The sequence below is a fragment of the Novosphingobium sp. PP1Y genome (assembly GCF_000253255.1).
In the GTDB taxonomy this organism is placed as follows: domain Bacteria; phylum Pseudomonadota; class Alphaproteobacteria; order Sphingomonadales; family Sphingomonadaceae; genus Novosphingobium.
This window is the reverse complement of sequence record NC_015580.1, coordinates 659139-774481: the sequence shown is the minus strand read 5'-3', so window position 1 is coordinate 774481 and position 115343 is coordinate 659139. Positions and strand designations below refer to the sequence as shown.

Genomic DNA, 115343 nt, shown 5'->3' with positions numbered 1-115343 from the left:
GTCATCATGGCATGCTTCTGGACTGCCAGTCAGTACGGGATGAACAAGGAAAACATGCTTCAGGCAAGCGAATCGGTCGAAATCTCGGAAAGCTGCGACAATTCGAAGCTGGCGACTTTGCCTGCGCGTTACTTCAACCGCGAACTAAGCTGGCTGGCCTTCAACGAGCGCGTCCTCGCCGAAGCGACGAACCGCAACTATCCGCTGCTGGAACGGCTGCGCTTCCTCTCGATCTCGGGCAGCAACCTCGACGAATTCCTGATGGTGCGCGTCGCCGGCATCGCCGGCCAGGTCCGCCGCCAGATCGAGGAAATCTCCATCGACGGCGCCACGCCGTCACAGGCGCTCTCCGCGATCCACGAAAAAGTGCTGCAGCTGGAAACGGTCCAGCAGGAAGCGTGGAGCGAACTCAAGCGCCTGCTGGGCGATGCCGGTGTGCGCGTGATCGGCGACGAGCCGCTCGACAAGGCGGGCGAGGCCTGGCTGACCGACTACTTCCTCGAACATATCATGGCGGTGATCACGCCGCAGGCGATCGACCCCGCGCATCCCTTCCCCTTCGTCGCCAACCAGGGGATCGGCGTGCTGTTCTCGCTGACCCGCGAGGCCGACGATTCCCCGGTGATGGAGATGGTGCTGATCCCCTCCTCGCTGCCGCGCTTCGTGCGCATTCCCGGCGAGGAAGCGGCCTGGATCTCGATCGAGGACCTGATCTGCCGCAACACCGACCAGATCTTCCCGGGCTTTACCGTCAACGGCCACGGCGTGTTCCGCATCCTGCGCGACAGCGACATCGAGATCGAGGAAGATGCCGAGGATCTGGTGCGCTATTACCGTACCGCCATCCAGCGCCGGCGCCGCGGCATCGTCATCGTCCTGCAACTGCAGGGCAAGTTCGATCCGGCCGCAGAGGACCTCTTGCGCAACCAGCTCGGCCTTGACCGCGCGCTGATCATGAAGACCGAGGGAATCATCGGCTTCTCCGGTCTGTCGGCTATCTGCGACGAAGACCGACCCGAGCTGAAGTTCGAACCCTATTCCCCGCGCTATCCCGAACGCATTCTCGAACATGACGGTGACATCTTCGCCGCCATTCGCGAGAAGGACATCGTCATCCAGCACCCCTACGAAAGCTTCGAAGTGGTGATCGACTTCCTGCGCCAGGCCGCGCAGGACCCCGACGTCGTGGCGATCAAGCAGACGCTCTACCGTGCGGGCAAGCAGTCGGCGATCATCTCGGCGCTCATCGCCGCGGCCGAGGCCGGCAAGTCGGTTACCGCCGTCGTCGAGCTCAAGGCCCGCTTCGACGAGGAGCAGAACCTGCTGTGGGCCAGCCAGCTGGAACGCGCCGGGGTCCAGGTGATCTATGGCTTCGTCGACTGGAAGACCCACGCCAAGGTCTCGATGGTCGTGCGCCGCGAAGGCGAAGGGCATCGCACCTACTGCCATTTCGGCACCGGCAACTACCACCCGATCACCGCGCGCATCTATACCGACCTGTCCTATTTCACCGCCGATCCGGCTGCGGGGCGCGATGCGGTGCGCCTGTTCAACTTCATCACCGGCTATGTCGAGCCCAAGACCACCGAGGTGCTTGCGATATCGCCGATCTCGCTGCGTGCGAGGCTCTACGCATGCATCGATGCCGAAATTGCCAATGCCACCGCAGGCAAGCCGGCCGCGATCTGGGCGAAGATGAACTCGCTGACCGACCCCGAACTGATCGACCGGCTCTACGACGCCAGCCAGGCGGGCGTGGAGATCATGCTGGTGGTGCGCGGCATCTGCTGCCTGCGCCCCGGCATTCCCGGTATTTCCGAACACATCATGGTCAAGTCGGTGATCGGTCGCTTCCTTGAGCACGTGCGGATCTGGGCCTTCGCCAACGGCGCGGAAATGCCCAACCGCAAGGCCCACGTCTTCATCACTTCTGCCGACGGCATGAGCCGCAATCTCGACCGCCGCGTCGAGGTCATGGTGCCCATGCGCAACAAGACCGTTCACGACCAGGTGCTCGACCAGGTCATGCTGGCCAACCTGCTCGACACCGAGCAAAGCTGGATGCTTGAACCCGACGGGCACTACGAAAGGGTCGGCGAAAGCGACAACCCCTTCAATCTCCATCGCTATTTCATGACCAATCCGTCGCTGTCAGGACGCGGTGCATCGATTGCCAGTGGACGAAAGGTACCAAAGCTCTCGCTTCGACGCGGTAATATCTGACATACGGGCCCCTGAACCCGGGGCCATGCGATTCGTCCAGTCAGAATGAACAGCATCAGCCACACAAGCGAGAAGCGCGCGATCATCGACATCGGGTCGAATACCGTGCGTCTGGTGGTCTATAACGGCCCGGCGCGCGCACCCGTCGTGATTCTCAACGAAAAGGTCAATGCCCGCCTCGGCAAGGACATGGGCAAGACCGGGGCGATCTCCGAAAAGTCGATGCGCACGGCGCTGTCCGCGCTCGCCCGCTTCGCCGAGCTGCTCCGGCTGATGCAGGTGGACAACATCGAATGCGTTGCCACGGCGGCCGCGCGCGATGCTTCCAATGGCCCTGAATTCCTGGCCGAAGTGCGCAGCTACGGGCTCTCGCCGCGCCTGCTTTCGGGCGACGAGGAAGCGCGCACGAGTGCGACCGGCGTGATCGCGGCCTTCCCCGGCGCGAAGGGCATCGCAGCCGACCTCGGGGGCGGCAGCCTGGAACTTGTGGAGATCGACGGCGAGGTCCTGCCTGGCGGCATCACCCTGCCCTTCGGCACCCTGCGCCTACCCGACCTGCGCGCAGCGGGACCGGACAGCTTTGCCGAAACCGTGCGCTCCGCCCTTGCCGAGCGCGGATGGAAACGGGGCAAGGATCAGCCGCTCTACATCGTCGGCGGGTCGTGGCGCGCGCTCGCCCTGCAGGCGATGCGCGAGATCGACTGGCCGCTCGACGATCCCCACGATTTCGAGATCTCGGCCCAGGAAGCGCTCAAGCTGTGCCGCAAGTTCGAAAAAGGCAAGCTCGAGAAAGCCGACCCGCGCATTACCAATTCGCGCATGGCAACCCTCCCCGATGCGGCGGCCCTGCTGGCCCAGCTCATCGACGAGACCGCGCCCTCGCGCCTGATTTTCTCCTCGTGGGGCCTGCGCGAAGGGCTGCTGTTCCAGCACCTGCCGGACGAGATGAAGGCCCAGGACCCGATGCTGGCGAGCGTGAGCGGCTTTGCCCGCAGCGCTTTCGCCTCGCCCAAGGCCGCCGCGGCCGTGACCGCGTGGACCGCGCAGGTTTGCGAGGACGCCCCCGGCGAAGGCAATCTGCGCAAGGCTTCCACCCTGCTCGCGCTGGCGGCCATGCGTACCGAGCCCAACATGCGCACCGAGGAAGCCATGACCTGGGCGCTGCGCAAGCGCTGGATCGGCCTCGACAAGCGCGGGCGCGCCATGATGGCCATGACCGTCTTTGCCAATTCGGGCCTGACCGAAATTCCCGAGCAGTTCTGCAAGCTCGCCGACCGCAGCGACCTCGACCGCGGCATCACCTGGGGCCTTGCCGTGCGCCTGTGCCGCCGCCTCACCGGCTGCACGCCGCTGGCGTTGGAACACAGCTCGCTCACCCTCGAAGGGGGCCGCCTCGTGCTCTCGCTCGATGAAACGGTACAGGCACTCTACAGCGCCGGAATCGGCAAAGACCTGCGCGCGCTGGCCGAATGGCTCAAGCTGGAATGGAGCGTCATGGTTTGCGGTCGCAACGAGACGCAGGCGCTCGCCGCGAGCTGAGATACCGGCAGGTCAGAGACGGATCACGACCGGCACCGGCCGCGAAATTCAATGCACCAGCGTCTGGCTCTCGGCGATCATGCTGATGCCGCGCTTGCCTTCGCGCCGGTCGAGCTGGACAACGATGTCGATCACCGAAGCTGCATATTCCAGCGTCTCGGCGCGGGTCAGGCCGATGCCGGTCTGCATCGACATCAGCGCGATCTGCTCCAGCGCACCGCGCGGCGAATTGGCGTGGACGGTCGAAAACGAACCGGGGTGGCCGGTGTTGATCGCGCGCAGGAAGCTCACCGTCTCGTTGCCGCGCAGTTCGCCCAGGACGATGCGGTCCGGGCGCAGGCGCAGCGCGGCCTGCAGCAGGTCGTTGGCCGAGACCTTGGCCTCGCCCAGTTCGCCCTTCACCGCAATCAGGCCCACGCCGTTCGCGCCGGGCAGGCGCAGTTCCGCGGTATCCTCGACGAGGACGACGCGTTCATGCGCGGGAATTTCGGACAGCATGGCGTTGAGGAAGGTCGTCTTGCCGGTCGAGGTTCCGCCCGAAATCAGGATCGTGCGGCGGCGACGGATCGCTTCGCGCAGGAACGCGATCGGCTGGCCCAGCGGATCGGGCATCGCTTCTTCGACAGGGGCCGGGATCGGCCCGCGATCGTAGGCGTCGAGCGGCAGTTCCAGCAGGCGATGGCGACGGATCGCCAGTGCCCAGTTGGCACGCGTGGCCGGCGGCCCGACGAGCTGGATGCGCGCGCCGCTCTGCCCGCCATAGGCCGGGAGCGTCGCGGAAAGCAGCGGGTGTTCGCGGTTGATGCCCTGATGGCTGATGCGCGCCACCTGCTCTGCAAGGCGCTGCAGCAGCCGGCTGTCCATTTCCGGCAGGGCAATGCGCTGCATGCCCGGATGGGCAGCGTCTTCCACCCAGACTTCGCCCGGTCGGTTGACGAGAATCTCGGTCACCGTCTCGCGGTCGAGCCAGTGGCGCAGCGGCGCAAGATAAGCGTCGAGATAGACGCTGCGCGGCAATTGCGGATCGAGTTCGGCCTCGAACTCAGACACGGGCGCCGCGCGGTCCGGCTGCAGGGGAAGGACGTCTGCCATGATGGATCACTGGACCTCGCTGAAGTCGAGGTCCTTGGCGGTGAAGACGCGGATCGGCTCGCCCTGGCGCACGCGGATCGTCGGGCCGATGGTCGCGCCCGACTGCACGGCGCTGGCCGCTGCGGACTGGCCGCCGGAGATCACCACGCCGGTTCCACCCGAAGCAATCGTCGTCAGTCCGCCGACCACCGAGAGCAGCATCGCCGAACCGAAGCGTTCGAAAAAGTGGCTGTTCACCTTGCCCGGCAGGCCGGTTTCGCCGCCGAAGGAAATCGCAGGCGATCCCAGGTTCACCGAAACGCCATCGGGACGGATCAGGCGGCTCCAGATCACGTAGGCGCGCTTCTGACCTGCGGACAAGCCGCTCTTGTACTGGCCGATCAGGCGCGAGGAACGGGGCACGAGGACGTGCTTGCCATCGAAGCTGCGCACGTCGGTCGAGACGATGGCGCGCACGTAGCCGGGCACGTCGGTATCGATGGCGGTTTCCAGCACTGCCGGGATCAGCGTGCCCTGCGTGACCGTGGTCGAGGGATCGAACGAGCGCGCGGCTGCCGCGGTCGTGCCGGTCCCGCCGACGCGGGCGGCGAAATCGTCGTTGGCATTGCCGGTGCCCTTGCCATCGGCCGGGCCGGCAACCGGTGCCGCGGCGCCCGAGCCGCTGGAATCGAAGACGACGGTCGGACTGGCGTAGGGATTGGATGCCGTAGCGGCGCCCGGGTTGACCGCAGGCGGCGCAGCGAGAACCGGTTGCGGCGCCGGGGCAGGCTGCGGCGCGGGCATCGCCGGGGCCGGCCTTTGCGCGGTCTGAGCCGGGGCCGCAGCCGGAACCTCATTGGGATTGACGGCCGGCGCGGGCGCCTGCTGCGGTGCACCGTTGCGCGCCGCGTCCATGGTCCACAGCGTCACGCCGCCCAGCGCCGCGACGATCAGGACACCGGCGGCAAGTCCGAAGCCGTCGCCCTTCTTGCGCTGGCTGACCTGCGGCAGGACATTGCGGGTCGCCAGGTCGATGACCTGTGCGCCCTCGCCTTCGCGCGGGTCGTCCTGGGCTGCATTGTCGAAGCGTTCGCGCAGGGAAGAATTGGGCGCCATGTCTCAGTTCCCCTTCGAAGACGCCGCGGTCGAGCCGGCGTCGGGCGTGTTTGCGGCCACCGCCGCGCTGGTGCGGACTTCACCGGTGCGTTCCAGTTCGGCCGTGGCCTTGCCGGAGCGCAGGATGATCAGGCTGGGCACTTCGGCCAGGACGATGGTCGACCCGCGCACCGCATAGTTGACCGGGCCTTCATCGCCTTTCTCGTTCTTGATCAGGATGGCCGGAACGGACGTGCGCTCGGGCCAGAGCAGGTAGGTCTGCTCGCCATCGTCATAGACGCGTGTCGGCTGCAGCCTGGCCGAGCCGGTGCGCTTCCACGAGAAGTTCAGGGCCGCCGGATCGGCGGGCAGCGCCATGGGGTCGCCCTCGGCCAGCGCGCGCTCGGCGGGCTGTAGGCCCTCAAGCCCCTCGCTGCCCGGGACCGGTGCATCCTGCGGTTCGTCCTTGTAGGTGAAGCGCAGCATGTAGAGCGGCTTCGCGCGGGGCGCAGCGACGAGGTCGAAGAAATAGGTGTGGCGATTGGTCACCACGGTCATGTTGGTACGCGCGCTGGCCTCCAACGGCTTCACGAAGAGCAGGTCTGCACGCTTGTTCGGCGTGATCTGCCACTTCTGCGAATCCCCGACCGCGACGTTCTCGATCGCCTCGTTCTTGCCGAAAGCGATCGTCGCCTGCACCCCGGCCTTGCCGTCGATGAGCACGACTTCGTTTTCGTCATAAGGATGATCGACCAGCCGCGGGTCCTCGGCCATGGCCGGTGTGGCGAGGGCCAGCAGGACGGGCGCGAGCGCTGCGGGGGCCAACAGTGCGGAGGCGAGGCCCCGTGCCTTGTGGCGGATCATCGAATCTTCTCCTTTGCCGGCATCCGGCCGGTATCGTTTGATGCGCTGCGAAAGCGGCTGCCGATGCCGCGCGCCCGCGCGTCCCTGCTCGGGCCGACCGGCTCGACACCGCCGCCCGTCACTTGCGTCACGACGGTGCGGCGATCGCCCGAGCGGCCCGCTTCGGAGCCGCCGCCGTGCGCGGATTCGTGCATGGCCGCAGCGCTTGCGGCCGAAACCGCCGGGGTACGGCTTTGCGCCGGAAGCAGCGGCGCGGCGGGTGCAGGCGCGGCATAGGTCTGCGCGGCGGCGTACCCGGCGTCGGCCCGCGACTTGCCCGAAGAGCCCGCTCCGGCCAGGCCAAAGACATTCCAGCCCGAGACCAGCGTTCCGGCAACCTTGAGCACCATGCCCATGAGCGCCATGTGCACGGCGGCGACGAGGAACAGCGCCATGGCTGCCCGGCCATCGATCTCGCCGAGCTGCGCACCCTGCACCAGCTTGGCGACGATAGGCACCAGCAGTTCGAGCGAAATACCCCCGCCCAGCACCACGAAGAGAGGCGTGACCGCGGTCAGCACGACCCCGCGCAGCCAGCCCGCCGTCAATCCGCGGGTGCCGCCGAACAGCGCCATGACAACGAAGATCGGGCCCAGCGCCAGCAGCACCGCCAGTGCGATGCGCGCGGTCAGCAGGATACCGACGGTACCGAGCAGCAGGATCAGCGCGCCCAGCCACATCACGCTGGTCGGGGTGAACATGCCTCCTTGCGCGGCGGCCTGCGCCTGCGCGCCGCCTTCACTGCCCGCGCCATTGCTGACATTTTGCGATGCCTCGCCGATGGCCTGGAAGACGATGTCGATACGGTCGCCGAAGATCTGCGTCGCCGAACCCTTGGCCCCCATCAGGATCGAGGCGATCCAGTCGGGCCCGCCGATGGCGAGGTTCCACACGACGTTCTGGTAGGCGATCCAGCTCGTCGCGAAAGTCAGCACCAGACCGAGCGTGAGCATCCGCGGCGTCAGCGCCGAGATGCCGAGCGTGGAACGGCCGGTGATGAGCGAAAAGGCGAAGAAGGCGATGTAGAGCGTGAGCAGGATCGTCAGCACCGGCGCAAGTGCGCCGTCTGCACCGAACAGGCGGGCGAAGGCCGAGGAAATCGTCTCGCCGGCCATGCAGTCGACCGCGCGCAATGCCGGTGCGACGCCGGCCGAAGCCACTTCCGCGAGTTGCTGACAGGTGCCGCTCATCGCCCGCTCACTCGGCCGCCTGGATCCAGGCGGCTCCATCCTCGGCGTCGCCCGGCCAGGTCATCCCGGTCAGTACCGGGTACCATGCGGCCGGATCGTCGCCATAGCGCTCACGCAAGGTGTCGAGCTTGCGCACCGTGCTCTCGCGACCTGACAGGACGGTCAGAACCTCGGGCATTCCCGCAAGGTCGAGCCGGACCACGACCGAGGCATCGGACTGGCGGATCAGGAAGCAGCGCGAATGCGCGGGCAGCGTGCGGATCACGTCGAGTTCGTGCTGGGTCAGGCCGAAGCCTTCGCAGTAGTCCTCGGCGCGCGCGCGCGCATTGGGCATGAATATCATCGTCGCGGTCTGCTCGACCAGCGCCGTGGCAATCTTGCTGTCGAGCGCATCGCGCGCGGACTGGGTCGCAAAACCGACCAGCGCGTTGCGCTTGCGCAGGGTCTTGAGCCAGTCACGGATGCGCGCGGCGAAGACCTCGTCGTCGAGCGCCTTCCAGCCCTCGTCGATCAGGATCATCGTCGGTTCGCCGTCGAGGCGTTCTTCGATCCGGTGGAACAGGTACATCATCACCGGCGTGCGCAGGCGCGGGCTTTCCAGCAGCGCAGTCATGTCGAAGCCCAGCACGCGGGCCGAAAGGTCGAGCCGGTCGTACTGGTTATCGAACAGCCAGCCATGCTCGCCCCCGCCGATCCAGGCATCGAGCCGCGACGCGAGGTCCCCCGGCTGCGGACGGCGCGAACCGGCCAGCAACTCGCGGAAATACGAGAGGCGGCGCAGGCTCGGATCGTTGGCATAGGCGGCATCGACCGCGCCGGCGATCGTCGCCAGTTCCTCGGGGCCGTTGGCCGAAAGCAGGACGCCGAGCCAATCGCGCAGGAAAGCGCGGTTGGTGGCGGTGTCGGGCAGCGAGAGCGGGTTGAACCCGGTCGGATGCCCGGCGGCGACGCGGCTGTAAGTGCCGCCGATGCCGCGCAGGAAGACTTCGGCGCCGCGGTCCTTGTCGAACAGGATCGTGCGCGGCGCGAACTTCTGCGCCTGGGCGGCGAGGAAGTTCATGACTACCGTCTTGCCGGAACCCGACGGACCGATGACAGTGAAGTTACCGAGGTCGCCCTGGTGGAAGTTGAAGAAGAACGGCGTCGAGCTGGTGGTCGACAGCAGCGTCACTGCATCGCCCCAGTGATTGCCGCTCGCCTGGCCCATCGCAAAGCCGTGCAGGCTGCCGAAACAGGCCATGTTGGCGCTGGAAATCAGCGCGCGGCGGACGATGAAGCCCTCGTTTCCGGGAAGCTGGCCCCAGAAGGCGGGCTCCAGATTGACTTCCTCGCGTACGGCGACGGCACCGGCATCGGCCAACGAGGCCGCACACATCGCGGTCACTTCGTCGAGCCCTTCCAGCGAATCGGCACGCACCAACACCGAGAGGTGATGATCGCCGAAACCGACCGCACCGGTGCCGAGCGAATCGCGGGCGCTCGCCATTTCGCGGCGCTCGGCCATCGCTTCTTCGTCCGCCGAACGCAGGCGGCGGATCGCAAGATCGATGCGTTCACGCGCGATCTGGCGGTCGCAAGGCGCATATGTCTCGGTCAGGACCAGCTCGCAGGGCAGGCGCAGCAAGGCGTCAGTCAGTCCCGGAGCGGTCGAATCGGGATAGTCCTTGAGGCTGACGACCGAGGCGAACGAGGCATTCGAAGCCCCGCGCAGTTCCAGCGCGTCCATGCCGAAGTTGATCCGGCGATAGGGCAGCATATGGCCGATATCCGTGCCCTCGGCAGGGCGGCGTACGGGCCGCATCTCGCCGTTGTAGAGCGCCGAAAGCAGTTCGAGGACCTCGGAGCACTGGCCCTTGGCGGTGTCGTAGTCGCCCAGCATGCGCGCGCCGTAGGAGCCGAGCGAGGCGACCATCGCACTGGCGGCGGCACGCAGCGAGCGCACGTCAGCGGGATCGGCCTCGACCGCCTCGCCGCCCTTGCGCTTCATCATGCGGGACAGCTTGTCGGCCCAGCCCGCCTTGCCGCGCGCGGGGCGGCGGACAAGGGTAATGAACTGGTCGTTCACGAACAGCGCGCCCGAACCGGTGCGGGCCCGCCAGCGCGAATCGATGTGCGCCGCAAGCGGATCGTCGAAGTGACCTTCCAGCTCGATCTCGACCCGGCGGCGGATCACGTGGTGGTACAGCACGAAACGCGCATCGAGCGAGGAACGCAGCAGCACTTCACGGGTGGCGACGTGGGCGTTCAGCTCGTCGGTATCGGCAGTTTCGAACGCGAGGCCCGGGACCATCAGCGACAGCATCACCGAACCGTCGCGCAGCAGCACGACGTTCTCGTCCACCAGCGCCTGGTAGGGCAGCCGGTCGCCGACAAGGGCTTCCTTGCCGGCCCAGCCCTTCAGGCCCGGGATCGCGCGTCGCGACTTCGTCTTTGGCGCCATGTCTGTACTCCCCACCCCCGAATCGATCTCAGGGTGCGTAACTGTTGCAACCCCAGCGCTGCCAGTTGGCAACGCGCGGGCACTTGCTCACTTTGGCGATCCAGAGGTCGAATACCCGGGGTTCGCGCAAGCATGCGAGGTATCCGACCCCATGGATCGCGAGCGCTGCAGGCAGCGCCCAGAAGCTCTTGGTGATGAGGAAGATCTCCGTCGTCACCGCAGCGTTGATGATGAAGAAGCTGTATGTCACCCCGGCGAACATCTGCGGCCGGGTGAGCGCGCGATGGACGGGATAGCGGGCCAGGCTCATCAGCCGCGCCCTCAGCCCGCCGCCGACTGGATGCCGGAAACGATCGCACCGGCGCCGAACAGGACGAAGCAGCCGATGATGACGGTCGCGCCGAAGCGCCAGTTCATGCGGCCGGTCAGCATCATGAAGCCGACGGCCGCCACCGCCATGACCGCGACCGCGGTCGCGACATTGCCGAGCAGCGTGCCCTGCAGCCAGCCCAGCGCGGCGACGATCGGGCCGCTGCCGGCCGGATCCTGCGTCGTCACGGTCTGCGCACTGGCCAGGTTCGGCGTCAGCGCCATGCCCATGGCCGCGAGGAACGCGGCGAAAGCCTTGGAAATTCCGCTAAAAGTGCGGGTGCGAATGATAGAATCTCGAATCACCATGCCCTCCGTGTGAGGGCCAAGTGCGCCACCATGATGACAAGTGTGTGACGATGAGACGGCTAAAGAGACAGTCATATTGCAATCGCCAGTCACTGTTTCAGGTACGTAGCAAAGGCCGCCGGCCCTCCCCGACGGCCCCACTATACTGGCGACCATTATTATAAAGTGTTACCCGAAAGGCCAGCGTGCGATTGCCGGTTGTCGACCGGGGCGCGGCCCCGGCCCTGAAATCAGGATTTGGAGGCGATCAGCGCACCGCCAGGGTCTGGCCGGTGGCGATGCCCTTCATGGCCGTGCGGGCGGCCCAGCGCGAATCCATCCAGGAGCCGTCCGCCAGTTCGAGATCGTAGCGCTCCGGGCTGGCCGCCGCGGCCTTGTAGCTGACCATGGCCTGCTGGGCCATGCCGACGCGGGCATAGGCGGTCCCCAGATTGATCAGGGCCGCAGGATCGTTCGATTGCGCAGCGCCCATGCGCTGCAGCTTGGCGATGGCCTCTTCATTCTTCCCGGCCGCCAGCTCCTCATAAGCGACATCGACTTCGTCCTGGGGACGAACTTCGAGCGTCAGCGAAAAGGCCGACTGCCCCATGAGGACACTTGCGACGAGTATGGATAGCGACATGCAACTCTCCCGGACATTCTTGCGATGAGTGCATCTTCTGCGGAAAAACCCGCTACCTCAAGAAAATGACGGGACTGTCATAAAACTGCAATCTGGCTGTGAATCGCCCCGATAAGGGCGAGTCGCAAGCCATGGTCCGGTCGATATCGAATAACGGTCATATTCCCGTCACATAAGTGCATATTTCTGTCATTGGATCGCCAACAAACTGTCACCCCCTCATCCTAAACGGCCCCTCAACGAAGGCGGATTCGCCGCTTCGTCCGACCTGAAAAACGGGGGAACTCACGTGAAGAAAATTTCTGGTCTGCTGCTGGTTGGCTGCAGCGCACTTGCTCTTGCCGGTTGCGGCGCCGACGACATCTCGTCGCCGGGTGCTGGCGGCATCACGATCAACAACCCGACGCCCGCTCCGACCCCGACCCCGACTTCGGGCACCGGCACCGTCGTCGCGGCTGACAGCTGCCCCACCTTCAACGCCACCGGCGGCCTGACCGACAGCGGCACGATCTCCGGCCCCGAAGGTTCGTGGCGCGTGTGCACCCTTCCCGCCCTGGTCGACGTCAGCTCGAGCCTGCCCAAGGTCGCCGGCGTCGTCTATCGCCTGAACGGCCGCGTCGACGTCGGCTGCGACGGCGGCTTCTCGGCCCCGACTTCGGGTTCGCCCTTCACCACCACCACTGCCAGCTGCAACGGCCGTTCGCTGACCGCCGACACCGACGTCACCCTGACGATCGATCCGGGCGTCATCATCTACGGTGAAAACGGTTCGGAAGCCGCCTGGCTCGCCGTCAACCGCGGCAACAAGATCAATGCCGTCGGCACGGCCTCGCAGCCGATCATCTTCACCAGCCGCCAGAACGTCGTCGGCACCAACGACGACAGCTCGCAGGGCCAGTGGGGCGGCGTCGTGCTGCTCGGCCGCGGCATCGTGACCGACTGCAACTACGGCTCGACCGCCGCGAAGACCTGTGAGCGCGACACCGAAGGCGCGGTCAACAAGGCCGTCTTCGGCGGTCAGGACAACGCCTACAACGCCGGCACCATGAAGTACGTCCAGATCCGCTACTCGGGCTATGTCCTGAGCAACGGCAAGGAACTGCAGTCGCTGACCGCCGAAGGCGTCGGCTCGGGCACCACGCTCGACTACTTCCAGTCGGTCAACAGCTCGGACGACGGTGCCGAATTCTTCGGCGGCAAAGTCCAGTTCAAGCACTACATCTCGGTCAACGCCGACGATGACAGCCTCGACCTCGACACCGGCCTGGAAGGCTACTTCCAGTATGTCATGCTGCTGCAGCGTGACGGCGGCGGCGACGCGCTGATGGAAATCGACTCGAACGGTGCCGAAACCGACACCCCGCGTCAGAAGACCGTCATCGCCAACTTCACCGGCGTCCAGCCCAGCTCGAGCTCGAACAACGAATCGAACGACCAGGCTTCGGTACTGATCCGCGGCAACTCGGACATCACCTGGGTCAACGGCATCATCAACACGCCGAACAACGAGTGTCTGCGCCTGAACGGCTCGGGCACCACCCCGGCGACGCTGAAGGCCTACTCGACCGTCATGTCCTGCGGTTCGACCAAGTACATCGACAGCGGCACGAACGCTTCGGGCTACTCGGCTTCGCAGTTCGCTTCGGGCACCAACCTGAACGAAGATGCCTTCACCTCGACGCTTTCGAGCACCTTCGTCAACGGCACCAACGAAGCCGGCGTGGCCGGTTACGCCGACATCAAGACGCTCTCGAGCTTCTTCGATGCAGTCACCTACATCGGCGCCGTGAAGGACTCGAGCGACACCTGGTACAAGGGTTGGACCTGCGACAACGCGACCGCCAACTTCGGTTCGGGTGAAAGCTGCACGGCTCTGCCGACCACCTGATCCGGCCGCCCATAACTGACGACAAGGGGGGCGGTCCGAATTCGGCCGTCCCCCTCTTCGCATAAATACTTGTTCCAGGGGGACATCAAATGACCAAGCCGCGGCTTGTTTCGCTGCTGCTGCTTTCCACCGCGATGCTGACGCCTGCCATGGCTTCGGCTCAGGAAAGTGCCACGACCAGCAATGACGCCAACAGCGCATCGAACGATCAGGCAGACACTTCCACCCAGGAGGAAGACGCGCCGGACGTATCGCTGCCCGGCGGCGCGATCATCGTCACCGGCCAACGCGATCGCAACATCCAGCGCATCGCCCCGCAGGTCATTTCGGTGCTCTCCACCCAGGAAATCGCACGCACCGGTGAAGGCGACATCGCCGGCGCCCTTGGCCGCGTGACCGGCCTCAGCGTCGTCGGCAACGGCTACGTCTACGTACGCGGCCTTGGCGACCGTTATTCGCTCGCCCTGCTCAACGGCTCGCCGCTGCCCAGCCCCGAACCGCTCAAGCGCGTCGTGCCGCTGGACCTGTTCCCGACCAGCATCGTGGCCTCGTCGCTCGTCCAGAAGAGCTACTCGGTCAATTTTCCCGGCGAGTTCGGCGGCGGTGTCATCAACCTCACCACCAAGGCCATCCCGACCGAGACCTTCCTCACGGTCAGCGGCGGCCTCGGCTGGGATACCGAGACCACCAACAAGCTCAGCTACAGCTACTATGGCAGCAAGACCGACTGGACGGGCTGGGACAACGGCAACCGTTCCATTCCCAAGTCGCTGCAGAGCTATTTCAACAGCAATACCGTCATCGATCCCACCGGTGACCTCGCCAAGCAGCTTGGCGGAATTCTGGTCAATGGCCGCAATGCCGTCATCCAGAAGGACACCAAGACCCAGCCGAACTTCTCGGGCGGGATAACCGGCGGCACCGCGATCGAACTCGGCGACGCCACGCTTGGCGTGATCGCCGCCGCCAGCTACTCGAACACGACGCAGACCAAGGACATTATCCGTCAGCGCGCGCAGGGCACCACGGCAGAACCGAGCCAGCTGTTCGAGAACTTCAACGCAGTCAACACCGACAACCGCATCGTCGGCAACGGCCTGCTCGGCCTTGGCCTCGAATGGGGCGAGAACAAGATCCGCTGGACCAACGTCTACATCCACGACACGGTCAAGCACACCAGCCTGAGCCTGGGCAAGCGCGAGAACAACATCCAGGCCGACTACATGAACCAGACGACGGCCTGGTACGAACGTCAGCTGATCGACACCCAGTTCGTCGGCGAGTTCAAGCCGGCAGACGACACCTCGATCGACGTGCGCGCCGGCTACGCGAACTCCAAGCGCCTCGCGCCCTTCGAGATCGAGGCCGAGTACCTGCGCACCAACGTCGATAGCGACAACTACGGGCAGTACTTCGTCAACCGCCTGGGCAACGGCAACCAGGACCCGACGACGATCACCTTCTCGCGCCTGAACGAAGACGTCTGGTCCGCCGGCGTCGATCTTTCGCATACCTTCAGCCCCGGCTGGACCGGCAGCGTCGGCTATGCCTACCAGATCAATTCGCGCACCAACACGCGGCGTTCCTTCGCGATCTACGCGAACGGCGACCAGACGCAGATCTCCAACTTCGGCCTGCTTCGCCTCGACGTCCTGCTGCAGCCGGGCACCTGGTACCTGCAGGACTTCGGCGTGAACTATGGCCTGGAGCTGCGCGAGCCCGAAGCCAGCACCGCCCAGTTCGATTCCCGCCTGCTCAACCACGCCTTTTACGGCAAGCTCGAAGGCGCCCTGACCGACCAACTTTCCTTCGATCTGGGCGTGCGCTGGGAATATGCCAAGGAATCGACCATCCTGCGCCCGATCGGAGCCGATCCGAGCAAGGCCACCGATCTCAAGAACGAGTACTTCCTGCCGGCCCTGACGCTCACCTACGAGATCAATCCGAGCATGCAGGTGCGTCTCAACGGTTCGAAGACGATTGCCCGCCCGCAGTTCCGCGAACTGCTGTACCAACCGTACTTCGACCCCGACACGAACCGCACCTATCAGGGCAACCCGTTCCTCGAGGACAGCAAGCTGACCAACATCGAAGGCCGTTACGAATGGTACTTCGATCGCGACCAGCGCATGTCGGTGGGCGCCTTCTACAAGAAGATCGACAAGCCGATCGAATCCTTCCTGACCGGTTCGGAAACCTTCATCACGTCCTACGCCAACGCACCGACCGCCGATCTTTACGGCGCCGAGCTGGAGCTGCAGAAGTACTTCTACCTGGATAGCCTGGGCGGCAAGTTCTTCGAAACGCGCAGGCTGATGCTCATGGGCAACTACACCTACACGAAGTCGAAGCTGAAGGTCAGCGACAGCGACGTCGTACGCATCTACGGCGCCGGCACCGGCACGTCGCTCGCCACCGACTACTTCGTCGACGGCGCCCCGCTGACCGGCCAGTCCGAACACATCGCCAACCTGCAGATCGGCCTGGAAGACACCGACAGCCTTTCGCAGCAGACGATCCTGTTCAACTACGCCAGCAAGCGCGCGGTCAGCCGCGGCCTTGCGAACTCGGGCCAGCCGGACATCTTCGAATATCCGGGCCTGACCATCGACGTGGTCCTTCGCCAGGGCTTCATGGTCGGCGGCAAGGAAGTCGAGCTGAAGCTCGAAGGCCGCAACCTGACCGGCCGGAAGCACGAGGAATACCAGTCCTTCGTCGACGGCCGGGTGGACTACAACACCTACATGGTGGGCCGCACCTTCTCGGCTTCGGCCTCGTTCAAGTTCTGACCCGAGGATCCTGATCCTCACTGGGAAGGTCCCTGCCCTTCCTACGGCAACCTCGGGGCCCGGTCGCTCATGCGATCGGGCCCCTTTTTCTGCGCCTTGCAAAGCGGTCGGCGAGCGGTTAGACGCGCCCCGTCATCTGGGGAGTAGCCAGCTGGCGTCCGTGCAAGCGGACCGTCAGTGCCCTGTCGTCAACATACTTGGTCGAGAGACCATGGCGCACAGGAGAACGGGCAACCGTTCGGGCGAGACCAATGGCGTTGCAGCTCCGCTCGGCCGGGCGGGTTCTGCCACGCTATTGTCTTGTCTGTCGCCCGGCCCGGAGAAAACCTTGGAAGCCCTGCTCACATCGACAGCCGTCGTCGCCCTCGCCGAGATCGGCGACAAGACGCAGTTGCTCGCGATCGTCCTGGCCACCCGGTTCAAGCGTCCCTGGCCCATCGTTGCCGGTATCTTCGTGGCAACGCTGGCCAACCACTTCCTGGCCGCGCTGGTCGGCGAACAGGCTGCCGCGTTCCTCGACGGCCTGTGGTTCCGCTACCTGGTGGCCGCCAGCTTCATCCTGATGGCCGCCTGGACGCTGATCCCCGACACGTTCGACGAGGACGAGGAAGCCAGGCCCAGCCGCTTCGGTCCTTTCGTGGCCACCACGATAGCCTTCTTCATCGTCGAGATGGGCGACAAGACGCAGCTCGCCACGATCGCGCTGGGCGCCCGCTTCCAGAGCGTCCTGCCGGTCATGAGCGGGACCACCATCGGCATGATGATAGCCAACGTGCCGGCGGTGTTCCTGGGGCACGAGATCATCAAGCGGGTACCGCTCAATGTCGTGCGCACGGTGGCCGCGCTGCTGTTCCTGGTGATCGGCCTGTGGCTGCTGGCGCAGACGGCGGGCTGGCTCGGCTGAGCCTCAGAGCGTATCGAAGACGTAGCCGAGCGAGCGCACCGTGCGCAAAGGATTGCCTGCGCCCACGCCCTTGAGGGCCCGGCGCAGGCGCCCGATCCAGACATCGACGGTGCGTTCGTCCACCGGCGGTTCCTGCTTGCCCAGCGCGGCGATGAGCTGCGTGCGGGTGAAGACCCGGCCGGGATGCTCGATGAAGTAACGCAGCAGGCGCAGTTCGTTGGGCATCAGCGAGATCGGCTTGCCCTGCCAGCGGGCCTGGAATGCGGCAAGATCGACGGTCAGGTCCCCTTGCGCGACAATCCGGATTCCGGCGCTGTCCTGTTCGCTCAGGCTCGCGCCCAGAACCCGGTCGAGCAGCGCATTGCGGGTGAGCGGGCCGACCATGTAGTCGTCCGCGCCCATGCGCAGCGCGCGCTTGCGGTCCTCGACGTTGTCTTCCTCAAGCACGATGGTGACATGCGCGTGCGAGGTGATCGCATCTGCACGCAGCCGCCGGCACAGCTCCAGACCCGACATCTCGGGCAGGACCCAGTCGATGAAGATCCAGAGCGCGCCTTCGATCAGCGGCAGTTCGGCAAAATCGGTCCAGCGATGCAGGACGACCTCGAAGTCGTCGTGCCGGAAAGGCGCCAGCCCTCCGGTCAGTTCGCTTGCCAATAGAATGTCGATGCGCCGCATTGCCCCCTGCCTTGTCAATACGTTGGGGTTAGTGCCGCTCTAGTGTGACGAACGGGTGACATATCGATGACAAGCGCGTGAAAACTGGCGCTGTCATCAAACTGACCCGCAACCGTCACGCCCGCGCAACCGGAAAATGCGAAGAAAATCATCGGTAACAACCGGGGGAAGCATTCTGATGCGGACCGATGTCGACAGTCTTCTCGAACGTAGCGGCAAGATTCCGGCCTGGCTCGACTTGCCGGACCCGAAGGGCTTTCGGCCCAAGCGCAAGTATCGCACCATCTGGATTTCCGACGTTCACCTGGGCACGCGCGGTTGCAATGCCGCGATGCTGGTGGACTTCCTGCGTTCGGTGGAATGCCAGACGCTCTATCTGGTCGGCGACATCGTCGACGGCTGGCGGCTGCGCAAGGGCTGGTACTGGCCCGATGCCCACAACGAAGTGATCCGCCGCATCCTCAAGATGGCGCACCGGGGCACCCGCGTCGTCTTCATTGCCGGCAACCACGACGAAATGCTGCGCGACTATGCCGGTCTGACCTTCGGCGGCGTCGAACTGGTGCTGGAAGCGGTGCACGAGACGCTCGACGGGCGCCGCCTGCTGGTGACCCACGGCGATGCCTTCGACGGCGTCGTGCTCTACCACAAGTGGCTCGCCTTCCTGGGTGACAAGGCATACGGCATGCTGCTGCGCGCCAACATCGCCTTCAACGCCGTGCGCCGGCGCCTGAAGATGCCGTACTGGTCGCTTTCCGCCTACATGAAGAAGAAGGTCAAGAACGCGGTCCAGTACGTGTGCAGCTACGAGGAAGCGGTGGCGAGCGAGGCGATCAACCGCGGCTTCGACGGCGTTGTCTGCGGCCATATCCACTGCGCCGAGATCCGCCAGTTCGGCGGCATCACCTATTACAACGACGGTGACTGGGTCGAAAGCTGCACGGCGCTGGCCGAGAGCCTCTCCGGCGAAATCGCGATCATCGACTGGATCGCGGAAACCGGCGGCCACGACCAGGCAGCCCCTGTAGCCACCCCTGCCGGGGCGGCTGCCCCCGCGGAAAGTACGGCCAGGGTCGGCGCGTGAGGCTGACGCTCGCGACCGACGCCTGGCTTCCGCAAGTCAACGGCGTCGTCCGCTCGCTCGCGGCGACGCTCGACGAGCTGCAGCGCCGGGGGCACGAAGTCGACCGGGTCACACCCGAACACTTCCTGACCCTGCCGATGCCCGGCTATGCCTCGATCCGGCTCGCCATGGCGCCGCGCTTCGGGGTGCGCCGGATGCTTGACCGGACCCGGCCCGACATCGTCCACATCGCGACCGAAGGCCCGATCGGCTGGGCCGCACGCGGCTGGTGCCTGTCGCGCGGGGTGCCGTTCACATCGGCGTTCCACACCCGCTTTCCCGAATATGCCGCAGTGCGCACCGGGATCAGCGCGGAACGCTTCTGGCCGATCATGCAGCGCTTCCATGCGCCGAGCCGCGCCGTACTCGTCTCCACCTGCAGCTTTGCCCGGGAGCTGGCATCGCGCGGCATCAGCCATACGCGGCGCTGGAGCCGCGGCATCGACCAGCAGCTATTCACACCCCAGGGCGCGCGCCATCCGGCCATGCGCGCCCTGCCCGGCCCGGTCCTGCTCAACGTCGGCCGCGTCGCGCCGGAAAAGAACCTGGAAGCCTTCCTCGATGCCGATGTGACGGGCAGCAAGGTCGTGGTCGGCGACGGTCCGGCGCTCGAAAGCCTGCGCCGGCGCTATCCGCATGTTCATTTCCTCGGCGCGCTTTCGGGCGAGGAACTGGCGAGCGCCTACCGCGCCGCCGACTGCTTCGTGTTTCCCAGCCTCACCGACACTTTCGGGCTCGTGGTGATCGAGGCGCTGGCCTGCAGCACACCGGTCGCGGCCTTTCCGGTTACCGGCCCTGTCGACATTCTCGGGCGCGACGGTTGCGGCGTGGAAGCCCGTCTGCCGCGCCCGGCGGGAGCCGTCGACGATTCGCTCGCCTGCGCGATCACCCGCGCCCTGACGGTCGGCCGCGAGGATGCGGCGCGGCTCGGTGAACTCTATTCGTGGGAACGCGCAACCGACCAGTTCCTGAGCGCTATCTCGACTGCGGCCGACGACGCCGAACGCGACCTGCTGTCGGCCGCCTGAGCAGCCGCGTCGAAGATTGAACAGAATAGGCACGCCACCTGCACGGGCGGCGACAAGCTCAGCCTGAGCCGGGTGTGAGTTGCAGCTGGGCGGGTTGCCCGCTTCGCCGTGAGCAAGAGAGCAAGAAGCCGGGGCCGCGCAATTCCAGCGCTGGCCCCTCGCCTCACCGGATCGGCGTCAGTTGACGTCCATCGCATAGCCCGCCGCGCGGACGGTGCGGATCGGGTCGGTCTCGCCGGGGCGGTTGATCGCCTTGCGCAGGCGGCGGATGTGAACGTCGACAGTACGTTCGTCGATGTCGGAATCCATGCCCCATACGCCGTCGAGGATCTGCTGGCGCGACACGACGCGATTGGGCCGCTCCATGAAGTAGCGCAGCAAGCGGAACTCGGTGGGACCGAGGTGCAGCGGCTCACCGCCACGGCGGACGCGGTGGGAGGTGGCATCGAGTTCGATGTCGCCCCACTGCAGCACGCTACCGGCCAGCGAAGGCCGCGAGCGACGCAGCAGCGCCTCGATCCGGGCCAGCAGTTCGCGCGGGCTGAACGGCTTGGTGACGTAGTCGTCGGCTCCGGTCTTGAGGCCGCGGATCATATCCTCTTCCTCGCCGCGCGCGGTCAGCATGAGGATCGGGATCTGCGCGGTTTCCTTGTCCTTGCGCAACTGGCGGCAGACTTCGATGCCCGGCACGTTCTCGATCATCCAGTCGAGCACGATGGCATCGGGCGCCTGTTCCTGCACAAGCAGGAGCGCTTCCTCGCCGTCGCCGGTGCTGCGCACCTCATAGCCTTCGGCGCTGAGGTTCCAGGTCAGCAGTTCGCAAAGCGCGCGGTCGTCTTCGACGACAAGGACATTCGGGTTCATTCGGGAGCCCCTGTGTCATCGGTCTGGCTGTCGCGCTCGGTGCAATATTCGCCGGTCGCGGCGTAGTAGACCATTTCGGCGACATTGGTCGCATGATCGCCGATGCGTTCCAGGTTGCGGGCGATGAAGAGCAGCTGCGTCGCCACGGTGATGGTCGAGGGGCTTTCCATCATGTGCGTCAACAGCGATCGGAACAACGTGTTGTAGAACTGGTCCAGCTTCTGGTCGCGGCGGATGACTTCGACTGCAAGCGCGGCATCGCGCGAGCCGTAGGCGTTGAGCACGTCGCGAACCATGCCCTCGGCGATCTCGGCCATCGCCGGTACGAGCGTGATCGGCTCGACCTTGTTGCGCCCGTCGAGCGCATTGACGCGCTTGGCGATGTTCTTGGCATAGTCGCCGATGCGCTCGATCACGCCGGAGATCTTGAGCGCGGCGATGACGTCGCGAAGATCGTCCGCCATCGGCGCGCGCAGGGCGATCGTGCGCACCGCGAGACGGTCCACTTCCGCCTCGAGCGCGTCGAGCTTGGCATCGGCGGCGACGACCTGCCCGGCGAGTTCCTCGTCGTGATTGGTCAGCGCCTGGATCGCATCGCGGATCGCCACTTCTGCCAGTCCGCCCATTTCGGCGACGAGGCCACGCAGCTGTCCGATCTCGGAGTCAAAGGCCTTAACGGTATGGTCAACCATGGCTATTTCCTTGTCAGCCGTAGCGGCCGGTAATGTAGTCCTTGGTCTTTTCCTCGCGCGGGTTGGTGAAGACCTGGTCGGTCTCACCATACTCCACAAGGTTGCCAAGGTGGAAGAAAGCGGTGCGCTGCGAAACGCGCGCGGCCTGCTGCATCGAGTGCGTCACGATGACGATCGCGTAGTTCTCCTTGAGCTCGTCGATGAGCTCCTCGATCTTCGCCGTCGCGATCGGGTCCAGCGCCGAGCACGGTTCGTCCATCAGGATCACCTCGGGGCTGACCGCGATGGCGCGCGCGATGCACAGGCGCTGCTGCTGGCCGCCCGAAAGCGCGGTGCCGGCATCGTGCAGGCGGTCCTTCACTTCGTCCCACAGGCCGGCCTTGGTCAGCGAACGCTCGATCACCACGTCCATGTCGGCCTTGTTCGAGGCGAGGCCATGGATGCGCGGGCCGTAGGCGATGTTCTCGTAGATCGACTTGGGGAACGGGTTCGGCTTCTGGAACACCATGCCGACGCGGGCGCGCAAGGCGACCGGATCCATCGACGCGGCGTAGATGTCCTCGCCGTCAAGCAGGATCTCGCCGGTCACGCGGGCATCGGCAATCGTGTCGTTCATGCGGTTCAGCGAACGCAGGAAGGTCGACTTGCCGCAGCCCGAAGGGCCGATGAATGCCGTGACGAGACCGTTGTCGATATCGATAGAGACGTTGTCGATGGCCTTCTTCTGACCATAGTAAACGTCGACGTTGCGGGCTGTAAGCTTGGTTTCGGTCATGTCCCTACCAGCGGACTTCGAACTTGTTTCGAAGGTAGATCGCAAGGCCGTTCATCGCCAGCAGGAAGACCAGCAGGACGATGATGGCGGCGGAAGTGTTCTGGACGAAGGCCTTGTCGATTTCGTCCGACCACAGGAAAATCTGCATCGGCAGCACGCTGGAAGGGTCGGTTACCCCACCCGGCGGCGTGGCGACGAAGGCGCGCATGCCGATCATCAGCAGCGGCGCGGTTTCACCCAGCGCGCGGGCCATGCCGATGATCGTGCCGGTCAGGATGCCCGGCAGGGCCAGCGGCAGCACGTGGTGGAACACGGTCTGCACCTTGCTTGCGCCGATCGCCAGCGCGGCATCGCGGATCGACGGGGGCACGGCCTTGATCGCGTTGCGGCCCGAGATGACGATGACCGGCATCGTCATCAGCGCGAGCGTCAGGCCGCCGACCAGCGGCGAGGAGCGCGGAAAGCCCAGCGTGTTGATGAACACGGCAAGGCCCAGCAGGCCGAAGATGATCGACGGCACCGCCGCCAGGTTGTTGATCGAGACTTCGACCCATTCCACCCAGCGCCGGTTCTTGGGCGCGAATTCCTCGAGATAGACGGCAGCAAGCACGCCCATCGGAAACGAGAGCAGCAAGGTGACCAGCATCGTCAGCAGCGACCCCTTGGTCGCGCCCCAGACGCCCGCGACATGGGCATTGGTGGAATCCGAACCGGACAGGAACTGCCAGTCGATGCCGCCAAGACCATTGCGCAGCATGATGAAGAGCAACAGCGCCAGGAAGGCGAGGCTCAGGGCGACGGCGCTGAAGCCGAGCCGCTTGAACCGGCGCTCGGCCGCGTGGCGCTTGGCCAGGCGCCGGGTAAACTCGGGCGATTGCCAGCCTGCGTCAGTCATATGCTTCCCGGAAACGCTTCACGACCCGAAGGGCGATGATGTTGAGGATCAGCGTGACGATGAACAGCACCAGGCCCAGCGCGAAGGCGGAAAGCGTCTTGGGGCTGTTGAATTCCTGGTCGCCCGTCAGCAGCTGGACGATCTGGTAGGTCACTGTCGTCATGGAATCGAACGGATTGACCGAAAGTCGCGCGGCGGCACCCGCGGCCATGACCACGATCATGGTTTCGCCGATGGCACGGCTGATCGCCAGCATCACGCCGGCAACGATGCCCGGCAGCGCGGCAGGCAGCAGCACCCTCTTGATCGTCTCCGACTTGGTGGCGCCCAGCGCGAGCGAACCGTCGCTCATGGCACGGGGAACCGCAGCCAGCGCATCGTCCGCCATCGAGGAGACGAAGGGAATGATCATCACGCCCATCACGAGGCCGGCGGCCAGCGCGCTCTCGGTCGAGGGATTGGCCATGCCCAGCGAGCCTGCGAAGTCGCGGATAATCGGTGCCACCGTCAGCGCGGCGAAGTAGCCATAGACGACGGTCGGAATGCCCGCGAGGATTTCAAGCACGGGCTTGAGGATCTTGCGAATGCGGCCCGAGGCGTACTGGGTCAGGTAGATCGCGCTCATCAGGCCGAGCGGGATGGCGACCAGCATGGCGATGACGGCGCCGATGTAGATCGTGCCCCAGAACAGCGGCACGGCGCCGAAATTGTCGTTAAGGTCAGTGCCGCCCGCATTGCCCGGCGCCCAGTGGGTACCGGTCAGGAAGGCGATGGGCGAGACGTCCTTGAAGAACAGCCCAGCCTCGAACACCAGCGAAGCGACGATGCCGAATGTCGTGAGGATCGCCATGAGCGAGGCGGCGAGCAGCAGCCCGAGAACCGCGCGCTCAACCTGCGTGCGCGCCTTGAAGCCGGCACGAATCTTGGTGAAGCCATAGCCGCCGCCGGCCAGCGCCGCGATGACGACAAGCAGGGCTCCGATCAGTCCGAAGCGCTGCTGGGCTGCGCGCATCGGCTCGGCCAGGGCGTTGGACAGCGGGTTGAAGGCGACGGCATCGGGATTGGCGGCGATGGCACGGGCATCGGCAAGGATTGCCGCACGGTTCATGTCGTCCGGCGGAAGCTGGGCCGCAGCCGGATCGGCCAGGACCGCGCTTTCGACCAGGCCCGGCATGATCGCCGACCACACGCCCCAGGCAAGCAGCGCCGGGACCACGATCCACAGCGCCATGTGCCAGCCATGGTAGCCGGGCATCGAATGCATCGATCCCCGGCCGGTATAGAGCAGCCTGGCCCTGGCCCGCGCGGCAAACCAGCCGACGAGGCCAAGGCCGAAAACGGCCAGCAGGACTGCAGTGAAGATCATATCTGGCCGTTTACACGCTTACTTGAGGACCGAGGGGTCGAGCGGAGTCATGTTGGCGATGACTTCGGCATTCTTGGCGCGCACGTCTTCCGGCGCGACAATCAGGCCCTTCGCCTTGAGGTCGCCATCGGGTCCCCAGTGCTTGGTCCACTCCTCGACGTAGCCCTTGAGGCCCTTGATCGGGGCGAGGTGCTGCTTCTTGACATAGATGTAGAGCGGACGGGCGCCGGGGTAGGAGAAGTTCGAGATCGTCTCGTAGGTCGGCTCGACATCGGACATCGGAATGCCCTTGATGGTGTCGGCGTTCTCTTCGAGGAACGAGTAGCCGAAGATGCCGATGGCCTTCGGGTTCTGCGAGATCTTCTGGACGATCAGGTTGTCGTTCTCGCCGGCATCGACGTAGGGACCGTCTTCACGGATGTCGTGGCAGGTCGCCTCGTACTTGTCCTTGTCGCTGTCCTTGAGCGCGGCCATTGCCGGATCGGTCTTGCAGCCGGCCTCAAGGATCAGTTCCTTGAGTGCGTCACGCGTGCCCGAGGTCGACGGCGGGCCGTAGACGAGGATCGGTTCGTCGGGGAGCGAAGGATTGACGTCCTTCCAGGTCTTGGCGGTGTTGGGCTTGCCGAACGGGTCGGCGGCCAGCGCCTTGTAGATGTCGGTCGGGGTGAGCTTCATGCCCGGGCCGTTCTTGGCTTCGGCGAAGGCAATGCCGTCGATGCCGACCTGGATTTCGACGATGTCGGTCACGCCGTTCTTCTGGCACATCTCGTACTCGGACTTCTTCATCCGGCGCGAGGCGTCCTCGATGTCGGGGTGCTGGGCGCCGACGCCGGCGCAGAACAGCTTCATGCCGGCACCGGTGCCGGTCGATTCGATGACGGGCGACTTTTCGCCGGTCGCCTTGGCGTAGGCTTCGGCCACTGCGGTAGCGAAAGGATAGACAGTCGACGAGCCGACGGCCTTGATCTGGTCACGCGCGCCGGAGCCCGCCCCACCCGAACCGCCGCAAGCGGTGAGAGCCATCGCAGAGACGGCGGCAACGAAGAACGTCTTGGTAGAATGCATGGCAATACCCCTTGGGCTTCAATTCTGGGACGCCCCTATTGGGGTACAATGACACTTCTATGACGATGAAGTGACATTGTACGATTGCCCCTCAAATTACGGAAAGAACATCCGTTTTCAACCGCGGACGACTGGGCCCGAAAATGAGCCAGCCCCCGACCGGCGAAGCGCGCCGACCGGGGGCAGGTCTAGGGGTAGTTACAATGCCTTGCAAGGGAAGCGCGGCCAGCAAAATCCTGGCGGCGCTTCCCTTGCTGCAGGTCAGAAGTCGATCTGCGCGCGCATGCCCATGCTGTCGGCGGTGTAGCTGTCATCACCGTCAGCGGTAATCGCTGCGTCGCGCAACCACAGGTGGCCGTAATTGGCCGTGAAGCGCAGATTGCTCGTCGCGGCCCAGACCAATGACACGCCCGCGGTATCCTGGCGACCACCGACGATGTCTGAATCGTTGAGATCGAGATGATCGAATCGCAGATTGACCTGAATGGCGCCGATACCGCCCTCGTCGATTCCCTTGGCAGGCCGCAGCCGATCGAATATTCCGCCCTTGTAAGGCGCCTTCTCACCCGTGAGGACATATCCGACTTCCGCGTAGCCGCCCTTGAAGGTCGGATTGCTGAGACCGGGACGCACCGCCGTGATCGCGTTGCCTTCGACGACCGCATGGAAGGGCCCGGTCATGTAGGCAGCCTCAACGCCGTAGCGACGCTCGCTGGTGGCCGTAATGGAGCCGGTATCGACCAGGCGTACGTCCGCCGTATGCAGGAACGGCCGCGTCCGATAGCGCGTGCTTGTAACCGAACCGGCGAGATCGTGATACTGGGCCGAGGCCCCCAGATGCAGCGTGCCGTTGCCCAGCTTGGGCATGAAGACCACGCGCCCGTTGAGGCTCCAGCTCTTGTCCGTATCCGCGCTCATGCTCGACATGTCGTCGGCAAACAGGCCTGCTTCGACCAGCACGTCCTTGGTCTTGTAGTTCGCGGCGATACCAACGCGGCGCTCAAAGCCGAAGGCCTGGCTGAAGCTGCTGCGCTCCATGAAGGTGGTGTTAAGGACGGCGGTCATGTCCTCGAGCCCGGTGAAGGGACGCTGGTTGCCCAGAACGAGCGTAAGGTTCCGATTCGCCTTGTAGCTGATGTAGGCGTCCGCCAGTGCCAGGCTGGAATTGGTCAGGTCGGCATCGAAGCGATAGCCGATACCGCCCGGCATCGTCCCTTCGAAGCCCAACCAGGCGCGGCGCACTTCCGTTGCAGTGCCGAGCGAGGCATTGGCGCCCTTCGAAAGCCCGCTCGGCGCGTCGGTTCCGCCGATGTCCACCTGGATTCGGCCACGGGGCTTGAAGCTCCAGCCCTTGTCGTCGCTGAACTTGGGTGCGCCTTTCCAGGCGACCTTGACAGGCGAGGCCTCTTCGGCGGATTTCCTGGCGGTGCTGGCGTCGGCCCTTGCGACTTGTGCCGACTGGCTTGCGGCCTCGGCTTTGGCATTGGCCTGTTCAAGTTCAGATTCGAGATTGTCGATACGCTGCGCCATGACTTCCATTTTGGCGCGCATGGCCTGCAGTTCTTCCAGAACGGCTGCCGACTTACTGACTTGCGCCGCAGCGGGAAGCGCCCACCCGGCAGACACGGCAACGGCCAGGGCCGAAATTGCCTGTAATTTTCTCACTGAACCTGTCCTTTTATTTCCACTATATTTCGTTCGGCGACCCGGAATTGATTTCCATGCAAAAACAACAATACGCTCTGCTTCAGGATTGGGACCAAACCACGATTTGAACCGATCGCTCCGACCGGCTGGTTCACGCGTTTAATTACAAATTGTGTCTGCCCGTTTTGGGAGAACTACGGGATTGCGCGGATGCCCGTCGTTAGGGGGGGCATACCCCCGGCCTCCGCCGTCAACATTTTGTTACATTGCAGTCATGTTTGTCACCAAAGTGTCACTGAAAGGTCATAGAGGCCGGTCCCCACTGGGCCGGGGAATGCCCGGGGGAACCATGCGGAGTTTGATGAGAATGAGCCGATTGCTGGCCACCACCGCCCTTGCAGCCGTTGTCGCTGCACTTCCTGCACCTGCGATGGCGCAGGATATCGGGGACGCCGAAGCGCAGTCCATGCGCGAAGAGATTCGCGCGCTGCGAGCTCGCCTGGAAGCGCTTGAGAGCCGTCTGGCCATTGGCGCGGACGGGACTGGCGCACAGGCATCGAACGATGCGAGCACTCCTGCGGCTACGTCACCGATTCAGGCAGCAACGCCGGTTGCGAGCGAGCAGCCTGTGGCCAAGCCCAGCACGAAGATCGCATGGAAGGGCAGCCCCCAGTTCACCGAGGGCGACAAGCAGTTCAAGGTCAAGGGCCGCATCCAGGCCGATGCCAACTACGTTTCCGCCCCCTCGAGCCTTGCCGACAAGGGGCTTGGCTTCTCGAACGAGGTGCGCCGCATCCGTCTGGGTGCGCAGGGCAAGCTGGGTGCAGGCTTCGGCTACAAGCTGGAGCTGGAACTCTCCGACAACTCAGTCGACCTGGTCGATACCTATCTCAGCTATTCCAAGGGACCCTGGCTGGTCACACTCGGCAACCAGAACAGCTTCCAGTCGCTCGACGAACTGACCGGCGACACCACCGGCAGCGTCATGGAGCGCGCGGCCTTCACCGATGCTTTCAACTTCGAACGCCGCCTGGGCCTGGCAGCGCAATATTCGCGCGGGCCGTGGCTGGCGCAGGCGGGTGTCTTCACCGACGACATCAACGCGCTTTCCAACAGCAGCGACGGAGCGAGCGGCGGCGATGAGAACAACTCCATCAGCTTCGATGGCCGCCTCGTCTTCGCGCCGAAGATCGGCGAGACGCAGCTGCACTTCGGCGGCTCGGCGCACTGGCGCAAGCTAAACCGCCTGGAAGACAGCACCACGCGCTATCGCCAGCGTCCGCTCGTCCACTCCACCAATACCCGCCTGATCGGCACTCCGGCGATGAACCTGTCGGATGAAACCCACTATGGCCTCGAACTGGCGGCGATCTCGGGCCGCTGGCACGGCGTGGGCGAAGTCCACGTCCAGCGCGCCAACCGCATCGGCCAGCCCGACGTGACGTTCCGCGGCGCCTATGCCGAAGTCGGCTACTTCATCACTTCGGGCGACAGCCGGGGATACAAGGACGGCGTATTCACGTCATCTGCACCGGCCCACCCGCTGGGTGAGGACGGCATCGGCTCGATCCAGGTCAACCTGCGCTACGACTGGCTCGACCTCAACAGCCGCGACATCCGGGGCGGAACGCAGAACGGCTACATCGTCGGCCTGATCTGGTCGCCGATCCAGAACCTGCGCTTCAACGTGAACTATGCGCTGCTCGACTACAGCGGTGCGACGGCCCTGCCCTCGGGCGACCGGGACTACAACGCGCAGGTCATCGGCACCCGCTTCGAACTGGACTTCTGATGATTACCGCGGCGGTGGGGCAAGCATCTCCATCGCCGCGGTGCCAGATTTACTCCGCCGGCTGTTCCTCTCGCAAGGGAAGCATCATCGAGGCAGTCGTCCCGGTTCCCGGGCGGCTGTCGATGTCGAAGCGGCCGCGGTGGCGCTCGACGATGTGCTTGACGATCGAGAGGCCCAGCCCGGTGCCGCCGACCGCCCGGCTGCGGCTGGTGTCGGCGCGATAGAAACGCTCGGTCACGCGGGGCAGATGCTCGGGCGCGATGCCCTCGCCCTCGTCACGCACGGTAAGCAATACCCAGCCGGTGCTCGCCGCCTCGATCGAGACCTCGACCGGACCGCCGGCCTTGCCGTATTTCAGCGCATTGTCGATGAGATTGCGCAAGACTTGCCCGATCTGCCCGCGATCGCCGGCAATGACCGCCTTTTCGCAGTTCGCCTTGACCGTGACCGTCGCGCTGGTGCGGAATTCGCCCCCGATCTCGTTTGAGAGCGCAACCATGTCGACACGGTCGGCGGGCACTTCGTGCTTCACCGCCTCGATCCGGGAAAGCGACATGAGATCGGAGATCAGCGACTGCATGCGCTGCGCCTCGTGCCGGATCGTGTCGAGGAAGCGCAGGCGCACGCTTTCATCGCCGCCCGCCTTGGGATTCATCAGCGTCTCGACGTAGCCCAGCACATTGGCGAGCGGCGTGCGCAGTTCGTGGCTGGCATTGGCGACGAAATCGGCATGGGACTTGGCGACGCTGACCCGCTCGGACAGGTCGTAAAGACTGACCAGCCGCTCGTTCGAGGCCAGCACCCGGCAATCGACCTGCCAGACGCTGCCCCCCGTCGAAAGCCCGGAAACCTGCGCGGTACCGCCCTTTTCGCTGAGGATCGCCGCAACCGCCTTGGGGTCCCGAATGGCAATGCGCACGTCCTGCCCGACGATGTGCACGCCCAGCAGCGCCTTGGCCGCGGAATTGGCGAAGCGGACCTGCCCTCTCGCCACGACCATGGCCGGGGTCTGCAGATGTTCCAGAAGGCCGACACCCTCCACCGTCATGAACGCACTCTCCTTGCTCCATCCCCGATCGTCGGGCCAGCCAGGGTAGAAAACCCGCAAGACAGTGATATGGCAGCTCTTGCCGCTTGGAAACGGTACCGCAGCAAAGCATAGACAGCTTTTGTCGCGAACCGGCCAATTCGGAGACCTGTCCGCGAAGCGAGGTGGGAATTCGTATGCCGATAACCTAGCGCTCGCAGGGCACTATTGATATGCTGCAAATGCGAGGGGCAATTCGCCCGCCAGTTCCCATGCGCGTCCGACCCGGCGCACCTTGTCCATGATGGAAGCGTACACGTGACGAAATTCACTTCCGATCGCCTGCTGCTATTCGGTGCCACCGGCGATCTATCGCGCAGGATGCTGCTGCCGTCATTGTGTGCGCTCGATGCCGAAGGGCTGCTCGATCCAAGTATCGAGATCGTCGCCACCGCGCGTTCTGACATGGACGACCAGTCGTTCCGCAACTTCGCGCGCCAGTCGCTGGAGCAGTTCCTGCCGGCCAACCGCCGCGGCGGCCTGGCGACGTTCCTCAACCGGTTGAGCTACCAGGCGCTCGACGCCAACGAGTTGGAAGGCTTCAAGGCGCTGGCCGAAAAGGTGGGCAAGCCGGAGGAAGGCCTGTCGATCTTCCTGTCGACCGCGCCCAGCCTGTTCGAGCCGACGATCCGCGGCCTGCAGAGCAGCGGCCTGGCCGGGCCCAATGTGCGCATCGGCCTGGAAAAACCGCTCGGCATCGACCTCGCATCGAGCCGCGTCATCAACGATGCCGTCGCCTCGGCCTTTCCTGAGGAGCGGATCTACCGGATCGACCATTACCTGGGCAAGGAAACGGTCCAGAACCTGCTGGCGCTGCGCTTTGCCAACCTGATGTTCGAGCCGCTGTGGAATGCGGCGCACATCGATCACGTGCAGATCACCGTCGCCGAAACGGTCGGCCTGGAATCGCGCGTCGGCTACTACGACGATTCCGGCGCGCTGCGCGACATGGTGCAGAACCATATCCTCCAGCTCCTCGCGCTCGTCGCGATGGAACCGCCGGTTTCCTACGATGCCACCAACGTGCGCGACGAGAAGGTCAAGGTCCTGCGCAGCCTGCGCAAGGTCAACGTCAGCGAGACGGTCACCGGCCAGTACCGCGCCGGCGCGATCTCGGGCGGGGCCGTGCCCGGCTACGACGAGGAACTCGGCAAAGATTCGAACACCGAAACTTTCGTCGCGATCAAGGCGCACATCGACAACTGGCGCTGGCAGGGCGTGCCCTTCTACTTGCGCACCGGCAAGCGGCTGCCGCGCCGCACGACCGAGATCGTCGTCCAGTTCCGCAACGTGCCGCACTCGATCTTCTCGGGCCGCGGCGCCAAGACGGTGCCCAACCGCCTCGTCATCGGTATCCAGCCCGAAGAGAACATCACCCTCTCGCTGATGGCGAAGATCCCCGGTCTCGACCGCGAAGGCATCGGCCTGCGCAGCGTGCCGCTGGCGATCACCATGCCCGACGCCTTTGCCGGCCCGCAGCGGCGCATCGCCTACGAACGCCTGCTGCTCGACCTGATCGAGGGCGACCAGACGCTGTTCGTGCGCCGCGACGAAGTCGAGGCGCAGTGGGACTGGATCGATGCGATCCGCGCCGGCTGGGACGAGCAGGCGCTTGAACCCAAGACTTACACGGCCGGCAGTTGGGGGCCCTCGGCCGCCATCGCCCTGGCCGAACGCGACGGCGTTACCTGGCACGAATAATTCTAGGCGGTCGCAGGGCCGTAAAAGGCCGAAGCTCTCAGGGGGAGAGGAGCGAGGCCGGAAAGCAGGAGTGACATAATGACTGATCTCGCCCCGGCAGTGGCTCGGGTTACCGACCGCATCATCGAGCGCTCGAAGGACAGCCGCGCCCGATATCTCGATCTCGTCGCGCGCGAGGCCGACCGGCACTCGGACCGCAGCTTCCTTTCATGCTCGAACCTGGCCCACGGATTTGCCGCGGCCGGCGAGGACAAGTCCGCCATCGCCACCGGCAGCGCCAACAACCTGGCGATCGTCACCGCCTACAACGACATGCTTTCTGCCCACCAGCCCTATGGCCGCTATCCCGAGCAGATGAAGCTGTGGGCCCGCGAAGTGGGGGCGACGGCGCAAGTCGCCGGCGGCGTGCCCGCCATGTGCGACGGCGTCACCCAGGGCTTCGACGGCATGGAACTTTCGCTGTTCAGCCGCGATACCATTGCCATGTCGACCGGCATCGCAATGAGCCACGCCATGTTCGACGGCATGGCCCTGCTCGGCATTTGCGACAAGATCGTGCCCGGCCTGATGATCGGCGCGCTGCGCTTCGGCCACCTGCCCGCCGTCTTCGTGCCGTCGGGCCCCATGCCCAGCGGCATCTCCAACAAGGAGAAGCAGAAGACCCGCCAGCTCTACGCCGAAGGCAAGGCCACGCGCGAGGACCTGCTCGCCAGCGAGAGCGCCAGCTACCATTCGGCCGGCACCTGCACCTTCTATGGCACTGCCAACTCCAACCAGATGATGATGGAGATGATGGGCCTGCACATGCCGGGCGCCGCCTTCGTCCCGCCCAATACGCCGCTGCGCCAGGCGCTGACCCGCGCCGCCGTCCACCGCCTCGCCGGAATGGGCCGCAAGAGCGAAGACTACCGCCCGATGGCGCAGGTCGTGAACGAGAAGGCCATCGTCAACGCCTGTGTCGGCCTGCTGGCGACCGGCGGTTCCACCAACCACGCCATCCACCTGCCCGCGATGGCCCGCGCGGCTGGCATCATCCTCGACTGGGACGACCTGTCGGAGCTGTCCGCTGCCGTGCCGCTGATCACCCGCGTCTATCCCAACGGCTCGGGCGACGTGAACCACTTCCACGCGGCCGGCGGCATGGCCTGGGTCGTGCGCGAACTGCTCGACGCGGGGCTTGCCCACGAGGACGTGCTGACCGTCTCGCCGGGCGGCATGCGCGACTATGCGCAGGAACCGGTGCTGATGGACGAGGCCCTTGCCTGGACTTCCGCTCCCGCGAAAAGCGGCGACGACACCATGTTGCGCCCGGTTTCCGAACCGTTCCAGCCGGACGGCGGCATGCGCCTCGTCTCCGGCAATCTCGGCCGCGCCACGTTCAAGACCTCGGCGGTCGACAAGGAGCGCTGGACGATCGAGGCCCCCTGCCGCGTGTTCGAAACGCAGGAAGCCGTGGCCCAGGCGTTCAAGAACGGCGAACTCGACAAGGACGTCGTCGTCGTCGTGCGCTTCCAGGGACCGCGCGCCAACGGCATGCCCGAACTGCACAAGCTGACCCCGCCGCTCGGCGTGCTGCAGGACCGCGGCCACAAGGTTGCACTGGTCACGGACGGGCGCATGTCCGGCGCATCGGGCAAGGTTCCCGCCGCGATCCACGTCACTCCCGAAGCGCTGGGCGGCGGACCGCTCTCGCTGCTGCGCGATGGCGACGTGGTGCGCCTTTCGGCCGAGGACGGCACTCTCGAGACGACCGCCGACCTCTCCGCACGCCAGCCCGCCCCGGCACCCGCCGCGGAAATGGGCATGGGCCGTGAACTCTTCGCCATGTTCCGCATGAGCGCGGGCGGCGCCGAACAGGGCGGATCGGCCATGCTCGAAGTGGCAGGTCTGTGACGGTGGCTGCCGGGATGGAACTCGTCACTGTCGATATCGGCGGCACCCACGCCCGCTTCGCCATTGCCAGCGTGGACGCAGGCGGCGCGATTACGCTGGGTGATCCGGCGACTCTGCACACCAAGGATCACGCCAGCTTCCAGCTTGCCTGGCAGGCCTTTCGCGAAATGAACGGCGGCACCCTGCCCGATGCCGTGGCGATGTCGGTGGCCGGTCCGGTTGGCGGCGAAGTGATCCACTTCACCAACAACCCGTGGATCATCCGCCCTGCCCTCATCGAGGAAAAGCTGGGCGCGACGCGGCACACCATCGTCAATGACTTCGCTGCCGTGGCCCATGCGGTGGCCTGCGCCGCCGAGGACGATTTCCTCGACCTGGCAGGCCCCGAAAACACGCCGCTGCCCGCGTCGGGCACGGTGAGCGTACTCGGCCCGGGCACGGGCCTTGGCGTCGCCCATCTCTGGCGCGACGGAAAGGGCACCTATCACGTCCAGGCGACCGAAGGCGGCCACATCGACTTTGCCCCGCTCGACCAGATCGAGGACGCCGTCCTCGCCCGGTTGCGCAAGCGCCACAACCGCGTCTCGGTGGAACGTGTCGTCTCCGGCCCCGCCATCGTCGACATCTACCAGACGCTCGCCGCCCTCGAAGGGCGCGCCATCCATGAACTGAGCGATGTCGAGATCTGGACCGCCGGTACGTCCGGCGAGGACAGCCTCGCCGCCGCCGCCGTGGACCGCTTCTGCCTCTCGCTGGGCGCCGCGGCGGGCGACTATGCCCTTGCCCAGGGTGCCAGCGGCGTCGTGATCGCCGGCGGGCTGGGCTACCGGATCCGCGAAACCATTCTCAAGTCAGGCTTTTCCGACCGTTTCTGCGCCAAGGGCCGCTTCGCCGGCATGATGGCAAAACTGCCGGTCAAGCTGATCACCCATCCGCAGCCCGGCCTGTTCGGCGCGGCTGCCGCCTTCGTCAGGGAGCATACTGCATGAGCAACCTTTCCGCATCGGTCGAAAAGGTCATGCGCCTCGCACCGGTGATCCCGGTGCTGGTCATCGAAGATATCGAACACGCCCTGCCCGTGGCCGAGGCGCTTGTCGCCGGTGGACTCCCCGCGCTGGAAGTGACGCTGCGCACCGATTGCGCGATCGAGGCGATCAAGGTCATGAAGCAGGTACCCGGCGCCGTCGTCGGTGCCGGCACCGTACTCAACCCCGACGATCTCGACAGGGCGCTGGATGCCGGCGCCGAATTCATCGTCTCGCCCGGCCTCACCCCGCGCCTGGGCGAAGCTGCAATCAAGCGCGAGATCCCGTTCCTGCCCGGTACGGCCAATGCCAGCGACGTCATGCTTGCGCTCGACATGGGCTTCGACCGGCTCAAGTTCTTCCCAGCCATGGCTGCCGGCGGACCGCCCGCCCTCAAGGCGATCTCCGCCCCGCTGGCGCAGGCGAAGTTCTGTCCCACCGGCGGCGTCACTCCGGCCAATGCGCCGGAATGGCTCGCTCTCGATGCCGTAATCTGTGTTGGAGGTAGCTGGATGGTACCCAAGGGCAAGCCCGATCCGAAGAAGATCGAAGCCGACGCAAGAACCGCAGCCGGGCTTGCACGATGAGCGGGGCGGCGTTGAACACGGTCGAGGACCTCAACGCCCGCCTGCGGGAGCTGCACCCCCTGACGGCGCAGACCCCGCTTTACAATCCGGTGTTCCAGCTCGGGCTTGAGCTTTCGCGCAAGCTCGAGAACGGCGAAATGTCGCTCGATGACATCGAGCGGCTGGTCGCCGAAATGGAATGCGAGGGCCTGCGGGCCCGCGCCGCCCGGCTCGACCGCCTCGTCAAACCGGTCCCCGTCGCGCAGAACGACGTGCGGATCGACGAAATCGCGAACGAGGAAGAGTTTACCGAGTTCGCCGCCCGCTGGCAGCGTCCTGCCGCACATGTCGTCTTCACCGCGCATCCCACGTTCCTGCTCACCGCAGGACAGACCGAAGCGGTGACGCATTCGGCATCCAACGGCGATTTCAGCGAAGCCTCGGTTTGCGCCGCTTCGCCCGAACGCGACACGATCACGCTCGACTACGAACACGACAAGGCGATGGCCGCGCTCGCTCGTGGCCAGAAGGCCCGCGACCGGATCAGTGCCCGCCTGTTCGATATCGCCGCCACCCGCTGGCCCAAGCGCTGGAAGAGCCTGCAGCCGATGCCGGTGCGCTTCGCCACCTGGGTCGGCTACGACATGGACGGGCGCACCGACATCTCGTGGTCCACTTCGATCCGTTATCGCCTCGAGGAAAAGGCGATGCGGCTGGCCGCCTATGCGCAGGACCTCATGTCCACCGAGCCCGCCATTGCCGAGCGGCTCGAGCGCGCGGGCAAGCTCGCCGCGGACATGGCCGCGCGCTTTGCCGAAGACCTGTCCCAGCCCGAAGCGCTCTCGGCTGCGGCCAATGCGCTGACCGCCGAACATCCCGACAAGCTGGTCAGCCTTGAAGGTGTGATCGCCGAGCTGGAAGAGGAAGCGCGCCACGCCGATCAAGACGTCGCGCGCCAGTTGCTCGTGGTGGCCGCAGCGATGCGCTCCGATGGCCTGGGCATGGGCTGGATCCACTTCCGGGTGAACTCCTCGCAGCTTCAGAACGCGATCCGCCGCCGCATCGATCCGGACGGCAAGCTCAGCCTCGCCAGCCAGGCGGCGCTGGTCCGCATGCGCGAACTGCTGGCCGAGGTTAAGCCGCTGCGTTCCAACTTCGCGGCGCTGGCGATCGAGAACAGCACGGCGGTGCGCCAGTTCCTGGCGATGGCGCAGATCCTGCAGCACATCGATTCCGATACTCCGATCCGCATGCTCGTGGCCGAGTGCGAACAGCCGACTACGGTGCTGGCCGCCCTCTACTTCGCGCGCATGTTCGGGATCGACGACAAAGTCGATGTCTCGCCCCTGTTCGAGACGGAGAGCGCGCTGGAACACGGCGGCCGATTCCTCGACGCAGTGCTGTCAGAACCGGCTTACCGCGAATATGCCCGCAAGCGCGGGCGCGTCTCGATCCAGACCGGCTTCTCCGACGCGGGCCGCTTCGTCGGCCAGATTCCCGCCGCACTCGCCATCGAGCGCCTGCAGGGCCGCCTTGCCGAAGCCATGGCCGCGAACGCGATGACCGACGTTGCCGCGCTGATCTTCAACACCGGCGGCGAATCCATGGGCCGCGGCGCCCATCCTTCCAGCATCGAGGACCGCTTCGACTGGCAGATGTCGCCCTGGGCCCGCCGCCGCTTCCTGCGCGCCGGGATCAGGCTGGAGCCCGAAGTCTCGTTCCAGGGCGGCGACGGCTATCTCTGGTTCGGATCGGACGAACTGGCCCTGGCGACGCTGACCCGCATGGCCGAACGGCCGCTGTGGGGTGCGGATACCAATTCGCCGACCGACGTGTTCTATCGCCGTACCGACCTCAGCCTCGACTTCTACCGGGCGATCCGCGGCGTCCAGCACGAACACCTGGAAAGCCACACTTACTCGCGCGCGATCACCGCCTTCGGCCTGGGCCTGCTCAACGATACCGGCAGCCGCAAGTCGCGCCGACAGTCGGATCTTTCCGGCGACCGGACCATGAGCCTGCGCCAGATCCGCGCGATCCCGCACAATGCGATCCTCCAGCAGCTTGGCTATCCGGTGAACGTGATCGCCGGGATCGGCACGGCGGCCGATGGCAACATCGAGGAAATCGCCAGCCTGCTCATCGAAAGCGAGCGCGGGCGCCAGCTCATCCGACTCGCCCGCGCGGCCAATGCGCTGGGTTCGATCAAGACCGTGGCCGCCTATGGCGAGCTGTTCAACTCGGCCTACTGGGCCAGCCGCCCCTATCGCGGCGACGAGCAGCACATCTCCGATGCCTGCCTCAAGATCGGCGAGTACCTGACCAAGGACGACCGGACCGGCGTGTTCCGCCGCCTCGCCTCGCGCCTGCGGGTCGATGCGATGAAGCTGCACCGCCTGCTCGACCAGATCCCGGACGAATCGCCGCTGCCCGACCGCGAGCATACCCGCCGCAGCCTCGGCGTTCTGCAATCGCTGCGGATCGCGCTGTTCAAGCACATGTTCCTGCGCGCGGTCATGGTTCCGGCCTTCAGCCGCGCCAATGACATCAGCCGCGAGGACGTGCTGGAGATGTTCTTCTCGCTGCGCGTCGACGATGGTCTGTCGCAGCTGCGCCGGGCGTTCCCGATCAGCTTCCCGTCGATCAACGACTTCAGCGTCGACCTGCCGAGCGATTATCCGGACTCGAGCGCGTCGGGCTATTCGCAGATCCACCGCGACTACATCGATCCCATCGCCCGGTCCTATGCCCTGAGCCTGCGGATCACCACCGCCATCGCCAACGAATTCGGCGCTCACGGCTGACATCCGGCACGGCGGCCCGGGCGGAACGGTCTTCCACCCGGCGCTGCCGCACGGATCTTGCAAAACATCCTCGAAAAAAGTCGGTTTCCAGCCATTTGCGCGAAGTTTCGCGCGGTGGTGGACTTCGCCCTGCGCGTTACATATATTGCAAGTACGCGCAATAAATAAACAAAGAGGATGTCATGGTTGCCGCCCCCAGCACCGCCGTCTCCAGCCGGGAAACCCTGTTTCGCCTGCTCGCCTCAGCCGTCGGCGAGGACCGCGCCGCGTTCGCGCTGACGACGCTTTCGATCGACCCGGTGCTGCGGGGCACGGACGAGCGGCCCAGCCGCGCGCAAGTGGCCATGGCGCTCAATGCCGCGCTGTTCCTGGACCTGCTCGAGCGGGTCCCCACGGCCGCGCGCTACGTCGCGCAGATCCGCGCGAAAGGTGAGACGATCGCCTTCGACCACGGCGCGCTGCGCACCATCGACGGGGCGACCGGCGACCTGCCTTCGGGCTGCGAGGCCTTCACGCGCTTCCTTGCGCCGATGGGCTACGAAGTCGGCGGGCTCTACCCGCTACCCAAGCTGAAGATGACCGGCCGCGCCCTCGTCCATCGCGACCTGCCCGAAACGGTCCCGCAGTTCTTCGTCTCGGAACTGCATGTCAACGAGCTGCCCGAGACGACGCAGGCGGCAGCCGAGCGCGTATTCGCGGGTTCGCAGGATCCCATCGGCGCCGCAGAGTGGTCGGCGCTGCAGGCGCTCGATGCGCAAGGAGACTGCTCGCCCGAACAGGCGGCGACCATCGTTGCCGGCGCCCTGCGCGCCTTCGGGCGGCAGCATCCGGCACCGGCCCTCGCAGACTACGAAGCCCTGCTCGAACACAGCAAGGAAGCCGCCTGGATCGCCACCGAAGGCAACGCCTTCAACCACGCCACCACGCGCACCGACGATGTCGTCCAGCTTGCCGAGGACCTTCGCGAGGAAGGTTATCCCATGAAGCCCAGCGTCGAGGTGTCGCAGAACGGCCGCGTGCGCCAGACCGCGATCCTTGCCGACAAGGTCGAACGCCCGTTCCGCCTTGCCGACGGCTCCGAAATCATGCGCGAGGTGCCCGGCTCGTTCTACGAATTCATCACTCGAGACATCGACCCGGCAACCGGTATGCTGGACCTGACGTTCGACTCCGGGAACGCCACCGGCATCTTCGCAGTCACGAGGCAGCAATGAGCCATATTCAGTCGATCGATCCCGCAACCGGCGCTGTGGTCTGGGAAGGCGCAGCCGCCGGCCGGGCAGAAGTGGACGCGGCACTGCGCTGCGCACGCAAAGCCTTTCCCGGATGGGCAGCACTTGCCGTAGACGACCGGGTCGCTGCCGTCCAGCGCTTCAAGGCCGTGCTGGAAGCGCGCAAGGAGCAGATTGCCGCGATAATCAGCCGCGAAACCGGCAAACCGCGCTGGGAGGGCCTTGCCGAACTGGGCTCGATGATCGGCAAGGTCGGCATCTCGATCACCGCGCAGGCCGAGCGCGCCGGTGAAAGGCGCAGCGACATGCCCTTCGGCGCGGCGGTCCTGCGGCATCGCCCGCATGGCGTCATGGCGGTGCTCGGCCCGTTCAACTTCCCCGGCCACTTGCCCAACGGCCACATCGTCCCCGCCCTGCTCGCGGGCAACACGGTGGTCTTCAAGCCCTCCGAAATGACGCCTGCCACCGGCGCGGCGATGGCCGAGGCCTGGGCCGAGGCCGGTCTTCCAGAGGCCGTGTTCCAGTGCATCCAGGGCGCGCGGGAAACCGGCGAGGCGCTGGTCTCAGGCGCGATCGACGGGCTGCTGTTCACCGGTTCCGCCGGTGCGGGCGCGCATTTCCGGCACCTCTTCGCCGACCGGCCCGACGTCATCCTCGCGCTGGAGCTGGGCGGCAACAACCCGCTCGTCGCATGGGACGGCGACGTGGAGGAAGCCGCGGCCATCGTCGTCCAGTCCGCCTTCGTCACCACCGGGCAGCGCTGCTCCTGCGCGCGCCGCCTGATCGTGCCCGATACAGCCTTCGGCAATGACCTCGTCGAAGCGGTCGCGCACCTTTCCGGGCGCCTGCTGATCGGCGCATGGGACGAGACGCCCGAGCCCTATATCGGCCCGCTTATCTCGAGCGGCGCCGCCGCGAAGGCCCGCGCGCAGTTCGAGGGACTGGTCGAGCGCGGCGCGCGCGTGGTCGAGCCGTTCGGCAGCGTCGAGGACCGCAGCGCCGCATTCGTGCGCCCTGCCATGCTCGACGTGACCGGCGTATCGGTTCCGGACGAAGAGATCTTCGCCCCGGTCCTGCAGGTCTGCCGCGTGGCGGACTTCGATGCCGCGATGGCAGCGGCAAACGACACCCGCTTCGGGCTGTCCGCCGGTCTCGTCAGCGCCGATGACGGCCTGTGGCAGCGCTTCGTCCTCGAAAGCCGGGCGGGCGTGGTCAATCGCAACCGGCCAACGACCGGCGCGGCAGGCTCGATGCCCTTCGGCGGTCTGGGCGAGAGCGGCAACCACCGCCCCAGCGCCTATTACGCCGCCGACTACTGCGCTTACCCGATGGCCAGCTTCGAAGCCTCCGACGCGAGCGGCAACATGGGCGCGCTCGACGGAAAGCTGCGTTGATGACCGGGTTGACGCACGACGAACGCACCTTGCTGGCGCCGGTCGAGCGCGCGCCGATCCTCGAACGCACTCTGGACTGGGCCGCGATCAACAGCGGCACCGGCAACCTCGATGGGCTGGCCGCCATGGCCTCACGCCTTGCCGATGCCTTTGCCGTGCTGCCGGGCGAGGTATCGCTGGTCGAGCCTGCGCCGGTCGAGAAAGTCGATGCCACGGGCCAGACCCACGAGGTCGCACATGGTCGCCATCTCGTCGTCTCCGTGCGGCCAGCGGCCAGGCGCCGGGTGATCCTGACCGGCCACATGGACACCGTCTATGCCAAGGACCACCCCTTCCAGACGTGCGACTGGCTTGACGACAACACCCTGCACGGCCCCGGCACCGCAGACATGAAGGGCGGCCTCTCGCTGATGCTGGCGGGGCTGGAAGCCTATGAGCGGGGCGGGCCCACGCTGGGTTACGACGTGATGATCAACGCCGACGAGGAAACCGGCTCGCTGTCCTCGGCGCCGCTGATTGCCCGGCTTGCCGAGGGCAAGCTGGCTGCGCTGACCTATGAACCTGCGCTTCCCGGCGGGATCATGGCACGCTCGCGCCCCGGTTCGGGCAATTACGCAGCAGTGATTACCGGCAAGTCCGCCCATGCGGGGCGCAACCCCGAGGACGGGCGCAATGCCGTCCTCGCGGCTTCGGACCTTGCCATGCGTCTTGCCGCCGGCAAGCGCGAAGGGCTGTCGGTCAACCCGGCGCGGATCGAGGGCGGTGCGCCCAACAATACCGTGCCCGACCTTGCCATCGTGCATTTCAACATCCGCCCGCGCACGCCCGAGCTGGCCGAGCATGCCCGGCAGATGATCGAGGCGGCCATCGCCGATGTATCCGTCCGCCACGAAGTTCAGATACACCTGCATGGCGGGGTTTCGCGCCCTCCCAAGCAGGTGGGCGAGAAGACCGAGAAGCTGTTCGGCCTCGTTTCCCAGGCTGCGGCGGATCTGGGGCAGGCGATGACCTGGAAGGACACCGGCGGCGTGTGCGATGGCAACAACATTGCCGCCTGCGGCGTTCCGGTGATCGACACGATGGGCGCCTGCGGCGGCGCGATCCACTCGCCGGACGAGTACCTGCTGGCCGACTCGCTCGATGCCCGCGCGCAATTGACGGCGCTGGTCATGCACCGCCTCGACAGACACGGAGTTGCCCGATGACGTTCCTGCTGCGCACGGCCCGGGAAAAGGATCTCGATGCCCTCTACCGCATGGCCAAGGGCACCGGGGGAGGGTTCACCAACCTGCCGCCCGACAAGCCGACGCTCAAGGGCAAGCTGGAACGCGCCGCGCGCGCCTTTGCCCGCGACGAGGACACGCTGAACGACGACCTGTTCGTCTTCATCCTCGAGGATACCGAGACCGGCAAGGTGCACGGCACCTGCCAGATCTTTTCGCAGGTCGGCACCGAGTGGCCGTTCTATTCCTATCGCATCGGGCGCATCACCCAGCACTCCAAGGAGCTGGACCGCACTTTCCGGGCCGAGATGCTGACCCTGTGCACCGACCTCGACGGATCGAGCGAGGTGGGCGGGCTCTACCTCGATGCGACCGAGCGTTCGGCGGGCGTCGGCAAGCTGCTGGCGCGCAGCCGCTACCTGTTCATTCGCGCCCATCGCGCGCGCTTCGCCGACCGCACCCTAGCCGAACTGCGCGGAGCCATCGACGATGCCGGCAATTCGCCCTTCTGGGACGGACTTGCAGGCCGCTTCTTCGACATGAGCTTTCGCGATGCCGACGAATTCTACGGCCGTCACGGCAACCAGTTCATTGCCGACCTCATGCCCAAGCACCCGATCTATACCGCGCTGCTGTCCGAAGGGGCCCGGCAGGTCATGGGCCAGCCCCATTTCTCCGGCCGCCCGGCCATGCGCATGCTGGAGAGCGAGGGCTTTGCCTTCCAGAACTATATCGACATCTTCGACGGCGGCCCTTCGATGATGGTCGAAACCGACCGCATCCGCACCATCCAGGAGGCGAAGGACGCCAAGGTCGCGCTGATTACGGCCAATGTCGAAGGCTCGCCCTCGCATCTCGTCTCCACCGGCCACCTTGCCGGATTCCGCGCCTGCCTTGGTCATCTTGCCGAGACCGAAGGCGGGGTGAGCCTCGACGAACAGGCCGCCAGACTGCTGGGCGTGAGCGTTGGCGATACCGTAACTTACGCCCCTGCCTGAGGTGCTCTGATGCTGACGGAAATCAACTTCGATGGAATTGTCGGACCCAGCCACAACTATGCCGGCCTGAGCCTTGGCAATCTGGCTTCTGCGAAGAACGCCGGGAAGGTCGCGCGCCCCCGCGCCGCGGCGCTTCAGGGCCTGGCAAAAATGCGCGCGAACCTCGAGCGCGGGCTGGCGCAGGGTTTCTTCCTGCCGCAACGCCGTCCGGACGAAGGTTGGTTGCGTCAGCTCGGCACCGACATGGCTTCAGCCAGCGCGCCCTTGCGGGCCAATGCCCTGTCCGCCTCGTCGATGTGGGCGGCCAATGCCGCAACCGTCTCGCCCGGCCCGGACACCGCCGACGGGCGCTGCCACCTGACCGTGGCCAACCTCGTGACGATGCCGCACCGCAGCCACGAATGGCGCGAAACGCTGGCGCAATTGCAGATCGCCTTCGCCAACGAAGCGCATTTCGCGGTTCACCCGCCGGTCCCTGCCCCCTTCGGAGACGAGGGCGCGGCCAATCACATGCGACTGTGTGCGGGCCATGACCGACCCGGCATCGAGGTCTTCGTCTACGGCGAAAGCGGCGGCCCTTTTCCGGCGCGCCAGCACCGCGAGGCAAGCGCCGCCGTCGCTCGCCTGCATGGCCTTGCGCCGGAGCGCACGGTCCTCGCGCTGCAGTCGGAGGCGGCCATCGCCGCGGGCGCGTTCCACAACGACGTCGTCGCCGTTGCCAACGAGCGGGTCCTCTTCACGCATGAACAGGCCTTCGCCGACCGCGAGGGCCTCTATACAGAGCTCCGCGGCAAGCTGCCGGAAATCGAGATCGTCGAAGTGCCCGCCAGCGCGGTCAGCCTCGCCGATGCGATTTCCTCCTATCTGTTCAATGCCCAGCTGGTGACGCTGCCCTCGGACGAAATGGCGCTGGTGCTTCCGGGCGAGGCGCGAGAGACGCCCGCGGTCTGGCAATGGCTGGAAGCGCATGTCGCGGGCAACGGACCGATCCGGCACCTCTTCGTCCACGACTTGCGCGAATCGATGGCCAACGGCGGCGGCCCGGCCTGTCTGCGCCTGCGCGTAGTGGCCGATCCCGCGACGGTCGACCCGCGCTTCATCGCGACACCCGAAAAGCTCAGCGCAATCGAGGCGCTCGTCGCCCGGCTCTGGCCGGAACAGCTTGCAGTAGAGGACCTCGCCTCACCCGCGCTATGGCAAGAGCTTGTCACCGCCCGCGCGGCACTTTGCCGCGAACTGGGCCTCGAAGAACTGGATCGCGGCGCGTTCTGAGCGAAACTTCTGCCGCGCTCAGAAGCGGGCGGAAACGGATACCCCCGCGCTTCCCGTATCGCCCCAGGGCATGACGCGCACTTGCGCGTCACGGCGCGAGGTGATCAGGAACCCGGCGGCCTCGCCGATCGCGGCGCCGGCCAGAACGTCGTACCAGTGATGCTTGTCCGCCCTCACGCGCGAGACGCCGACGACGGCGGCCAGCACTTGCGCAGGCAGGCCGACCTTCCAGCCGTAGCGGTTCTGCAGGGTCGCCGCGCTGGCGAAGGAAATGGCCGTGTGGCCGGAGGGAAAGCTCTTGCGGTCGCTGCCATCCGGCCGCGTCTCTGGAAATGCCTCCTTGAGACCCAGCGAAACCAATTCGGCCGAGCCGAGGCTGCCTCCCGCCTGCAGCACTCCGGCGGTATCGCCCTGTGCCAGGGGAACGCCGAGCGCGGCCACCACCAGCACATCGCGCCCGGCATTTCCGATGTCGCGCCATGTGCCCTCGCCCGCCCTGGCCGGCGTGGCACCCGTTGCCAGCACGGCAGCGAATGCAAGCCCGAGAAAGTTTCGGAACCTGGGTGGAAGAGCAGATACAGTCACTTGTGCAAGACGCCGCGCGTGGCTTCGCTCCGCAGTCAGGCGGCGGCGTGACTGTCCGAAACCGAGGATGGCTCGGCCATGGGCACCCTGTCGACCTGGCGCACTACCGAATCGTGTCCGAGCTGGTCCTGCTCGATCAGGCACGGCGAAAACTGGACCCTGCCGCCACTTTCGAAGGCGGTCGACACGAGCACGCCGGACCGCGATTTCTTGGCCATGTACATGAGTTCGTCGGCCGCGCGCAGTTCGCCGTCGATGGAGGTCGAGCCTTCCGGCAGGAGCAGGACGCCAAGGCTGCACGTCAGGTGAAAGCGGCTTTCGCCGAATTCGGTGTTCAGGGCGGTGTCGAGCCGGTTGGCGACCGCAGTGCCGGAGTCCTTGTCCTTGAGCTTCATGAAGATGACGAACTCGTCGCCGCCCATCCGCGCCAGCACGTCGCCCTTGCGGATGGTCTTGCGCACGGTCTCGGCGAAGACCTTGAGGTTCTCGTCCCCTTGTGCGTGACCTTCCTCGTCGTTGACGCGCTTGAGGCCGTCGATGTCCGCATAGATCAGCGCATGCCAGCCGCCGCTTTTCCGGTTCTTGCGCAGGATCTCGAAGAAGGCGGAGCGGTTCCAGGCCCCGGTCAGCACATCGATGCGGGCCGCGCGCCATTCGCGCTCGCAGGCCTTGCGGGCCGCACCGATGACGAGAACCACGATCAGGATGCCCAGGATCCGCACCGCCAGGTTCGGAGCGCCATCCGGACCATTGCCAGTGGCAAGCAGGAACTCGCCCGTTGCAAGCCTTACGCCGATGATGCCGAAACCGATGGCCACGGCGACCAGCGAGTTGAGCGACCATGCGGCGAAGGCAAGGATCGCCAGGTAAACCGGGCCGAACCAGATGCCGGGAGAGGCATGGACCTCGATGATCGCCAGGATCGGCAGGAGCGTGGCGACGATGACCCAGGCCATGCGCGGCGAGACGCGAAACAGATAGGAGTGCTGCAGCCCATGCACCTCCCGGCTGGCGAATCTCCGTTCTGTGTGGCGTCGGGAAGTCATGCGCACTTATGTACGCACTATGCCTAATTCTAAGTAAACGCCCTTAGTCCCCTGACACGATGCCGCTGGAAGGGCGCTGCAAGGTCACTTCGGGCAATCCGGCTGATTGTCGGGATGTGCGGCCACGAAGGCAGGATGGGCCAGGCATGCCGCCTCGATCCGGGTCATCTGCGGCATTGCAGCAAGATCGAAATCGAACCGCCGCGCATTGTAGAGCTGCGGCACCAGCACGCATTCGAACAGGCCGGGCGCATCGAACAGGAAATCGCCCGATCCGCGCGCCGCCAGCTTCGCCTCAAGCGGGACGAGGGTCTTTTCCAGCCAGTGGCGATACCAGGTGTCGATCTCTTCCTGCGAGTGGCCGAGTTCGGCCTTGAGATACTTGAGTACGGGCAGGTTCAGAGGGGCGTGCAGTTCGGTTGCGATCGCCATCGCCAGCTCGCGCATGACGAAGCGGTCCTCGACATCCACCGGCAGCAGCCGCCTGTCGGGATGGCGCTCGTCGAGCCATTCGAGCACTGCCATCGACTGCGCATAGAACCTTCCCTCTGCCTCGAGCGCGGGCACGCCCGCGAAGGGATTGATCCTGCGAAATTCCTCGCCGCGCTGCTCCGCCTTGAGCAGATTGACCGGCACGATCTCATACTCCAGCCCCTTCAGGTTGAGGGCGATGCGCAGGCGATAGCTCGTCGAACTGCGGTAGTAGGAATAGAGACGCATTGCGGTCCGCCCTTTCAGCTTTCCTGCGCGATCTTCTCGTGCAGCCAGGCGGCATGGCGCGGCGCCTTCTTGGTGCGCGACCATTCCTCGAGCATGTCCTCGGCCACGTCGTTGAGGCGCTTCATCTGTTCGGGCGTACCGAATTGCCAGGCCAGTTCAAGACGGTGGCCGTTGGGATCGAAGAAATAGATCGACTTGAAGACGCCGTGATGCGTCGGCCCGACCACTTCCAGCCCGCGTTCCTCGGCCCGTGCCTTGGCGGCGAGCAGGTCTTCCTCGCTATCGACCTTGAAGGCAATGTGCTGGACCCACGCCGGGGTGGCCTCGTCGCGGCCCATGTCGGGCGCATTGGGCAGCTCGAAGAATGCCAGCACATTGCCGCCGCCGGCATCCATGAAGATGTGCATGTACGGATCGGGCGCACCTGTGGAGGGCACGTTATCCTCGGCGATGGCAAGCATGAAATCCATGCCCATGACATCGCGGTAGAACTCGACCGTCTCCTTCGCATCCCGGCAACGATAGGCAACGTGGTGAATGCCCCCCAGTCGGGGCGCTCCGTTAGCATGCTGGCCTTCAGTCATCGAATCGCTCTCCGCTTGTTCGTGAACCTGCCGGACCGGCGACCCGGAATGGATTTCGGTCCGGCAGGCCTTGCGGGGCCGCGCATCGGGCGCCGACGCGCTGGCCCCATCGGTGTCACTCGGCCGGTTCTTCCACCTTCAGCACGCCGCGGCGAACCTGGTCGCGCTCCATGGATTCGAACAGGGCCTTGAAGTTGCCTTCGCCAAAGCCTTCGTCACCCTTGCGCTGGATGAACTCGAAGAAGACCGGCCCGACCTGCGCTTCGGCGAAAATCTGCAGGAGAAGGCGCGGGCTGCCGCCATCTGTGGTGCCATCAAGCAGGATGCCGCGCGCCTTGAGTTCACCGGCAGGCTGGCCGTGACCGGGCAGGCGCTCATCAAGCATCTCGTAATAGGTCTCGGGCGGAGCGGTCATGAACGGTACGCCCAGCGCCTTGAGGCGGTCCCAGGCCTTCAGCAGATCGTCGGTGATGAGCGCGATGTGCTGGATGCCCTCACCGTTGAACTGGCGCAGGAATTCCTCGATCTGGCCCTTGCCGCCTTCGCCTTCCTCGTTGAGCGGAATGCGGATCTTGCCGTCGGGCGCAGTCAGCGCCTTGGAGGTAAGGCCCGTGTATTCGCCCTTGATGTCGAAGTAGCGGATCTCGCGGAAATTGAAGAGCTTCTCGTAGTAGTCGGCCCAATAGGCCATGCGCCCGCCGTAAACGTTGTGCGTCAGGTGGTCGATGCGGTCGAAGCCGGCGCCTTCGGGGTGCCGTGCGACGCCCGGCAGGTATTCGAAATCGATGTCGTAGATCGACAGCGCGCCATCACCGTCGCGCTCGTAGCGGTCGATGAGATAGATGATCGAGTTGCCGATGCCGCGGATGCCTGGAAGGTGCAGTTCCATCGGCCCGGTCGCGACCTGCACCGGCTCGGCCGAACGGGCGAGCAGTTCGTCATAGGCCTTGCGCGCATCGCGCACGCGGAAACCCATGCCGCAGGCGCTCGGGCCATGCTCGCGGCTGAAGAACCAAGCCGGGCTGTGCGGCTCGTAATTGGTGATGAAGTTGATCTCGCCCTGGCGCCACAGCTCGACGTCCTTCGAGCGGTGGCGGGCGATCTTCGTGAACCCCATGGCCTCGAACACCGGCTCCAGCACGCCCTTTTCGGGCGCGGAGAATTCGACGAACTCGAAGCCGTCGAGGCCGATGGGATTGTCGAACAGGTCGGTGGGGGACTGGGTGGTCATGGGGTCATCTCGCGTTTCGGATTGTAGGGGGTTTCGCCGGGCAGGCTTTCGCCCGCCGGCAGCGCAGGCGCATCGCGCCACTGTTCGTAGACGGGCCCGAAATCGAGGCCGACCAGGTCGTCGATGAGCTGGGGCAGGCTTTCGAGCACGAAGTAGGTCTTCTGGAAATCGTCGATCATGTAGCCGGTGCGCATGACCCGGACCGGATCGAACGGCAGGCGCAGGACACCGGAATCGTCGATCGAATAGACCGTCTCGCTGTGGGAGGAGATGATCCCCGCGCCGAACACGCGCAGCTCATCGCCTTCGCGCACGAGGCCGAATTCGATCGTGTACCAGTAGATGCGCGCCAGCATCGGCAGCGCGTCCATTGCCATCGCCCGCTCGCCGGCCTTGCCATAGAGTTCGAGGAAGTCGGCGATCGCGGGATCGAGCAACATCGGCGCGTGGCCGAAGAAATCGTGGAACACGTCCGGCTCGACCAGATAGTCGAGCTCGTGCTCCTCGCGGATCCAGCGCGTCACCGGAAATCGGCGGTGGGCCAGATGATCGAAGAATACCGCATCGGGAATGAAGCCGGGGACCGCGACGAGCTGCCAGCCAGTGGCCGGGCCAAGGATGGCGTTGGCATCCTCAAAGCGCGGGATCCCCACGGCGCAGTCGAGACGGGCCAGACCCTCGCGGAAGGAGCGGCATGCATAACGGTCGGTGAGTGCCGACTGGCGCGCATGAAGCCGCCGCCAGCGCTCGTGCATCTGGGGCGTATAGGCATGCCAATCCTGCCCGACGGTATAATCGTCGGAGGCACCCTCGTACTCGCCACGAAGGCCGCTGGCGCTGGTATCCGTGCTGGGCTTCTTCATGGATTGGACAATACCACGAACTTCACTTCATATTCATGCGATTGTCTCATAGTTTAGCTGTGGTATTGGTGGATTCCACCATGAACAGTCATTCCGGTAGGTGATCCGTGCCCCTAGACGAATTCGACCGCAAGATCGTCCAGTCGCTCCAGATCGATGCGCGCATGCCCGTGGCGCAAGTGGCGGAACGCACGGCCCTTTCCGCCACCCCGGTAAGCCGCCGGATCAAGCGGCTGGAGGACGATGGCGTAATCGTCGGCTACCAGCCGATCCTCGACGCGCGAAAGCTCGGATTCGAGCTCGACGCCTATGTGCTGATCAATCTCGACGCGCACAGCGACGACAACATCTCGCGCTTCGAGCAGGCGATTCAGGACAATTCCTATGTCATCGCCTGCCACGCGGTGACCGGCGACATGGACTACCTCGTCCACGTGATCGCGCGCGATGTCGAGCACCTGTCGCAGATCACGCTCAAGTCGCTGCTGCGCATTCCCGGGGTGCGCGACGTCAAGTCGATCATCGTGCTTGAGACGATCAAGGAAATGCGCGCGATGCCGCTGGACTGAGCGAATTCGATTGATGGCCGCCCCCCGGACCCGATCCGGGGGGCGGCGAACCTGTGGGCTTCTCTTCAGCGGCCCAGCAGGTTGCGTGCCTGACTGGCGATCTGGGCCAGCATGGCCGGCGTAATCGGGGCGGTGTTCTCCGCCCGCGCCACGGTGGCCCGGAACGTGCTGATCGAGGTGCGGTGGTGCCGCCCCCATTCCTCGACGGCGGCGATCGGATCGGACTTGCCCAGCTTGCTGCGCGCCAGCGAGCGCAGGAACTCGAGCCGCATCTGCTGGAAATCGCGGGCCAGCCCGGCAACCAGCAGGCGCTCCCAGGGATCGGACGGGTTCATGATCGCCGCGCTCGACTGCGCCCAGTCGAGCCCGAGGCCAGTGCCGATACGGGTAAAGGCGTTGACCAGCTTGCGCGGATCGATGCGGGTGCTGTCGGCCAGTTCGGCGATGCCGACCGCACCGTCGAGATCGAACAGGTGCGCCACGTCCGTGGCTTCCGCTTCCGGTGCGCCGCGTTCCAGCAGCGCCGCGCGCAGCCGCTGCGAATGGGCCAGGGTCCGCTCACCCAGGAGGGACTGGGTTCCCACGCCCAGCGCTGCCACGTGCTTGCCAATCCGCTCGAAGAACTCATGCGGCGGAACCTGCCCGGCCCCTGCGCGCAGCAGGTCGGCCATGTGCCCGCGCGTGGCCACTGCGACCCGGTCGAACATCAGCAGGCGCGCATCTTCCGACATCGGCGCGGCTTCCAGCCGTTCCCACAGCGTTTCGAGATCGAACAGCTGGACCGCAAGGGCGAAGGCCGCGGCGATTTGCGCCAGCCCCACGCCTTCCTCTTCGGCCAGCTCGAAGGGATGGACGATGCCGAGGCGATTGACGATGCGGTTGGCCAGCTTGGTCGCAATGATTTCAGGCGCAAGGCGATGGCCCTTGATGAAGCGCGCGAACTTGTCCTGCATCGGTTCCGGGAAGGCCCCCAGCAGCAGATCGGTCAGGCTGGGATCGGCCGCCAGGTCACTCTGCTCGATGGCGTCCTGCAACACCAGCTTACCGCTGGAAAGCAGCACGGCCAGTTCGGGACGGGTAAGCCCCTGCCCGTCGAGCGCGCGGCGCTGGAGCAGGTCGTTCTCGGCCAGCCCCTCGTTCCGGCGGTCGAGATTGCCGCTTTCCTCCAGCATTTCGATGAGGCGAATGTGCGACGGCATGGACGAGGCCCCGCCCCGCTGCGCGATCGAAAGCGCAAGGGCCTGCAGGCGGTTGTCCTCCAGTACCAGTTCGGCGACTTCGTCGGTCATTTCGCGCAGCAGTTCGTTGCGCTTCTTTTCCGAGAGCTTGCCCGAGCGGCGCGCCGCTGCGAGCGCGATCTTGATGTTCACCTCGTTGTCCGAACAGTCGACGCCGGCCGAATTGTCGATGAAGTCGGCATTGATGCGCCCGCCGCGCGCGGCGAACTCGATGCGCCCCGCCTGCGTCACGCCGAGGTTGGCGCCCTCGCCGATGACTTTGACGTGCAGGTCGGCCGCATTGACGCGCAGCGTGTCGTTGGCCGGATCGCCCACGGCGACATTGTTTTCGCCGGCGGACTTCACGTAAGTGCCGATGCCGCCGAACCACAGCAGGTCGGCCTGGCTGGAAAGGATCGCCGTGATCAGCGAATCCGGATCGAGCGCCTCGGCCTCGATGCCCAGCGCCGCGCGTATTTCCGGCGAGAGGGGGATCGACTTGAGCTTGCGCGGGAAAACTCCCCCGCCCTTCGAGATCAGCGACTTGTCATAATCGTCCCAGCTGGAATGCGGCAGGTCGAACATGCGCTTGCGCTCAGCCCAGCTGCTTGCCGGGTCCGGATCGGGATCGAAGAAGATGTGCCGGTGGTCGAAGGCGGCGACGAGCTTGATCGCCCTGGACAGCAGCATGCCGTTGCCGAAAACGTCGCCCGACATGTCGCCGCAGCCGATGACGCGTACCGGCTGGCTTTGCACGTCGATGCCCATTTCAAGGAAATGGCGGCGCACCGAAAGCCAGGCCCCGCGCGCGGTGATACCCATGGCCTTGTGATCGTAGCCATTGGATCCGCCGCTGGCGAAGGCATCGTCGAGCCAGAAGTCGCGCGATTCCGCGATGCCGTTGGCAACGTCGGAGAACTTGGCCGTACCCTTGTCCGCCGCGACGACGAAATAGGGGTCCTCACCGTCGAGGATCACCACGTCTTCGGGATGGACCACCTTGTCCTTGACGATGTTGTCGGTCACCGAAAGCAGGGTGGCGATGAAAACCTCGTAGCAGCCCTGCCCCTCTGCCGCCCATCCGGCCCGATCGAGCGCGGGATCGGGAAGCTGCTTGGGATAGAAGCCGCCCTTGGCCCCGGTCGGCACGATCACCGCGTTCTTGACGCGCTGCGCCTTCATCAGCCCGAGGATCTCGGTGCGATAGTCGTCGCGGCGATCGGACCAGCGCAGGCCGCCGCGTGCAACCGGCCCGGCGCGCAAGTGGATGCCTTCGACGCGCCGAGAATAGACGAAGATCTCGCGCCAGGGCAGCGGCCGGGGCAGGCCGGGAACGAGCGCGGAATCGAACTTGAAGGCCAGTGCCAGTTGCCCGGCATGGGCAAAGGCATTGGTGCGCTGCATCGCCAGCACGAGATCGCGGTATGCGCGCAGCAGGCGGTCGTCGTTGATGGCGACGACATCGGCGAGACCTGCGCGGATCTGCTCTTCCGCATCCAGCCTCGCCTGCTCCCTGTCGCCCTGGAACTGCGGGTCGTGAATGGCGCGGAACAGCGCGATGATCGCTGTCGTCACGCGGGGCGCGCCCTGCAGCGCATCGACTACGGTGGCGATCCCGAAATGGGTACCGCCCTGGCGCAAGTAACGATACCAGGCGCGCAGCCAGTTGGTCTCGCGCTTGGAGAGGCCGAGCATCGGCACGAGGCGGTTGAACGCATCGTTCTCGCTCTCGTTGTTGAGGACCGAACACAGCGCATCCTCGATCATTTCGCCGAGGCCCAGAACCTCCTCCGCATTGCGGCCGACCGGCAGCGCCAGCGTGAAATCGTGGATCGTGCCGATGCGCCCGCTCTCCAGCGGCGTGGGGACTTCGGCAAGGACGCGGAAGCCGAAATTCTCAAGCGCCGGAACCGCATCGGACAATGGCAGGCTGCCCTCTGCCTGATAGACCTTGAGGCGCAGGTGCGCGGCATCGTCGCTGGCATGGCGATAAAGGCGCGCGTCGCGCAGGCCATGGCGATGTTCGCCCTCCGCTGCCTCGCCCACGACCACCTTGCGCATGTGCGAGATGTCCAGCGCGGCTTCGACCGGGCCGTAATCGGTGCGGTAGGACAGCGGGAAGGCATCGGCATAGCGCCCGGCGACGGCGGCCGCACGCGCCGGGTCCATCCCTTGCGCCAGGACAGCCTCAACCGCTTCGCCCCAGCCGCGCAGCATGACCTGCAGGTGCTGGTCGAGCGCATCTTCATTGAGCGCGCTGGCGCCTTCGCGAATGTCGAGCGTGAAGCGCATCATGGCCAGGTTGCCGGCTTCGACCTGCAGGCTCCAGTCGATGGTCGGCGCTTCTGCCGCTTCCTCGATCATCGACTGGATGCGGCGGCGCATCTGGGTCGAGACCATGTCGCGCGGCAGCCAGACGAACACGAAAAGGTGGCGCGAAAGCGGTGCGCTGGTGATCAGCAGGCGTGGCCGGGGGCGGTCCACCAGCCCCGTCATCGTCGTCGCCAGCCGCTCCACGTCGTAGGAACCAAGGCCAAGGACAAGATCATGCGGCAGGCTGGTCAGCGCATGGGCCAGTGCCTTGCCGGTATGGCCGATCGGATCGAGGCCGAGCTTGCCGGCAAGACCGGTCAGCAGCACGCGCAGGCGCGGGACATCGCCCGGAGGCGCCGCGAGCGCGGCGCTCGTCCAGATTCCGGCATGGACCGAAAGGGCAGTAACCCGGCCCTCGTCGATGACCGGAACGATGAAGAGGTCCATCGGCACGCGGCGGTGGACGGTGGCCATGCGGTTGGCCTTGATCACCATCGGCGAAACGATGGTGCCCGCCTCGACCTGGCGGTCGAACTCTGCAAAGGCCTGATCGTAACTGGTTGCAGACAGGATATCGCGGGTTCCGCGGCGACACACACCCAGCAGCTGGCCGTGCGTACCGTCGCGCCGACGCGTGACATGGCCGAGCTGGGTGAGCATCCCCCCGGCGAACCAGCGCAGCAGCGCGGCGCCTTCGGCGTCGTCGACCTGTTCGGCATCGATGGTCATCGCCTCGACCATGCGCGGCCAGTCCTTCACAGCGCTGCGAACGTCGGCCAGGGTGGATTCAAGCGAGCGGATCAGGGCACGACGCTGGCGGGCATCGACACGCGCTGTCTCGATATAGATCATCGATTCACGCACGGTGCCCGCCGCGTCCAGCCCGGGGAATTCCTCGAGCTGGCCTTTGGCGTTGCGCTTCACCGACAGCACCGGGTGGGCGAGGCGGTCGATGACGAGCCCGGCATCGGCAATCGCTGCGGCGACCGAGTCGACGAGGAACGGCATATCGTCGTTAATCAGGGCAATGCGCAGGTAGCGCCGTTCGTCGCTTGCGGAAGTGAGATCGACCACAGGCTCACCGGTGGGACGGTTGGTAGCTGCATCGAGAAGGCTGCGCGCGGCATCCTCGATCCACGAGGCATCCGCGGGTCCGTCGACCGGCAGCAGCGAGTCGCGAATGCGATCCGCAATCACCCCCTCCAGCCGCCCGGATGCGCCTTTGGAAGACTGCTTCGACCGCGCCTTGCCGGTTACGGCCACTTCGCCTGCACTCATTTCCTTCTCCGCGATTTGCTGTCGGGATCGGAACTTGCCCTCGCCGGAGGGTCCGACTCGACAATCTCTGTTATAGGCCCGGAATTGGCTTCCGGCATCAACCGCCTTCGCACGACGAGCGAAGGCGGCATTATTTTTAAACGCTTTTTTTCTGTTTCTGGTTGCGACCCAAGGGCCGGTTGCTTCTCGAGGTGATGCTTGCCACGCGTGTAACGAAATTACGGCACAGAACAATAATCAATCTTCAGCATGTCATGTCGAAATTGGTCGGGCCAACGCGAGATCGTGGTGTTCCCGCTCGTCCCGCCGCTCAAGCCTTGCATCCCCGATGGCCAAGCGAATGGGCGAAACTTCGGCCCCTGCCCATTCCAAGGCATGGGGCGCCGCCTTCTCGATGCTGGGGGGCCAAGGCTGCCCAATCGATTTGCAGGGGCAGGCCGATTGTGCGAGCCATGGACCAGTCAAGCGGCAGTGAGCGCCTCCTGCAGCGGAGAATGGTCCATGTCGATCGCACAGAAGAAGCCGCGCCTGCCGCTCGCTCGCATTGTCGAGATGAACGTCGGCTTCTTCGGCCTGCAGTTCAGCTTCGGCCTGCAGCAGGCGAACATGGGGCCCTTCTACGGCATTCTCGGCGCCAGCGAGGCAATCATGCCGCTGCTCTGGCTGGCAGGCCCGATCACCGGCCTTTTCGTCCAGCCGATCATCGGTGCCATGAGCGACCGCACCCGATCGCGCTTGGGCCGCCGCACGCCCTATTTCCTGATCGGCGCGGTGATCTGTTCGCTGTGCCTTCTGGCCATGCCCTATTCGCCCACGCTCTGGGTTGCGGCGAGCATGCTCTGGCTGCTGGATGCAGGCAACAACACCGCGATGGAACCTTATCGCGCTTATGTCGCGGACCGCCTGGCACCGGACCAGCGCCCCACCGGCTTCCTTACCCAGAGCGCCTTTACCGGTCTTGCCCAGACCCTGTCCTATCTCAGCCCTTCGCTGCTCACCGCCGTGATCGACCGCAACGCGCTCGATCCCAATGGCATTCCCATCGTGATCCGCATCGCCTTCGTGATCGGCGCGATCCTGTCGATCGCGACGATCGTCTATTCGGTCTGGCGCGTACCGGAACTGCCCCTTTCCGAGGAACAGCGCGCACATATCGACAGATCGCCGCTCACAACAGGAGCCACCTTGCGCGAGATCGGCAGCGCCATCCGGCAGATGCCGCGCCCCATGCGCCAGCTTGCCCTGGCCATGCTGTGCCAGTGGTATGCGATGTTCGTGTACTGGCAGTACATCGCCTTCGCGCTGTCGCGCTCTCTGTTCGATACGACTGATCCCGGTTCCGAAGGCTTCCGTTCCGGCACATTGACCGCCCAGCAGCTGGGCGCCTTCTTCAACTTCATCGCCTTTCTTGCCGCCCTTGCCCTCATCCCGATCGTCAAGCGCCAGGGCGCACGCAGCACCCACGCCGTGTGCCTGACCGCCTCGGGGCTGGCCATGCTGGCCATCCCCAACGTCGGATCGCTGCCGCTGCTTTACGCGCTGATGCTGGGCATCGGCCTGGGCTGGGCCGGCATGATGGGCAACACTTACGTCATGCTCGCCGATTCCATCCCGTCCGAGCGCTATGGAATCTACATGGGCATCTTCAACATGTTCATCGTCATTCCCATGCTGATCGAAACTTTGACAATGCCGGTGATCTACACGCCACTGCTGGGCGGGGATTCGCGTAATGCATTGATGTTTGCCGGAGTACTGATGTTGACCGGCGCGATTGCGACACTGTTCGTTCCGGCAGGGGGCAAGCCAAGAACATGTTAATGATTATGAACAAATAGTCACCTTGATGACTAGCAACTTCCTGCCCGCCAGCCTTGGTGGTAAGAGCCGCGGCCGGAATGGGGACATATGAAAAATAGCGAAAATCACCTCGGTAAGAACGGGGAACCTCAAAAAGTCCGCACTCTTGCCGATCTTGCCCGCATCGCAGGCGTTTCGGCCGGCACGGTTTCGCGAGCGCTCGCCGGCAAGTCGCTGGTCAATGCCGAAACACGCGATCGTATCCAGACGCTGGCGCGGGAGCACGGCTTTCGTCCCAACCAGATGGCAAGCAAGCTACGCTCGCAGAAGACGGGCCTGATCGGCGTGGTCGTTCCCCTCGGCCACGAAAAGCGTCAGCATATCTCCGACCCGTTCTTCCTCACGCTGCTGGGCCAGATCGCCGACGAACTGACGGAAAGCGGCTACGACGTCATGCTGCGCCGCGTGATCCCGGAAGATACGACCGACTGGCTGGAACAGTTGACCGGTTCGGGGATGGTCGACGGCGTCATCGTCATCGGCCAGTCGGACCAGTTCGACATCATCGAAAGCGTTGCCGGCCATTACCATCCGCTGACCGTGTGGGGACATCACACCCCGGGACAGAGGCACTGCGTGGTCGGAACCGACAATGCCCTTGGCGGTCGCATGGCGGCAGAGCACCTGATTGCTTGCGGCGCGCGCAGCCTTGCCTTCCTCGGCGTCACGACCGGCATCGAGATCGCGGCCCGCTATCGGGCGGCCAAATCCGTCGCCGATGCAGCGGGCATCCCGCTCGTCCACCTGCCGATCGACCTGGCCGCCGCCACCATGGCATCGCAAATCGAAAGGACTTTGCCCGACTGCAAGGTCGACGGCATTTTCGCCGCATCCGACCTGATCGCGATGTCAGCCTTGCGCGTCCTGCACCAGCATGGGCGCGCGGTTCCCGACGACGTGCAGATCGTGGGTTTCGACGACCTGCCGCTCGCTTCGCAGACCATGCCGCCGCTCACGACGATCCGGCAGGAAATCGATCTGGGTGCAAGGATTCTTGTCGAAAAGCTCAAGGCGCGCATCGCCGGGGAGGATACCGATCATTTCGTGAATGCCCCACAATTGATCGTGCGCGGAACGACCAGAAGCGCCGCCTGACCTTTTTCAGCCGACAAGGCACTGCTTAGCGCAGGTTCAGGTTGCATGCCCTAGAGAAGGGGCGGACTGTCGTCCAAGGCGCCCAGATACCGGGAGAAGCAACCATGGCCATTCGCCCCGTCCCCATCATCCTGCTGGCAGGTGCAGGCGCCCTCGCCCTGGCTGCCGGCACCCTGCTGCCCGCCGAAACGAGCAGCGCGGCCAGCCGCATCCCGCCTCCCCCGGCGGAAAAGGCCGTACCGTCCGGCGATCAGGTGGCCGTTCTGGCAGGCGGCTGCTTCTGGGGCATCGAAGGCCTCTACGAGCATGTGCGCGGGGTAAAGTCAGTCACCTCGGGATATGCCGGCGGACAAAAGAGTACGGCCAACTACGGCGATGTGTCCTCCGAGAAAACCGGCCACGCCGAGGCCGTGCGGATCGTCTACGATCCAGCCAAGGTCAGCTACGGCACCCTGCTCCAGATCTACTTCTCGGTCGCGCATGACCCGACCCAGGTGAACCGGCAATACCCCGACGTCGGCCCCAGCTACCGCTCGGCGATCTTTCCGCAGAACGCCGTCCAGCGCGCCACGGCGCAGGCCTATATCGCCAAGCTGACCAAGGCGAAGAGCTTTCCCAAGCCGATCGCCACGAAGCTGGAGAGCGGGGCCTTCTATCCTGCCGAAGCCTATCATCAGGACTTCATGCGCAAGAACCCGCAGCACCCCTACATCGCACGCTGGGACAAGCCGAAGCTGGCCGCGTTCCGCAAGGAATATCCCAGCCTCTACCGCAATTGACGACGGCGCGAGCTAACCTTCCGCCAGTGCCAGGCCGGCCGCCCTCGCGCTCGCCCAGGCCCACTGGAAGTTGTAGCCGCCCAGCCACCCCGTGACATCGGCAGCCTCGCCGATGACGTAGAGGCCGGGCACCTTGAGCGCTTCCATGGTCTTGGACGAGATACCGCGCGTGTCGATGCCGCCGGCCGTCACTTCCGCCTTGGCGAAGCCCTCGCTGCCGTCGGGCACGAAGGGCCAGCGCGCCAGCTTCGCTTCGGCCGCGCCGAGCGCCTTGTCGGAGAGGTTGCCCAGATCGCCGGCAAGGCCGAGCCTGTCGCACAGCGCCTGGGACAGGCGATCGGGCAGGTCTTCGGAGAGCAGTTTGCGCAATGTCGCCTTCGGACGATCGCGCTTCGCCTGCTTCAGCCACCCCTCCACGCGGTCCGGCACGAACTGCGTGGTCACGGTATCGCCGCGCTGCCAGTAGCTGGAGATCTGCAGGATCGCCGGGCCGGAAAGGCCGCGGTGGGTGAACAGCGCCGCCTCGCGAAAGGCCGGGGCGCCCTTCCCCTTACCCTCGACACGGGCGATCACTTCGGTGGACACGCCCGAAAGCTCGCGAAACAGCGTGTCATCGCCCGGCAGGGTCAAGGGCACCAGCGCCGGACGCGGCTGCACGACCTTCAAGCCGAACTGGCGCGCCAGGTCGTAGGCGAAGCCGCTAGCGCCCATCTTCGGGATCGAGGGACCGCCGGTAGCGATCACCAGCGCAGGCGCGCTCGCCTCGCTATCGCCGTAGCGCACGCGGTAGGCGCCGTCGGCATGGTCGACGCCGCCGACGGCATCGCCGCAGTGTACCTCGACGCCGCCCTTGGCGCATTCGTCCAGCAGCATCGCGACGATCTGCCTGGCGCTCTGGTCGCAGAAGAGCTGGCCCAGCGTCTTTTCATGCCAGGCGATGCCATGGCTTTCGACCAGCGCCAGGAAATCCTGCGCGGTGTAGCGGCTGAGCGCCGACTTCGCGAAATGCGGGTTCTGCGAAAGATAGCGGTCAGGTCCGGTATGGATATTGGTGAAGTTGCAGCGCCCGCCGCCGGAAATCAGGATCTTCTTGCCCACTTGCGCGGCATGGTCGAGCAGCAGCACGCGCCGACCGCGCTGACCCGCCGTGGCAGCACAGAACAGCCCGGCCGCACCTGCGCCGAGCACGATCGCATCGTAGCTTGCGGTCACGCCGGAACCGGCTCGGACACCAGTTCGAGAGCCAGCGCCTCGGCCACGCGAATGCCGTCGACCGCGGCGCTGAGGATGCCGCCCGCATAGCCTGCACCCTCACCCGCCGGGTAGAGACCGCGGGTATTGAGGCTCTGGTAGTCGCGACCTCGGGTAATCCGCACCGGCGAGGAGGTGCGCGTTTCGACACCGGTCATCACCACGTCGGGATGATCGTATCCCGGCACCTGCCGTCCGAACACGGGCAGCGCCTCACGAATGGATTCGATCACATAGTCGGGCAGACACTCGCTGAGGTCGGTCAGGTGCACGCCGGGCTGATAGCTGGGCGTGACGACGCCGAACTCGGTGGAAGGCCGTCCGGCAAGGAAATCGCCGAGCTTCTGGCCCGGCGCCTTGTAGTTGGAGCCGCCCGCCTTGTAGGCCAGTTCCTCGAACTTGCGCTGGAAGGCGATGCCCGCCAGCGGATCGCCGGGATAGTCGCGCTCCGGATCGATATCGACGACGATACCCGAATTGGCGTTGAATTCGGCGCGCGAGTACTGGCTCATGCCGTTGGTGACGACACGGCCCTCCTCGGACGTGGCGGCAACGACGCGACCGCCCGGGCACATGCAGAACGAATAGACCACGCGCCCGTTCGAGCACTTGTGCGAAAGCGAATAGGCCGCCGCGCCCAGAATCTTGTTGCCCGCGCTCGGCCCGTAGCGGGCGGTATCGATCCAGCTTTGCGGATGTTCGATGCGCACACCGATGGCAAAGGGCTTCGCCTCGATATGCACGCCGCGCTCGTGCAGCTTGTAGAAGGTATCGCGCGCAGAGTGACCGACGGCCATGATCACGTGGCGTGCGGGCAGATATTCGCCATCGGACAGATGCAGGCCGACGAGGCGGCGTTCGCCGTCGGCGCCCTCTTCGATCTCGAAGTCCTCGACCCGGGTCTGGAAGCGGTATTCCCCGCCCAGCTTTTCGATCGTCTCGCGCATCGACATGACCATCGTCACCAGGCGGAAGGTGCCGATGTGGGGATGCGCCTCGGTGAGGATGTCGTCGGGCGCCCCCGCCTTGACGAATTCGGACAGGACCTTGCGGCCCAGATGGCGCTGGTCCTTGATGCGGCTGTAGAGCTTGCCGTCAGAGAAGGTACCGGCACCGCCTTCGCCGAACTGCACGTTGCTTTCCGGGTTGAGGACCGAGCGGCGCCACAGCCCCCAGGTATCCTTGGTCCTCTCGCGCACGGCCTTGCCGCGTTCGACGATGATCGGCCGGAAGCCCATCTGCGCCAGCACCAGCCCGGCCAGCAGGCCGCAGGGGCCCGCCCCGATCACGACCGGGCGCGGACCGTCATAGTTCGCGGGCGCATGGGTCACGAACTTGTAGGACGTGTCCGGCGTCTGCCGCACGTGCTGGTCGTCGGCGAAGCGGGCCAGCACCTCGGCCTCGTTGCGCAGCACGATGTCGAGCGAATAGACCAGCTTGATCGCGGCCTTACGCCGGGCGTCGTTGCCGCGGCGCACGATGGTCATCCGCTCAAGATCGGCAGGATCGATGCCCAGGCGGGCGATGACGGCCTGCTCGAGCTCGGCGGAACTGTGATCGAGTGGAAGTGCCAGGTCGGATAGGCGAAGCATGGCGCCGCCTTATACGGGATAGCGCCCGTACGCCATGGCCTTGCAGCCAGTTCGCAGGATTTTAATCCAGCACTGCGGCAAGCCACTCGGATGCTTCGGCAATAGCCCTGTCGGCAATCGAGGAAATCGCCACAGCTTCCAGGAAGCTGTGCGTGGCGCCATCGTAGATCTTCAGGTGCGCCTCGACGCCCGCCGCGGTCAGGCGTTCGGCCATCAGCACATTCTCGTCCAGAAGGATGTCGCAGCGCGCGACGCACAGCCAGCTCGGCGGCAGGCCATGCAATTCGGCGTGGAAGACCCGGGCGCGCGGATCCATCCTCTCCGGTGAAAGGGCATCGGCGCCGAGGTAGCTTTCCCAGAACTCGTCCATTTCGGGACCGGTCAGCATATAGCGGTCGCCGTCGCCGTAACGCTCGTAGCTGGCACGCCATTCGCCGTCGAAGGCCCCGTAATTCAGGAGCAGTCCGCAGGGCATGGCGGCCCCAGCATCGCGCCGGTCGATGGCCGCGGCAACCGAGAGATTGGCGCCCGCGCTGTCACCGCCAAGGGCATAGCGCTTCGGATCGAGCCCGTGGTCGGCGCCTTTCGCGGCCAGCCAGTCGAGCACTTGCGCAATGTCGTCCAGCGCGCGCGGAAAGCGGTGCTCGGGCGCCAGTGCATAGTCGATGCCGATAACAGCGCAGCCCGAGCGCGCCGCATACTCACGCATCAGGCGGTCATGCGTGTCGATGCTGAACAGGGTCCAGCCGCCGCCGTGGAGATAGACGAGCACCGGCAGGTCCGCGTCCGCCACCGGCCGGTGGATCCGGACGCGGACCTGGGACTGCCCGACGCGCAGCTCCTCGCTGGCATGCATCGCAGGGCCGCCCCGCACCCATGGCTCGCGCTGACGCTCGGCAATCGCACGCCGTTCCGGCGCGGACAGCCCGGGCCGCGAACCGAGCGCGGCCGAGGACGCGAACATGCGGTTCAGGAAGTCCCGGATCTGCGGATCGACATCGTCGTTTTCGAACATGACCTTCTCTTGGGGCATGGCCGGAAAGTCCGGCGCTGGCCCCCTCATATCGGAAAGGATCTGCGGCCCGGCGGGAGGGAGAGGAAAGGCGCCGGGCCGCAGTCTAGGCTGGCTTCGTCAGAAGTCTGCCGAGATGGAAGCCTTGAAGGTCCGCGGCTGGCCTTGCAGCAGGGCCGAGGAGAAGGCGTCGTAGGCCGAGGCCCAGTACCGCTTGTTGGCAACGTTATCGACGTTGAATCGCAGCGTGACGGGCACGTCTCCCGCAGCGAGGACATAGCGCGCGCCGAGGTTGAACACGGCCCAGTCCGGCAGGCGCAGCGTATTGGCCGCATCGACCCACTGCTTGCCGGTATAGATCACGCGCCCGGTCAGGGTCAGGCCCTCGATCATCGGGGTATCCCACTCGATGTTCGCGTTCGCGGTCCAATCCGGCACGCCCTTGGCATCGTTGCCCTCGGTGGCATCGCCGGTCTTGGTCAGCTTGGCGTCATTGACCGCAAGACCCGAGATCAGGCGCAGGCCGGGGGCCAGTTCGCCGTTGAGCGTAAGCTCCATGCCGCGGTTGCGCTGCTCGCCGTTGACCGCGAAAACCAGCGTATTGTTGTCGATGTACCCGTTGGGCTTCTTGATCTGGTAGAACGCCAGGCTCACGAACATCGGGCCGATCTTGCCCTTGCCGCCGAACTCGTACTGGGTCGAGACGTAGGGCGGGAAGACTTCGCCGAAGTTGGCGGCGCCGAAGCCGGCGGAGGGCCCCTGTTGCAGCGCCTCGATCCGGTTGGCGTAGAGCGACAGCCCCTCTACCGGTTTCACGACCACGCCGACGACCGGCGTCACCTCGTCGGCATCGTAAGCCGATTCCGGCAGGCCGCCATCGTAATAGCCATAGGTCTTGATGTTGAGCGTCTGCAGGCGCAGGCCGCCGGTCACGAGGATGCGATCGTCGAGGAAACCGACGGTGTCGGAGGCAAAGGCCGACCAGAGCCGCGTGCGCGAGATCGGGTAGGGATCGTTGAGATCGCCGCCGACAAGCGAGGAAGTCAGCGGATCGAGCTGCGGGGTATCGTAGAGATTGGTCGGGAAGCCGGCAAAACCGTCGCCATAGAGGAAGTCGAAGGCATTGCGGTTGACCTGCCAGCTGGCATTGCCGCCCACGACGATCTCATGCGTGACGGCGCTGCCCAGCTTGACGCGCGCGCCGACCTCGGCCGCTTCGTTATTGTCGGTGCGCGGCACGTAAAGGGCATTGCCCGAACCGTCGCCAGTGGTCGCATCGAACAGGTTGAAGCCGCCATAGATACCGTCCTCGCTGCCGTCGCGCGCGCCGGCCTTGGCCCAGAGCGTCGCATTTTCAGCAAAGTCGTACTCGAAGTTGAAGACGCCGAAGATATCGCGCAGCTTGCTGTAGGTGTACTTCTGCGAATAGTTGGCGCTGGCCTTGGGCACCCGCGGGATGGTCGCGGTATAGATCGTCACCTTGGGGCGCAGATCGTCGACGCGCACCTTCTGGTAACCGAGGTCGAGCGAGACGCGAACCGGGCCATTGGACCAGTCGAAGCCGGCGCCCAGAACGCCCGACATGCGATCCTCGCGGTCGATGCCGAGCTGGCCGTCCTGGTAGTTGCCGTTCACGCGCACGCCGAAGTCGCCGAAGCGGCGCGAGACGTCGAAGCTGCCGCCGAAGTGCGAATCCGAGGTATAGCCTGCAGTCACGCGGTTGAGCGGCGCGTCACCGGCGCGCTTGAGCAGCAGGTTGACGCTACCGCCAAGGCCCGAACCGCCCGGCGCTGCGCCATTGAGGAAGGCCGACGAGCCATTGAGCACCTGGACGCTTTCGAAAAGTTCCGGCGCAATCAGCTGGCGCGGGGTGATACCGTAGAGACCGTTGAGGCCGACGTCGTCGCCGAACAGCTCGAAGCCGCGGATGACGAAGCTTTCCGCCGCATTGCCGAACCCGTAGGTCGTGCGCACGGTCGGATCGTTCTCGAGCACTTCGCCGAGCGACTTTGGCTGCTGGTTGAGGATCAGCGTTTCATCGAAGCTGCGCACGTTGAAAGGCAGGTCTTCGGCGGCCTTGTTGCCCAGCACGCCCGCCGAACCGCCGTTCTCGACGTGGGTGGCGTTGACCCGCTGTGCGGTGACGACGATTTCCTTGGAGTCCTGCGCGGCGGCCGGGCTGGCGATGGCGCAAAGCGCGGCGGCGAGGACGGTCAGGCTGCCGCGCTGCCGGAGCGCCGCGGAAACACTGGTGCGAGTGACCTCAAAATCATTCTTCATGTTAACCCCCACTGGCAAACGATCTTCGCTCTTGCGATCTGCTCGTATCGGGCGGTCCTCCCTGCGGGCCGCCACTTCGCCACAATCCCCCGGCCCATAGTCCAGCAAAACATCCAAGTTTTGCGAGTTCAGGGGACCAAAGGATCAGCCGTGGACTTTCTTCCCTCCTGACCGGGCCTCTCCGACCCGCACATTGCCCGCCGCGTCCCGATCGATCCGTGCAAGCCACGGATCGAAAACGGCAAAATCGGCGCACCGGGCTGAGACATGGATTATTGTGCAGGTTTCCTGCCGCCGATGCCGGGCCGAGCCGCACGCGCAAGATTGCATGGCATCGTGAAATGCGACATGCCGATCGGGCGGGCAGGACCGTGCATTGGCCCCGCCAGCATCACACGCCTGGCCGCACCCGTCAGCGTCAAGCGGGTATGGCCGCGGCAGCGAGAAGCGGATCGGCACAGGCCGAAAGCACACTGCTCGGTCGCCGCAAATCCCGCGCGGGAGAGGAAGGTACGGCGGCCGAGACTCCTGATCGATGCGTACCCGTCAGGCTCGTTTCTAATGGATCGCGACTAGCGCCCTATTTGTCGGCCAGAACGCCCAATTCGAAGAAATCGATGGGGCCAGATCATTCTCGCGGCTCAGTCCGCCCTGGTGGCCGCCGCGAGGGCGGCGATGGCGCGTTCGGCTTCCGCTTCGTTGAGGCTCGCAAACCCCAGCCGCATGCCCTTTGCCGCCGTATCGCGGGCCATGAACGAGCGATGGCTGGCAAAGCGCAGGCCCTGCTCCCGCGCCCGCGCCTCGATCAGGTCGAGGTCGCCGGAAAAGCGCAGCCAGAAGGCCAGCCCGCCATCCGGGACCGCGAAACTGCAATGCTCGCCAAGATGCTCGTGCAGCAGCCTGGCAAAGGACTCGCGCCGCTCGGAATAGACCCTCCAGGCCTTGCGCGCGTGGCGACGCACCTCACCGCTTCGGATCAGTTCGGCGGCGGCATCCTCGGTCACCGTATTGCCCATGCCGTCGGTCAGCGAAACACGGTGGGCGATGGCGTCGATGACCTTTTCCGGCGCGGCCATGTAGCCGATGCGCAAGGCAGGCAGGAGCAGCTTGGACATCGATCCCAGGTAGATCACCTGGGCCGGGGCATATCCCGCCATCGGCAGCAGCGGCTGCGACTGGAAATGGAATTCGTGGTCGTAATCGTCCTCGATGATCGCCACCCCGAACTGGCGGGCGAGATCGAGGAGCTGCAGACGCCGCTCGGGCCGCAGCGCGACCGTCGTCGGGAACTGGTGGTGCGGCGTCAGGAAGATCGCGCGCACCGCATGGCGGCGGCAGCATTCCTCCACTTCCGCCACATTGATGCCCTCCTCGTCGAGACCGACCGGGATGACCTTGCCGCCCAGCGCCCGGATCGCGGCGACGGCGGGCTCGTAAGTCAGTTCCTCGACGATCACCGTATCGCCCGGCTCGATCAGCACCTGCAGCGCCAGGAACAGGCCGTTCTGGCTGCCGCGGGTGATGCAGATGTTCTCCATCGAGACTGGCAGACCGCGCTGGGTGCGCAGCATTTCGGCCACTTGTTCGCGCAGGCCTTCCGATCCACGCGGGTCGCGGTACTGCAGACGGTTCGAGCGTGAAGCCCGGCTGATCGCCGAGCGATAGGCGCGGGCAAGCTGGTCGGCGGGAAACAGCCGCCCGTCGGGTGCACCTTCGTCGAGCTTGATGCCCTTGCCGCCGGGCAGGGCAAGAGGCCGGTCCGGCGCCTCGGCAAAGCGGTAAAGGGCCTGATCGAACCTGGCTCCGGCTTCGACCGAAGGTTCTCCCGATGGGCTGCTGGGCAGCGAGCGCGAGACCATGGTTCCGCGCGTGCCCTCGGTCGATAGCCAGCCCTGCGCGATGAGATCCTCGTAGGCGAGGACCACGGTCTTGCGATTGACGCCGAGCGCGCCGGCCAGTTCGCGGCTGCTGGGCAGGAACGTGCCGGAAGTCAGGCGCCCGGTCTCGATGTCCCGGATCAGGGCATGGATGATCTGCATGTAGATCGGCGTCCCGCGTTCGGGATCGATCCGTTCACTCAAGGTAACCTGCCAGGGCCGCAGCATGTTTTCAGTCTCCCGTGAGCGTGCTTCACGCTCCCTCCACACCGCCTGCCTAACAGGCGCCAGTGCATTGGACCATAGAGATATTCAGTATTGGCACTTGTGCTGGACCAGACCGAAGATGATCAAGGACCCTCGGGTACGACTATGGGGGCATGAAAATGGGCGCAGACTGGACCGCGCGCACGAGACAGGACGGCATGAAACGGATCGCAGGCCCATGCTGAACCCGGCATTCGACCGATACAGGCATGAGGACATACGGCGACTGATCGCCGAATATCCGCTCGCCTGGGTGCTTTGCCCGGGCGCGCCCGCGGCATCGGCCAGTCTGCTGCCGATGCTGGGGACTTATGACGAGGATGGCGCGCTCACCGGCCTTGTCGGCCACATGTCGCGCCGCAACCCGCTGCACGCGCTGTTCGCGCAAGGTGGCAAGGCGCAGTTCCTGTTCACCGGCCCGCAGGCCTATGTCTCTGCCGAACATGCCGGTCGCCGCAAGTGGGGTCCGACCTGGAACTACGCGCAGGCGCGCATCGAGGCCGATGTGCGCATCGACGAAGCGTTGACCGCAGGGGCCGTCGCCCGTCTCGTCGCCGCTTGCGAGGAAGGGCGCGAGAAGCCCTGGGACGTGGCCGAACTGGAAGAACGCTACGCCGGCATGCTTGGCATGATAATCGGTTTCAAGGCGCGCGTTACCTCGCTCGATGCGACGTTCAAGCTGGGGCAGGACGAAAGCCCGGAAGTGCTGGAGACCATCCTTGCCAGCCATCCGGACGCCGATTTGCGCAACTGGATGGAGGCGTTCAACCGGGATCGGCGCAAGTGAGGCGCAAGAGTTACTTCCTCACCCATTGCCTTGGCCCGGGAGCGGCGGCCATACCGATATAACACCGCAGCGGTCTGCCGGGCCGCCACGACACGGGGACATGATGCGAAAAGCACTCGCCGCAGCACTGCTTGTCACGGCACTGAGCCTTCCCGGCGCAGGGCTGGCGGACCTTCCGCTCAAGCCCGAGCGGGTGCTTACGCTCCACCCGGAGCGCACCACATGGTCCTCGGTAACGGTCTCGCCCGATGGCCGCACGCTCGTCTTCGACGTGCTCGGCGATCTCTACACGATGCCGGCCAGCGGCGGGAAAGCGCGGCAGCTAAGCGAAGGCCTTGCCTTCGATGCCCAGCCGACCTTCTCGCCCGACGGGCAATGGATCGCCTTTACCAGCGACCGCAGCGGGTCCGAGAACATCTGGATCGCGCGCGCCGATGGCTCGCAGGCCCGGCGCATTTCCGCCTTCGACGACGATACCGCGATGGCCTCGCCGACGTGGAGCGCTGACGGCAGGACTGTCTTTGCCAGTCGCTACCGACCCGACCTCAACAATTACGAGTTCTGGCAGTTTCCCCTGACCGGCGCGGCGAGCCTGCTCGAACCGATCAAGCCGGCCAGGGACGCGCCGCGCTCGGCCTGGCGGTCCACGCTCGGCGCGGCTGCGTCGCCCGATGGTCGATACCTCTACTACGCACGCCGGATCGACGGGCTGGAATTCGACGTCCCGACGAAGTGGACGATCCTGCGCCGCGACCTTGCCACCGGCAAGGAAGTGGAGGTGATCGCCGGGTCGGGCGGACGCGGAACGGGGGAGGAAACCTTCTTCGCGCCGCATGTCTCGCCGGACGGAACCCGGCTCGCCTATGTCACCCGGCGCGAAGGGCGCAGCTTGCTGCGCCTGCGCAATCTGGAAACCGGCGAGGACGCGGCGCTGGGCGAAACCGAGCTGGACGCGCTGCAGGCGTCTTCATGGCAGGGCATGGTCCCGGGCATGGCCTTTACGCCTGGGGGGGACGCCCTGATCCTCAGCCATGGGGGCCGGTTCGAACGGCGCGAGCTTGCCGATGGCAGCAGCCGGGGAATCGAGCGCAAGCTGACCGCACGCGTCGCTCTTGGCCCGTCCACGCGCTTTGCGATCCACGAGCCGACCGGGCCGGTCGAGGCGAAGCTGGCGATGGCTGCATTGCCATCCCCAGACGGGCAGCGGATTGCCTTTGCCGCGCTGGGATCGCTGTGGGTGCAGGATCTCGGCGGCAAGATCGCACGGCGCCTGCCGTTCGATGGCGAAAGCCCGGCGCAGATGGCCTGGTCGCCCGATGGCAGAACCCTGACTTTCGTCACCTGGTCCGAGGCCGAAGGGGGCGCCTTGTGGACCATGCCTGTCGGCGGCAGCGGTACAGCCACGCGGCTGACCCGGTTCCCTGCATATTACCGTTTCCCTGTCTTTACGCCTGACGGAAAACACCTGCTCGTCCTGCGCTCCTCGCTGGAGGAGCGGCGGCAGACAAACTTCGAATTCGGCTCCTTGCGCAAGAGCGAACTGATCGAGTTGAACGCCGACGGCAGCGGCCTGCGCCTCGTCGCACAGGGCGACTTCGGGGCGCGGCCGCACTTTGCGCGGACCGCCCCCGGCAGCGTCTTCCTGCTCGATGCAGGCGGACTTGCCCGGGTCGACATCGGCACGGGCAAGGTCACACCCGTCGCCCATGTCACCGGACCGGCGTACTACTTCGTCGAAGGCAACGCAGACGCCGACGACATGCGCATCAGCCCCGATGGCAGCCATGTCGCGGCGATGATCGCGAACCGCCTCTACGTGCTGGCCACGCCCATCGATCCGGCAAAGGAAGTGGACCTCACCGCCGCCGACAGCCCCGCGCACGTGCTGCCCGGCATCGGCGTCGACTGGTTCGAATGGAGCGGGGACCGCAGCATCGACATGGTCAGCGGCACCCTGTTCACCCGCCGCGAGGCAGCAGGCGGCAGCGAACTGGCCGCCATGCGTCTTGAAGCGAGCCTGCCGCGCGCCGTGCCGCAGGGATCGATCCTGCTGCGCGGCGCCACCGTCCTCACCATGGCGCAGGGCGACAGGGCTATCGAGAACGCCGATGTCCTCGTGAGCGGAAACCGCTTCGTGCAGGTCGGTCCGCGCGGCAGCTTCGATGTTCCCCCAGGCACCGCTATACGCGACGTTTCGGGCAAGTTCGTCGTGCCCGGGTACATCGATGTCCACGACCACATCGGCTCGATCCGGCGCAACAACCCGGCACGCGAGCTGTGGGGGATGCGCGCGAGACTGGCCTACGGCGTCACCACCAGCTTCGACCCCTCGACGCTGTCGGTCGACCACCTCGACTACGAAGGCATGGTCGATGCCGGACTCATCCTCGCCCCGCGCATGCGCTCGACCGGAACGGCGGTGTTCTCACGCCAGCGCATCGCCTCTCTTGGCGATGCCCGGCGCGTTCTTTCGCGCTATTCGCAGGGCTATCGTCTTTCGAACCTCAAGGAATACCGCACCGGGAAACGCGAAGTGCGCCAATGGGTGGCGATGGCCGCGCGCGAGCAGCACCTGCTGCCCACCACCGAAGGCGCGCTTTCGCTCAAGCTCGACCTGACGCAGATCCTCGATGGCTATGCGGGCAACGAACACGCCCTGCCCGCCCCGCAACTGGGTGACGACCTGATCCAGGTCCTCGTTGCCCAGCGCACAAGCTACACCACGACCCTGAGCATCACCAACAGCGGCTCACCGGCGATGGACTGGTTCATCGCCCACGACGATCCGGTGGTCGATGCCAAGATCCGCCGGTTCTGGTCGCCCAGCGCCATTCGCCAGAAGCTCACCAGCGGACGCGACTTTCATCCCCTCGGGGAAACCCGCTTCCGCGAGATCGCGCGCGATGCGGCAACGCTGGCCAAGGCAGGTGGGCTCGTCGGCATGGGCTCGCACGGAGAGGCCCCGGGCATCGGCTATCACTGGGAAATGGAAGCGCACGCGCTGGGCGGGATGACGCCCGAAGCGGTGCTGCGCGCGGCGACTGCGGGCTCTGCCGAGACGATCGGGCGACTTGCCGATCTCGGGACGATCGAGCCGGGCAAGCTGGCCGACCTCGTGGTGCTCGACGCCGACCCGCGCCGCGACATCCGCAATGCCCGCGCGATCGATGCCGTCATGCGCGGCGGCTTCCTTTACGATGGCGACACGCTTCGCCCGCTATGGCCGAAGGCCGGCGAAGCGCCCCATGCCTGGTTCGAAGGGATGGACGCGGAACAGTGGCTGCCCCTGCCCGAACCCCAGCGCCCGGACGAACCGGAGCACTGAGAAAGCACTGAGAAGGAGCATCCACCGGTCGCGGCCGCGCGGCGCGGCGGCGTCAGATGCTCAATGTCACCCGCAGACCCGCGGCCAGTGCGTCTTCCACTCCGGGCGCGGCGCCGGGATCGATGACGTATTGCAGGTCTGGCTGAATGCTGAGCCATGGCGTTAGCGCCTTGGCGACGGTGAGTTCCAGCGCCGTCTCGGCGCGCCTCGAAGCCACTGCCTTGCGGTAATCGGCGGAAGTACGCGCATGGGCAATGGCCGCGCCGAGTTGCCAGTCGCCGGGCAGGTCCAGCGTGAACCCGCCTGAAAGGAACGTGCCGAAGGGATTGACCGCGCCGCTCGCCACCCCGCCGCGCGCGAAAGCGCTGAGCTTGTGATTGGCATTCTCGGACAGGACCATTTCGCCGCGCAGATAGGCGCCCCGGCTTTTCGCCGTGCCCGATCCATCGTGCGTGTCGAAGCTGGCAGTGTATCCCCAGGCCCCTGCCAGAATGCGCACAGGCCCCTTCGACCAGTCCGCCTCGCCGATCAGCAGCGCGCCGTCGCCATGACCCAGCTCGATCGCGGTGCGCTTGGGATGATCGGGATCGCCCGGCACGCCGTCGAGCGCGGCAAAGCGCACCGTCAGCCCCTCGCCCACATCGGCCTGAACCCGCAGCGCCAGGCTCGTCACCGGGAAAATCGATGGGCCGCTTTCGCCCGACTGGCTGATGTCCGTACCGATCCCATGGGCGCTGCCGATGAACAGGGCCCCGGTTTCGAGCGCATCGAATTCCGAATTGAGATCGTAGAGCCCGACCTTCACCGAAGCGCCCGGCGCAATGTCCTGCTCGACCCATGCCTCGTAGAGGCGCAGGGCCCGCACGCCGGTCTCGATATTGCTGACAACCTGGGCATCCCCGGTCAGTTCGCTGAGCGAGCGCCCGTTGTTATACAGAACGTATCCGAAGACCCGGGCGCCTTTCCAGCCCACGGCGGCGTCGAGATCGAGCTCGGCCGTGACGTCCAGATTGTCGAGATAACGCCAACCGCTGCCGATCCCGCCCGAATTGTGCCAGACATCCGCGGTATAGGCCGCGGCGACGTCCAGCATCGCCTCGGTGCGCTTCATCCGTTCGGCTTCACCTTGCCGCCGCTCCGAGGCGGTCTGCACCGGATGGCCCGGGTCCATTTCCTGCGCCCCGGTCTTTTCAGGCACGGCAAACAAGGCGGCGAACGCCGCAGCGCCTGTCCAGCAGGCACGTCTTTCGAGGAATGAAGTCTCAGGCATACCGCAATGGCTACTTCTTATGCTGGAACGTGAAACATCCAAGATTTTCGCAAAGCGATGGTCCAATCACCGTGCCGTCGCTCGGACCTCGAAGCCGGGTCTTGCACGATTGCAGCCCGCCGCACAGACTGCACGCTCGCCTTTTCGGTACCGCTGGCTTAAGCGCGCCGCACGAACCCGCAGGAGGACACCGTCATGTTCATCGCGATGAACCGCTTCCAGGTCATCCGGGGCGAGGAAGAAGGCTTCGAGACCATGTGGAAGAGCCGCGAGAGCTTCCTTCATGAAGTGCCCGGCTTCGTCGCCTTCCATCTGCTTCGTGGCCCCCAGGGCGAAGACCACACCCTCTATGCCACGCATACCGTCTGGCAATCGAAGGCGGACTTCGAAGGCTGGACCCGTTCGGAAGCATTCCGCAAGGCGCATGCCGGGGCGGGTTCCGCCAAGCCGCGCTACCTGGGCCCACCGCGTTTCGAGGGATTCGAGGCGATCCAGACCCTTGATGCCGATGGAGTGATCAGCTGAGCGAGGCCCCCCTCTTCCAGCGCATCGGCGGCGGCGACACCATCGACCGCCTCGTCGACAGTTTCTATGGCCGCATGGAACGGCTCGAAGAGGCGCGAACAATCCGCGCCATGCACCGCGAGGACCTTGAACCGAGCCGATCGATCCTCAAGCGCTACCTGACCGAATGGCTTGGCGGACCGCCTGCCTACTCGAGCGAGCGCGGTCATCCACGCATGCGCATGCGGCACATGCATGTCCCGATCGACAGCGCCGCGCGCGATGCCTGGCTGCTGTGCATGCGCGGGGCGCTCGACGAAACCGTATCGGGCGAGGCCGAGCGCACCGCGATCTACGAAGCGATGGCCAAGCTGGCCGACTGGATGCGAAATACCGACGATTCGCCGGCTTGACGCAGTTTCAGGCCATGGCCGGAATAGGCGCAACGATTCCAGAAAATGATGCTTAACACGCGGATAACTTGTCGATTGCGCGCACCTGCGTGCTTTTTGCGCTAGTACAACAGAGATGCAAGCGCGCAGCAGGTGATAAAAATCACTTATTACCGGGCTTTAACAAATAGCGTGTTGCGGTCTACAATGCATCGCACTTATTGGCCACGAGGCTCGGCGCAAGGGGTTACGCCGCGACTGGTCAAGTTCCACATCAAGTCTTCGGTGCGGAAATACATGGCGAATATATTGGGGGGATATTGAGGTGCGTACGTTTCGGTCGATCTTGGCTGTAGCTGCACTCGCCGTCCCGGCTGGTGCCTCCGCGGCTTCGCCAGCCCCGCTTCGCCCTTCGGCGGAGGAAAGCTTCCCGATCGGCAATGCCGGGCCGGCCTGCGAAGTCCAGGGCACGGCGATGGGCGACCAGCGCCGCTCCGTGTTCGACCGCAAGTGGATGATCCTGTGCGCAGACGTGTCCCGCGCCGTGGGCACCGCCTATACCTTCCGCGACAAGTCCGACGCCATCCAGCGCGCGGCTGCCGGACGCACGGAGAAGCTGGTTTGCCCCGCAGGCAGCGATGCGCCGGGTGCGCAGGGCCTTACCTGCACGGACAGCCAGTCCGGCCTTGAATGGCGTATCTACATCCAGGAGACCGAGCGCGGCACCGTCGCGGTCGAAGGGCTGGCCGCATACGATGACGCGCTGCGTCTGACGCTGCGCTCCCTTGTTGCGGACCGCGTCGTCGAAGGACCGATCTCGATTGCCAACCTTGCGGCCAGCGACGGCCTGAGCCTTGCCCGCGCCCGCGCCGAGAACAGCGATCCCGGCCTGCTTCTCGGCCAGGGGTATCGCGGCAACAGCGCCGGCTCCTATGCCGAAGCGGCCGAATTCTTCGCCGCAGCCCCGGCGATCCTGGCCGATACCACGCAGGACGGCGCCGTATCGCACGAGGCACAGATCCACGAAGCGCTGGTCAACCGGGCTCTGCAGCTGTCCAACCTCGGCGCTTTCGGCCAGGCCCGGCGCAATTTCGCCGAGGCGCAGGGCATGGACCTGCGCGATCCGGTCCAGACGCGCCTCGCCCGCAACTACGCCGCCATCGATGCGCTCAACCGCGGCGCCCCGCAGGAAGCGCTGGAGATCCTGTCGCGCGAAGTCCCGCCCTTCACGCCCACCGTCGCGGCTGATGGCGCCCTGAGCATCGACCGGCAGACGGCGGCAAGCCTCAACGGGGCAGCAGGCGCAAGCCTGACCGCACTGCTCGGCCAGCCGACCCGCCTTTCGCCGCAGGACCGCGCCGCCGTGATCGATGCGCAGGCCCTGCAACTTCGCGGCACGGCGCTGCGCCTCGACGGCAAGCCCGACGAAGCGCGCGAGGCGCTCGCCCGGGCTTATGCCGATGCGATGAAAGTGCAGGACGGCCGGATCATCTCGATCACCCGCCTGCGCGCGCAGATCATGTCCGAACTCGCACTCGGCTACGAGGCGCAGGGGCGCTTTGGCGAGGCCGAGAGCAACCTTCGCGGCGCACTCGAGCTTGTCGAGACGACCTATCCGGACAGCGCCTCGGTCCATGTCGTGAGCGCCCGCCTCGCTGGCTTCCTCGCCCGGCGCGGCAAGTCCGACGAAGCCCTGGCGATCTATCGCGGCGTCATCGCCGACGTCCAGCGCGACCAGGGCGTGCTGGTCGGCATGGAACACCTCATGCGGCCCTACTTCGACCTGCTGGCCGGCGAGGCCACGCAGGATCCGGCAAGGGTCGAGGAACTGTTCACGGCCAGCCAGTTGCTGCAGCAGCCCGGCGCGGCGGAAACGCTGACGCAGCTTTCCCGCCAGCTGGAAGGCGGCTCGGACGATGCCGCCGGCCTCTATCGCCGCTCGCTCGGCATTTCGCGCGAACTGGAGCGCACCCGCGTCGAGATCGCGCGTCTCACCGCCGCGCAGCAACCGGGCGAGACCGATGCGCGGATCGACGCCCTGCGGGCCCGGCGCGACCAACTTGCCGGCGCGCAGCTCGAAGCGATGGACGCGCTCGCCAAGTTCCCGCGCTATCGCGCCGTCGCGCAGCGCACGGCAACGGTGGAGCAGTTGCGCGCCTCGCTCAGGCCGGGTGAAGGCTACTTCAAGCTGGCCCAGCTGGCCGGTTCGCTTTACGGCGTTCTCATCACGCCAACGCAGGCGCGCGGCTGGAAAGTCGCGATGAGCGCGCAGGAGGCCGAGGACGCGGTCGACACCTTGCGCGATTCCATCTCGCTCACGATCAACGGGGTACAGTCCACCTACCCCTTCGACATCGATACCGCGGTCAGCCTCGACACGGCTCTGCTCGGCCCCGCGCGCGTCGAGATCGCCTCGCTTTCGCACCTGATCTTCGAACCGGCAGGCGCGATGCTCAAGCTGCCGATCAACCTGCTGACCGACGATGCCGGGGGCGTTGCCGCCTACCATGCCAGGGTCAAGGCCGGGGGCGACGAGTACGACTTCACCGGGATCGACTGGCTTGGCCGCGATCGCGAGGTGTCGACCGCGCTGTCCGCCGCCAGCTTCCGCGATGCCCGCGCCGCACCGCGATCCGCGGCCAAGAAGGAATACCTGGGCCTGGGCAACAATGTCCCGCTCGGCCCGGTCAGCGTGCGCCCCGGCATCCGCTCGGGCGAAGGGGTGGCCATCGATGCCGACTGCACCTGGCCGCTCTCGACCTGGAACCAGCCGATTTCCCCGCGCGAACTGAACGAGGCAGCGAGCCTGCTTTCGGGCAGTACCGACCTGATGACCGGCGCGAATTTCACCGACGAAGCGATCATGGCCCGGCCGGACCTCGGCGCCTTCCGCATCGTCCATTTCGCCACCCACGGCCTTGTCACAGCCCCGCGCGTCGGTTGCCCGGTACGCCCGGCCCTGCTCACTTCCTTCGGCGATTCCCGGTCGGACGGACTGCTCTCCTTCCGCGAAATCTTCGACCTGCATCTCGACGCCGACCTCGTGATCCTCTCGGCCTGCGACACGGCAGCGGGCGCGGGTCTGGAGGCGACGCGCGAAGCCGGCCTTGCCACTGGCGGGGGCGAGGCGCTCGACGGCCTCGTGCGCGCCTTCATCGCGGCGGGCGGACGGCAGGTGATCGCCAGCCACTGGCCCGCACCCGACGATTTCGACGCGACCGAGCGGCTGTTCAACGGCTTCTACAAGGCCAAGAACGCCTCGATCGGCAATGCCCTGCGTACCTCGCAGACAAGCCTGATGGACGATCCGCTGACCTCGCATCCCTACTACTGGGCAGGTTTCGCCATCGTCGGCGACGCGGCGCGGCCGGTCCCGGCGCACTGAGCGCGGCACGGCCATGGCAAGCACTCCCGACACAACGGCCCAGCCCCCCACCGCCACCCTGCTGCGCAAGGGCTGGCGCAAGGTGCGCGCAGCCAGCAAGCGGCAGATGGCCGCGACCGTGATGCTGGTATTGGTCGGGGTGATCCTGGCCCGCTTCAGCTGGAACATTCCGGTCGTCGGCGATGCCGAGGATTCGCTTTACGACTTGCGCAGTTTCGTCATGGCCCCGCAGGTCGACCAGGACCAGCGCATCCAGATCGTCGCCTATACCGACCAGACCCTGATCAACGCCAAGAAGCGCTCGCCGCTCGATCGCGGCATGCTTGCCGCGGCGCTGCGCAAGCTCGACGCGATGGGCGCCAAGGCCATCGGCATCGACATCCTCTTCGACCAGCCGCAGGACGAGGACGCGCAGCTCGTCCAGACCCTGCGGGCGATGCGTACGCCCACGTTCGTCGCCTATGCCGATCAGGCAACGAACAAGGACGACATCAACTACGAGCAGCAACAGTACCTGAAGAGCCTGCTCAGCCAGCTCAAGGGCAGCAATGCGCATCCGGCCAGCATCCGCCTGACCAACTACCAGGGCGCGACGCGTGTCTGGCCTTCGCTCGAACCGGGCCTGCCGCAGCTTCTCGGACGCGCCATGGTCGCCGCGGGCGGCACCGGGCAGGAAAAGGCCTTCGCCGGATATACCGGATCGATCCGCTATCGCCGCGCGAACAGCGATGCGCCGGTCTTCTCGTCCATCCCCATTGACCTGTTCGCCTCGCTCGACGATCCCGAAATGGCCGCCGCCTTCGCCGCGCAAGTCGAAGGGCGCTACGTGCTGATCGGCGGCCAGATCATCGATACCGACCAGGTCACCACCACCCTCACCAGCTATACCGGCACCACCGTACCCGGGATCGAGGTCCATGCGGCAATGATCGCGCAGATGCTCGACGGCGCGCACCGCACCCCCGTCACCGGGTGGGAACGCTGGGCGGTCGGGCTCATCTTCATCTTTGCTGCGTCGCTGACCGCCCTGCTGGACGGACGGACCTGGAAGATCGTTCCGCTGTTCATCCTCCAGTTGGCGATGATGATCGGCCTGCCCTTCTACCTGGAAGCCTCAGGAGTAGAGACTTACGGCACCCCCGCCTTCGGCTGGATCGCCGGCTGGATACTTGCCTTCATCGGCGTATCCAGCGCGGTGCGCGCGTCGGGCGCTGTCGAGCGCCGCTTCGCACAGGGCGCGCTGGGCAAGTACCTGCCGGCCGACATTGCGCAGGAAATCATCGACAACCCGGAACGGCTGACCCTCTCCGGCAGCAAGCGCGAACTCTACATCCTGTTCAGCGATCTCGAGGGCTTCACCAAGCTGTCCCACCAGCTCGAGCCGGAAGTCGTCGCCAAGCTGCTCAACGAATATCTCGACAAGCTGACCACGGTCGTCCTCGAGCATGGCGGGATCGTCGACAAATACGTGGGCGATGCCGTGGTCGCCTTCTGGGGGGCGCCCATCGCCAGGCCGGACGATGCCCAGAAGGCCGCGAAATGCGCCTATGCCATGTGGCAGGCGGGCGAGGAATTCCGCAAGTCAGTCGATCCATCGCTGCCGCCGATCGGCCGCACCCGCGTTGGCCAGCATTTCGGCGAGGCGGTGGTCGGCAACTTCGGCGGCGAGCGGCGCATCCAGTACACCGCGCTTGGCGATGCAATGAACACGGCCGCCCGCCTCGAATCCGCAAACAAGAGTTTGGGGACCTCGGTCGTCGCCAGCGGCGAATTCGCGGAGCGTTCGGGCCTCGACTGGTGGCGCCCGCTGGGCCGCGTCGTCCTGCGCGGCCGGGCCAAGCCGGTCGACATCTTCGAGCCTGCCCCCGATTTTCCTGCCGCCGATCGCGAAGCGCTGGCCGATGCCGTCGCCCTGATCGACAGCGACCCGGCCGCCGCCGCGGACCGCATCGACGCGCTTGCCAGTGCCCACCCGGACGATCCGGCCTTGCGCAATCTCTCGGAACGAACCCGTAAACTTGAAGGGAACAAGGCCTATGTCCTCGGATAAGCGCCACTACGCCGCCCGCGCCGCACTGCGCGGCATGACCGCCATCGCCCTGATGGCCCTTCCGGCCACCGCGATGGCCGGCATCGTCGTCGCCTCCAGCGGCCCCTCGGCAAAGTCCTACCCGCCGGGCACCAAGCTGCCCGACGACGGCGAAATCACGCTCAAGGCATCGGACAGCGTGACCATCCTCGACAAGCGCGGCACCCGCGTCCTGCGCGGGGCCGGCACCTTCCCGGTCGGCTCCACCGCCGGCCCCAGCCGCACGACGACTTTTGTCGCGCTGACCACCCAGCGCAGCGCCAGCCGGGTGCGTACCGGGGCCGTTCGCGGCAGCGGCCCGGACGGCAAGCCCCTGCGCCCCAACCTGTGGTACGTCGATGTCACCAGCCCCGGCCCGGTCTGCGTGGTCGATCCGGCCGAAGTGCGCGCCTGGCGGCCCAGCAACGAGGGCGACGAAAGCTACAGCGTCAAGCCGGCCGGCGGCGGCAGCGCCACGACGCTTGCCTTCCAGACCGGCTCGATGGTCGCGCCCTGGGAAGTCGCGATGCCAGTGACCGACGGGGCAGCCTACGTCATTTCGCGCAGGGGCCAATCGGATGTGGAAGTGACCTTCGAGCTGCTGCCACAGCTGGACTACGCACCCGAAGACCTTGCCGAGGCACTTCTGGCCAAGGGCTGCGAGAGTCAGGTTTCACTGCTGGCAAGCTCGCTGGTCCTGCCGACCGACTGAGCACGCGGCACACAGGGGTAAGGGGGTCCCGGCCGGGGCCCTGACACGAAGGATTTGCCGGACAGACAGGTCCGGCCGGGGGAATGAGAATGAGGGCGATTGCGATCGCGGATCTGAAACGGAAATGCGGCGCGCGGAGCGGTCCGTTGCGGCGGAGCATGATGCTCGGCCCGGCGATTGCAGCGGCCGCATTCCCGCTGGCGGCACGGGCACAGACGGCCGCGCCCACACCCCAGCCGCAGACGCGCGAATCCCTCGATCCCGGCCGCGTCCTCGACAGGCTTCCCGCACCGCGTCCGCGCCTTGAAGTCGAAAGCCAGATCGAGCGCGGACCATGCCCGCTGGCCGACCCGGCTTTCGCCCAGACCCGCGTCACGTTCTCGCGCGTGAATTTCGCGCATCTCGAAGCCGTCGACCCCAGCGTACTGGACGACACCTGGAGCGACATGGCCGGGCAGGACCTGCCCGTTGCCGCCCTGTGCGAAGTGCGCGACCGCGCCGCCACGGCCCTGCGCGAGATGGGCTACCTGGCCGCCGTCCAGATCCCGCCGCAGCGGATCGAAAAGGGCGGACAGGTGCAGATGGACGTGCTTGTCGCGCGACTGGTCGAAGTGCAGGTGCGCGGCGACGTCGGCGCCAACGACAAGGCGATCGCGGCGCATCTGGCCCAGCTGACCGAGCAGCCCTGGTTCAACACCCATGTCGCTGAACGCCAGCTCCTGCTGCTGGGCGACATGCCCGGCTACCAGGTCCGACTGACGCTCAAGCCGGCCCGGGGCGCGCCCGGCGAGGTGATCGGCGACGTTCTCGTCCGCCGCGAGCCCTTCGAGCTTGTCGGCGGTATCCAGAATCTCGGCTCGAAGGCGAACGGACGCGAAGGCGGCTTCATCCAGGCGACCTTCAACGGTGTCACCGGCCTCGCCGACCGCACCACCGTAAGCCTGTTCAACACTTTCGACTTCAAGGAACAGACGGTCCTGCAGGCGACCCACGACTTCGCGCTGGGAGCCAGCGGGCTGCGCGTGGGCGGCAGCCTGCTGTGGGGCCGCAGCGAGCCGTCGGGCGCCCTGCCCTTCGAAAGCGACACCATCGCCGCAGACATCGGGGTAAGCTATCCGCTGATCCGCAAGCGCGCCGTCTCGGTGAAGGCGGCCGGCGGCCTCGAAATCGTCAACCAGGACATCGATTTCGCAACCACGCCGCTCACCCGCGATCACCTGCGCGTGCTCTACGCGCGACTCGCGGCCGATACCGCCGACGGTGCAAGCCTTGTCGGCCACGGCGGCTATACCGCGGCCGAACCGCGCTGGCGCCTGGGGGTTCAGGTCGAGGCCCGGCACGGGCTCGATGCGCTGGGCGCCAGCCGGGACTGTTCGCCCCTCTCCAACTGCCTGACCCCGCACGTTCCGATCAGCAACCTGCTCGCCGATCCCAGTGCCTTCGTGCTGCGGGCCGAGGCCACGGCCGAATTCCGCCCCATGCCCAGGCTGGCCCTCGCGGTTTCACCCCGCGCACAGTATTCGCCCGATCGCCTGCTGTCCTACGAGCAGTTCAGCATCGGCAACTACACCGTGGGGCGCGGCTTTGATCCCGGCACGGTGCTGGGCGACAGCGGCATCGGTTCCTCGTTCGAGCTGCGCTACGGCAGCATCGCCCGGGCCGTTGACAAGGCCCTTGCAGTGCAGCCCTATGCCTTCCTCGATGCCGCGCGCGCCTGGCGCCACGGCAGCGACGGGCAGAGCGCCTACTCCGCCGGTGGCGGCCTGAGGGCGCGCTGGGGCGGCAAGATCGACGCCAACCTCTCTTTCGCAGTTCCGCTGCGACGCGCCGGGTTCCAGCAGGAACGCGGCGATGTACGCGTTCTTTTCACAATAAGGGCACGGCTCTGGCCGCAGGATCCGTCATGACCATGAAGCCCCATACCGCCATCGTCTGCCGACACCGCGCCTCGCTTTGCGGAGCGAGCCTCTCCGCGCTGGTCCTGGCCATCGCCGCCACCCCGGTCGCGGCGCAGTCCTTCCAGGGCACCGGGACGGTCAACTCCGGTATCGCCTCCATCGTCGACGGCACCGGGACGACCGATGTCTTCATCGGCTCCACCGAAGTCGTAATCGACTGGACGACGAACGATCCGGGCGGCAGCGGCAACGTCATCTTCCAGACAGGCGGGACCACCGCCAACTTCACCGATTCGGGAATCAACGGCACCGACTACACGGTGCTCAACCGGATCGTGCCCGTCGATGGCACGGGCAATCCCACGAGTTCGACGATCCAGTTCGACGGCACCGTGAACAGTACCCTGGCCGGCGGGACCGGCGGCAATGTCTGGTTCTATTCGCCCAATGGCGTGATCGTCGGCTCGACCGCCACCTTCAACGTCGGCGGGCTGGTGCTCACCACCAATCCGATCGACACGACCGGCGGGCTATACGGACCGACCGGCCAGATCCGGTTCGCCGGCGCGGCCGGATCGCTGGCCCCGGTAACGATCCAGAGCGGGGCACAGATCAATGCGCTGCTCAACCCGCAAGTGCCCACGAACGCGGCCTACGTCGCACTCGTCGCGCCGCGCATCGAGCAAGGCGGCACCGTGCGATCGGACGGATCGATCGCCTATGTCGCGGCGGAAGTGGCGGACATCACGATCAACGCCGGCCTGTTCGACATCAACGTCACCACCGGCACCACCGATGCCAACGGCGTGGTTCATACCGGCACGACCGGCGGCTCGGCCTCGACCAGCGCGGCCGACGTCAAGACCGCCTACATGGTGGCGGTGGGCAAGAACGACGGCCTGACGATGCTGCTGAACGGCGGCATCGGCTACGACGCCGCCGCAGTCGCTACGGACGACGGCAGCTCGGTCGTCCTCTCGGCCGGACATGGCATCGGTTTCGATGCCGGGAATCCGCTTGTCGCAACCGGCAATATCGCCATCGGCGATGCGCAGTTCACTTCGGTGACCACCGCATCGGCGACCGACACGATCACCGTCGCGCCGACGACCCTGACGCAGTTCGATCGCTTCACGACGCTGAGTGCCATCAACCTTGTCCAGCTCGACGCATTGGGCGGTGCGCAGATCGTTGCCAACGACACGACCGGCCTGCCTTCGGACCTGCTTTTTCCGCCCTTCGGCATTGCCTATGCGCTCGACGTCAACGCAGGCTACGCCGACCAGGGCGGCGCGGTGGCCATCAACGTCGACGGCGGCGGCGCACTGACTGCGGCAGGCCGCATTCGCCTGCGCGCAATCGGCGATGCCACAAGCACGACCGCGCTCACGGCCAACGGTCAGGGCGGCAGCGTTGCCATCAACCTGGGCGCCGGATCGATCACCGCGCCCAATCTCGAGATCGACGTCAGCGGTTATGGACAGGACATTGCGGCCGGCATCGGCGGTAATGGGAACGGCGGCAGCGTCACCATTGTCAGCGCCGGTACTCTGGCTGCGGACGATCTGAACGTCAGCGCCTACGGGCGCGGCGGCAGCGGCGATACCGGCGGCAACGGGTTCGGCGGCACGATCCAGCTTACCGCCACCGGCGGCGGAACGGTGCCCGCCACGAACTTCAGCCTGGACGCTTCTGGCGACGGCGGTGACGGCGTCAATGTCGGCGGCAACGGCACCGCCGGCCAGATCGACGTGCTGGTCGATACCGGCGGGTCGCTGGGATCGGCCGCCAGCTTCTATACTTACGCAACCTCCTACGGCGGATATTCCGACGTTCAGGGCGGCGACGGCACCGGCGGGGCCATCACGATTACCGACAACGGCGGCCTGCTCGACTTCGATAACGTGGGGCTCTACGCCAGCGGCTATGGATCGGGCGGGAGCGGCAATGGCGGCGACGGCTTCGGCGGCACCGGCCTCGTTTCGCTGAGCGGCAATGGCCAGAGCTGGGGCAGCCTGTACATCGAGGCCAGCGCCTATGGCGGCGAGAGCTATGGCGGCGGCTTCTCGGGCAATGCCACTGCGGACCTTGTGAACGGCGCGCGCGTGAACGTCCAGGGCGTGGCGCTGAACCTCGGATTCAGTCTTGACGTCCATGCCGATTCCTACACCGCCGCAAACACCGTCTCCGGCGGCTTCGCCAACGGCGGCAACGCGCTGGTCAGCGTGGGATCGGGCGGATCGCTCACGGTCGGCTCCGACACCTCCATCACCGCCAATGCCGGCTTCCAGGTGGAAAGTTCGGCAGGTCCATCCATTTTTTCACCGGACATGACCGCAGGCACGGCCGGACTCACAATCGACAACGCCGCAGTCACCCTGCCCAGCCTGCTGGTCGAAGCGCAGGCCCAGACCACGGGCGGCCAATCGGGCGCGGGGACCGCGACGGGCGGAACCGCGACCGTTTCGGTTGCCAACAACGGCAGCCTCGTCGTCGACAGCGCACTTGGCGTGTTCTCGCCTTCGCTGCCCGGCCTCAACATTCTGGCCGGAGCCTACGGCGATTACGTCGATTTCTTCGCCTCGCCGGGCGCCGACCAATATGGTGCGGCTGCGCAGGGCGGGACGGCCAGCCTCATCCTCAATGGCGGCACGATCGACGTGGCGGACCCGGCTCTCGTCTACGCCGGGGCCATCGGCGGGATCTTCACCTCGGTCGGCGGCGCGGATTCGCTGGGTAGCGGGACCGGCGGCACTGCACAGGTTGCGATCGGCGGCGGCACCATGACGCTGGCGTCCACGCTCGACGTTTCGGCCGAGGGCATCGGCGGCTCGGTCACCGGCGGCGCGAAGGGCGGCAATGGCACTGGCGGCCTTGCGGGCGTCGACGTCACGGGAGGCGCCCTGATCGTCAACGGCACCGGGATCTCGGTGGACGCCAGCGGTTCGAGCCTCGACGTCGATCCTGCGGCCAACGGCAGCAGCGGCGACGGTACTGGCGGACAGGCGCGGCTGGCAGGGTCTGGCGGCACCATCACAGTCGCCGGGATCACCCAGGTCACTGCACGGGGCCTTGCCGGCGCAGCCGGTCTGGGCGGCGTCGGCGGCAACAGCACCGGCGGCCTCGCCGTGCTGTCCGGCAGCGGCGGCGGCATTGTTACGCTCAACGGCCTCGTCTCCGTCCTTGCCGACGCCATCGGCGGCGACGGTTCGGTAGCGGGCGCGCTGGGCGGCAATGCCTTCGGCGGCAGCGCCAGTGCCGGACAGCAGGGCACCGGCTCGATGACCGTGGGCACCGACCTGCGCGTCGACGGCTCCGCGACGGGCGGCGCCAACAGCGTGGATTCGCTGACGCAGGGCCTCGCGAGCGGCGGCAGTGCCGGCCTCGCCTCGGAAGGGGGCACTTTCGACGTGGTGGGCAATGCAGTCCTCACTGCAGATGCCTCGGGCGGGACAAATCCGGGCGGCACCGCTCCGCCGACCGTCGCAGGATTCCTGAAGATCGGCAGCTCTGCGGCCACCCCCAGCGGGGCGCTGACCGTCTTCGGTACGTTCGACGCAACCGCGACCGGCGATACCGCCCGGGCCGATGGCCAGGGCCTCTACCTGCGCACCGCCGACGCGGCGATATCGGTCGTGGGCGAAACGACCTTCACCACCACCGGCGATGCCGTCTTCAATATTCTCGGCACCGGCAGCCTCGATGCCGGCGGCGCGCTGACGATCACCTCGACGCAAGGCCAGATCACCGGCACCGGCCTGATCACCAGCGCCGGCAACATGCTGATCGACGGCGCGACCGGCATCGATCTCGGGAGTCTGAGTTCGGGTGGGACAACCGGCCTGTTCTCCGCGCTGGGCCCGGTAAACATTGCCGACCTGCTCTCGACCGGTCCGGTGACTGTCTCCGGCCTGTCGGTCTCGATCGGGTCCAGCGGCGGCCTGACATTCGCCGATGCCGATGCGACCGGCGGCGATCTGGCCCTGGCCGTCACCGACGACCTCGTCGTCGCGACAGTCGATGCCACCGGCGCGGTGACGCTCACCAGCAGCAATGGCGCGGTCAGCATCAACGGCGCGGTCAATGGCGCCGGCATCGCAATTGGCGCAGGCACGGACGTCACCGCCAACGCCAATCTCACCTCTGGCGGAACCCTTGACGTTGCCGCGGGCGGGACATTCTCGTCGACCGCACTCGTCACGGCGACAGGCAATACCGCGATCGTGGCCGATGCAGGAATTTCGCTGCCAAGCCTCGTTTCGGGCGGCACCACCGTGCTGCAGTCGAGCGCCGGTCCGGTTGCGGTGACCCAGCTCACCTCGACGGGTCTTGTCACGGCGCTAGGCCAGTCGATCGACATTGCCTCGACCGGTGCGCTTACCTTCGCTTCCGCCGACGCCACGGCAGGCAACCTGTCGATCCAGACTGCAGGCGACCTCACCTTCGGCAACGGCAGCGCAACGGGCACTGCCCAGCTCACGAGCACTGGCGGCTCCATCGCGATCACCGGCCTGCTGAGCGGGACCGGCGTTACACTGAACGGCGCACAGGACGTGACCTTCGCCAGCCTGACCTCTGCCGATGCGCTGGCAATTACGGCTGGCAATGCAGTCACGGCAAGCGGCGCCATCGTCAGCGGCGGCCAGGCCTCGATCACGTCCGGCACCGCGCTGAGCCTGCAGGGCCTTTCGTCGGGCGCAAGCACCCTGCTGCAGGCGAATGGTACCCTGGCGGTAGCCGACCTGCTCTCGACCGGTCCGGTCACGGCAAGCGGCACGTCGCTCGACATCGCCTCGAGCGGCAGTCTTGCCTTCGCCGATGCCACTGCAACAGGCGGAAACCTGGCGCTTCGCACGCAAGGCAACCTCGACATCGTCAATGCAAGCGCCACCGGCAGCGTCGACCTCGCAAGCACGGCCGGCTCGTTCTCGAACACCGGGAACGTATCGGGCGCCGGCATCGCGATTGCCGCCGGGCAGGACGTCACGGCAACCGGCGCGCTCAACTCCAGCGCCGATCTGGCGGTCGATGCGGGTGCCAATGCTGCCATCGCCGGCAATGCGACGGCAACCGGCCTCCTTGCGATGAGCGCGGGACAGACCCTGACCATCGACGGGTTCGCCGTCGGCGGCACGATGACCGCCACTTCGCAGGATATCGTCATCGGGCCGGACGCACAGGTCGGCCAGCGCGGGCGGACGACCAGCGTGACGTTCACGAACAGCAACGGCGCCAACCTCAGCAGCATCGGCGGTGCTGCAGCGGGGAGCGGCTACAGTCTCGATAATGGAGAACTGCAACAGGTCTTCGCCGATAGTGCGATCTCCTTTTCGGTCCAGACCGGAACCGGCGAAGTCCGGGTCGGCGACCTCGCGCTGGGCTTTGGCCCCGGCCTTGCGCTCGGCACCGGCGGGACGCTTTCGCTGACATCGAACGGGCGCATCTCTGTCATCGGGAACGTCGCGCTCACCACTTCCGGCGCGCTCGACACACTGGCCCTTGCCGCGCCGAGAGTCGAAGTCGCCACGGACCTGGGCGCAATCGCCATGACCAACGCGAATGGCGGCGCGCTTGGCCTCCTGCGGGTCACGGCCGACCGCTTCACCGCCGCCACCTCGGGCGCAATCGGGCAGATCGACACAGCGCCGGACATCACCGCGATCGATGGGCTGATGGGCCAACCGGCGGCGGGTTCGGGAGGCGGTCTGCTGGCAGGCGCGATCGAGGCCAGCGTCACCGATGGCATCTTCATCCAGAACCTGGGCGCAACCACCGCCTTCGCCGACCGGCGCGGCTTCACCGCCAATGCCCTTTCGATCACCACCGCAGGGACGGGCACAAGGATCGTCGTGAACGGGGTGCTCATCGATTCGGCCGGAAACGCACTGACCGGCCTCGACACCGTGACCCTGGTTACCGTCAACGGCAATGCGGCGGCTGCGGGCGGACCGTTCAACCCGCTCTCGACGGTTAACGGGTGCGTGATCGGGCTGACCTGTACTTTGCTGCAAACAGACAATGGGCTCGAATCAATCATCCGCACCAAGACGGATATCGAATATCCGGTAACGCCCGAAAATAATGTCGGCGCACTACTTTCACCGCCGCCAATCCAAATTAACGTGGATTTGCCGGAACTTGTACGTAACCTTACGTTGCCCTTGGTCGACGAGCCGGTTACAGGGGTTGGCAACGAGGATCTATGGGGCGATAGCTGTTCTCCGGACACGGAGGGCTGCGTAGGGGGGCAATCCAAGTGACCCATTCGGGGGTAATCGGAACCGGACTTCGCGCAGGGACGCGCCTGTACCTGACCATCGCGGCGATCTTAGCCGCTCTGGTCATGGTCTGGTCCAACGCCGCCACGGCCGACAGCTACGAGGGTGTCGCCAGTTGCGCCGGGTCGACCTGCCACGGCCGCAGCGAAGGCGACGGCAAGGTCGTGCGTCAGGACGAACTGCGCATCTGGCAGGAACCGTCGAGCGAGACCGGCGCGCACAGCCGTGCCACTGCAGTCCTTTCCACCCCGCGCGGCCAGCGCATCGCCTCGGCTCTGGGGCTGGGCAATGCCGCTTCGGCCTCTGCCTGCCTCGGCTGCCATGCCACGAATGCGCCCAATGCCGCGCGCGGGGGACGCTTCCTCGCCTCCGACGGGGTGGGCTGCGAATCCTGCCATGGCCCGGCTTCGGGCTGGCTCTCCAGCCACTACGCAATGCCGGCTACCCATGCCTCGAACGTCGCGGCGGGCATGATCCCGCTCGAAAAACCGCAAGTGCGCGCCTCGGTCTGCCTCGACTGCCACTTTGGCAGCGACAAGCCGGGCCAGTTCGTCACGCATTCGATGATGGCGGCGGGCCACCCGCGCGTGTCGTTCGAGCTCGACCTCTTTTCCTCGCTGCAGGCCCACTATAACCTCGACGCCGACTACGTGAAGCGCAAGGGAAGGCTGGACAGCCTGCAGCTCTGGGCCGTGGGCCAGGCCGAAGCGGTCAAACGCTCGACGCGCCTGTTCACCAATGCCTCGCTCGCCACCGAGGGCATGTTCCCGCAGTTCTATTTCTACGACTGCCACTCCTGCCACCGCCAGATCACCGACAATCCGGCCGCGAAGCGCACGTTCGAGACCAATCCCGGGCGCCCGATCCCCTTCGGCAACCCGCCCTACAACGACGAGAACATGATCATGCTCTCCGCCGTCGCTTCGACGCTCGCGCCCGGTCAGGCCGCCCGCTACGACGCCGCCGCAAAGGCCTTCCACGCCGCCATGGCGCAGGGCCGCCCGCAGGCCGCCGAAGCGGCGAGGGCACTGTCCTTCGCCGCGGGCACGCTTTCGGACGCGCTGGCCGGTCGCCACTATTCGAACGATACCGCCTTCCAGGTGATCGCGGCGATCGCCGGCAAGGCGATCACCCCGCGCCTGACCGACTACACCGGCTCGGCCCAGGCAGTCATGGCCGTCGATACCCTGCTCAATGCACTGGTCCGCGAAGGCCGCGTCACGGTCGGTGCTGCGGCCGGCATCCGCGCGCAGATCAACCGCGCCTACGTCGCCGTATCCGCGCCTGAGAAGTTCGATCCCGGCTCCTTCCGCGCGGCGCTGGGAAGCGCTGCCCGCTCGATCGAGGCCCTGCGCTGATGCGCTGGCGGGGGGGCACCATTGCAGCGCTCGCGGCGACCCTGATGCTCGCCGCCTGTGGCGGGGGAGACGGCAGTACGTCCGGCGGTTCAGGCGGCGGCGGCAGTTCTTCGGGAGGCGGCAGCTCCGGTGGCGGCTCCTCGGGCAGCGGCACGACGCTGGAGGATTACGAGGCCCCGGCGCAACTGTCGCTGAGCAGCGCAAATGTCGGCAAGATCGTGGCGCAGGCGGCGGCGCAGGCCAACCAGTCCGGCCATCCCTCGGTCATCGCCGTGGTCGACCGCGTCGGCAACGTCCTTGCCGTGTTCCGCATGAATGGCGCGCCCGCCAACGCCAGGATCCCCGATGCGCCCAATGGCGACAACATCGACATCCAGGGCCTCTCCGTCCCGGCCGAAGCCGCGGCCATCGCCAAGGCAGTCACCGGCGCCTACCTGTCGAGCGCGGGCAACGCCTTCACCAGTCGCACTGCCAGCATGATCGTGCAGGAGCACTTCCCGCCCGCACCGAGCACCGTGGGCCTGGAAAGCGGGCCGCTGTTCGGCGTGCAGTTCAGCCAGCTTCCCTGTTCGGACTTCGCATCACGCTTCAAGGCTTCCGGCACCGACGCGCTGATCGGGCCCAAGCGGTCGCCGCTCGGCCTCTCGGCGGACCCCGGCGGCTTTCCGCTCTACATCAACGGCGTGCTGGTTGGCGGCATCGGCGTGAGCGGCGACGGGGTCTACGGCCTCGACGACAACGTGCTCGACACCGACACCGACTTCGAGGAACAGATCGCGCTGGCCGGCACCGTGGGCTTCGAGGCCCCGGAGGCGATCCGCGCCAACCGCATCTACGTGGATGGTACCCAGCTGCGCTACTCGGACGCGACCTATTCCGGCCTGTTCGACGTGGCCGGAGCGACTTATGCGCAGACCGCCCCGGCGCTCGGCAGCCTGGTGGCGGTCAAGGGCTACTTCGAAACCGCAGCTCTGCGCGCCGGTACCGCCTACGGCTCGGAAACCTCGGGCATCCGCGCCTCGACCACCGCCGAATTCTCGGACCGCGACGCCTACGTCCTGACCGACGGCAGCGGCACGAACCGCTACCCGATCCGCGCGGGAACCGACGGCGCCGACATCGCCCAGCCGATCACGGCGGACGAGGCGACGGCGATCCTCGAGGAAGCCTTCAAGGTCATGACCCGCGCCCGGGCGCAGATCCGCCAGCCGCTCGACAGCCGCGCGCAAGTCTCGATTTCGCTGGTCGATACGCGCGGACAGGTGTTGGGCATCGTGCGCTCTCCCGATGCGCCGATCTTCGGCACCGACGTCTCGCTGCAGAAGGCGCGCACGGCCACCTTCTTTTCCGGCGCGCAGGCCGGCGCCCAGCTTCTGGCCGATCCCAGCAGCGATGTGCAGGCCTTCGTCGGCAAGGTGCGCACCTTCCTCGATGACCAGAGCGCACTGACCGGCACTTTCGCCTTTGCGGACCGCTCGGGCGGCAACCTGTCGCGCCCCTATTTCCCCGACGGCGAAGTCGGCAATCCCAATGGCCCACTCTCGCGCCCGATCGCGCAGTGGAGCCCGTTCTCCACCGGCCTGCAATCGGCGCTGGTGCTGACCAATCTCGCCCAGCACCTGCAGTACGTCACCGGGGCAAGCGCCACCGACACGCAGCAGCGCTGCACATTCCTGCCGGACGTCGCCACGAACCAGAACCGGCTGCAGAACGGCATCCAGATCTTCCCCGGTTCGGTCCCGGTCTATCGCGGCAATGTGCTGGTCGGCGGCATCGGCGTATCGGGTGACGGCATCGACCAGGACGACATGATCAGCTTCCTGGGCAACCACAATGCCGGCGTGCGCCTCGGCACCACCGGCAATGCCCCGGCAGCGATCCGCGCCGACCGGATCGTCGTCAACGTCAACGGCGCGATGGTGCGCCTGCGCTTCGTCAACTGTCCCTTCGCGCCGTTCCTCGATTCCAGCGACCAGAACGTCTGCGAGGGCCTGTAACGATGCCTGTGCCGGTTCTTCTGGTCCCCCTGGCTGCGGCGCAAGCCGCGCCGCAGGAAATCCCCGAGCCCAACTTCGGGCAGGAGGATACGCAGCCCGAGCAGCCGATCCTCGAACCGCCGGGCACCGAGACCCCTCCCGAAGACGTCGATCCCGGCGTGATCGACGGCCGTCGCCGCCCCGGCTACAACCCGCCCCTGCCCGAGCGGGTGACGCAGAACAACGAAGGCGCGGTGCGCGCGCCCCCGCCCGAGGCATTTCCGACAGACCAGGTCCCGATCCCCGACCGCTGGCGCCTGATCGAGACGCTGGGCGTGGTCAAGGAACGCTGGAGCGACCCCTATCACCAGAACACGCTGAAGGGTGACCGTCCGCTCGATCCCAAGAAGGTCAAGTGGCTGCCGATCAAGGGCGACGACTGGTTCTTCGGCCTCAACCTGATCTCCGACACCGTTCTGGAACCGCGCACCTTCCCAATTCCCGTGGGCGTGCAGACGACCGAGCGACCGGGTTCCATCGACGTCTTCGGCAAGGACGCCAGCCTCGTCTTTTCGCAGACCTTCATCCTCGGGCTCGGCCTGACCAAGGGCAATACCGCGTTCAAGCCGCCCGCAGTCGAATACCGCGTCGCGCTGGCGTTCAACTACAACTATGTCAACGTGCCCGAAAAGCGCGTGCTCTTCGTCGAGCCGAGCAAGCCCTCGCACCGCTCCGACCATTTCGTCGGCGTGCAGGAAGCCTTCATCGACTACCACCTGCGCAACACTTCGGACCGCTACGACTTCGATTCCGTGCGCGTGGGCATCCAGCCTTTCCAGGCCGATTTCCGGGGCTTCCTGTTCAACGACAACCAGCTCGGCATCCGTTTCTTCGGCAACCGCGACAACAACCGCGTGCAGTACAACCTCGCCGCATTCTGGCGTCTGGAAAAGGACACCAACTCGGGCCTCAACTCGGTCGTCCAGCGCCCGCGCGACGATTTCCTGTTCGTCGCCAACATCTACCGCCAGGACTTCCTGATCCCGGCGCTGACCAGCCAGTTCACCGTTGCCTACAACCGCAACCGCGAGGCCGGCCGGATCGAGGTCGACGATAACGGCTTCCCGGTGCGCCCGGCCCTGCTCGGCACTCTCAAGGGCCGGAATTACGACGTCGTCTACCTTGGCTACAACGCCGATGGCCGCGTCGGCCGGATCAACCTGACGGCATCGGCCTACGGTGCGCTCGGACAGGACCGCAACAGCTTCTTCACCGACCGCAAGGCCGATATCCGCGCCTTTTTCGGGGCTGCCGAGCTGAGCTACGACAAGGACTGGATGCGCTTTCGCCTGTCCGGCCTCTACGCCACCGGCGACGGCGATCCCTACGACAACAAGGAAACCGGCTTCGACGCGGTGTTCGAAAACCCGATCTTCGCGGGCGCCGACACCAGCTACTGGATCCGCCAGACGATCCCCTTCGCCGGCGGCGGCCGCGTGGTCAGCGTCAACGGGCGCAACGGCATCCTGAATTCGCTGCGCTCCTCCAAGGAGCAGGGCCAGTCGAACTTCAACAACCCGGGGACCGTGCTGGTCGGCGCCGGCGCGGATTTCGACCTCAGCCCCGAAGTGCGCCTGTCCACCAACGCCAATCACCTGTGGTTCGAGAACACCGCCACGCTGCAGACCCTGCGCAATGAAGGCTCGATCCCCAAGGACATCGGCTGGGACCTCTCCGCCGCCGCGATCTGGCGCCCCAAGGCAACGCAGAACATCGTCGCGCGCCTCAGCGCCGCCGCGCTCGTTCCGGGCAAGGGCTTTCGCGACCTCTTCGACAATTCCGAGGGCCACCGGAACTACTACTCCGTCCTCGCCAACATCATCGTGAGTTACTGATGCAGCGCCTCAGCCGGATCTTCCTCGCTTTCGCGCTCCTGCTGGCGCTGGCCATCCCCACCGGACGCCTGCTCGCCAGCGAGGAGGAAAAGCCGGTAGAGCGCGACTATTCGCTGGTCCGCGCGCCCGCTGCGCCCGCTGGCCAGTCGGCGGTGGACATGGATGCCAAGTCGGCGGGCTGCCTCACCTGCCACACCGCCAGCGATGCGCCCACGATGCATGCGACGCCCGCGGTCAAGCTGGGCTGCACCGATTGCCACGGCGGAAATGCGCGGATCACCGGACGGCCCGAACTGGGCTTCGACCATCCCGACTACATCGCCGCGCGCGACAAGGCGCACGTCCTGCCCCAGTTCCCGGAAAGCTGGCACTGGCCGAGCGCCGCCAACCCGCAGCGCAGCTATACCCTGCTCAACAAGGAAGCGCCGGAATACATCCGTTTCGTCAATCCGGGCGACTACCGCGTCGCGCGCGAAAGCTGCGGCGCCTGCCACCTGCCCGCCATCGAGGCGGCGGAACGCTCGCTGATGGCCTCGGGCGCGATGCTGTTCGGCGGCGCGGCCTACAACAACGGCATCGTCCCCTACAAGAACTACATCTTCGGCGAAGCCTATACCCGTGACGGCGAGCCGGCGAAGATCGTCTCGGCCGGCAACCCGCCGGGCACCGTCACCGCTGAACAGAAGGCGCGCGGCGCGCTGGCCGCACTCTATCCGCTGCCGCGCTGGAACGTCACGCCGCCGGGCGACGTGTTCCGCGTGTTCGAACGCGGCGGGCGCGTCATCAACTCGACATTCGCCGAAGTCGGCCTGCCCAACCCGACCGGCTCGATCCAGCGGCTCGAGGAACCGGGCCGCCCGGACATCAAGCAGTCGAACCGCGGCCCCGGCACCGGCCTTCGCGTGGCGATCCCCGTGCTCAACCTGCACAAGACGCGCCTCAACGATCCCTATACCTGGTTCATGGGCACCAACGACCAGCCCGGCGACTACCGCTCATCCGGCTGCACCGCGTGCCACGTGATCTATGCGAACGACCGCGAACCGCGCCATTCGCTGATCTACGCCAAGCTCGGCCGCGACGGGCAGACGGTCACCAGGGACCCGACCATCGCCGCGCTCAAGAGCCAGGGCGAAGGCTACGGCGAGAACGGGCACGGCTCGCTCAAGACCGGGCACGAGGCCGACGATCACGGCATCGCCAAGCCCGCCGACGATCGGGAAAAAGGCCACCCGCTCCAGCATGTGTTCACCCGGGCGATCCCGACTGCGCAGTGCATGAACTGCCACATGCACCAGCCCAACATCTTCCTGAACAGCTACCTCGGCTACACCATGTGGGACTATGAGGCCGATGCGCCCAAGATGTGGCCCAAGCAGCAGAAGTACCCGACCGCCGAGGAAGTCCACAAGGTGCTGGAACGCAACCCCGAGGGCGCATCACCCAAGGGCAAGTGGGCCGACCTCGATTTCCTGCGCAACGTCTACGACCTCAATCCGGAACTGAAGGATACCCAGTTCGCCGACTACCACGGCCATGGCTGGAACTTCCGCGCGATCTTCAAGCGCGACCGCGAGGGCAACCTGCTCGATGCCGGCGGCAACCAGGCTACCTGGGGCACCGACAAGGAACACATCGTCTCGCCCGACGATCCGGAAAAGTGGCGCAAGGAGAGTGAAGGCAAGTTCGTCCCCGTCGGCACCAATCCGGGCAAGACCGTCCACATGATGGACATCCATGCCGAAAAGGGCATGCAGTGCGCAGACTGCCACTATTCGCAGGACAGCCACGGCAACGGGCTGATCTATGGCGAAGTCGCCAACGCGGTCGAGATCGGCTGCAAGGACTGCCACGGCACCGCCGACGCCTATCCGACGCTGCTGACCAGCGGCCCGGCCGCGCCGCCCAAGGGCACCGACCTGGCCCTCCTGCGCAATCCCGACGGCAAGCGCCGCTTCGAGTGGAACACCGACGCCTCGGGCCGAAAGCACCTGATCCAGCGCTCCATCGTCGATCCGGACCTTTCGTGGGAAGTCTCGCTGGTCAGGGACGCGGTCGATCCCGCCTCTCCCACCTTCAACGCCAAGTCGGCGCGCGCCAAGCTGATGAGCAAGTCCGGCGCGGACGACGGCACCTTCGGCTTCGGCCCCGGCGTGCCGATGAGCGACCGCGCCCACAAGGACGGCGAGATGGCGTGCTTCACCTGCCACCTCTCGTGGACCACGAGCTGCGGCGGCTGCCACCTGCCGATCGAGGCGAACTGGAAGACCACGCTGCACCACTACGAGGGTGAGGAAACGCGCAACTTCGCGACCTACAACCCGCAGGTCGCGCGCGACGAGATGTTCCAGCTCGGCAAGCACATGACGACCAAGGGCGCGGAAGTCGCCCCAATCCGGTCGACTTCGGCGCTGGTCCTGTCCTCGACCAACGTCAATCGCGAGCGCATCTACATCCAGCAGCCGCCGATCAGCGCGGCGGGCTTCTCCAGCCAGGCCTTCGCGCCGCACTTCCCGCACACCGTGCGCCTGACCGAGACCAAGACCTGCAGCGACTGCCACCTGTCCGAAAAGGACGACAACAACGCGATCATGGCCCAGACGCTGCTGCTGGGGACCAATTTCGTGAACTTCGTCGGCCTCAATTCATGGGTCGGCCTGGACGGCGGCTTCGAGGCCGTACGCGTCACCGAGTGGGACGAACCGCAGGCCGTGATCGGATCGTACCTCCAGAAATATGCCTACCCCGACTACTACAAGCTCCACGTCGAGCGGAACGGGCGCGAGCTGAAGAACTGGACGCGCGGCAAGGCCTTCGACAAGGACCTGTCGGGCGAAACCCATCCCTTCGAGCAGTTCCGCAATGTGACGCAGGGCACCAGCGGCGAGGTCGGCTGCCTCCAGCTTCGCGGCGAGTACATGTTCGTGGCCGAGGGCAAGGGCGGCTTCGAGGTCTATGACGTCGCCTCGGTGGCCAACAAGGGCTTCTCCGACGCGGTCGTCTCGGCGCCCTTCTCACCGCTGGGCCACAACACCCACGTGAAGACCAAGAACGCGACCTGCATGGCGCTGGCGACCAACCAGCCGGTTGCCCCCACACGCAACCGGACGATGGAAGCGACGATCCTGAAGGACGACAAGGGCCAGACGCTCTACAAGGCCGATGGCACACCGTTCACGCTGCGCGACGCCAACCAGGAACAGGCTTTCGAACCGATCTACAGCTATGCAGCCATCACCGACAGCGAAGAGGGCCTGATCCTCGTCAACATCGACACGATGGCCGATGGCGAATTCCGCAACAACAAGCTCAAGCGCGCGGTGACCTGGAACCCGGATCACGTTCTCGACGGTGCGCGGCACATCATCCTGGCGGGCGAAGTGGCCTACATCACCGCCAAGGCCGGACTCGTCGTCGTCGACCTGCACGACCCGCTGCACCCGCAGCTCTCGGCCGTACGCCCGCTTGAAGACGCCCGCGCCAGCGCGGTCCAGTTCCGTTACCTGTGGGTGACCGACAAGGAGGGCCTCAAGCTCTTCGACGTCACCAACCTGCGCAACCCGATCGCGGTGCCGCAGGCGACGGTGCCACTGGCCGATGCCCGCCGCATCTACGTCGCACGCACTTACGCTTATGTCGCGGCCAAGCAGGACGGCCTCGTCATCGTCGACGTGCGCAGCCCGCCCAACCCGCGCATCTACCAGAAGGTGACTTTCGACGGGCAGCTCGACGATGCCGAGGACGTCATCGTCGGTTCGACCAATGCCTCTCTGTTCGCCTATGTCGCTGACGGTCGCAACGGTCTCAAGGTGCTGCAGCTCACCTCGCCTTCGAGCCAGCCGAACTTCTACGGCTTCTCGCCCGCGCCCAAGCCCGAGCTGATCGCATGGGCCAGGACGCCAAGCCCGGCCCGCGCCCTCTCCAAGGGCCTCGACCGCGACCGCGGTGTCGACGAAACCGGTGGCCAGATGGCCGTCTTCGGTCGCCTCGGCTCACGCCCCTTCACCCGCGAGGAAATGGAGCGCCTGTTCATCAACCGCCGCGGCGTGCCCTTCAAGGTAACCGACGAAGTCGACATGAGCGTCTGGGTGCCCAAGCGCTGATCTGACAGAGGGACTGCGGGGGCGCTGGGCGCCTCCCACCCTTCGACCGGATCGGGGTGAATGGCGCAGCGCAGCCCTTAGAGAGACCAGGTCCCGAATCGGCTTCGGGACCATCGCCAGCGTCAATCGGGCCGTTCGCCCACGATCACCCGCACCACTTCCTGAAACGCCTCGTCATAGCGCGCCAGAGCGTCGAGCGCACCGACGGCCTCGGTATGGGAAACGAGACGGCGGCCGTCCCAGCGATGCAGGGCATAGACCGGCAGCTCGGAGGAGATCATCGTACGCCCGTCCGGCCTGTCCGGGTCAACCGGGTTCAGATCGAGCGCAACCGTCGCTGCGGTTGAGCCGACCACGGTGACCGGGATACCTTCCCACAGGGTGTGGATCGGGCGGTGCAGGTGCCCGGCAACGATCCCCCTGATCTGGGCGTGGCCCGAGACGGCCTCGGTCAGACGGGTGATCCACGGTTCGCGCTCATCGCTGTCGAGCCAGTCGATCCCGCTTTCGAATGGCGGGTGATGCATGGCGATGACGGTCGGCCGGTCGGGGTGCGCTGCCAGTTCCGCAGACAGCCACGCCGCGCGCGCCTCGCAGAAGGCGCCGCCATGGCGGCCTTCCTCCAGCGTATCGAGCACCAGAACCCGCAGCGGGCCGAGATCGATCGCGTACTGCACGAAGCCGCTATTGTCCGGGCAGTCCGGGAAGGCTTGCAGCATTGCTGCGCGCATGTCGTGGTTACCCACCATGGGCGCCACCGGAAACGGGCAGTCACGCACCAGCTCGGCCAGTCGAGCGTAGCTTTGCGGGTCGCCGAACTCGGTCATGTCGCCGGACATAAGCAAGAGATCGGGCCGGTTCGGTCCATCCACCAGGCGTTCCAGCACGGCCTTCAGGCGATGCGTGTTGTAGCCCCCCGTTTCGCTTCCGCTGAAACCGATGTGCAGGTCCGTAATCTGCGCGATCAGCACTGGGGCTTCCTTGCGAAGCCTGCGTTGATGCCATTCATGGGCCTTACTCCCTCCGAAGTGCGACCTTCTTAGGAGATGACAGGTTGACGTCCGGTTTCCGGTCCGCCGAACCCGTCTCGGTGATGTGATAACCATGACACATCGCGCAGCTCGATGGCACCTTCGATTTGGGTGCGTCCTCACCGAGATGGCACGTGCGGCAGGTCTTGATCCCCGGCAGCAACACGTCGCTGGCGCTGGTCGAGGTCTCTGCGGCGTGGCAGGTGGTGCACTTCTCCTGCTTGTGCGCGGCATGGTCGAACCAGCCGTGATCGAAATAGCGCATCGGCTGCGATACCGGCACGACGCCGGGCCGGCCGTTGATCCGCGTCGGGCGGTGACACTCGCCGCAGATGCCGTCCTTCGACAGCGCCACGTCAAGCTGCAGCCCCGGCCAGGCGCCGCCCGAATAACGGAACTGGTAGAGCCCGCCCTCGGCATATTCGCCCGGGCGCTTGCGGTTGGAGACGAGCGGCTTGCTGTGATCCCACTTGGCCGCCAGCAGGTCTGCGGTCAGTTGCTCGACGTCGCCGTGGCGCAGGCGGCGCACGATGCCGCCGACGCGCTCGTAGGCAAGGCTGTGGCAACCCTCGCAGTCACGCTCCATGTCGATCGGCTTGAAGCGTACGCCCTCTTCGGTCTTGCGGTGGCAGTCCTTGCACTCCAGCCCGTTGGAACCATAGCCGCGCTCTGCCCCGATGTTCCTGGCCATGCGCGCGGCGCCGCCCATCGGATCGAGGTGCAGCTTGTGCGGGAAAGTCAGGCCGTTGTCCTCGCGCAGCTTGCTGTCGAGCGAGACGAAGGACGGATGCCTCGTCACCGGATCGGTGATCACCCGCGCGGTGAACTGCGGGTGCAGCTTGCCGAAATCGCCGGCATCGCCAAGCCGCGTGTCAGGCAGGTTGCTCTTGAGCTGGCCGTGGCAATCGGCGCAGAACTGCTGGCTGGGCGCGGTCAGACGGGTCGGCCCCTTGTGCTCCGAGTGACAATCCTGGCAGGCGCCGGGACCTTCCTTGCCGAAAGCATGGGCCACCTTCCACAAGGCTGCCTGCCCCAGCGGCAGGTTGCCGCGCGCCGCTGCGAGACGCACCGCCGGTGCGTGATCGTGAACGTCCTTGTGGCAGCTGCGGCAAGTCTCGTCCCGTACGGATTCGAATGGTTTGACGTGGCAGGCCACGCACTTGTCGGTCAGCGAGTGGTGCGCGAGGCTCAGTTCGCCCGGGTTCCAGCTGCCGTCGTTGATGACGCTGCTCTTGTCCGCGGCCTGCGGCCCCTTCACGCTCATGATGTTGGTCACGATCGGCAGCGCCAGGAACGCCAGGACTATGACGATCGCCAGCGCCCATGACATCCGCCGCTTGCCCGGCAGAACGCCGCCCAGCGAAAAGCCGCGCTTCTCCTCGAGGTTCCCCGAACGGGTCGCGGCGGTTTCCGCCTTGCGGACGGTAAGCAGTACCGCGCCGTCCTCATCCTGCGAGACGGTGATGCGGTAAGTGCCGAAGCCCAGCTCGGCGCCGCCGAGGCTGTCGATGGAAGCGGAGCGGGTTTCCGCACCATCGACGACGAAGCCAAGCGTGCCCACCGCCTCGACGCGCAGCCGTGCGCCCGAAACGGCCGAGACTTCGGCGTGACGCGGCTCCACCGCGAGGTCGGGCAAGTGAATGTCGCACTCGGCCGAACGCCCGATGCTGAGGGTTTCGCCGGCAATGTCCCGGTCGCGGACGATTTCGCGTCCCGTCGCGGTCTGCTCGATCTGGCGGATCCTGAAAGTCATGCCGCCCTCACCAGTAATAGAACACGGAAACGATGTGGGCGGTCAGCGCCGCGAGCAGAGCCATCGTGGCGGGTACATGGACGTAGAGCCACACCTCCAGCATGGCCTTGAGGCGCATGTGCCGGCGCATCCTCTCGAGCTGGGCCTTTCGCCGGACCAGCAGCTTTTCCACCCGTTCGATCGCCGGATCGGCAGAGCCGGAAAGCGCCAGCCCTTCCAGCGCCTTCTGCGTCGTGCAGCCCGGGTAATGGCCCGAAAGGCGGCGCAGCAGGCCCGGCGAGAACGGGTCTTCCTCCAGTGCTGCCAGCACCAGATCGGACGGCCCGCGCGCAAGCGGCTGCGCGGCTTCGTTTAGCTGACGGTCCAGCGCGCGAATGGCGTCGACCATCTGTCCCTGCGTCATTTGCTCACGATTGGAACTGAGCGCGGTGGGCAGCGAAGCATAGGCCCAGATGCCGAACATGCCCGAGACGATCACCAGCATCATCAGCGCATAGGCCAGGGTGTGGACGTTCCAGCCAAGCTGGAAGCCGGTGTGCAGCGTCGCCACGACGATCAGCGAAAGGCCAAGGTACACGTGCGCCGAAGTCCAGGCCTTGAGGGACCAGCGCCCCTCGGTGATCGCGCGCTTGCGGATGCCCAGCAGCGAGAGCCAGACGATCAAAAGGGCGCCGATGGTGCCCAGGGTATAGCCGATCCAGGTACCGCCGCCGGGCCGCGGCTTGGGATCGGTGAGGAAATAGGCCGCGATGCACACCACGCACAGCGCGGTCGCGATCTTCATCCAGCGGAAGCCGCGATGACGCAGGAAACCCTCGTGATCGCTGCGATATTCGCGGTTGGCAACGTGGCCGGTTTCGGATGCACTGGCCATTATTCGCCCTCCGCCAGCTTGGCGACCGAGAGGAAGGCCTCCGGCGAAACGCGGATTGCCGCCCCGGTAGGGCAGGCGCGCACGCAGGAGGGCCCGCCGTCGATCCCGGCGCACATGTCGCACTTGATCGCCTGCTTGGGCCGCTCGACGCCGTCGGCATGCGCCTTGCGCCAGGCCTTGCTCGGCTCACCCGGCCCAGGCCCCTTGCCGAGGAACAGCCACGAGAGGATCGAGGGCTTCTTCGGTGGCACCGAATCCATGCGGATCACGCCATAAGGGCAATTGCGCTGGCAATTGCCGCAGCCGATGCAGGTCTCGTCGATGAAGACTTCCCCGTCCGGGCCCCGCTGGATCGCGTTGGGGGGGCAATCCGCCATGCAGTGCGGATGTTCGCAGTGGCGGCACGAAGTCGGTACATGAAGATGCGCGTAAGTCGTCCCCGCCTCGCGGTCGAGCCGTGAGAGGCCGTCATGGCTGTCGGCGCAGGCCTTCTCGCAATTGTCGCATCCCACGCAGAGCGTCTCGTCGATCAACAGCACGTCGGTCGCCTCGCCGATGCCGTTGTCGACCAGGAACTGCGCGGTCTGGGAATACATGTCGACGACGCTCGAGAAGTTCTCCTTGCGCCCTTCGACGAAAGTATTGATCTCGCGCCGTCGCTCCATCTCGGCGAAGGCCTTCTGCTTGAGCTGGGGCTTGCGCGCCAGCAGACGCACGAAAGCCTCACCCGGCAGGCGGATGACTTCGGACTTGATCGCCGCTCGCACCGTCGCGGACCGGCGCGAGCCATCGATCACGGCCATCTCGCCGACATAGGCGCCGGCCGGAAGGTAGCTGAGGAACACCGGCTTGCCGCCGATCTGGCGCTCGACGATCATCGAACCGCGGCGGATGATGAAAATGTCGGTGCCTTCCTCGCCCTCCTTCATCAGCACTTCGTTGGCGCGCAGTTCCTTGACTTCCGCCCCGTCGACCAGCTCGGCGATGTCGTCCGGGGTGAGGCCCGAGCCGAATATCTGGAGGAGCTGGCGCTCGATCGCGATGCGGTTGACGACCTTGGCCGCGGCCGGGGCCGTCGCCATCATCTTCAGCGCGGCGGAACGCGAAAGTTCAACGACGATCAGGTCCTGCGCCGCGCGCACGGTGGAGCCGCGGCGGCGGCCGGAAATGAGGCCGACCTCGCCGAAGATGGAGCCCTGCCCGATCGGCACGGTGATGGAGGGATCGTCCTTGTTGACCTCCACCGCCACCGAACCTTCGGCGATGGCGAAGAGCGAGGAGCCCGGCTCGTTGCGCTGGAATACCGCCTCCCCCTTGCGGAAAGCACTGACGTCGGAATCGAGCATCAGTTCGCGCAGTTGCAGCGCTGAAATGTCGCGGAAGATCTCGATCCGGCCGCCGAACAGTTCCAGCCATTCATCGACGCTGCGCCGGCCCGGAAGGGCCGCGAACTTCTCCGCCAGGATCGGTTCGTCGGCAGGCTTGAGACCGGTATTGCCGTTGAGGAATTCGACGACGTCGTAGCCCTGGTTCATGCAGTGCTTGATCAGCGGATAGCCCGCCAGCGCGCCGATGACGTGAATGCCCGGGCGCGTCGTCTCGAATACCGGCGACAGCACCGGGAAGGCCTCGCGCTCGGGACTGGTGAATTCGATGCCGCAATCCTCGACGAACTTGCGCGGCGGGGCCGAGCCGGTGCGCGCAATGATGCGGTCGCAGCGAATGGTTTCCTGCCCGTCGCGGGTATCGAGCAGAAGTTCGCCGGGCCGCACTTGCGCCGGCGTCGTCTCATTGCGGATGATGATGCGTCCGGCGGCTTCGGCCTCCATCAGCAGCTTGACGTTAGCCTCTTTGGCTCGCGCGAATTCGGTACCGCGGTTAAGGATCGTGACGACATTGCCCTGCGCCGGATCGGCAGCCAGGCCCAGCGCGTTCTCGATCCCGGCATCGCCGGTACCCACGACGGTAATGTGCTCGTCCACATATTCGGTGGGATCGTCCAGCTGGTACTGGATATGCGGCATGTCTGCGCCTTCGCAGCGCAGGCGGTTGGGGTTGCCCTGGGTGCCGATGGCCAGAATCACCGCTTCGGCCTCGATCGTGTCCCCGCCCTTGAGCGTCAGGACGAACGCGCCCTTTTCGCCCTCGATCTTGGTGACTTCCGACTTGTAACGCACAGTGATCGCATTGCTTGCGGCCTGCTCGTCCCAAATCCCGAGGATCTGTTCACGCTTGCCCGCATCGAACTCGAAATCGGATCGCAGCACCAGCGAGGAAGGCGTCGCCATGACGTGCTTGCCCTTCTGGTACTTGAAGATGGTGTCGGACAGGTGATCGGTCTTTTCCAGCAGGACGTGCGACATGCCCAGCCTGGCCGCCCTGCCCGCCGCGCTCATGCCTGCGGGGCCGGAGCCGATAATAGCGATACGGACGCGATCTTTCACAACTTCCCCCTCGTCGTGCCGACCGAACATTGCAAAGCCACGCGAAAAACCGCATTTGCGCAAAGCTGATCCGTGGCCTGTCCCCTCAGCCGACGGTACTGTAATGAATGGGAAATAGCGATGACACAACCGACGACGACAATATTTCGTCCGCAAAGAATCGCTCTGGTACTTGCAGGACTTGTCGCCGCCGGGGCCGTGGGGGCTGCGATACTGCGCGGTGACGAGGTTAACACTGCATCAGGCAATGCTGCCATGGCCGCATCAACTTCTTTGCCGGCCAGTGCCTCGATCGACGATCTCGAGAAAGCGGCCAAGGACACGCCCAAGGATTCTGCAGCCTGGCAACGCCTTGGGCTCGCCTATTTCGAGGCGGCGCGATTCGCCGAAGCGGCAAACGCCTACGGCAAGGCAACCGAGCTGGCGCCCGGCACCGCCGTCCTCTGGTCCGCGCTTGGCGAGGCGCGGGTCATGGCCAGCGATCGCGATCCGATGCCGCCGCGCGCCGTCAGCGCTTTCGAAAAGGCCATCGCCATCGACCCCAAGGACCCGCGCTCGCGCTATTTCATGGCAGTAAAGCGCGACTTGTCCGGCGATCACCAGGGCGCCGTGGACGACTGGATCGCACTGCTGAAGGACAGTCCGGCCGATGCGCCCTGGCGTGCCGACCTCGTGCGCACCATCGAACAGGTGGGCAAGATCCACCAGATCGACGTTGCCGACAAGCTCGCCGCAGCGAACGGCAAGGCCGCCTCCAGCGCTCCGGCCGGCGCTTCACTTCCGGCTGCAGCCCGCGGCATTCCCGGCCCCAGCGCACAGGACCTCGCCAATGCCTCGCGCATCGCACCCGGCGAGCAGCGCAACATGGCCGAGGGCATGGTGTCACGCCTTGAACAGCGGCTGGAAAGCGATCCGTCCAATATCGACGGATGGATCATGCTCATGCGCAGCCGCCGCACGCTCGACCAGCCGGAAAAGGCGCAAAAGGCCCTCACCGACGCCATCGCCGCCAATCCGGGCAAGGCCGATTACCTGCGCCAGCAAGCCGGTATGCTCGGCATTCGGGACAAATAAAGGCCGCCTTCGGGCCCAGGTCAGCCATCCCGGCGCCCGTCGCGCCCCTCCTCCGATGGCGGGAACATCTTTGCAAGAAAGCCGAGAATGGCGAGATTCACGCCGGGCGCGAGGACTGCGCCCGCCAATGAGCCCAGCCCGGCGCGGTCTGCCAGCAGGTTCCAGGGCAGCCCCAGCGGCATGAGAAAAACGGCCGAGAGCGGATCATTCTCCTGCCCGAACCAACCGAAGGTACCGATGGTCAGGGTCACAAGCGCAAGGATGTAAAGCGCCAGGAATATTCCGAAGAGCCACCTCACCTTCGCATCCCTCCACGGCATTGCAGCCGTCTGGACAGAGACATCGCAGGATAGGTGACAGGGTTCAAAGTTCGCCCTCGCTCCCGGTGTACATGACCCCGGCAATGGTGCCGTCACGATTGCCCCGGCACAGCCATGGAGCATGGGCGCCTTGGACATTCACGTAGATCTTGATCGTCGGCCCACTCCCGTCGATGCTTCGGGTGCCCAGGACGGGCGCGTGGGTCACCTCTCCCACGCTGGCAAGGCATTTTCCTTCAAGTCCGCCGGGTACCCGGGCGAAGTCGCGGACCGGGGGCTTTGCGGGAATGCGCGGCTCGGTCACCGCGACGGGCAACGGGGCCAAGGGCGCCCCGGGCGTCTGCATGGCCGCTTCACTGGCAATGGCCATGGGTTCGGCAACGGTAGTGACCTCCTCGCTTGGCGGCACAAGCGGCTTTTCCTCATTGCCCGTACCGCGCCCTCCTGCAGCAAGCGACAGGCCGGCAAGGACAGATACCCCAAGGGAGCGGCAGGCGATGTACGCAATCATTGGAGGTGCCGCGCGATGCGGACAATTTTCCGCCCCCGGCCTGCCTCGGTGGTAATGCAGGCAGGAGGCGGAAAGTCATGAGAGAGACGCCGCCTCGCGGGGGCGATCTCAATCGGGCCCTGTAACCCGGGCTTGATCGCCTGAAAGTCTGCGGGGGGAATCCTGCTCCGTCGCATGACGAAGAACGGCGCGGCACTTCGTGCATCGATGCTGTCAAATAATGAAAAGTCCTGCCGCGTCACTGCTTCTCTCTCCATTCGGCAAGAAAATGCTCGCATAGAGTTCAGGGCTTAGGAAGGTTAATGCGGACTATCATCCAATTCAATTTAAAATAATAACGCAAAACCGGACACTTGGGAAAGACTACCGGAACATCTGCTATTTCGTGATTTACTTGACATGAGCGCGCGCCGTCCCGTGAACCGACTGCAATGTCGCAATTGTACAATTTCCCGAGCTGCACCTCGAGAACGGCGACCCTTGGGCCGCGTAAGGAATGACGGGAAAATGCCGGGATCGGCGGTAGCGCCAGGCCAAGACCGAAGTCCCGACGCCAGAAGCGAGAAGCATGGCAGCTGCTCTGAATCCGGCGCCGGGACCAGTGCCGTGCCGGCTACGCAATAGCAGGGGGGCTTGTACCGGCCGGCGTTAACGGTTGAATCATCAGCGAGTCATGGCGCTAGTCTGACCTGACAATTCCCCTTGTGGCAGAGCGTCGGACACTTGGTGTCATCCGCGAATGGGGTCTTCACGGCAGTCATATTCAAGACGAATTGGGAAGCACGTCTCATCAAGCTGCCCCACACTCCTCCACTAACCATGGAAACTACCATAAGTTATAAGAGCTGGCGAAACGAATTCGTCTCAAAGCAACAACGATTAAACTTATTTAACAGCAGTAAGGTGCCGTTCCGTGCGCGCAGAACACTTCGGACTCGCGCGAAATTGCCGCAATCACCGGTTCTGAAATGCCCCGGCAAGGCCAACAATTCCCGGCGACACCACCCGCTAGCAAGGAGGAAGTCGGGATCAGGATCTTGCCGGAGTGCTTGAGCTCGCGCTGCCTGCCCCGCCTCTCCTAGCGGTTGGGCAGCGCCTTGAGCACGAACTGCATGCAAACCAGGATTAGCGCGACAGCGAAACTATCGGCGAACAGGTCTCCCCATTCCGCATCGCGATGCAGCGCAGGGATCATCTGCACCACTTCGATCAGAGCGCCCACCACGACGAGTCCTAACGCCAGAAGCAACCGCGGAATACGCGGATAGGCCAGCGTTCCAAGGATCGCCAGGCTCGCAAATGCCGCCATGTGCTGGATTTTATCCGGTACGATACCGTGCAGGTCGTTGGAGTCGGGCAGGATTGCCATGACAACGGCGAACGCCATCGCCGTCCAGAAGGCTGTCTTGAGATATTTTTGCACCGCAGCATTATCGGCGAGCCCGCTGCCGACTTCAATAGAATTTCGCTTCGCTCCGGCCGCGATTTTCATCGCTTCGCCTTCCGGCCCGACTAACGCTCGCAGCTTCGGTCTTGTTGCTGCTGCAGAAGGCTGGCGCGCCCGGCAGGGTTCGAACCTGCGACCCCAAGCTTAGAAGGCTCGTGCTCTATCCAGCTGAGCTACGGGCGCGCACGCGGGTCCCCATAGCGCGGTTCTCGCGCAGCGCAAACCGCGAGGCCTGTTGAAAGTCCCCTTTGCCTGCACGGCGTTGCAGGTTACGCACAGGTGATGAGCACGCAGCCCGACGCGCAACCCCACCTGACCCGCCTTGACGGTCAGACCGGCGCCCGCCGCCACTTCCGCTATTTCGACTACGTGATGACCGCCTTCGTGGTGATCCTGCTGCTGTCGAACCTGATCGGAGCGGCCAAGCAGGCGCAAGTCGCGCTGCCGCTGGTGGGCACGATCACCTTCGGGGCAGGAGTGCTGTTCTTCCCGATTTCCTACATCATCGGTGACGTCATGACCGAGGTCTACGGCTACGCCAATGCGCGCCGATGCATCTGGGCAGGCTTCTTCGCGCTGCTGTTCATGGTCGTCATGTCGCTGGTGGTCGTCAACATTCCCGCAGCGCCGGACTGGGCGCTCGCTTCGGCCAGCTACATGGTGGCGGGCAAGGAAGTGACTGCACCCAACCAGGCGGCCTATTATGCGATCTTCGGCCAGACGCCGCGGATCGTCCTTGCCTCGCTGGTCGCCTTCTGGGCCGGCGAATTCGTCAATTCCTTCGTGCTGGCGCGAATGAAATTGCTGACCGCGGGCCGCTTCCTGTGGATGCGCACGATCGGCTCGACGATCTTCGGCGAAGGCGTGGACAGCGCACTGTTCTATCCCCTGGCCTTTCTCGGCGTTCCCGGATTCACGCCGCACACGGTGGCGATGCTGGCGCTCACGCAATGGATCATCAAGACGCTGTGGGAAGCCGTGCTGACGCCCGCGACATACCTCGTCGTCGGTTTCCTCAAGCGGCGCGAAGGCGTGGATGTCTATGACGACAATACCGACTTCAACCCCTTCGCCAAGACGAACGCGGTCTGAGCCTGCAAGCAGGGTCGCAATGACGGCACCGAGCGGCTAGGCACGCGGGCGATGGCCCTCGACCGCATCCTCCTGTCCCGTTTCCGCAACCACCGCGAGACCGCGGTGGAAGGCACGGCGCAGTTCAACCTGCTGGTGGGTGAGAACGGCGCGGGCAAGACCAACGTGCTCGAAGCGATCTCGCTGATGGCGCCGGGACGCGGCCTGCGCCGGGCCGGGCTCTCCGACATGCCCGCACAAGGCAGCGAAGGCGGCTTCGCGGTCAGCGCCTTGCTGATGACACCGGATGGCGAGCCGGTTCGCCTCGGCACAGGCGTTGCCGCCGAGCGGCCCGGGCGCCGCCTCGTCCAGATCAACGGAGCGGAAGCTCCGGCGGTACGGCTGGCCGAATGGCTCTCCATCGGCTGGCTGACCCCGGCGATGGACCGCCTTTTCGTAGAAGGAGCAGGAGCGCGGCGGCGGTTTCTCGACCGGCTGGTGCTGGCGGTGCGGCCCGACCATGCCGGGCACGCGACCCGTCTCGAGAACGCCCTGCGCGAACGCAACCGCCTGCTCTCGGACGACATGCCGCCCGATCCGCGCTGGCTCGATGCCATCGAACTTCAGATCGCCGAGGCCGGTGCGGCCGTCGCCTCCGCGCGCGCCGATCTCGTCGCCCAGCTCGACACGACACTGGCGGCGCTGCCGGATTCCCCTTTCGCGCGCCCCTCGCTCGCCTACCAGCCGGGCGGTCCGATCGATGCCGAGCCCCTCGCCCGGGCGCTGCGCGAGGGACGGGCGCGCGACCGCGCCGCGCAGCGCACGCTGACCGGCCCGCACCGCGACGAAGTGGTCGTGACCATGGCCGGCAAGGGCCAGGCCGCCGCCGAGTGTTCCACTGGCGAACAGAAAGCGATGCTGATCGCGATCACGCTCGCCCACTCTCAGCTGCTGGAAGACAATAGCGGCAGCCGGCCGCGCCTGCTTCTGCTTGACGAAGTGGCCGCCCACCTCGACCCCGTGCGCCGCGAAGCCCTGTTCGACCGCCTGCGCGCAGGTTCGGCGCAAGTCTGGCTCACCGGGACCGAACTCGCCCCCTTCGATGCGATTGCCGAGGAAGCGGCAATCTGGGAAGTGCGAGCAGGTGCAGTGCAGCGGCGCTGAGCAGACCGCAGGCACCGCCAAGCCAGAGCGGGCCTTGGAGACCTGACCGAGACGCCCCCCGGCGAAAGCCGCAACGCTCGGATCAGCGCGCCATCCGCTCCTCTCCGGCCGAGGCGGTTGGCGGCACCGCCACGTCCGATGCCGCTTCGGAGGCTTCGGCTTCCGCACCGGTCGGCAGGGCATCGGCCACGTCGTCGACCGTGGCGGTCACGATGGCGTCGACGCCCAGCGCAGTCGGATGCATGTGGTCCGGCTGCATCAGGTCCGGCTTGTCGATCACCGGCTGGAGGAAGAAGGGCACCAGTGCCGCGTCGTACTTCTCCGAGAGCTGCGCATAGATCGGGTTGAATTTCGCCGCGTAGTCCTTGCCCAGGTTCGGCGCGGCAAGCATGCCAAGCAGGACGACCTTGATGTTTTCCTGCTTGAGGCGCTGCAGGATCGCCTCGAGGTTGTTGCGTGTCGTCGCCGGAGGCAGTCCGCGCAGCATGTCGTTTCCGCCCAGGCTGATGATGACCAGCTCCGGCTTTTCCTTCTGGCTGCTCAGCGTGAAGTCGAGCCGCTCCAGCCCTGCCTCGGTCGTATCGCCCGAAACGCCCGCATTGATGACCCTTGCGTTGATGCCGCGCGCGCGCAGGGCCTGTTCGAGCCGGTCAGGATAGCTCTCGCCATCGTTGAGACCGTATCCGGCAAGCAGCGAATCCCCGAAGGCCAGGATCGGGCGCTCCGGCCCCATGACCGGGATGGCCGGCGGCGCATCGAGCGCACTCATCGTCTCTTCGGCCACCGGAGGCGTCGCGGCCTTGTCGCAGGCGGCCAGCGCCAGCGGGAGCGTAAGCAGGGCAATTGTCAGGGCGCGCAAGGCTTTCTCCTTGTAGGATCGCACTTTGCTATCCCATATGGGGGCGGTGACAAGCCTTTCCCAACATTCCAACGCCTCTATCGTTGCCCGTGACCTGCGCCTGACGCTGGGCAACGGGGGCAGCGCCGTCGAAATCCTCAAGGGTGTCGACCTGACCGTGCCGCAAGGCCAGACCCTCGCCCTGCTCGGCCCGTCCGGCTCGGGCAAGTCCTCTTTGATGTCCGTGCTTTCCGGACTGGAACGCGCAAGCTCGGGCACCTTGTCCGTTGCCGGTGAAGACTTCGCCGGGATGGACGAGGACGCGCTGGCCCGCGCCCGGCGCGGCCGCATCGGCGTGGTGCTGCAGGCCTTCCACCTCCTGCCGACGATGACCGCACTGGAAAACGTCGCGACGCCGCTGGAGCTTGCCGGGATGTCCTCGGCCCGCCAGCGCGCCCATGAGGAACTGGCAGCCGTCGGCCTCGACCATCGCCTCAGCCACTATCCCGCACAGCTGTCGGGCGGCGAACAGCAGCGCGTGGCCATCGCCCGTGCCCTGGCCCCGCGTCCCTCGCTGGTTTTCGCCGACGAGCCGACCGGCAATCTCGATGCGCGAACCGGATCTGCGATCATCGACCTGCTCTTTGCCCGGCGCGAGGAGAGCGGCGCGACGCTGCTGATCATCACCCACGACGAGAACCTCGCCAGCCATTGCGAGCGGATCGTGACCATCGCCGACGGGCGCATCGCCAGCGACACGCTGCCGGCATGAACGCAACGCTGCCCTGGGCCACCGCCTGGACCATCGCGCGGCGCGATCTTTCGGCGCGGTTCAAGGGGCTGAGGCTACTGCTTGTCTGCCTGTTCCTGGGCGTGGGCGCGATTGCGGCCATCGGCACACTGACCGGCTCGATCGAGAGCGAGCTGGCAACGCGCGGGCGGCAGATCCTGGGCGGTGACGTCGAACTGCGTGTCTGGCAGCGCGGGCTGACCGATGCCGAACGCAGGGCCCTGCAATCGCTCGGCACGATTTCGGACGGCTTGCGCATGCAGGCGATTGCCCAGAAGGGCGAGCTTACTGCCCCGGTCGCGCTCAAGGCGGTCGCCCCCGACTGGCCGCTCTACGGCAAGCTCACCTTGCGCGACGGGCGCAAGGTCGGCGCGCCGCCCGAGGGGACCGTGTGGATCGCGCAAGGAACCGCCGAGCGGCTGGGCGTGAAAGTGGGTGACAGCTTCCGTCTGGGCGGCCAGCCGCAGAAGGTCGGGGGGATCATCGCTTCCGACCCGGAACAGCTCGGCGAAGGATTTTCGCTGGGAGACACCGCGATATCGGCCATCGGCCTGCCAGAGCGCGCGGGATTGACCGCGCCAGGGGCCATGTACCGTAGCGCGATCCGCCTCAAGCTGAAGGACGGACGCGATCCCGACGCGGTCAAGGAGCAGATCGAAAAGCACTTCCCCGATGCCGGTTTCGAGATCCGCACCCGCGACCGCGCCGCGCCATCGACCGAACGCTTCGTGCGGCGCATGGGCGAATTCCTCGTCCTCGTCGGTCTGGCCGCGCTCGTCATCGCAGGCATCGGCATCGGCGGCGGGGTTTCCTCCTACCTCGAGGCGCGGCGCAACTCGATTGCCACTCTCAAGGTGCTGGGCGCGACCAGCGGCGACATCGCGCGGATCTACCTGCTGCAGGTCGGCGTCGCCGCCTTGGCGGGCAGTCTTGCAGGGCTGCTGGCGGGCGTGCTGGTCACACCGCTGCTGGCCGAGGCGCTCGGCTCCCTGCTGCCGGTCGACACAGGCTTCACCGTGTCTCCTGTCGCGCTCGCCACGGCTGCGGCCTACGGGCTTCTCGTCGCGCTGGTCTTTGCCGCGCCGCCACTGGTGCGGGCGCGCTCCTTCCCGGCAATGGCGCTGATGCGCGCGCGGGTTTCTCCGCTTTCGGCCGACCGCAAGGCCCTGCTTTTGCCGGTCGGCATGGGACTTGCGGCCATTGTCGCGCTGGCGCTGCTCAATGCCGCGCAGCCGATGGTGACCTCGGGCTTCCTGGCGGGCGCGGCGCTGATGCTGGGCATGCTGGCGCTTCTCGGACACGGCATCGGTTTTCTCGCGAGGCGCCTGCCGCGCCCGGCCAACCCGATGCTGCGCGCAGGACTTGCAAACCTGCACCGACCCGGCTCGCAGACCGGCGCGCTGGTCACAGCGCTTGGCTTCGGCCTCTCCGCCTTCGTGCTCATCGCGGGCGTGCAGACCAGCCTCGAGGCCAATATCCGCCGTACCCTGCCCGCCCGCGCGCCCGACTTCTTCGTGCTCGACGTACCGCAGGACCGCGCCGACGAATTCCGCAATGCCGTCGAGCAGACCGTCCCCGGTGCCGGGATCAAGCTGGTGCCCAACTTGCGCGGGCGGATCCTCGCCTATGGGCCGAAGGACCAGATGACGCGCGTGTCCGACCTCGACGAGATCCCCGAGGGCGCCTGGGCCCTGCGCGGCGAAAGGGGCCTGACCTATTCAGTGAACGTCCCCGACGGCAGTAGCGTGACTTCCGGCACGTGGTGGCCCCAGCTCTATCGCGGCGAACCGCTCGTCTCGCTCGACGAGAAATTCGCCGATACCGTCGGCCTCAAGGTGGGCGACTACGTGACCATCGGCCTGCTCGGCGTGGAGCGGACCGCCCGGGTGGCCGCGCTGCGCCGGATCGACTGGGACACGATGGGCTTCAACTTCGTGCTGGTCTTCTCGCCCAATGCCCTTGCCGATGCGCCGCACAAGCTGGCCGCGACCATCGAGGTGCCTTCCGGCACTTCGACCGCCGGCCTTCTGCCGAAACTGGCGCGCGCATTCCCGTCGAGTTCGGTGATCGAGACCGGCAGCATCCTGCGCGAAGCACGCGATCTGCTCAGCCAGATGTCGACCGCGATCCTTGCCGCGGCGTCGGTTGCCGTGCTGGCGGGGCTGGCCGTGCTGTTCGGCGCTATCGCCGCTGCGCGCGCCAGCCGTACCTACGACAACGTGATCCTGCGCGTTCTGGGGGCGAGCCGGGGCCAGCTGCTCGCCCTGCAGGTGGCCGAATACGGCCTGATCGCGCTGGTACTCGCCCTCGTCGCGCTGGCAAGCGGCAGCGCCATGGCTTGGGCGGTGATCGTCAAGCTGTTCGAATTCGAATGGCTGCCCGACTGGCCCCGCGTGATCGCGGTGCTGTGCGCCGGGCTGGCCCTGATCCTGACTTTCGCGCTCGCCGGTTCGCTGCCGCTGCTGCGTGCGAAGCCGGCGCGCGCGCTTCGGGAGCTTTAGGCGAAGACCTGCGCGCCCGTCGGGTCCTTGGGATCTTCGCCGAAGCGGTTCGGCCCGGGCGTGCCGGGCAGGAACATGATCACGATCAGCGCGATGTTGGCGATAAAGCCGACCAGCGGCACCATGCTCAACACGATGAAGCCCAGATACCACCAGCCGCTCATGTCGCGGTCATGCAGGCGGCGGACCGTGACCGCGATGCTCGGCACGATCACTGCAAGGCCGTAGATGCCGATCAGGGCTATCGGCAGCATCGTTCCCGCACTGAACAGGGTACCGGTGACATCGCCGCCGGCCAGCGCCGAGAACGACAGCCCCATGACGCCTGCCAGCAGGCCCAGCAGGGCGATGACAATGACATTGAGCAGGGTGAAAGACCAGTATTCCATGCGCCGCGAACGGCCTGAGAATTCGGCGTAGCGCCGAAACGGCATGAACATGTATTCGATCATAAGGGCCCCTCTCGATAGTATGGCCACACTATAGGCCCGTTCACTCCACCGGCAAGTTAACGCAGCGGCAATGGAACTGGCGCAGGAAAAAGGGGCGCGAAACCATCCGGCTTCGCACCCCTGCATCAGTCGGCCGGTCCCGCGTCTCCTCCCTCGCCGCGGGGTCGGCCTGCGCCCTCGCTTCAGAAGCGATAGCGCGCCGCCACGCCGTAAGTGCGCGGCTGGTTCGGGTAGCCGGAAATCGAGCCGGGCTGCGCCGGACTGTCGAAGATCTGCAGGATCGAGCGGTCGTTGAGCAGGTTGCGTCCCCAGACCGACACTTCGACGCCGTTCGCCATCGCATAAGTCAGCGAGGCGCTCAGCTCGTTGATGTCCTGCTTGAAGTCGCGCGCTGCCTGGATCGCGTCAGTGGCATCGACTATCGCGCCGGTGGCCGGATCCTTGACGGTCAGGCCCGGCAAGCCCTCCACCAGCATGAACGGCGCCTCGTAGTGATAGTCGCCGCGCAGGATCAGGGCATCGCCGTTGCCGATCTCCTGCGTGTACTGGCCGCCGAAGGTGACCGAGAGCGGCGAATATCCCGGCGGCGTCGAACCGCTGATGTCGCCCACACCCGATGATGCGAAGCTGTCGTACTTGCCGTCGAGGTAAGTCATCGACAGGCTCAGGAGCAGCGGCTCGACAGGCTTGGCCGTACCTTCGAACTCGATACCAAAGACCGACTGCTTGCCCGCATTGGCGAGCAGGAAGCCTGAACCGGTGAAGATGTTCGACTGGAAGTTCCTGATGGTCTGCTTGAACACCGCAAGATTGGCGGTAACGAGGCCCCAGTCGCCCTTCAGACCGGCTTCGTAAACCGTCGAATCCTCGGGGTCGGCATAGCGGCTGCCGGCGCGCAGGTTGGTGACGGCAAGCCCCTGCTGCCGCAGGGCAGCGAGATCGGTCGCGGTCGGCCGGCTGTCGCGCGAGAGGTTGACCGAGGCCGCCTTGTAGCCCGTCGCATAGCTGGCATAGACATTGACCGTCGGCGTCAGGTCATATGCCACGCGCGCGGTGTAGCTGAAGTCGCCATCGCTTACCTTGCCCGATTCCACCGCATTGGGCACGTTCATGAATGGCGGGAAGTACTGCAGCGCCCGCAGCGGGGCGAGCGGATTGGCGGCCGGGTTATTGGCATTGCCTGCCGCATAGGCAGCGGCATCGCCTGGCGAAAAACCCTGCTGGAGCGCGCCCTGGTAAAGCAGCGCCTGCCGGAACGGGGCATAGGCCGCCGCATCGAGGTCGATGCCAGCAAAAGTATCGTCCGCCGTCGTCCCGGTCGCAAAGCGCTTCTTGTCGTGGGTATAGTTGAGACCGCCGGTCACGGTCAGGCCCGGGGCGACCTCGAAGTCGAGCTGGCCGAAGAACGAATAGGCCTCGTTCTTGAGCTTGTAGGCTTCGGTCAGGCCGGTGCCGGGCGTGTAGAACGTGCCGACATACTTTGTCGGATCGCCTTCCAGCGCGCCGAAGGTCGTCTCCAGTGTCGGGATGCTCAGCGCCCCCCCCGAGAGCCTCTGGACGAGCAGATTGGCGTAGCTGCGGGCGTCATTGCCCCAGTAGACCTCGTTGTTCTGGTCGATCTTCTCGTTGAAATAGTAAGCGCCGACGAGCCCGTGGATGCGCTCGCCGATGTCGAAGTTGGCACGCAGTTCCTGGGTGAAGGTCTTGATCCGCAAGTCCTGGAAATTGCGTTCCAGAAGGTCCGCGCTCGAGAAGTCGGAATCCTGGTCGGTCACGATATTTGAGCGACGATAGGCCGTGATCGAGGTCAGCTGGACATCGCCAAGATCGTAGTCGACCTGCCCGGAAAGGCCCCAGTTCTCGATGTCGTTGGTCGAAAGCCGGTTGTTGTAGGTGACGTTGTCGAATTTCTCGTCCGGCTGGTTCACGACGCCGCCAAGCGCGAAGATCGCCGCCGTCGGCAGGGCCTGGCGCAAGTTGACCGCAGCACAGCAGTTCTCGTCGATCTTGCCGTAGTCGCCGATCAGGCGAACCTGCAGATCGTCGTGGTTGTCGAACAGCAACTGGCCCCGCGTGAACCAGCGGTCGCGGTCGTTGGTGCGCTTGCCGGTGCCGAGGTCGCGGACGATGCCGTCGCGCTTGTTGAGCCCGCCGGCAAGGCTCACCGCAATGGTATCGCTGACCGGTCCGGTGACGCGGCCCTTCACGGTCACTGCATCGTAATTGCCGTAAGTCGCCTCG

Annotated in this window: 80 protein-coding genes and 1 tRNA gene (1 of these 81 only partly in view); 40 read left to right on the top strand and 41 right to left on the bottom strand. The window is 65.9% G+C overall.

The window, feature by feature from the left end; translation table 11 throughout:
* The first annotated feature begins 39 nt into the window (after positions 1-39).
* Both PP1Y_RS09755 and PP1Y_RS09750 read left to right on the top strand, forming a co-directional pair.
* Positions 40-2223, top strand: a complete 2184-nt coding sequence (locus PP1Y_RS09755) for an RNA degradosome polyphosphate kinase (RefSeq protein ID WP_013832082.1) — start codon at positions 40-42, stop codon at positions 2221-2223.
* A 45-nt stretch (positions 2224-2268) separates the two neighbouring features.
* Positions 2269-3762: a Ppx/GppA family phosphatase gene (locus PP1Y_RS09750; protein ID WP_013832081.1), complete on the top strand. Its 1494-nt coding sequence runs from the start codon at positions 2269-2271 to the stop codon at positions 3760-3762.
* A 48-nt stretch (positions 3763-3810) separates the two neighbouring features.
* Here the strand turns inward: PP1Y_RS09750 and virB11 are convergent, their stop codons facing one another.
* From virB11 to PP1Y_RS09710, 8 genes are all read right to left on the bottom strand, one after another.
* Positions 3811-4854, bottom strand: a complete 1044-nt coding sequence (gene virB11, locus PP1Y_RS09745; RefSeq protein ID WP_013832080.1) for a P-type DNA transfer ATPase VirB11 — start codon at positions 4852-4854, stop codon at positions 3811-3813.
* Positions 4855-4860: 6 nt separating this feature from the next.
* Positions 4861-5949 (bottom strand): TrbI/VirB10 family protein, encoded by a 1089-nt coding sequence (locus PP1Y_RS09740; RefSeq protein ID WP_041558736.1) that lies wholly within the window; start codon positions 5947-5949, stop codon positions 4861-4863.
* Between the two features lie 3 nt (positions 5950-5952).
* Positions 5953-6792: a TrbG/VirB9 family P-type conjugative transfer protein gene (locus PP1Y_RS09735; RefSeq protein ID WP_041558735.1), complete on the bottom strand. Its 840-nt coding sequence runs from the start codon at positions 6790-6792 to the stop codon at positions 5953-5955.
* Positions 6789-8021: a type IV secretion system protein gene (locus PP1Y_RS09730; protein WP_013832077.1), complete on the bottom strand. Its 1233-nt coding sequence runs from the start codon at positions 8019-8021 to the stop codon at positions 6789-6791. The genes PP1Y_RS09735 and PP1Y_RS09730 overlap by 4 nt, the downstream gene beginning before the upstream one ends.
* A gap of 7 nt (positions 8022-8028) precedes the next feature.
* The gene (locus PP1Y_RS09725) at positions 8029-10461 is read right to left on the bottom strand and encodes a VirB4 family type IV secretion/conjugal transfer ATPase (RefSeq protein ID WP_007012093.1); all 2433 of its coding nucleotides are present in this window, start codon (positions 10459-10461) and stop codon (positions 8029-8031) included.
* A 28-nt stretch (positions 10462-10489) separates the two neighbouring features.
* Entirely contained in the window at positions 10490-10771 is a 282-nt protein-coding gene (locus tag PP1Y_RS09720) for a type IV secretion system protein VirB3 (protein ID WP_007012094.1), read from the bottom strand.
* 11 nt (positions 10772-10782) lie between these two features.
* Positions 10783-11139, bottom strand: coding sequence for a TrbC/VirB2 family protein (locus PP1Y_RS09715; RefSeq protein WP_007012095.1), 357 nt, complete (start codon positions 11137-11139; stop codon positions 10783-10785).
* A gap of 247 nt (positions 11140-11386) precedes the next feature.
* Entirely contained in the window at positions 11387-11761 is a 375-nt protein-coding gene (locus tag PP1Y_RS09710) for a hypothetical protein (protein ID WP_013832076.1), read from the bottom strand.
* Between the two features lie 289 nt (positions 11762-12050).
* Between PP1Y_RS09710 and PP1Y_RS09705 the strand changes: the two genes are divergently transcribed.
* From PP1Y_RS09705 to PP1Y_RS09695, 3 genes are all read left to right on the top strand, one after another.
* Positions 12051-13649, top strand: a complete 1599-nt coding sequence (locus PP1Y_RS09705) for a hypothetical protein (RefSeq protein ID WP_013832075.1) — start codon at positions 12051-12053, stop codon at positions 13647-13649.
* 89 nt (positions 13650-13738) lie between these two features.
* On the top strand, positions 13739-16438 hold the full coding sequence (locus tag PP1Y_RS09700; protein WP_041558734.1) for a TonB-dependent receptor domain-containing protein: 2700 nt from the start codon (positions 13739-13741) through the stop codon (positions 16436-16438).
* A gap of 328 nt (positions 16439-16766) precedes the next feature.
* Positions 16767-17342 (top strand): TMEM165/GDT1 family protein, encoded by a 576-nt coding sequence (locus PP1Y_RS09695; RefSeq protein WP_041558733.1) that lies wholly within the window; start codon positions 16767-16769, stop codon positions 17340-17342.
* A gap of 3 nt (positions 17343-17345) precedes the next feature.
* Here PP1Y_RS09695 and PP1Y_RS09690 read toward each other — a convergent pair whose 3' ends face one another.
* The gene (locus PP1Y_RS09690) at positions 17346-18020 is read right to left on the bottom strand and encodes a response regulator transcription factor (protein ID WP_013832072.1); all 675 of its coding nucleotides are present in this window, start codon (positions 18018-18020) and stop codon (positions 17346-17348) included.
* Between the two features lie 178 nt (positions 18021-18198).
* On the opposite strand from PP1Y_RS09690, the gene PP1Y_RS09685 reads away from it, so the two are divergent.
* Positions 18199-19104, top strand: a complete 906-nt coding sequence (locus PP1Y_RS09685) for a UDP-2,3-diacylglucosamine diphosphatase (protein WP_013832071.1) — start codon at positions 18199-18201, stop codon at positions 19102-19104.
* Positions 19101-20171 (top strand): glycosyltransferase family 1 protein, encoded by a 1071-nt coding sequence (locus tag PP1Y_RS09680; protein ID WP_013832070.1) that lies wholly within the window; start codon positions 19101-19103, stop codon positions 20169-20171. The genes PP1Y_RS09685 and PP1Y_RS09680 overlap by 4 nt, the downstream gene beginning before the upstream one ends.
* Positions 20172-20348: 177 nt before the next feature.
* On the opposite strand, the gene phoB is transcribed toward PP1Y_RS09680, so the two are convergent.
* The 7 genes from phoB to PP1Y_RS09645 form a co-directional block, all read right to left on the bottom strand.
* Entirely contained in the window at positions 20349-21035 is a 687-nt protein-coding gene (gene phoB, locus PP1Y_RS09675; protein WP_007012104.1) for a phosphate regulon transcriptional regulator PhoB, read from the bottom strand.
* Entirely contained in the window at positions 21032-21727 is a 696-nt protein-coding gene (gene phoU / locus PP1Y_RS09670) for a phosphate signaling complex protein PhoU (RefSeq protein ID WP_007012105.1), read from the bottom strand. Before phoU ends, phoB begins: the two co-directional genes overlap by 4 nt.
* A gap of 13 nt (positions 21728-21740) precedes the next feature.
* On the bottom strand, positions 21741-22502 hold the full coding sequence (gene pstB / locus PP1Y_RS09665) for a phosphate ABC transporter ATP-binding protein PstB (RefSeq protein WP_007012106.1): 762 nt from the start codon (positions 22500-22502) through the stop codon (positions 21741-21743).
* A 4-nt stretch (positions 22503-22506) separates the two neighbouring features.
* Positions 22507-23397, bottom strand: coding sequence for a phosphate ABC transporter permease PstA (pstA, locus tag PP1Y_RS09660; RefSeq protein ID WP_041558732.1), 891 nt, complete (start codon positions 23395-23397; stop codon positions 22507-22509).
* Positions 23390-24763, bottom strand: a complete 1374-nt coding sequence (gene pstC, locus PP1Y_RS09655) for a phosphate ABC transporter permease subunit PstC (protein WP_013832068.1) — start codon at positions 24761-24763, stop codon at positions 23390-23392. The genes pstA and pstC overlap by 8 nt, the downstream gene beginning before the upstream one ends.
* Before the next feature lie 18 nt (positions 24764-24781).
* Entirely contained in the window at positions 24782-25828 is a 1047-nt protein-coding gene (locus PP1Y_RS09650) for a substrate-binding domain-containing protein (RefSeq protein WP_013832067.1), read from the bottom strand.
* Between the two features lie 261 nt (positions 25829-26089).
* Positions 26090-27493, bottom strand: coding sequence for a porin (locus PP1Y_RS09645; protein WP_013832066.1), 1404 nt, complete (start codon positions 27491-27493; stop codon positions 26090-26092).
* Between the two features lie 349 nt (positions 27494-27842).
* Between PP1Y_RS09645 and PP1Y_RS09640 the strand changes: the two genes are divergently transcribed.
* Positions 27843-29267 carry an OprO/OprP family phosphate-selective porin gene (locus PP1Y_RS09640; RefSeq protein ID WP_065762408.1) on the top strand — a complete coding sequence of 475 codons (1425 nt, stop codon included), beginning with the start codon at positions 27843-27845 and terminating at the stop codon, positions 29265-29267.
* 49 nt (positions 29268-29316) lie between these two features.
* Here PP1Y_RS09640 and PP1Y_RS09635 read toward each other — a convergent pair whose 3' ends face one another.
* Positions 29317-30315, bottom strand: a complete 999-nt coding sequence (locus PP1Y_RS09635; RefSeq protein WP_013832064.1) for a cell wall metabolism sensor histidine kinase WalK — start codon at positions 30313-30315, stop codon at positions 29317-29319.
* 297 nt (positions 30316-30612) lie between these two features.
* On the opposite strand from PP1Y_RS09635, the gene zwf reads away from it, so the two are divergent.
* The 10 genes from zwf (at position 30613) to PP1Y_RS09585 (ending at position 44462) form a co-directional block, all read left to right on the top strand.
* On the top strand, positions 30613-32055 hold the full coding sequence (zwf, locus tag PP1Y_RS09630) for a glucose-6-phosphate dehydrogenase (protein ID WP_013832063.1): 1443 nt from the start codon (positions 30613-30615) through the stop codon (positions 32053-32055).
* Positions 32056-32133: 78 nt separating this feature from the next.
* On the top strand, positions 32134-33948 hold the full coding sequence (edd, locus tag PP1Y_RS09625) for a phosphogluconate dehydratase (protein WP_013832062.1): 1815 nt from the start codon (positions 32134-32136) through the stop codon (positions 33946-33948).
* 14 nt (positions 33949-33962) lie between these two features.
* Positions 33963-34937, top strand: a complete 975-nt coding sequence (locus PP1Y_RS09620; RefSeq protein WP_013832061.1) for a glucokinase — start codon at positions 33963-33965, stop codon at positions 34935-34937.
* The gene (gene eda, locus PP1Y_RS09615; protein WP_013832060.1) at positions 34934-35560 is read left to right on the top strand and encodes a bifunctional 4-hydroxy-2-oxoglutarate aldolase/2-dehydro-3-deoxy-phosphogluconate aldolase; all 627 of its coding nucleotides are present in this window, start codon (positions 34934-34936) and stop codon (positions 35558-35560) included. The genes PP1Y_RS09620 and eda overlap by 4 nt, the downstream gene beginning before the upstream one ends.
* Complete coding sequence (locus PP1Y_RS09610) at positions 35557-38343, top strand: phosphoenolpyruvate carboxylase (RefSeq protein ID WP_013832059.1); 2787 nt, start codon at positions 35557-35559, stop codon at positions 38341-38343. The genes eda and PP1Y_RS09610 overlap by 4 nt, the downstream gene beginning before the upstream one ends.
* Positions 38344-38525: 182 nt before the next feature.
* A complete protein-coding gene (locus tag PP1Y_RS09605) occupies positions 38526-39557 on the top strand; it encodes a 2-oxoadipate dioxygenase/decarboxylase family protein (RefSeq protein ID WP_013832058.1) in 1032 nt (343 codons plus the stop codon).
* Entirely contained in the window at positions 39554-40969 is a 1416-nt protein-coding gene (gene astD / locus PP1Y_RS09600) for a succinylglutamate-semialdehyde dehydrogenase (RefSeq protein ID WP_013832057.1), read from the top strand. The genes PP1Y_RS09605 and astD overlap by 4 nt, the downstream gene beginning before the upstream one ends.
* Positions 40969-42174, top strand: coding sequence for a hydrolase (locus PP1Y_RS09595; protein ID WP_013832056.1), 1206 nt, complete (start codon positions 40969-40971; stop codon positions 42172-42174). Before astD ends, PP1Y_RS09595 begins: the two co-directional genes overlap by 1 nt.
* Positions 42171-43190, top strand: a complete 1020-nt coding sequence (locus PP1Y_RS09590; protein ID WP_013832055.1) for an arginine N-succinyltransferase — start codon at positions 42171-42173, stop codon at positions 43188-43190. Before PP1Y_RS09595 ends, PP1Y_RS09590 begins: the two co-directional genes overlap by 4 nt.
* Before the next feature lie 9 nt (positions 43191-43199).
* Entirely contained in the window at positions 43200-44462 is a 1263-nt protein-coding gene (locus tag PP1Y_RS09585; RefSeq protein ID WP_013832054.1) for an N-succinylarginine dihydrolase, read from the top strand.
* A gap of 18 nt (positions 44463-44480) precedes the next feature.
* Here PP1Y_RS09585 and PP1Y_RS09580 read toward each other — a convergent pair whose 3' ends face one another.
* From PP1Y_RS09580 to phhA, 6 genes are all read right to left on the bottom strand, one after another.
* Complete coding sequence (locus PP1Y_RS09580) at positions 44481-44987, bottom strand: phosphatase PAP2 family protein (protein ID WP_041558730.1); 507 nt, start codon at positions 44985-44987, stop codon at positions 44481-44483.
* A 95-nt stretch (positions 44988-45082) separates the two neighbouring features.
* Complete coding sequence (locus PP1Y_RS09575; protein WP_232512595.1) at positions 45083-46093, bottom strand: GGDEF domain-containing protein; 1011 nt, start codon at positions 46091-46093, stop codon at positions 45083-45085.
* A gap of 84 nt (positions 46094-46177) precedes the next feature.
* Positions 46178-46813: a maleylacetoacetate isomerase gene (gene maiA, locus PP1Y_RS09570; RefSeq protein ID WP_007012125.1), complete on the bottom strand. Its 636-nt coding sequence runs from the start codon at positions 46811-46813 to the stop codon at positions 46178-46180.
* Between the two features lie 14 nt (positions 46814-46827).
* Complete coding sequence (locus PP1Y_RS09565) at positions 46828-47397, bottom strand: VOC family protein (RefSeq protein WP_013832052.1); 570 nt, start codon at positions 47395-47397, stop codon at positions 46828-46830.
* A 115-nt stretch (positions 47398-47512) separates the two neighbouring features.
* Positions 47513-48628 carry a 4-hydroxyphenylpyruvate dioxygenase gene (gene hppD / locus PP1Y_RS09560; protein ID WP_013832051.1) on the bottom strand — a complete coding sequence of 372 codons (1116 nt, stop codon included), beginning with the start codon at positions 48626-48628 and terminating at the stop codon, positions 47513-47515.
* Positions 48625-49491, bottom strand: a complete 867-nt coding sequence (gene phhA, locus PP1Y_RS09555) for a phenylalanine 4-monooxygenase (RefSeq protein ID WP_013832050.1) — start codon at positions 49489-49491, stop codon at positions 48625-48627. Before phhA ends, hppD begins: the two co-directional genes overlap by 4 nt.
* Before the next feature lie 107 nt (positions 49492-49598).
* Between phhA and PP1Y_RS09550 the strand changes: the two genes are divergently transcribed.
* Entirely contained in the window at positions 49599-50060 is a 462-nt protein-coding gene (locus PP1Y_RS09550; protein WP_007012129.1) for an Lrp/AsnC family transcriptional regulator, read from the top strand.
* Between the two features lie 65 nt (positions 50061-50125).
* Here the strand turns inward: PP1Y_RS09550 and PP1Y_RS09545 are convergent, their stop codons facing one another.
* Positions 50126-54868 carry an NAD-glutamate dehydrogenase domain-containing protein gene (locus PP1Y_RS09545; RefSeq protein WP_013832049.1) on the bottom strand — a complete coding sequence of 1581 codons (4743 nt, stop codon included), beginning with the start codon at positions 54866-54868 and terminating at the stop codon, positions 50126-50128.
* 501 nt (positions 54869-55369) lie between these two features.
* On the opposite strand from PP1Y_RS09545, the gene PP1Y_RS09540 reads away from it, so the two are divergent.
* The 3 genes from PP1Y_RS09540 to msrA all read left to right on the top strand — a co-directional run bounded on the left by PP1Y_RS09540 (position 55370) and on the right by msrA (position 58602).
* A complete protein-coding gene (locus PP1Y_RS09540; RefSeq protein WP_013832048.1) occupies positions 55370-56689 on the top strand; it encodes an MFS transporter in 1320 nt (439 codons plus the stop codon).
* 87 nt (positions 56690-56776) lie between these two features.
* On the top strand, positions 56777-57823 hold the full coding sequence (locus PP1Y_RS09535) for a LacI family DNA-binding transcriptional regulator (RefSeq protein ID WP_013832047.1): 1047 nt from the start codon (positions 56777-56779) through the stop codon (positions 57821-57823).
* Between the two features lie 104 nt (positions 57824-57927).
* Positions 57928-58602 carry a peptide-methionine (S)-S-oxide reductase MsrA gene (gene msrA / locus PP1Y_RS09530; RefSeq protein ID WP_013832046.1) on the top strand — a complete coding sequence of 225 codons (675 nt, stop codon included), beginning with the start codon at positions 57928-57930 and terminating at the stop codon, positions 58600-58602.
* Positions 58603-58614: 12 nt separating this feature from the next.
* Here msrA and PP1Y_RS09525 read toward each other — a convergent pair whose 3' ends face one another.
* The 5 genes from PP1Y_RS09525 to PP1Y_RS09505 form a co-directional block, all read right to left on the bottom strand.
* Positions 58615-59814 carry an NAD(P)/FAD-dependent oxidoreductase gene (locus PP1Y_RS09525; RefSeq protein ID WP_013832045.1) on the bottom strand — a complete coding sequence of 400 codons (1200 nt, stop codon included), beginning with the start codon at positions 59812-59814 and terminating at the stop codon, positions 58615-58617.
* The gene (locus tag PP1Y_RS09520) at positions 59811-61445 is read right to left on the bottom strand and encodes an NAD(P)/FAD-dependent oxidoreductase (protein WP_007012136.1); all 1635 of its coding nucleotides are present in this window, start codon (positions 61443-61445) and stop codon (positions 59811-59813) included. Before PP1Y_RS09520 ends, PP1Y_RS09525 begins: the two co-directional genes overlap by 4 nt.
* Positions 61446-61506: 61 nt before the next feature.
* Entirely contained in the window at positions 61507-62460 is a 954-nt protein-coding gene (locus tag PP1Y_RS09515; protein ID WP_013832044.1) for an alpha/beta hydrolase, read from the bottom strand.
* A 117-nt stretch (positions 62461-62577) separates the two neighbouring features.
* Positions 62578-64737, bottom strand: a complete 2160-nt coding sequence (locus PP1Y_RS09510) for a TonB-dependent siderophore receptor (protein ID WP_013832043.1) — start codon at positions 64735-64737, stop codon at positions 62578-62580.
* Between the two features lie 641 nt (positions 64738-65378).
* Positions 65379-66842, bottom strand: coding sequence for a PLP-dependent aminotransferase family protein (locus PP1Y_RS09505; protein ID WP_013832042.1), 1464 nt, complete (start codon positions 66840-66842; stop codon positions 65379-65381).
* A 217-nt stretch (positions 66843-67059) separates the two neighbouring features.
* Here PP1Y_RS09505 and PP1Y_RS09500 point away from each other — a divergent pair, with 217 nt between their 5' ends.
* Together PP1Y_RS09500 and PP1Y_RS09495 are read left to right on the top strand one after the other, a co-directional pair.
* Entirely contained in the window at positions 67060-67668 is a 609-nt protein-coding gene (locus PP1Y_RS09500) for an FMN-binding negative transcriptional regulator (protein ID WP_013832041.1), read from the top strand.
* Between the two features lie 100 nt (positions 67669-67768).
* Complete coding sequence (locus PP1Y_RS09495; RefSeq protein ID WP_051010004.1) at positions 67769-70993, top strand: amidohydrolase family protein; 3225 nt, start codon at positions 67769-67771, stop codon at positions 70991-70993.
* A 52-nt stretch (positions 70994-71045) separates the two neighbouring features.
* On the opposite strand, the gene PP1Y_RS09490 is transcribed toward PP1Y_RS09495, so the two are convergent.
* Positions 71046-72263 (bottom strand): carbohydrate porin, encoded by a 1218-nt coding sequence (locus PP1Y_RS09490; protein WP_041558728.1) that lies wholly within the window; start codon positions 72261-72263, stop codon positions 71046-71048.
* 195 nt (positions 72264-72458) lie between these two features.
* Here PP1Y_RS09490 and PP1Y_RS09485 point away from each other — a divergent pair, with 195 nt between their 5' ends.
* The 11 genes from PP1Y_RS09485 to PP1Y_RS09435 all read left to right on the top strand — a co-directional run bounded on the left by PP1Y_RS09485 (position 72459) and on the right by PP1Y_RS09435 (position 96832).
* Positions 72459-72788 carry an antibiotic biosynthesis monooxygenase gene (locus tag PP1Y_RS09485; RefSeq protein ID WP_013832038.1) on the top strand — a complete coding sequence of 110 codons (330 nt, stop codon included), beginning with the start codon at positions 72459-72461 and terminating at the stop codon, positions 72786-72788.
* Positions 72785-73180, top strand: coding sequence for a group II truncated hemoglobin (locus PP1Y_RS09480; protein ID WP_086000013.1), 396 nt, complete (start codon positions 72785-72787; stop codon positions 73178-73180). The genes PP1Y_RS09485 and PP1Y_RS09480 overlap by 4 nt, the downstream gene beginning before the upstream one ends.
* A gap of 304 nt (positions 73181-73484) precedes the next feature.
* Positions 73485-76544, top strand: a complete 3060-nt coding sequence (locus PP1Y_RS09475; RefSeq protein WP_013832036.1) for a CHAT domain-containing tetratricopeptide repeat protein — start codon at positions 73485-73487, stop codon at positions 76542-76544.
* 13 nt (positions 76545-76557) lie between these two features.
* Positions 76558-78594 carry an adenylate/guanylate cyclase domain-containing protein gene (locus tag PP1Y_RS09470; RefSeq protein ID WP_013832035.1) on the top strand — a complete coding sequence of 679 codons (2037 nt, stop codon included), beginning with the start codon at positions 76558-76560 and terminating at the stop codon, positions 78592-78594.
* Complete coding sequence (locus PP1Y_RS09465) at positions 78581-79324, top strand: hypothetical protein (RefSeq protein ID WP_013832034.1); 744 nt, start codon at positions 78581-78583, stop codon at positions 79322-79324. Before PP1Y_RS09470 ends, PP1Y_RS09465 begins: the two co-directional genes overlap by 14 nt.
* 158 nt (positions 79325-79482) lie before the next feature.
* Complete coding sequence (locus PP1Y_RS09460; protein ID WP_041558726.1) at positions 79483-81231, top strand: ShlB/FhaC/HecB family hemolysin secretion/activation protein; 1749 nt, start codon at positions 79483-79485, stop codon at positions 81229-81231.
* The gene (locus PP1Y_RS09455) at positions 81228-87482 is read left to right on the top strand and encodes a hypothetical protein (RefSeq protein ID WP_148274933.1); all 6255 of its coding nucleotides are present in this window, start codon (positions 81228-81230) and stop codon (positions 87480-87482) included. Before PP1Y_RS09460 ends, PP1Y_RS09455 begins: the two co-directional genes overlap by 4 nt.
* 83 nt (positions 87483-87565) lie before the next feature.
* On the top strand, positions 87566-88858 hold the full coding sequence (locus PP1Y_RS09450; protein WP_013832031.1) for a multiheme c-type cytochrome: 1293 nt from the start codon (positions 87566-87568) through the stop codon (positions 88856-88858).
* Entirely contained in the window at positions 88858-90855 is a 1998-nt protein-coding gene (locus PP1Y_RS09445; RefSeq protein ID WP_041558725.1) for a heme-binding protein, read from the top strand. Before PP1Y_RS09450 ends, PP1Y_RS09445 begins: the two co-directional genes overlap by 1 nt.
* A 2-nt stretch (positions 90856-90857) precedes the next feature.
* Positions 90858-92729 (top strand): hypothetical protein, encoded by a 1872-nt coding sequence (locus PP1Y_RS09440; RefSeq protein ID WP_013832029.1) that lies wholly within the window; start codon positions 90858-90860, stop codon positions 92727-92729.
* Positions 92729-96832: an LVIVD repeat-containing protein gene (locus PP1Y_RS09435; RefSeq protein ID WP_013832028.1), complete on the top strand. Its 4104-nt coding sequence runs from the start codon at positions 92729-92731 to the stop codon at positions 96830-96832. The genes PP1Y_RS09440 and PP1Y_RS09435 overlap by 1 nt, the downstream gene beginning before the upstream one ends.
* A gap of 122 nt (positions 96833-96954) precedes the next feature.
* On the opposite strand, the gene PP1Y_RS09430 is transcribed toward PP1Y_RS09435, so the two are convergent.
* The 4 genes from PP1Y_RS09430 to PP1Y_RS09415 are packed head-to-tail and all read right to left on the bottom strand — an operon-like array spanning position 96955 to position 102964.
* Complete coding sequence (locus tag PP1Y_RS09430) at positions 96955-97803, bottom strand: phosphodiesterase (RefSeq protein WP_041558724.1); 849 nt, start codon at positions 97801-97803, stop codon at positions 96955-96957.
* A gap of 43 nt (positions 97804-97846) precedes the next feature.
* Positions 97847-99616, bottom strand: a complete 1770-nt coding sequence (locus PP1Y_RS09425; RefSeq protein ID WP_013832026.1) for a cytochrome c3 family protein — start codon at positions 99614-99616, stop codon at positions 97847-97849.
* Positions 99617-99623: 7 nt separating this feature from the next.
* Positions 99624-100490, bottom strand: coding sequence for a hypothetical protein (locus tag PP1Y_RS09420; protein WP_013832025.1), 867 nt, complete (start codon positions 100488-100490; stop codon positions 99624-99626).
* Positions 100490-102964, bottom strand: coding sequence for a cyclic nucleotide-binding domain-containing protein (locus PP1Y_RS09415; RefSeq protein WP_013832024.1), 2475 nt, complete (start codon positions 102962-102964; stop codon positions 100490-100492). The genes PP1Y_RS09420 and PP1Y_RS09415 overlap by 1 nt, the downstream gene beginning before the upstream one ends.
* A gap of 90 nt (positions 102965-103054) precedes the next feature.
* Here PP1Y_RS09415 and PP1Y_RS09410 point away from each other — a divergent pair, with 90 nt between their 5' ends.
* Positions 103055-104008 (top strand): tetratricopeptide repeat protein, encoded by a 954-nt coding sequence (locus PP1Y_RS09410; protein ID WP_013832023.1) that lies wholly within the window; start codon positions 103055-103057, stop codon positions 104006-104008.
* Positions 104009-104028: 20 nt separating this feature from the next.
* Here the strand turns inward: PP1Y_RS09410 and PP1Y_RS09405 are convergent, their stop codons facing one another.
* The 4 genes from PP1Y_RS09405 to PP1Y_RS09380 form a co-directional block, all read right to left on the bottom strand.
* Positions 104029-104307 (bottom strand): hypothetical protein, encoded by a 279-nt coding sequence (locus PP1Y_RS09405; RefSeq protein WP_148274932.1) that lies wholly within the window; start codon positions 104305-104307, stop codon positions 104029-104031.
* A gap of 64 nt (positions 104308-104371) precedes the next feature.
* On the bottom strand, positions 104372-104839 hold the full coding sequence (locus PP1Y_RS09400; protein ID WP_013832021.1) for a hypothetical protein: 468 nt from the start codon (positions 104837-104839) through the stop codon (positions 104372-104374).
* A gap of 1078 nt (positions 104840-105917) precedes the next feature.
* Entirely contained in the window at positions 105918-106331 is a 414-nt protein-coding gene (locus PP1Y_RS09385; RefSeq protein WP_013832020.1) for a hypothetical protein, read from the bottom strand.
* Between the two features lie 61 nt (positions 106332-106392).
* Positions 106393-106469, bottom strand: a tRNA-Arg gene (locus PP1Y_RS09380).
* 99 nt (positions 106470-106568) lie between these two features.
* Here PP1Y_RS09380 and PP1Y_RS09375 point away from each other — a divergent pair.
* Together PP1Y_RS09375 and recF are read left to right on the top strand one after the other, a co-directional pair.
* Entirely contained in the window at positions 106569-107378 is an 810-nt protein-coding gene (locus tag PP1Y_RS09375) for a queuosine precursor transporter (RefSeq protein WP_013832019.1), read from the top strand.
* 51 nt (positions 107379-107429) lie between these two features.
* Positions 107430-108521 carry a DNA replication/repair protein RecF gene (gene recF, locus PP1Y_RS09370; RefSeq protein ID WP_013832018.1) on the top strand — a complete coding sequence of 364 codons (1092 nt, stop codon included), beginning with the start codon at positions 107430-107432 and terminating at the stop codon, positions 108519-108521.
* A gap of 82 nt (positions 108522-108603) precedes the next feature.
* Here the strand turns inward: recF and PP1Y_RS09365 are convergent, their stop codons facing one another.
* On the bottom strand, positions 108604-109404 hold the full coding sequence (locus PP1Y_RS09365; protein WP_041558721.1) for an arylesterase: 801 nt from the start codon (positions 109402-109404) through the stop codon (positions 108604-108606).
* A 13-nt stretch (positions 109405-109417) separates the two neighbouring features.
* Between PP1Y_RS09365 and PP1Y_RS09360 the strand changes: the two genes are divergently transcribed.
* Positions 109418-110131 (top strand): ABC transporter ATP-binding protein, encoded by a 714-nt coding sequence (locus tag PP1Y_RS09360; protein ID WP_007013492.1) that lies wholly within the window; start codon positions 109418-109420, stop codon positions 110129-110131.
* Complete coding sequence (locus tag PP1Y_RS09355; RefSeq protein ID WP_013832016.1) at positions 110128-112650, top strand: ABC transporter permease; 2523 nt, start codon at positions 110128-110130, stop codon at positions 112648-112650. The genes PP1Y_RS09360 and PP1Y_RS09355 overlap by 4 nt, the downstream gene beginning before the upstream one ends.
* Here the strand turns inward: PP1Y_RS09355 and PP1Y_RS09350 are convergent.
* Positions 112647-113102, bottom strand: coding sequence for a DUF805 domain-containing protein (locus PP1Y_RS09350; protein ID WP_007013490.1), 456 nt, complete (start codon positions 113100-113102; stop codon positions 112647-112649). The genes PP1Y_RS09355 and PP1Y_RS09350 overlap by 4 nt on opposite strands.
* A gap of 182 nt (positions 113103-113284) precedes the next feature.
* Positions 113285-115343: the 3' portion of a TonB-dependent receptor gene (locus tag PP1Y_RS09345; protein WP_232512592.1), read on the bottom strand. It continues 587 nt past the right edge of the window; the window shows 2059 of its 2646 coding nt (coding positions 588-2646); the start codon falls outside the window, past its right edge — the gene reads right to left on this strand; it ends in the stop codon at positions 113285-113287.

Bases quoted from the DNA above. Each gene is read 5' to 3' on its own strand.
- PP1Y_RS09515 (WP_013832044.1), bottom strand. From the start codon at position 62,460: ATGTTCGAAAACGACGATGTCGATCCGCAGATCCGGGACTTCCTGAAC.
- PP1Y_RS09455 (WP_148274933.1), top strand. From the start codon at position 81,228: ATGACCATGAAGCCCCATACCGCCATCGTCTGCCGACACCGCGCCTCG.
- msrA (WP_013832046.1), top strand. From the start codon at position 57,928: ATGGCCATTCGCCCCGTCCCCATCATCCTGCTGGCAGGTGCAGGCGCC.
- PP1Y_RS09755 (WP_013832082.1), top strand. From the start codon at position 40: ATGAACAAGGAAAACATGCTTCAGGCAAGCGAATCGGTCGAAATCTCG.
- PP1Y_RS09420 (WP_013832025.1), bottom strand. From the start codon at position 100,490: ATGGCCAGTGCATCCGAAACCGGCCACGTTGCCAACCGCGAATATCGC.
- PP1Y_RS09540 (WP_013832048.1), top strand. From the start codon at position 55,370: ATGTCGATCGCACAGAAGAAGCCGCGCCTGCCGCTCGCTCGCATTGTC.
- PP1Y_RS09360 (WP_007013492.1), top strand. From the start codon at position 109,418: ATGGGGGCGGTGACAAGCCTTTCCCAACATTCCAACGCCTCTATCGTT.
- phhA (WP_013832050.1), bottom strand. From the start codon at position 49,491: ATGAAGAAGCCCAGCACGGATACCAGCGCCAGCGGCCTTCGTGGCGAG.
- PP1Y_RS09400 (WP_013832021.1), bottom strand. From the start codon at position 104,839: ATGATTGCGTACATCGCCTGCCGCTCCCTTGGGGTATCTGTCCTTGCC.
- PP1Y_RS09510 (WP_013832043.1), bottom strand. From the start codon at position 64,737: ATGAAGAATGATTTTGAGGTCACTCGCACCAGTGTTTCCGCGGCGCTC.
- PP1Y_RS09415 (WP_013832024.1), bottom strand. From the start codon at position 102,964: ATGTTCGGTCGGCACGACGAGGGGGAAGTTGTGAAAGATCGCGTCCGT.
- PP1Y_RS09590 (WP_013832055.1), top strand. From the start codon at position 42,171: ATGACGTTCCTGCTGCGCACGGCCCGGGAAAAGGATCTCGATGCCCTC.
- PP1Y_RS09505 (WP_013832042.1), bottom strand. From the start codon at position 66,842: ATGCTGCGGCCCTGGCAGGTTACCTTGAGTGAACGGATCGATCCCGAA.
- PP1Y_RS09725 (WP_007012093.1), bottom strand. From the start codon at position 10,461: ATGGCGCCAAAGACGAAGTCGCGACGCGCGATCCCGGGCCTGAAGGGC.
- PP1Y_RS09355 (WP_013832016.1), top strand. From the start codon at position 110,128: ATGAACGCAACGCTGCCCTGGGCCACCGCCTGGACCATCGCGCGGCGC.
- PP1Y_RS09385 (WP_013832020.1), bottom strand. From the start codon at position 106,331: ATGAAAATCGCGGCCGGAGCGAAGCGAAATTCTATTGAAGTCGGCAGC.
- PP1Y_RS09500 (WP_013832041.1), top strand. From the start codon at position 67,060: ATGCTGAACCCGGCATTCGACCGATACAGGCATGAGGACATACGGCGA.
- PP1Y_RS09495 (WP_051010004.1), top strand. From the start codon at position 67,769: ATGATGCGAAAAGCACTCGCCGCAGCACTGCTTGTCACGGCACTGAGC.
- PP1Y_RS09640 (WP_065762408.1), top strand. From the start codon at position 27,843: ATGAGCCGATTGCTGGCCACCACCGCCCTTGCAGCCGTTGTCGCTGCA.
- PP1Y_RS09440 (WP_013832029.1), top strand. From the start codon at position 90,858: ATGCCTGTGCCGGTTCTTCTGGTCCCCCTGGCTGCGGCGCAAGCCGCG.
- eda (WP_013832060.1), top strand. From the start codon at position 34,934: ATGAGCAACCTTTCCGCATCGGTCGAAAAGGTCATGCGCCTCGCACCG.
- recF (WP_013832018.1), top strand. From the start codon at position 107,430: ATGGCCCTCGACCGCATCCTCCTGTCCCGTTTCCGCAACCACCGCGAG.
- astD (WP_013832057.1), top strand. From the start codon at position 39,554: ATGAGCCATATTCAGTCGATCGATCCCGCAACCGGCGCTGTGGTCTGG.
- PP1Y_RS09575 (WP_232512595.1), bottom strand. From the start codon at position 46,093: ATGACTTCCCGACGCCACACAGAACGGAGATTCGCCAGCCGGGAGGTG.
- PP1Y_RS09585 (WP_013832054.1), top strand. From the start codon at position 43,200: ATGCTGACGGAAATCAACTTCGATGGAATTGTCGGACCCAGCCACAAC.
- maiA (WP_007012125.1), bottom strand. From the start codon at position 46,813: ATGCGTCTCTATTCCTACTACCGCAGTTCGACGAGCTATCGCCTGCGC.
- PP1Y_RS09635 (WP_013832064.1), bottom strand. From the start codon at position 30,315: ATGACGGTGGAGGGTGTCGGCCTTCTGGAACATCTGCAGACCCCGGCC.
- PP1Y_RS09730 (WP_013832077.1), bottom strand. From the start codon at position 8,021: ATGAGCGGCACCTGTCAGCAACTCGCGGAAGTGGCTTCGGCCGGCGTC.
- PP1Y_RS09595 (WP_013832056.1), top strand. From the start codon at position 40,969: ATGACCGGGTTGACGCACGACGAACGCACCTTGCTGGCGCCGGTCGAG.
- PP1Y_RS09565 (WP_013832052.1), bottom strand. From the start codon at position 47,397: ATGACTGAAGGCCAGCATGCTAACGGAGCGCCCCGACTGGGGGGCATT.
- PP1Y_RS09410 (WP_013832023.1), top strand. From the start codon at position 103,055: ATGACACAACCGACGACGACAATATTTCGTCCGCAAAGAATCGCTCTG.
- PP1Y_RS09450 (WP_013832031.1), top strand. From the start codon at position 87,566: ATGGTCTGGTCCAACGCCGCCACGGCCGACAGCTACGAGGGTGTCGCC.
- hppD (WP_013832051.1), bottom strand. From the start codon at position 48,628: ATGACCACCCAGTCCCCCACCGACCTGTTCGACAATCCCATCGGCCTC.
- PP1Y_RS09610 (WP_013832059.1), top strand. From the start codon at position 35,557: ATGAGCGGGGCGGCGTTGAACACGGTCGAGGACCTCAACGCCCGCCTG.
- PP1Y_RS09620 (WP_013832061.1), top strand. From the start codon at position 33,963: ATGGAACTCGTCACTGTCGATATCGGCGGCACCCACGCCCGCTTCGCC.
- PP1Y_RS09465 (WP_013832034.1), top strand. From the start codon at position 78,581: ATGTCCTCGGATAAGCGCCACTACGCCGCCCGCGCCGCACTGCGCGGC.
- PP1Y_RS09700 (WP_041558734.1), top strand. From the start codon at position 13,739: ATGACCAAGCCGCGGCTTGTTTCGCTGCTGCTGCTTTCCACCGCGATG.
- PP1Y_RS09605 (WP_013832058.1), top strand. From the start codon at position 38,526: ATGGTTGCCGCCCCCAGCACCGCCGTCTCCAGCCGGGAAACCCTGTTT.
- PP1Y_RS09350 (WP_007013490.1), bottom strand. From the start codon at position 113,102: ATGATCGAATACATGTTCATGCCGTTTCGGCGCTACGCCGAATTCTCA.
- PP1Y_RS09520 (WP_007012136.1), bottom strand. From the start codon at position 61,445: ATGCTTCGCCTATCCGACCTGGCACTTCCACTCGATCACAGTTCCGCC.
- PP1Y_RS09710 (WP_013832076.1), bottom strand. From the start codon at position 11,761: ATGTCGCTATCCATACTCGTCGCAAGTGTCCTCATGGGGCAGTCGGCC.
- pstB (WP_007012106.1), bottom strand. From the start codon at position 22,502: ATGACCGAAACCAAGCTTACAGCCCGCAACGTCGACGTTTACTATGGT.
- PP1Y_RS09375 (WP_013832019.1), top strand. From the start codon at position 106,569: ATGAGCACGCAGCCCGACGCGCAACCCCACCTGACCCGCCTTGACGGT.
- PP1Y_RS09735 (WP_041558735.1), bottom strand. From the start codon at position 6,792: ATGATCCGCCACAAGGCACGGGGCCTCGCCTCCGCACTGTTGGCCCCC.
- PP1Y_RS09685 (WP_013832071.1), top strand. From the start codon at position 18,199: ATGCGGACCGATGTCGACAGTCTTCTCGAACGTAGCGGCAAGATTCCG.
- pstA (WP_041558732.1), bottom strand. From the start codon at position 23,397: ATGACTGACGCAGGCTGGCAATCGCCCGAGTTTACCCGGCGCCTGGCC.
- PP1Y_RS09690 (WP_013832072.1), bottom strand. From the start codon at position 18,020: ATGCGGCGCATCGACATTCTATTGGCAAGCGAACTGACCGGAGGGCTG.
- PP1Y_RS09535 (WP_013832047.1), top strand. From the start codon at position 56,777: ATGAAAAATAGCGAAAATCACCTCGGTAAGAACGGGGAACCTCAAAAA.
- PP1Y_RS09445 (WP_041558725.1), top strand. From the start codon at position 88,858: ATGCGCTGGCGGGGGGGCACCATTGCAGCGCTCGCGGCGACCCTGATG.
- PP1Y_RS09740 (WP_041558736.1), bottom strand. From the start codon at position 5,949: ATGGCGCCCAATTCTTCCCTGCGCGAACGCTTCGACAATGCAGCCCAG.
- PP1Y_RS09490 (WP_041558728.1), bottom strand. From the start codon at position 72,263: ATGCCTGAGACTTCATTCCTCGAAAGACGTGCCTGCTGGACAGGCGCT.
- phoU (WP_007012105.1), bottom strand. From the start codon at position 21,727: ATGGTTGACCATACCGTTAAGGCCTTTGACTCCGAGATCGGACAGCTG.
- pstC (WP_013832068.1), bottom strand. From the start codon at position 24,763: ATGATCTTCACTGCAGTCCTGCTGGCCGTTTTCGGCCTTGGCCTCGTC.
- PP1Y_RS09485 (WP_013832038.1), top strand. From the start codon at position 72,459: ATGTTCATCGCGATGAACCGCTTCCAGGTCATCCGGGGCGAGGAAGAA.
- PP1Y_RS09435 (WP_013832028.1), top strand. From the start codon at position 92,729: ATGCAGCGCCTCAGCCGGATCTTCCTCGCTTTCGCGCTCCTGCTGGCG.
- phoB (WP_007012104.1), bottom strand. From the start codon at position 21,035: ATGAACCCGAATGTCCTTGTCGTCGAAGACGACCGCGCGCTTTGCGAA.
- PP1Y_RS09720 (WP_007012094.1), bottom strand. From the start codon at position 10,771: ATGAGCCTGGCCCGCTATCCCGTCCATCGCGCGCTCACCCGGCCGCAG.
- PP1Y_RS09470 (WP_013832035.1), top strand. From the start codon at position 76,558: ATGGCAAGCACTCCCGACACAACGGCCCAGCCCCCCACCGCCACCCTG.
- PP1Y_RS09425 (WP_013832026.1), bottom strand. From the start codon at position 99,616: ATGACTTTCAGGATCCGCCAGATCGAGCAGACCGCGACGGGACGCGAA.
- PP1Y_RS09650 (WP_013832067.1), bottom strand. From the start codon at position 25,828: ATGCATTCTACCAAGACGTTCTTCGTTGCCGCCGTCTCTGCGATGGCT.
- PP1Y_RS09715 (WP_007012095.1), bottom strand. From the start codon at position 11,139: ATGGTGATTCGAGATTCTATCATTCGCACCCGCACTTTTAGCGGAATT.
- edd (WP_013832062.1), top strand. From the start codon at position 32,134: ATGACTGATCTCGCCCCGGCAGTGGCTCGGGTTACCGACCGCATCATC.
- virB11 (WP_013832080.1), bottom strand. From the start codon at position 4,854: ATGGCAGACGTCCTTCCCCTGCAGCCGGACCGCGCGGCGCCCGTGTCT.
- PP1Y_RS09750 (WP_013832081.1), top strand. From the start codon at position 2,269: ATGAACAGCATCAGCCACACAAGCGAGAAGCGCGCGATCATCGACATC.
- PP1Y_RS09545 (WP_013832049.1), bottom strand. From the start codon at position 54,868: ATGAGTGCAGGCGAAGTGGCCGTAACCGGCAAGGCGCGGTCGAAGCAG.
- PP1Y_RS09460 (WP_041558726.1), top strand. From the start codon at position 79,483: ATGATGCTCGGCCCGGCGATTGCAGCGGCCGCATTCCCGCTGGCGGCA.